This window comes from Massilia sp. YIM B02769 (assembly GCF_030411995.1).
In the GTDB taxonomy this organism is placed as follows: domain Bacteria; phylum Pseudomonadota; class Gammaproteobacteria; order Burkholderiales; family Burkholderiaceae_D; genus Telluria.
Map to the genome: position 1 here is coordinate 352,447 of NZ_JASNRC010000001.1, position 115,343 is coordinate 467,789.

The following is a 115,343-nucleotide window of genomic DNA, read 5'->3' on the forward strand; positions in this document are numbered from 1 at the left end:
GCGTGGACGGCTCCGCCGTCCACGCGTCCGACGAACATTCGAACGCCGAACACGATCAATATCACGCCCTCGCCACCTGGGCCACCACCGCCCTGGTCCGCGCCAACGCCGCCCGCATCGACGGCCCTTGGCTCGTCGACAACTGAATTAGAGCCAGAAATCTAGCACGACCGTGCTTTTATCACACTATAATCGACCAGCTGGTCCGATCAACTTAGCCGAGAGCTGCCCATGTCGCTGCCTACCGTACTGCAAAACCTGTCCCTCCCCGTCATTGCCTCGCCGATGTTCATTGCCAGCGGTCCGGCCCTGGTTGCCGCCCAGTGCAAGGCCGGCATCGTCGGTTCCTTCCCGGCGCTGAACGCCCGCCCGGCCGAACTGCTCGACACCTGGCTGACCGACCTGCAGCGCGAGCTGGCCGAGTACAAGGCAGCCAACCCAAGCGCCATCGTCGGCCCGATCGCCGTCAACCAGATCGTGCACGCCTCGAACGCGCGTCTCGAGCATGACGTCGAAGTCTGCGTGAAGCACCAGGTGCCGATCATCATCTCCTCGCTGCGCGCGCCGCCGAAAGAGATGCTGGACGCCGTGCACAGCTACGGCGGCATCGTGCTGCACGACGTGATCTCGATCCGCCATGCGCACAAGGCGCTGGAAGCGGGCGTCGACGGCCTGATCCTGGTGGCGGCCGGCGCTGGCGGCCATGCGGGCGCCCTGTCGCCGTTCGCGCTGGTGGGTGAGGTACGCAAGTTCTTCAACGGTCCGATCGCGCTGTCCGGCTCGATCGCCACCGGCGACGCCATCCTCGCGGCCCAGGCCATGGGCGCCGACTTCGCCTACATCGGTTCGCGCTGGCTGGCGACCAAGGAATCGAACGTCACCGACGACTACCGCGACGCCATCGTCGAGTCGAGCGCGGCCGACGTGGTCTACACCAATTTGTTCACCGGCGTGCACGGCAACTACCTGAAGAAATCGATCGTCAACGCGGGCCTGGACCCGGAAGCGCTGCCGGAATCGGACAAGAGCAAGATGAGCTTTGGCGACGGCAGCTCGAAAGCCAAGGCCTGGCGCGACATCTGGGGCGCCGGCCAGGGCGTGGGCCTGATGGATGATGTGCCGAGCACGGCCGAGATGGTCGAGCGCCTGAAGCGCGAGTACGAGGCGGCACGCGCGCGCCTCAGCCTGCGTTAAGAGGCCGCAAGCGGCATTCTTTGCGTTAGCCGGTTCCCGTACGGTGGGCACGCTGTGCCCACGCGAACATTGGCATCATGTTGGCGCTGTTGGAGCCGCGTGGCATGCATCTCGATACCGTGTGCCCAGGCATGCCGCAACATCCAAACAGAGCCAACACAGCATCACCATCCGCGTGGGCACAGAGTGCCTAGCGCGGCCCGGCCCACCCTACGGTTGCGTCCGCCGGGTGATCAGGCGGTGGGTTTGGCATCCGGCACCGGAAACGCCGGCTCCGGTTCCACGCTCAAATCCGCCACGTTGATCGACCACAGGCCCGGCAGATTGCGCCAGTAGCCATACACGTCCATCCCGAAGCCGACCACGAATTCGTTCGGCAGCGTCAGCCCGACGATGTCCGCCTGGATCGGCTTCGCGCGGCCGATGTTCTTGTCCGCGAAGACGGCCACGATCACTTCGGCCGCGCCCATGTCGAGCAGGCGCTGCTTCACGTGCGCCAGGGTCTCGCCTTCGTCGAGGATGTCGTCGACCACGACGATGGTCTTGCCGGCCACGTCCTGGCGCGGAATCACTTTCCACACCACCTGGCCGCCGCGGTCGTCGTCGCCATAGCGGCTGACGTGGATGTAGTCGAATTCGAGCGGGAAGTCGAGCTGGGGCAGCAGGGTGCCGGTGAAGACGACGGCGCCGCCCATCACGCCGAGCACCAGGGGGAAGCTGCTGCTGTCCGGTGCGCCGAAGCGCGTGTTGAGCACGTCGGCCACTTGCCGCACGGCGGCTTGCACTTCTTCAGGACTGACGATCTGGCGCGCATTGGCAAGCAGGGCGCGGGCACGGGCGTGGTGATAGTCTTGCATGGTCGTTCCGGTGATTAATTTACTCAATATTTACCAAGGCATTATGCGGCAATTGCCGCGCCGGCGAAGTTCGGTTGGCGCGGCCTTCAGGATGCCGCTGCCTCGGTGATTTCGCGCTGCAGTTTCCTGGTCAGCTTTGCAAACACGAGCTCGTAGGCACGGCGCAGCAATGCGGCCGCTTCCTCGTCGCCGAGGCTGGCGCTGGCGTCCACCCGCACCCATTTCGCGCGCGCCAGATAAGGCGCCGGGATGATGCCGGGGCGGTCGGTCAGTTCCAAAAAGCGCTCGTCCTCGGCCTTGAAGCTGATCGCCTGGGCCGGCGACGCATTGCCCGTCACCGCAAACATTTTGTCGCCGACCGAGAACACCAGGTCCTCGCCCCATTTGATGTCTTCGGTGGCGCCCGGAAAGCTGCGGCAGAGCGCCTTGGCGGCTTCGAAATCCATGTTCTCGTCTCCCTGTGATCGGTTTGTCCGCCCAGTTTAGCGCGGCGGAGAACAGGCTGGATCGTTTTGATGTTTCAGCGCAAGATTCGTCTGCGCCATTGTCCCTGTTTGCGGCGTATCATACGTGGCTTGAATAACATCCCAGCAAGCCATGTCCACCTCTGACTTCCATGTCCAGCGCGACGCGCGCCTGGCCCAGCTGCGCGCCGCCATGGCGCGCCACGGTATCGACGCCTGTATCGTGCCATCCGCCGATCCCCACCTGTCCGAATACCTGCCGCGCCGCTGGCAAGGGCGCGAATGGCTCTCCGGCTTCACCGGCTCGGTCGGCACCTTCATCGCCACCGCGGACTTCGCCGGCGTCTGGACCGACGGCCGCTACTACACGCAAGCCGAGACCGAACTGGCCGGCAGCGAGATCCAGCTGATGAAGATCCCGTCGGGCGCCAGCCTGCTGCACATCGACTGGCTGGCTGCCAACATGCAGCCGGGCCAGACGGTGGCGGTCGACGCCCGCGTGCTCGGCCTGGCCGTGGCGCGTTTGCTGGGCGACGCCCTGAAGGCACGTGGCGTAACCCTGCGCACCGACATCGATTTGCTGGACGAGATCTGGAATGACCGTCCCGGCTTGCCGGCAGATGCGCTGTACGAGCACGCCGCCCCGCATGCAACGCAGTCGCGCGCCGACAAGCTCGCCGCGACCCGCGCCGCAATGGAAAAACTCGGCGCCGAACGCCACTTCATCTCGACCCTGGACGACATCGGCTACCTGTTCAATTTGCGCGGCTCGGATGTGAGCTACAACCCGGTATTCGTGGCGCACGCGCTGGTCGAACGCGACGGCGCGACCGTGTTCGTGGCCGACGGCAAAGCCTCGGAAGCCTTGCGTGCGCGCCTGCTGGAAGACGGCGTGCGCCTGGCGCCGTATGCGGATGCCGCCGATGCCCTGGCAGCGATCCCGGAAGGCAGCAGCCTGCTGGTCGACCCGCGCCGCGTCACCGCCGGCATGCGCGCCGCCGTGCCGCCATCGGTGCGGGTGGTCGAAGCAATCAACCCTACCACCTTTGCCAAGTCGCGCAAGACCGATGAGGAAGCCGCCCACGTGCGCGCCACCATGGAGCAGGACGGCGCCGCCTTGTGCGAATTCTTCTCCTGGCTGGAAGCGACCCTGGCCGATCCCGGCCGCGCACCGATTACCGAACTCACCATCGACGAGCAGATCACGGCCGCGCGTGCGCGCCGTCCGCATTTCGTCAGCCCGAGCTTCGGCACGATTGCCGGCTTCAACGCCAACGGCGCCATCATGCATTACCGCGCCACCCCGGCTGCGCACGCGGTCATCGAAGGCGACGGCCTGCTGCTGATCGACTCCGGCGGCCAGTACCTGGGCGGCACCACCGACATCACGCGCGTGGTCCCGGTCGGCACCATCACCGATGACCACAAGCGCGACTTCACCCTCGTCCTGAAAGGGATGATGGCGCTGTCGATGGTCCAGTTCCCGCGCGGTACCCGCGGCCCGATGCTCGATGCCATCGCACGCGCGCCGATCTGGGCCGCCGGCGTGGACTACGGCCACGGCACCGGCCACGGCGTCGGCTACTTCATGAACGTGCACGAAGGCCCGCAGGTGATTTCGCCGAGCGCGCCGCCGGACCCGCACACGGCCATCGAGCCGGGCATGATCACCTCGAACGAGCCGGGCATCTACAAGCCGGGCCGCTGGGGTATCCGCATCGAGAACCTGGTGCTGGCCGTGGCTGCCGGGAGCGGAGAGTTCGGCGAGTTCCTGCGCTTCGAGACGCTGACCCTGTGCCCGATCGACACCCGCTGCATCGACCTGGCGCTGCTGCAGCCGCATGAAAAGGCATGGCTGAACGGCTACCACGCCGAAGTGCGCGCGCGCCTGCTGCCGCATGTCGATGGCGCCGCGCGCGCCTGGCTGGAACTGCGCACGGAGGCGATCTGATGGCCTCCGCCCGTTCCACCCGCGCCAGCGCCGCCGTCGAGCGCCTGAAACGCCGTACCGGCCACACCGGCTACTCGATGGCCCGCACCGCCGACGGCTCCTTCTTCCTGTCCGAGACGCCCGGCGCGCCGCCGCTGTGCGCGCCGCTGGAACTCGACGACTTCGTCGCCTTCGTCAACGGCCTGGGGCCGCAGGAGGTCAAGCGCATGACCAAGAACGACGTCGCCTTCGAGAAGCAGCTGGTCAGGAAGAAGCCCTGAAATCCAGGCTGCCCGCGCAGCCTAGCGAAAGACCGTCATGACGACGTCCGAACTGCTGGCGACCTATTGGTCGCCTTCCGAGATCGCCACGAACGGCGTGATCCTGCTGCACCTGGCCGGCGCGCTGCTGCTCGGCCTGCTGGTCGGCTACGAGCGTTCGTACCACGGCCGCGCGGCCGGCATGCGCACCTATGGCCTGGTGTGCATGGCCTCGGCGGCGCTGACCATCGTCAGCGGCTATCCCGAGTTCTGGTACGGCGGCGGCACCGGTGCGATTGCGCCGGTCGATCCGACCCGCGTGATGCAGGGCGTGGTCACCGGCATCGGCTTCCTCGGCGCCGGCGTGATCATGCGCGAAGGCTTCACCATCAGCGGCCTGACCACCGCGGCCTCGATCTGGAGTTCGTCGGTGATCGGCATCCTGGTCGGCGTTGGCTTTTATTTGTCGGCGATGGGACTGGCCTTTTTCTCGGCCATGATCATGATCTACCTGAACCGGGTGGAAGCGGTGCTGCCTTCGCGCCGCGCGGTGGCCGTGATGCTGCGCTTTCGCGAGCACTTCCTGCCGAAGGAAGAGGCACTGCGCGAAGCGGCGCTCGAGCGCGGCTACCAGATCGCCGGCAGCTCGCTGACGATTGCCAGCAGCAATGGGCGCCAGGAGTGGCGCTTCGTGGCGCTGGCCCTGTCCAGCCACAACCGCGCCACCCTGACCGAACTGGCGGCCGAACTGGCCGCCTTCGAAGGCGTCGAGGGCTTCCAGCTCTCGCACGCCCGCAATTGAACGACACATAAAAAAACGCATGGGATACACCGACATGACCCCTCAAGACGTACTCGATTTCTGGTTCCTGCCGCGCAGCGACGCCAACTACGGCAAGGCGCGCCCGGAATGGTTCCGCAAGGACGCCGCCTTCGACACGCAGATCCGCGAGCGCTTCGGCGCCCTGGTTGCCCAGGCGGTGGCCGGCGGCCTGCGCGAGTGGGACATCGACCATGGCGCCGAAGGCACGCTGGCGCGCATCCTGGTGCTCGACCAGTTCACGCGCAACGCCCACCGCGATACGCCCGGTTCCTTTGCCGGCGACGCGCTGGCGCTGGCGGCCGCCCGCCAGCTGGTCGACAGCGGCGCCGACCGCACGCTGGAACCGCAGCAGCGCGCCTTCGTCTACATGCCTTTCGAGCATGCCGAGGACGCGCGCATGCAGCAGTGCGCGGTCGATCTGTTCACCCAGCTGGCGAGCGAGCACGCGGGCTTTGCCGACATGCTCGACTACGCCCACCGCCACCGCGGCGTGATCGCCCGCTTTGGCCGCTTCCCGCACCGTAACCCCATCCTCGGCCGCGCGTCCACGCCCGACGAATTGCAGTACCTGGGCCAGCCCGGCGCCGGTTTCTGATGCCGGCAACGCTGAACATCGTCGGCGCCGGCCATGTCGGCCGCACGCTGGGCCGCCTGTTTGCCGCGCACGGCGTTTTTGCCGTGCAGGACGTGCTGACGCGCTCGCTTGACACCGCGAACGCGGCCGTGGCCTTCATCGGCGCCGGCCGGGCTGTCGCCGGTCTTGCCGACCTGCGTCCGGCCGCTGTGTGGATGCTGGCCGTGGGCGACGACCAGATCGCGTCCACCTGCGCGGCGCTGGCCGGGGCCGGGCTGCTGCAGGATGCCGTCGTCTTCCACTGCAGCGGCGCCAAGGCGTCGAGCGAACTGCAGGCCCCCGGTGCGTCGACCGCGAGCGTGCATCCTGTACGCAGCTTCGCCGATCCCGAGGGCGTGGCTGCCGCGTTTGCCGGCACCTGGTGCGGCGTCGAGGGCGATGCCAGGGCGCTGGCGCTGCTCACGCCCGCCTTCGAGGCGATCGGTGCGCGCCTGGTGACGATCGACGCCGCCGCCAAGACCGTCTACCACGCCGCGTCCGTGTTCGCTGCCAACTACCTGGTGACCGTGCTGGATGCCGCGCTGCGCGCCTATGTGGCGGCCGGTGTGCCGGAAGCGGTGGCGCGCGAACTGGCGCGGCCGCTTGCCAGCGAGTCCCTGGCCAATGTGTTCCGCCTCGGCCCGGCCGCGGCGCTGAGCGGCCCGGTGGCGCGCGGCGACCTTGTCACCGTGGCGCGCCAGCAGGCGGCGGTTTCGCACTGGGATGCGCCGACCGGGCGCCTGTACGACGCGCTGGTGGAAGCCACTACCTCATTGGCCGCGCGCAAGCGGCGCGGCCAGTCCTGATTTTTATTTCCCTGGAGTATCGATGCTGTTGAGTGCCTGGGCCACGCTGGCCGCCTTGGGTGTGTATTTCTGGACCGGCGTGGTCGCCGGCGCGGCGCGTGTGCGCTACAAGGTGCCGGCGCCGTCGATGGATGGGCCGGAAGCTTTTCAGAGCCGCCAGCGCGTGCAGATGAATACCCTCGAACAGTTGCCGCTGGTACTGGTGCCGATGTGGCTGTGCGCCTGGTACCTGGGCGATACCTGGGCGGCGGCCGGCGGCATGCTGTGGTGCTTTGCCCGCGTGCTGTATGCGCTGGGCTATTACCGCGACCCAGCCAAGCGCGAACTCGGCTTTATTCTCGGCATGGTGGCCTGCGGCGCCCTGGTTGCCGGCGCCACTGTTGGTTTATTGATGCAGTAGAGCAAGCTTCTTGCATCATTCCGTCGACAAAGTTTTCAAAGGGCAATAAGCTTGCCGCTGATTCCGTCAATACACGGTGACTGGTGCGCGTCGCGCCCGGGCCGGTGTCGACGCAGGAGGCAGCATGCTGTTTTTGAAGAGTACCGCAACGACCAAGGCGCCGGGCATCTATGAAGTCGACATCGCCGCCAAGCCGCCGGGCAAGACCTATGGCGTCTTCCTGGCCACCGACCCGGACAATCCACCGCATTCGGTGCTCGCCGCCCTGACCGAGCTCGGCTTCAAAGGCACTTACCAGAAGCGCTACACCCACCGCGACAGCGGCCGCGTGCTCGACCTGCACTTCGAAAAGGACGGCACCGATATCTTCAAGGGCTGGAAGGCAGAGGAGTGCAGCGCCAACCTGGCGGCCATCGACACCTTGTTCGGGAATGTCGGTATTGCCGTCACGCCGCGGGTGATGACGATGGCCGAAGCTTACTCCTGAGCTTGTTTTGTGGTGGGTTCGGAGAACCCACCCTACGGTGATCGGCTGAGTTTTTTGGTGGGTTCGGAGAACCCACCCTACGGTGATCGCTGATGTAGGGTGGGTTCTTGAACCCACCGTACTCCTGAGCTTGTTTTGTGGTGGGTTCGGACAACCCCCCCTACGGTGATCGGTTTAGTTTTTTGGTGGGTTCGTAGAACCCACCCTACGGTGATCGGCTGAGTTTTTTGGTGGGTTCGGAGAACCCACCCTACGGTGATCGCTGATGTAGGGTGGGTTCTTGAACCCACCTTACTCCTGAGCTTGTTTTGTGGTGGGTTCGGAGAACCCACCCTACTACGGTGATCGGCTGAGTTTTTTGGTGGGTTCGGAGAACCCACCCTACGGTGATCGCTGATGTAGGGTGGGTTCTTGAACCCACCTTACTCCTGAGCTTGTTTTGTGGTGGGTTCGGAGAACCCACCCTACTACGGTGATCGGCTGAGTTTTTTGGTGGGTTCGGAGAACCCACCCTACGGTGATCGCTGATGTAGGGTGGGTTCTTGAACCCACCTTACTCCTGAGCTTGTTTTGTGGTGGGTTCGGAGAACCCACCCTACTACGGTGATCGGCTGAGTTTTTTGGTGGGTTCGGAGAACCCACCCTACGGTGATCGCTGATGTAGGGTGGGTTCTTGAACCCACCTTACTCCTGAGCTTGTTTTGTGGTGGGTTCGGAGAACCCACCCTACTACGGTGATCGGCTGAGTTTTTTGGTGGGTTCGGAGAACCCACCCTACGGTGATCGCTGATGTAGGGTGGGTTCTTGAACCCACCAACCCGCGTCAGGTTCAGATACAGCACCCACCAACCCGCGTCAGGTTCAGATACAGCACCCACCAACCCGCGTCAGGTTCGGATACAGTGCTGCATGGATTTATTCGACTCACCCGGCACATTCACATCCATTCCCATCGAAGACGGCGCGCTGGCCCTGATGGCGCGCCTGCCGCTACCCTATGCCAACGAAGACATCCTGGCGCGCCTGATTGCTGAAACGCCCTGGCGCCAGGAAAGCATCGTCCTGTTTGGCAAGTCCCACCTGCAACCGCGCCTGACTGCCTGGTATGGCGACGCCAGCTATAGCTATTCCGGCCTGCGTCTCGACCCTTTGCCCTGGACACCCTTGCTGGCCGAGATTCGCGCCGCCGTCGAAACGGCGTGCGGCCTGCACTTCAACAGCGTGCTGCTGAACTATTACCGCGATGAACGCGACAGCATGGGCATGCACAGCGACGACGAACCCGAACTGGGCCCGGACCCGGCCATCGCCTCGCTCAGCTATGGCGCCACGCGCGGCTTCGTTTTGCGGCATAAACGCAACAAACGGACAGTCAAGCTCGACTTGCACGATGGCAGCTTGTTATTGATGAGTGGAAGCCTGCAGAGTAACTGGCTTCACGGCATCAATAAATCGACGCGCGCCATAGGAGAACGGCTGAATTTAACCTTCAGGTACGTCGTTTAATTTAACGGCTTCATGTGCCCATTTGTCGTTAAAAATAACTGAACCATTAGTCATTTATGTTACATTTGATTACAGTTCTTACGGGATTCACACTGCCTTATCCTTTTGACCAGTGCTATCTTGGACTCATCGCGATTCAAGATGAATGGCGAACCAGACCACTATGTTGAAAAGGATTCGCAATGAAAAAGCTGATTTTTGCACTGATCGCAGGCGCCGCCACCATGACCGCCGCGCAAGCCCAATCGACCATCACCCCACGTCCATATGTCGGCGTTGGCGTTTCCGGCGCTGACCGCGAGTACAACGTGCCGGGCGCGACGATGAACGACAACGACGGTTACCGCTTCTCGGGCAAGATCTTCGGCGGTGCCGAACTGACCGAGAACTTCGGCGTCGAAGCCGGCTACACCGACTTCCGCAAGGCCGGCGGCAGCTACACCCTGAACGGCGCCAACGCCAGCACCGATGCCGACGGCTACGCCGCTTACATCGCCGGCAAGGCCACCAAGCAGCTGAGCGACAAGGTCGGTGTCTATGGCAAGCTGGGCGTGACCCACACCAAGGCTGAACAGGACTCGGCTACCGCCGGCCTGAACCGCAAAGTCAGCGACAATGGCGCCTACGGTGCTGTCGGCGTGCAGTACAACGTGAACCAGAACGTTGCGCTCCTGGCCGAATACGAACGCTTCGGCAAGAAGCAGGACTTCGGTCCGAAGCCGGACGTCGTGACCATCGGCGCGAAATACAGCTTCTAATCAGCTGTCCCCTCGTGTGTGAAAGGGCCCTGCGGGGCCCTTTTTCATTGGGAGATCCGATTACGTCGAACCTGGCCTGCGGCGCGAACCGTATTGGAACAACCGTTACGCCGAGCCTGATCAGCGACGCGAACGTACGGTGGGCACGCTGTGCCCACGCGGTAACGTACGTATGCTTGGCCCTGCTGCGGTGATATATCGCTCGAAAACCATGCAAAGGCCACGGACCTGGTTTGACGCTGGCGAGCGATGCGTCACGGCCGCAAGCGAAAGGCCACGCACGTAACCGCGTGGGCACAGAGTGCCCACCGTACGAGTACGGATTATCCCTGCGCCCCGAATTGCATCGGCGCTCCAGCCGGATGCACGAGCGTGCGCACCCAAGGCGGCAGCACAGCCGGGTCCGGCGCGGCGAAGCCGGAAGAAATGAAGCGGTGCAGCGACGACCACGGCCAGTCCGGCGCGCTGTGGCACAGGCCATGCCGCATCGGATTGGTATGCATGTAATCGATCAGCGCCGCATACTGGATATCGTCCTGCACCCGGAATTGCTGGTACTGGCGTTCCCAGATCGCGCCATCGGGCGAACTGGTGACCAGCGACTTGCGCAGGGCTTTCGAAAACGCGATCTTCACGGCGCGCCAGCGGCTCGAGCAATCGTGGTCGCCGGGAGGCAGTGTCCACATGGCGTGGGCATGGTCGGGCAGGACGACCCAGGCATCGACGTGGAAGGGTTTGCGTACGCGCGCCTGGCGGATGGCGTCGCCGAAGGCCGAGATATGGTCCGTCAGCAGGGAACTGCCACGGTCCAGCAGGCGAACCGTGAAGAAGAAGGTCCCGCCGGGGACCCGGTTGTCGCGGTAGTCTGTCATGGGCAGGCATGCCAATCGCAGGTGGGAGTCATGTCGATCGGCGCAAAATGGCTCCTCATCAACGGGCGATTCTACACACGGAATTTTCTCGACCGCGATTCATTTCCGCGCGTAAAAGAAAAGCACGCCGCACCATGAAAAAAACCCAGCGGCCTTGCGGCGGCTGGGGTTCTTGGCGACATCGACGAACGATCAGGTCGTCAGCGGCTTGTAGCGAATCCGCTTCGGCTTGGCGCCTTCTTCACCCAGGCGTTTCTTCTTGTCGGCTTCGTATTCCTGGTAGTTACCGTCGAAGAAGGTAACCTGGGAATTGCCTTCGAAGGCCAGGATGTGGGTCGCGATACGGTCCAGGAACCAGCGATCGTGGGAAATCACCATCACGCTGCCGGCGAATTCCAGCAGGGCGTCTTCCAGTGCGCGCAGGGTTTCCACGTCGAGGTCGTTCGACGGTTCGTCCAGCAGCAGGACATTGCCGCCTTGCAGCAGGGTCTTGGCCAGGTGCAGGCGGCCGCGTTCGCCACCCGACAGGTTGCCGACCACTTTCTGCTGGTCAGAACCCTTGAAGTTGAAGCGGCCGAGATAGGCACGCGACGGCATCTCGAAGCGGCCGACGCTCAGCATGTCGGCGCCGCCGGTCACATCCTCGAACACGGTCTTGTTGTTGGCCAGGTCGTCGCGGTGCTGGTCGACCAGCGAGACCTTGGCGGTCTTGCCGATCACGACTTCGCCGCTGTCCGGCTGTTCGCGGCCGGCGATCATCTTGAACAGGGTCGACTTACCGGCGCCGTTCGGGCCGATGATGCCCACGATCGCGCCCGGCGGTACGGTGAACGAGACGTTGTCGAGCAGCAGGCGGTCGCCGAAGGCCTTCGAGACGTTCTTGAACTCGATGACTTCGTTGCCCAGGCGCTCGGCAACAGGGATAAAGATCTCCTGGGTCTCGTTGCGCTTCTGGTATTCGTATTCGCTCAGCTCGTTGAAGCGGGCCAGACGTGCCTTCGACTTGGCCTGGCGCGCCTTCGGATTCTGGCGCGACCATTCGAGTTCCTTCTGCAGGGCCTTTTGACGCGCCGATTCGGTCGCTTCTTCCTGCTTCAGGCGCGCCTGCTTCTGGTCCAGCCAGGACGAGTAGTTGCCCTTCCATGGGATGCCCGAACCGCGGTCCAGTTCCAGGATCCATTCGGCGGCGTTGTCGAGGAAGTAGCGGTCGTGGGTGATGCCGACCACGGTGCCCGGGAAGCGCAGCAGGAATTGTTCCAGCCACTCGACCGATTCGGCGTCCAGGTGGTTGGTCGGCTCATCCAGCAGCAGCATGTCCGGTTTGCTCAGCAGCAGCTTGCACAGCGCCACGCGGCGCTTCTCGCCACCCGACAGCACGCCGATTTTGGCGTCCCACGGCGGCAGGCGCAGCGCGTCGGCGGCCATTTCCATCTGCAGGTTCAGGTTGCCGCCGTCGGCTGCGGCGATGATCGATTCCAGGCGCTCCTGCTCCTTGGCGAGGGCGTCGAAGTCGGCGTCTTCCTCGGCATAGGCGGCGTACACGGCTTCCAGCTTGGCTTGCGCTTCGAAGGCTTCGCCCAGGCCGGATTCGACTTCCTGGCGCACGGTTTTTTCCGGATCGAGCTGCGGTTCCTGCGGCAGGTAGCCGATGTTCAGGCCCGGCATCGGGCGCGCTTCGCCCTGGATGTCGGTGTCGATGCCGGCCATGATCTTCAGCAGGGTCGACTTGCCGGAACCGTTCAGGCCCAGCACGCCGATCTTCGCGCCTGGGAAGAACGACAGTGAAATGTCTTTCAGGATCTGGCGTTTCGGCGGGACGATTTTGCCCACGCGGTTCATGGTATAGACGTAATTTGCCATCTTAGGTAACTGTTATGAAATCAAGGTGCACAGGATACGATAGAAGCGCTGCGACAGACAGCCTTTATCGCGATTCTTTCAATGGCGCCACCGGCTGCCCCGCGCTTCGTCCACGTTGCAGCAGGCCTTCGCCGGCAAACAGGCCGAGTGCCGCCCAGATTAGGGCGAAGCCCACCAGGCGATCTGCCGTAAACGCTTCCTTGAACAGCAGCACGCCGAGCAGGAACTGGATGGTCGGCGCCAGGTATTGCAGCAGGCCGAGGATCGACAGCGGAATCTGGCGCGCGCCGCTGGCGAACAGCAGCAGCGGCACCGCCGTGATCGGACCGGAAGCAATCAACAGCCAGCGCGTGGTGTCCGACGGCGTGTTCAGGAAGGCGTTCTCGCCATGCAGCGTCAACCAGCCGACGTAGATCGCCGCGATCGGGAACAGCACCATGGTCTCGAACGACAGGCCCTCCAGTGCGCCGAGCGCCGCCGTCTTACGCAGCAAGCCGTAGCCGCCGAACGAGGCCGCCAGGCACAGGGCGATCCAGGGCACCGAACCGGACTGCCAGGTCAGCCAGGCCACGCCCAGGGCGGCGATGCCGATCGCGACCCACTGCACGCGGCGCAGGCGTTCCTTCAGGATCAGGTAGCCGAACATGATGTTCACCAGCGGGTTGATGAAGTAGCCGAGGCTGGCCTCGATCACGTGGCCATTGTTGACGGCCCAGATATACAGCAGCCAGTTCGCGCTGAGTAAGAATGCCGAGGCAACGAAACTCCCGAACACGCGCGGCTGGCGCACCTGATTCAGCCAGGCCCATTGCCGGCGCAGCGCCAGCACCACCAGCAAAAAGGCGAGCGACCACAGCATGCGGTGGGCCAGGATCTGCATCGACGGCACCTCGCGCACGGCGTGGAAATACAAAGGAAAGAGGCCCCAGCAAAGGAAGGCCAGGGCAGCGGAGAGGATGCCGGTACGCATGGGAATAGGGGAGAAGAGTTGCCAGTCCAGCATTATCGACGAAGTCGGGAACGCTTGCCGGAGACCTCCCATTTTGGTCGGCGTGCAAGGCTAACGCGCGACCATTCCCTGTCGCTTCAGGCAAACTTGCAACACTTCGCGCCAGGGTCGGCCGAGCCGCCTGATTCTGCTTGCAATTTTCTTGTCGTTATTTTATGGTGCGCCGCACCAGAACAACAATATGGTGCAATCTTGACGTCGCAAAATAACAAAAGCAGCCTGGCGGCGATGACGCTGGCTGCCGTTGGCATCGTCTACGGCGATATCGGTACCAGCCCGCTGTACACCCTCAAGACCATCTTCGACCCCACCCACGGCCTTGCGCTGAACACTCCCAACCTGCTCGGCATCATTTCCCTGATCTTCTGGGGACTGACCCTGATCGTCTCGCTGAAATACGTGATCCTGGTGCTGCGCGCGGACAACCGCGGCGAGGGCGGGATCATGGCCCTGATGGCGCTGACCCTGAACTCGGTCACGCGCACCTCGCGCTGGCACTACCCGCTGATGGTGATCGGCGTCTTCGGCGCCACCATGTTCTATGGCGACAGCGTGATCACGCCGGCGATTTCCGTGCTCGGCGCCATCGAGGGCCTGGAAGTGGCCACGCCGGCGCTGTCGCACTACGTGGTGCCGCTGGCGGTGGTGGTGCTGGTCGGCCTGTACAGCCTGCAGCGCCACGGCACCGCCGGCATCGGCCGCTGGTTCGGGCCGGTGATGATCGTCTGGTTCCTGGCCCTGGCCGTGATGGGCATCATCAACATCGCCAAGGCCCCGGTGATCCTGGAAGCGCTGAACCCGCTGCACGCTGCGCGCTTCGTCATGGAAAACCAGTTCATCGCCTTTGTCGCCCTGGGGGCGGTGGTGCTGGCCCTCACCGGCGCCGAAGCCCTGTACGCCGACATGGGCCACTTCGGCAAGAAGCCGATCCGCGTGGCCTGGTTCCTGATCGTGTTCCCGGCGCTGGCCCTGAACTACCTGGGCCAGGGCGGCCTCTTGATCACCGACCCGACCGCCGTGGAAAACCCCTTCTTCCACCAGCTCGGCACCTGGAGCGTGTATCCGCTGGTGGTGCTGTCGACCATGGCGGCGGTGATCGCCTCGCAGGCCACGATTTCCGGCACCTATTCGATGACCAAGCAGGCCATCATGCTGGGCCTGCTGCCGCGCATGCGCATCCTGCACACGTCCGAGAGCGAGATCGGCCAGATCTATATTCCGGCGGTGAACTGGCTGCAACTGATCGTCGTGCTGATCGCCGTGATCGGCTTCGGTTCCTCGGACCGCCTGGCCGGCGCCTACGGCATCGCCGTCACCGCCACCATGCTGGCCACGACCCTGCTGACCTTCTTCGTCACCCGCTACCGCTGGCATCTGCCGCTATGGGTGTGCCTGGGCGCCACCGGCTTCTTCATGCTGATGGACATTGCCCTGTTCTCGGCCAGCACCCTCAAATTGCTGCACGGCGGCTGGTTCCCGCTGCTGCTGGGCGCCGTGCTGCTGACCGCCATGCTCACCTGGAAGCGCGGCCGCGAGCTGGTGTTCGAAAACCTCGAGCGCCACGCGATCCCGCTCGATGCCTTCCTCGATTCGCTGTTCGTGGCGCCGCCGACCCGGGTGCCGGGCACGGCCATCTTCCTGCGCGGCGAAAGCGACGGCGTACCGCATGCCTTGCTGCATAACCTGTCCCACAACAAGGTGCTGCACGAGCGCGTGGTCTTCCTGACCGTGCACATCCGTGAAGAACCTTTCGTGCCGCTGCCGGAACAGGTGCAGATCGTTGAGCTGGGCCACAACTGCTTCCAGCTGAACGTGCACTACGGCTTCAAGGACGAGCCGGACATCCCGGCCATCATGGCGCATTGCGGCACCCTCGGCCTGGTGTTCGAGAACATGGAAACGTCCTACTTCATCGCGCGCCAGACCGTGATCTCGGCGCCGGGAGGCGGCATGGCGCCATGGCGCGAGCACCTGTACGTGGCGATGTCGCGCAATGCGCGCGCCGCGGCCGACTATTACCAGATCCCGGCCAACCGCGTGATCGAGCTCGGCACCCAGGTGGAGATCTGATCCGGCATATAAGCAAACGAATACAAAAGAAATACAAAAAGCGGACACTCGGCGCGTCCGCGCTCGGGTAATGTGCAGCGTTTCCTGTTTTAAACATCTGCACACCTTACCCGGGGAGAGACCCATGAAATTCAAGTTTCCGCTGATGGTCGCGGCCTGCGCAGCCGTATTCAGCCTTACCGCCTGCGGCGGCGGCGGCAGCGACGACACGCCGGACGTCGTCAGTGCACCGACGGCCCTGAAGACGATCGACACCGTGGTCGGCACCGGCGCCGAAGCGGCGAATGGCAAGAAGCTGACCGTCAAGTACACCGGCTGGCTGTACAGCACCACGGCGGCCGACAACAAGGGCACCCAGTTCGAATCCAGCACCTTCACCTTCACGCTGGGCGTGGATGCGGTGATCGCCGGCTGGACCCAGGGCCTGCCGGGCATGAAGGTCGGCGGCAAGCGCACCCTGCACATTCCGGCCAACCTGGCCTACGGCAAGAACGGCCGCGGCCCGATTCCGCCGAATACCGGCCTGGTGTTCGACGTCGAACTGCAAAAGGTCGAGTAAGCCCGTCCTGTCTCGTCTGCGCGCACTTCTGAGCTGGCGCAGATGAGACGCAGTCGCTTTCCTCCATCCTCGGGGCTGTCCGGGCCGTGCACACACGGCCATCCCGACCGATGAGGAAACGATGCCCATCCACCACCTGCGGCAGCTGCCGCGGTTACTCCTGCCGCAGTTACTACTGTCGTTCGTGCTGCTTGCCTGCGCGCGCGCCGCCTTTGCGCAGCCGGCATACGTGCTCGTCTTCGGTCCGGAAAACTCCAGTCCGGGCGCCATCAACCGCGCCGGCAGCCTCGTCGGCCAGGCCAGCGGCGAGGCTTTCCTGTGGGATGGCGGCGCCACCGTCGGCCTTGGCGGCATGGGCGGCAGCGCCGCCTTTGGCATCAGCAACAATTGCTTGATCACCGGCGCCGCCGACCGGCCCGACGGCAGCAGCCATGCTTTCCTGTTCGACGGCAGCTTGCGCGACATCGGGCAGCTCGGCGTCGCCAGCAGCGGTGCGGGCGTGAACCGGGCCGGGCAGGTGGCCGGCACCTGGGTCGACGAGGCCGGCGAAAACCACGCCTTTCTCTACAGCGGCGGCGTGATGCGCGATATCGGCAACCTCGGCGCCAATTCCGCGCGCGCCACCGCCATCAGCGAACGCGGCGAGGTGGTCGGCTCGTCCTTCCTGGAGGGGTTCACGTCCCTGCAGGCCTTTTTCTACTACGCCAGCGGCAATATCAGCAGCATCGCCGCCCTCGGCACGCTCGGCGGACCGTCGAGCTGGGCAAACGCCATCAACAACAACCTGCAAATCGCCGGCGCCAGCTACATCGACGACGACACGCTGCACGCCTTCCTCTACGAGGGCGGCGTCATGCGCGATATCGGCTCCCTGGGCGGCGCCTTCACCGAGGCACGCGGGATCAACGATGTCGGCTGGGTGGTCGGCTATTCCACCTATGCCGATGACGTGCCCGGCATCGACTTCGCCAGCGCCTTTCTCTACCGCGACGGCGCCATGTTCGACCTGAACCTGATTGTCGAGCGTCCGGGCCTGTGGTCCATCCTCGACGCCTACGACATCAACGAGGCCGGCCAGATCGCGGCCACCGCCTGCACCGACTTCGGCGACTGCCGCGCGGTGCGGCTCGATCCGATACCGGCGGTGCCCGAGCCACGGCCGGCGGGGCTGCTGCTGGCCGGGCTGGTGCTGGGCGGCGCCTGGAGCGGCCTGCGGCGGCGCACCCGCCGTAAAAGCTGACCGTATTCGAAGGCCTTCCACGGCGCGTCGTCCTACGCCGCGCCGTGCGCCTGCTCCGTTGTGTACGATACAACAAGGGTTCCGCCTGACGAAACCCGCGTTTCTCGAACAACAGGAGCACAGCAGCATGTCGCAACATGTCACCCCGCACGCAATCGAAGAACTCACCCCGCGTCAACGCATCTACGCCATTGTCGGCGCCTCGTCGGGCAACCTGGTCGAATGGTTCGACTTCTACATTTATTCCTTCTGCGCGCTGTATTTCTCGGCCGCCTTCTTCCCCTCCGGTAATCCAACCACCCAGCTGCTGAACACGGCCGGGATCTTTGCCGCCGGCTTCCTGATGCGCCCGGTGGGCGGCTGGATGTTCGGCCGCATTGCCGATCGCTACGGCCGCAAGAACGCGATGCTGATTTCCGTGCTGATGATGTGCGGCGGCTCGCTGATGATCGCGGTGCTGCCGACCTATGCCCAGATCGGCACCGCGGCGCCGGTCCTGCTGCTGCTGGCGCGCCTGTTCCAGGGCCTGTCGGTGGGCGGCGAATACGGCACCAGCGCCACCTACATGAGCGAGGTGGCGCAGCCGGGCAAGCGCGGCTTCTTCGCTTCCTTCCAGTACGTGACCCTGATCGGCGGCCAGCTGCTGGCCCTGTTGGTGCTGGTGGTCTTGCAGCAGCTGTTCACCGAAGCCGAGCTGAAGGCCTGGGGCTGGCGTATTCCCTTCGTGCTGGGCGCCTGCGCGGCCCTGGTCTCGCTCTACCTGCGCCGTTCGCTCACGGAGACCACGAACGCCTCCGAGCGCAAGCGCAAGGAAGCGGGCAGCGTCGCCACCCTGCTGCGCGACCACCGCAAGGCCTTCATCACCGTGCTCGGGTTCACGGCCGGCGGCTCGCTGATCTTCTACACCTTCACCACCTACATGCAGAAATACCTGGTCAACACCGCCGGCATGGATGCGAAAACCGCCAGCGCCGTCATGACCGGCGTGCTGGTGATCTACATGTGCCTGCAGCCGGTGTTCGGCGCGCTGTCCGACCGCATCGGCCGCAAGACCTCGATGATCTGGTTCGGCGCACTGGCGGCGATCGCCACGGTGCCGATCATGACCGCGCTGCGCGGCATCGACAGCCCGCTGATGGCCGGCGTATTGATCGTCTGCGCGCTGACCATCGTCAGCCTGTACACCTCGATCGGTGGCCTGATCAAGGCCGAGATGTTCCCGGTGGAAGTGCGCGCGCTTGGCGTCGGCCTCTCGTATGCGGTGGCGAATGCCATCTTCGGCGGCTCGGCCGAATACGTGGCGCTGTGGTTCAAGCAGGCCGGGATGGAATCGAACTTCTACTGGTACGTGAGCGCGATGTGCGCCATCGCCTTCATCGTCGCCCTGCGCATGCCGGACCCGCAAAAGTCCGGTTTGCTGAAGTAAGCCTGCGAAGTTAGCCTGCTGATGCGGGCAGGCCCGGGATACATGCTGCGCTTCAGCGCAGCATGTCGATGTGCAGGATCCCGTCTTCGTCGTAGGGCTCGGAGATGGTCTCGAAGCCGAAGTCCTGGTAGAACTTCTCCAGGCGCTGCTGGGCGCCGATGCGGATGCGGTGGCCCGGATGCAGCTGTTCCGCATACTGGATGCCGTGCGCCACCAGCTCGCGGCCGATGCCCGAACCGCGCACGTCGTTGGTCGTCAGGATGCGCCCGAGCGACATCTCGTCATATTTCGCGCCCGGCGCCAGGCAGCGCAAATACGCCACCAGCACGCGCCGGCCGCCGATGTCGCGCCAGCCGAGCAGGTGGTGGGCATCGAGGTCGTAGCCGTCGATGTCCGGATACAGGCAAGTCTGTTCCAGCACGAATACCTGCTGGCGCTGGGCCAGCACTTCGTACAGCTGCGCGTTGCTGAGGTCAGCGAAGCTGCACCACTGCCATTCGATCATGTGTGTTTCCGATTCAAGTAGTAAAACATTCAGGCGGCCGTCTCGAAACCTTCGAGCACGTTGACCGTGTTGATGCCGATCTCGCTGCCGGCCTGGCCGCCCTCGAACACGAAGGCGGTCGGCAAGCCGAGCCAGGCGATGCGCTCGCCGACGCGCAGAAAGTCGGCGCCCTGCAACCCGAAGCCGCCGCCCGGCTCGGACGCGGCGGTATTCACCCCGAGCGCGACAACCAGCGCTTCCGGCGCGAACATGCCGAGCCTGATGCAGGCCGTTTCCAGCGCCGCCAGCCACGCCTGCGCATTGCTGCCCTGCGCCAGCGGCAGATTCATGTTGTGGCCCTGTCCGTCGCCATCGCCCGTTTCGTCGGCATGGCCGACGAAATACGGGTAGTCGCCGCGCGGGTCGGCGTGGATCGATACGCACAGCACATCGCCGCGGTTGTAGAAGATGCCCTGGGTGCCGTTGCCGTGGTGGTAGTCGAGGTCGAGGATGGCCACGCGTTTCAGGCCATCGTCGAGCAGGTGCTGGGCGGCGAGGGCCGCATTGTTCAGGTAGCAGTCGCCGCCGAAGAAATCAAAGCCGGCATGGTGGCCGGGCGGCCGGGTCAGCGCAAAGCTGCCGCGTTCGCCGAGGCGCAGCGCGTGGGCCGCGTTGATGGCGCAGTCGGCGCCGGTCTTGGCGGCGTTCCAGGTGCCGTTCGTGAGCGGCGTGGCGCTGTCCATCGAATACAGGCCGAGGCGGCCCATGAAGCTGTCCGGCTCGATGTCGCTGCGCATGGTGCGGATCGGCCAGTTCGAGGGATAGGCGTCCTTGCCCGCATTGCCTGGGGCGAGGGCGGTCCATTCGCTCCAGGCGCTGCGCAGGAAGTGCAGGTAGCGCGGGCTGTGCACCCGTTCCAGCGATACCAGCGGCGCCCGGTGCGGCGTGACGATCTCGCCCAGCCCGCGCCGTTGCAGCGCCTGCAGCACCAGGTCGGCCCGCTCGGGCGTGTCACGACGCGCCACCATGCGCTCGTTTCCGCTATGGCGTCCGCGGTGCTGCGCATGGTGTTCGTTGTAAAAGGTGAGCAAGGCAGCCCCGGATTGGACGATGGATCAGCTATGGTTACCGCACAGTGTACTGCTGTTGTAGGCGGCGACGAAATCGTCGAAGCTGCCCGTGTCGGTCTGCTCGATGATCGCCTGCTCGGCCAGCGACGCGGCGGCCTGCTCCAGGAAGACGGCTTCCTCGGCCGGCATCAGCGGGCTTTCGCGGAAGTACGCGGCATGCAGCTGGCTCTGGCGCAGGCCGAAGGCGGCGGCCGAACCGAGGGCGCGCACTTCGTCCAGCACGCGCGCCGACGGCGTCCTGGCCGGGTCGGCGATCTTGGCTTTCTGCTGTTCGAGCGAGGCTTCGTGCACGCCCGGCTCGTTGTGCTCGGCGTCGAGCAGGCGCGCCAGCGGGCGGATGCGCTCGACCAGTTCGTCGGCCCATTCCAGCAGCGGCACTTCCTCGCCGTCGCGGGTCAGCGTGAGGCCAGGCTTGCGCCCTTCCTTCACCGTGCGCGCGAAGTTGCGTGCGTGGACCTGGCCTTCGGCGGCGCTGATCAGCGGGCTCTCGTCGAGGGCGCAGAACAGCAAAAAGGCATCGAGGAAGCGGCCGGTCTCGAGGCTCACGCCGACCGGCTCGAACGGGTCGACATCCAGGCAGCGCACCTCGATGTACTGCACGCCGCGGTTGCACAGCGCCTGCACCGGACGTTCGCCGGTGCGGATCACGCGCTTTGGACGGATGGTCGAGTAGTACTCGTTTTCGATCTGCAGCACGTTGGTCGACAGCTGCACCCACTCGCCATCCTTTTTGGTGCCGATCGCCTCATAAGGCGCGTAGGGACGGTTGACGGCGTCCATCAGGCTCGTCACATAGCTTTCCAGGCTGTTTTCGTGCGGACGCAGGCCGGACTGGGCGTCGTTCTGGTAACCCAGGTCGCTCATGCGCAGGCTGGTGGCATACGGCAGATACAGGGTGTCCGGCGACAGTTCCTCCAGGCCGTGTTCGCGCCCGCGCAGGAAGCTCCTGGTCAGCGTCGGCGACGCGCCGAACAGGTACATCAGCAGCCAGCTGTAGCGGCGGAAGTTGCGGATGGTGGCGATGTAGCTTTCGGACTGGAAGTCGCGCAGGGCGTTGCGGCGCTCTTCCTGCACGCCTTCGGCGGCGCGCAGCACTTCCCACAGCTTTTCCGGCAGCGAGTAGTTGTAGTGGATGCCGGCGATGCACTGCATCGCTTTCCCGTAGCGCAGCGCCAGGCCGCGGCGGTACACGTGTTTCAGCATGCCGATGTTCGACTTGCCGTACCAGGCGATCTCGATATTCTCTTCGGACGGCAGTTCGCCCGGCATCGACTCGCTCCACAGCATCTCGTCGCCCAGCTTCGCATAGGCGAAGCGGTGGATGGCGTCGAGGCGGTGCAGGGCCAGGCCGATGTCGTGCTCGGCCGGCGTGATGAATTCGAGCAGGGCCTCGGCGTAGTCGGTGGTGATCTGCGAATGGGTCAGGGCCGAGCCGAGCTGGACCGGATGAGGCGTGCGCGCGAGCTGGCCCTGGCTGTCGATGCGCAGGGTTTCGCGTTCGATGCCGCGCAAGCCCTGGCCGAGCAGGCCGCGGTGCGCGTCGTCGTCCAGCAAGGCCAGGCGGCGGGTCAGTTGGTTCGACACAGTGTTTCCTTTCTAATACTGCCTAATCAATTGGTGCAGAGAGTAACCGAAAAACGGACTGCGCGTCGGCGGGCGCTGCATTTCTGAACGGCCAGTCGAATGACGCGTCTGACGGCTCAGCCGGCAGGCGGAGACGGTGCCGGCAGGCTGCCCGCGGGCGGCTTGCTCCGTGGCGTGGAAACCGGTGCGGGGTCGGGCCTGGAGACGGGCTTGGGAGCGGATTTGGGCGCGGCGTTGGGCGCCGATTTGGCGGGCGCTGGCGGGACGGACGCAGGCGCATCGGATGCCGGCGCTGCCCCTTGCGCAGGCGCCAGCGGGAAGGGACCCGGCCCCACGGGCGCCGGCGCCGCCGCCGCCGGCGCCTGGACCGACGGCGCCGGAAGCAGGATCGGTCCCGGCCCGGCCGGCGGCGGCGGCGCCAGCTGGGCCGCCAGCCATTTCTCCACGACGCGCTCGAGCAGCGGCAGCGGCAGCGAACCCTGGCCGAGCAGCGCATCGTGGAAGCGGCGCAGGTCGAAACGCGGTCCGAGCGCGGCCTGCGCCTTCTCGCGCAGGGCCGTGAAACGCAGCTGGCCGAGCTTGTAGCTCAGCGCCTGGGCCGGCTGGGCGATGTAGCGGTCGACCTCGACGGCGTTGTCGGCGGCGGCGTTCGCGGTGTTGGCATTCAGGTAGTCGAGCGCCTGCTGGCGCGTCCAGCCCTGGGCATGGATGCCGGTGTCGACCACCAGCCGCACGGCGCGGAACATCTCGTCGTTCAGGTAGCCGAAGCTGGAGAACGCATCCTTGAAAAAGCCGAGTTCCGGCCCGAGGCTCTCGGCATAGGTGGCCCAGCCTTCGCCGAAGGCATCGTCCCAGCGGTGGCGGCGGAAGGCCGGCAAGTCGGCCAGCGCCTGGGCGCGCGCCACCTGCAGGTGGTGGCCGGGCAGGGCTTCGTGCAGGGCGAGGGTCTCGACTTCCCACAGCGGCTGGCGGTCCAGGCGTGCCGTGTTCACCACCAGCGCCGCGCTGCGCTCCGGCGTGCCGGCTTCGTAGTAGGCCGCCACCTGGCCGGCGGCGCCTTCCGCGCCGAGCGGTTTCACGCCGATGCTCTCCTGCGGGAGGGTGCCGAACAGGTCGGGCAGGCGCGCTTCGGCACGGGCGATGGTGCGGCGGTAGCGCGCCAGCAGGCTGTCGGCGCTGGTCGGGAACAGGCGCTTGTCGCTGCGCGCAAAGGCCAGGAATTGCGGCAGCGTGCCGCGAAAGCCGGTGCGCTTGACGGCCTCGACCATGGCAAGACGGATGCGCGCGACTTCCTTCAGGCCCAGCGCGTGCACCTCGGCCGGCGTCAGTTCGGTGCCGCCCGACTGGCGCACCAGGAAGGCATAGTAGCCGGGGCCGCCCGGCAGGCTGCCGGCGGCCAGCGACTCGCGCGCGGCCGGCAGGTAGTCGTTGCGGATGAAGTCCTCCAGTTTGCGCAGGGCGGGGGCGGCGCTGTTGTCCAGGGCGGCGTTGCCGGCTGCGAGCAGTTGTTCCCGCATTTCGGGGGCGATGGTGGCGGGGATGCGGCGCAGCGGCGCAGACAGCGCGCCTTCATGCAAACCCTTGCGCATCGTGCGCAGCAGGTCGGGCAGGGCGCGCATGGCCGCTTTCGGCGCGGTCCAGCCGGTACGCATGCCTTCGCGCAGCTGCTCGACCAGGCCGTCGACGTGGGCCGGCAAGGCTTCCAGGCGGGCGATGTAGTTGCGGTAGTCTTCCTCGCTGGCGAAGGGCATCTGCGCGACCAGGCGCGGCAGGCGCACGTGCAGGCCATCCCAGGCCGTGATCGGCTGCGGATCGAAGGGGTGGAAAGCGAACAGGGCGAGCTGGCGCTCCTTGTCGAAGACGAAGAGGTCGAGCGACAGGCGTTCCTGCGCGTTCAGGGCGCTGCGGTCGAGGGCGCGGGCCTCGGCCAGGGCGCTACGGGCGTGGTCGAGGGCGGTCTTGCTCGCGGCCAGGGAGGTGTCCGAGAGGCGCGCGTTGTAGCGGGCGTCACCGACCGTGGTGGCGTATTCGGGGGCGTGTTCGAGCTGCCATTCCCAGTCGCGCTTGAAGAGGGCCCTGGCATCGTCCGGCGCACCGCGCGCCACGCTGTGGAAGAGCGTGGTGAACAGGACGAAAAGGATGAATAGGCGGCGCATGGGGGAGGTGTGGTGGGGGTGTGAGCATTGTAGCAACGCGGGGGAGAGGGAGGCGCGCGGTGGGATGCCTTCGGGACGCGTTGCGGTGTACTGCTGTCCTACAGCGTGGACTCGGGAGTCCACCCTACGAAACTTTGCGGCTCGCTACGGTTCTTGTGGTGGGTTCGAGAACCCACCCTACGCGGCTGTGGTTCTTGTGGTGGGTTCTCTACGTGCACGGGGTAGGGTGGGTTCTCGAACCCACCGGCCGTAGCGGATGTTCAGGCGCGCCGCCCGCCGCTGACGCGCTCGATACCGGCCAGGTCGCGCCAGCTCTGCGCTTCCAGATAGCCCGCTTCCGCCAACAATGCCCGCACCGCTTCGGCTTGATCGTAACCATGCTCCAGCAACAGCCAGCCGCCCGGCGCCAGGTGCGCAAGCGCGCCCGCGACGATCGTCCGCAAATCCGACAGGCCATCCGCATGATCGGTCAGCGCATCCACCGGCTCGAAGCGCAAATCGCCCTGCGCCAGATGCTCGTCGCCGGAAGCGATGTAGGGCGGATTCGACACCACCAGCTCGAAGGTGTCGCCTTCCAGCGCCGCGAACCAGTCGCTGCGCAGGAAGCGCACCCGCGCGCCGTTGGCGGCGGCATTCGCCCGCGCCACGGCCAGCGCTGCCTCGCTGACATCGAGCGCCGTCACCTGGGCGTCGGGCCGGGTGTGCGCCAGCGCCACCGCGATCGCGCCGCTGCCGGTGCCCATGTCGAGCATGCGCGCCTGCGCCGGCAGGCGTTCCAGCGCCAGTTCGACGATCAATTCGGTATCCGGACGCGGAATCAGCACGGCCGGGCTGACCTGGAACGGCAGCCCGAAGAACTCGCGCTGGCCGACGATATAGGCGATCGGCTCGCCGGCGATGCGCCGCCCGACCAGGCCGGACAGGCGCGCCGCTTCTTCTTGGGTCAGCTGGCGCTCGGACTGCGTGATCAGTCCCACGCGCGTGATGCCGAGCGCGTGGCAGAGCAGGATGCGGTTTTCCAGCGGCTCGAGCGGCAGGCCCGCCTGCAGCGACGCGATGCTGGCGCCGGCGGCAATCATCGGGCGCGCCGCACCAGCACCCAGACCAGGGTCAGGGTCAGCAGCACGAACCACACGGCCGACCACTGCGGGATCGACAGGCCGAAGATGCCGTCGGTGGCGTTCTCGCACAGGCCGTCGGCCTGGAACAGCCAGGGCAGCAGGGTCGCGGTCGGGATCTTGTTCAGCATGGTCTCCATCGGGTCGATGCCGCAGGAGAAGCCGGGATTCGCCAGCACATACAAATGCTTGCCGACCACGCCCAGCCCGCCCAGGGCCGCCAGCAGGGCCACGCCGGCACCAAGCTTGATCTTGCCGGCGAATGCGCCGATCAATGCGGCGATGCCGACCGCCAGGAACAGGTAGCGCTGGATCACGCACAGCGGGCAGGGCAGCATGTCGTGGGCGTGCTGCAAATAGAGGGCGACGCCGATCAGCGCGAAGCTGATCGCGGCAACGATCAGGAGGACGGTACGGGAAGCGGGCATGCGGTTCGGCTCTCGATGGTCAGGAACAGGAGGCGATTCTCGCACGAAGGCCAGGACCGCAGGGCTGTATTTTCACATTGGCAACTTAGTGCGAACTTAATCCGCCATTCAGTCGCCCAGGGCCGCCAGCTGCTCGGCCTGGTGCTCGGCCGCCAGCGCATTCGTCAATTCAAGCAGGTCCCCATCCATGATGAAGTCGAGCTTGTACAGCGTCAGGTTGATGCGGTGGTCGGTCAGGCGGCCCTGCGGGAAGTTGTAGGTGCGGATGCGTTCGCTGCGGTCGCCCGAGCCGATCAGGCTCTTGCGGGTAGCCGCTTCCTTCGACTGCTGCTCGCGCAGCTGCACGTCCTTGATGCGCGCGGCCAGCACCTTCATCGCCTGCGCCTTGTTCTTGTGCTGGCTGCGGTCGTCCTGGCACTCGACCACGATCCCGGTCGGCAGGTGGGTGATGCGCACCGCCGAATCGGTCTTGTTGATGTGCTGCCCGCCGGCGCCCGACGCCCGGTAGGTATCGATGCGCAGGTCGGCCGGGTTGATGTCCACGTCCTCGACCTCGTCGGCTTCCGGCATCACGGCCACGGTGCAGGCCGAGGTGTGGATGCGGCCCTGCGTTTCGGTGGCCGGCACGCGCTGCACGCGGTGGCCGCCGGATTCGAACTTCAGCTTCGAGTAGGCGCCGTTCCCGACCACGCGCACGATCACTTCGCGGTAGCCGCCGAGATCGGACGCCGATTCCGAGACCATCTCCACCTGCCAGCGGTTGCGTTCCGCAAAGCGCGTGTACATGCGCAGCAAATCGCCTGCGAACAGGGCCGATTCGTCGCCGCCGGTGCCGGCACGGATCTCGAGGAAGATGTTGCGCTCGTCGTTCTCGTCCTTCGGCAGCAGCATTTTCTGCAGGTCGAGGTCGAGTTCCGCCAGGCGCGATTTGGCCGCCTCGATTTCCTCTTGCGCGAAGTCCTTCATGTCGGGATCGGCCAGCATCTCCTGGGCGGCGGCGATGTCGCCATTCGCCTCGCCGTACTGCTTGTAGACGTCGACCAGCGGCGCCAGCTCGGCGCGCTCGCGCGTCATCTTGCGGTAGCTGTCCATGTTGGCGGTGGCGCCTTCGGACATCAGGAGTTCGTCGAGTTCGACCAGGCGGTTCGCCAGTTGGTCGAGCTTGGCCAGCATCGATGGTTTCATGGGCTTGAATGAAAAACGGTGAACGGGAGCGCGCGGCGGCGCCGGGATGCGCCCGCATGCGTCGGGCGCGAGGAGGCAGGCGCCGCTAACGGCGGCCGCGGAACAGCTGGGGCAGCAGGCTGGCCAGGCGCGCGCGTTCGTCGCCCTGGGCACGGTGCAGGGCCTGTTGCGGGCCGTGCAGGAATTTGGCGGCCAGGCCCTTCGACAGCGCTTCCAGCACGGCGTCGACGTCTTCGCCTTTCGCCAGCAGCTTGCGCGCGCGTTCGAGTTCGGCCAGGCGCAGGGCTTCGCTGGACTCGTGCAGTTCCTGGATCACCGGCACCATGGCGCGGTCGCCGATCCAGTGCATGAAGGATTCGACGCGGTGTTCGATGATGGCTTCGGCCTGGGCCACGGCGGCCTGGCGGCTTTCCATCCCGGTCTGCACCACTTGCGCCAGGTCGTCGACGGTGTACAGGAAGACGTCGTCGAGGCGGGCGACTTCGGGTTCGATGTCGCGCGGGACGGCCAGGTCGGCCATGAAGATGGGGCGGTGGCGGCGCGCCTTGATCGCGCGTTCGACCAGGCCCAGGCCCAGCAGCGGCAGGGTCGAGGCGGTGCAGGACACCACGATGTCGAAGCGGGGCAGCTGTTCGGGCAAGTCGGCCAGGCGGATCGCGCGGGCGTTCAGGCGCGTGGCCAGCGATTCGCCGCGTTCCATGGTGCGGTTGGCGATGGTGATCGACTTCGGATTCTGGGCCGCGAAGTGGGCCGCGCAGAGTTCGATCATTTCGCCGGCGCCGATGAACAGGACGTGCTGGTCGGCGATGCGGTCGAAGATACGCTGCGACAGGCGCACGCAGGCGGCGGCCATCGAGACGCTGTGGGCGCCGATCTCCGTGGTAGTGCGTACTTCCTTCGCCACCGCGAAGCTGCGCTGGAACAGCTGGTGCAAATAGGTGCCGAGACCGCCGGCTTCCTCGGCGGTGCGCACCGCATCCTTCATCTGGCCCAGGATCTGCGGCTCGCCCAGCACCATCGAATCGAGGCCGGAAGCAACGCGGAAGGCGTGGCGCACGGCTTCGTCCTGGGGCAGCATGTAGAGATGGGGGCGCAGCTCGGCGTAGTTCAGCGCGTGGTAATGCGCCAGGAACTGGGCCGAGGCATCGAGCGGATCGGGCAGGCCGCTGGCGGCGTACAGCTCGGTGCGGTTGCAGGTGGAAAGAATTGCGGCTTCGTCGCTGCCGCGGCGCTCGAGCTGGCCGAAGCGGCCGAACCACTCGCGCGCCGACTGCACCGCGCGGCCGAGCTGCTCCGGGCCGAGCGCGAGCTGTTCGCGTAGCGCGACCGGTGCAGTCGTGTGATTCAGGCCAACGGCGAGCAGTTGCATTTCAAGAAAAAGCGGTCGGAAGGGATGGGGAGATTATACCCTTATGGGCGAAGGGTTTCACGGAACCCCAAGATCGTTGGCAATGCTTCAATCGGGGAGCCCGGGTTCATTGTTAACGATTCAACGTACGGTGGGCACTCCGTGCCCACGCGGAACGATGAACATTGTTGGCAGTGTTATGTCGTACAAGACGGTCCAAGCCAACGTATCCAAATGATCATCTGGAAGCGCTTCCTTTGATCTGCTATCGCGTCATTTGCGAACGCCAACACGACATCAGCTTCCGCGTGGGCACGGAGTGCCCACCGTACGGTTCACGCTGCTTTACGCCCCAAGCTTTTCGAGGCGGTAGCCATAGCTGTACACCGGCACCAGCCGGAAGCCGTTCTCCGGACGCAGCGCCAGCTTGTTGCGCACGCGCGAGACATGGGTGTCCATGGTGCGCGACGGCACTGCGGTTTCGCGCACCCATACCGACTCGTGGATATAAGCGCGCGACAGCGGGCGGCCGATATTCCGGAAGAACAGCAGGGCCAGGTAAAACTCTTTCTGGGTGACGTCGATGACGCTGCCGTCCTTCAACAGGCGGCCTGGGCGGGTTTCAAACACGTAAGGGCCGAACTGCAATTGCTCGGTGCCGGTCTGGGCCGGATAGGCGCGGCGCAGCAGGGCGGACACGCGCGCCACCAGTTCGCCGCGGCGCAGCGGTTTGACCACGTAGTCGTCGGCACCGGCATCCATGCCGGCCACGATGTCGTCTTCGGCGCTGCTGCCGACCAGGAACATGGCCGGCGCGTCGGGCACCATCTTTTCCTTGGCGCGGCGCAGGATGTCGGCCGCTTCGCCGTCGCCGGCCGGCCAATCCATGATCAGCAGATCGGTGCTGTCCTTGCGCATCTGGCTCAGCATTTCCTTGCCGCCGTCGAAGGACTGGCAGCTGTGTCCGGCGGAGCTGAGCACCTGGCAAATCAGGTCGGCTTGGCTACGGTCATTGTCAAGGACAGCTATTTTCATGGCGGCACACTGTTGTCTAAATAACATGTAGGAGCAATCCTACATCGTTAAACCGACTATAGCAGACTTTGACAAAATAATGCTAACGGTTAACTTCCAATTTTTTGCCGAAAGGTCCTGTTGAGCCGCGAACCGGTTTGCCTTTCACTCGTTCTTCCCTCTGTGGATGCTCAATTTCGACAGATTTTGCGGTGGCGCGGAAAAGCCACAACATGCGGCAGAAACACAACATATCAGCCAAAAAAGGCCGGGATTTGACAATTCCCTTCCGAATCGCTCGACAATTCAGCAAACGAGGGATGGATGCAGCCGAACTTGCAAAGCCCGTAAAAACGACATGTGTGAAATGCGCAGATTGCGCAAAAAAGAAGCGCACGCCAGATTGTATGTACGCGATTTGCGACTATTGGTAGCAAATGGCAGGCGGGGCATGCTGTGCGGGGCGTCGCGGACGAGGCGGCAAGCGGCGGGATAGGATGGGCGGGTGCCCGGGATGCAGGAGCGGGCAGCCCGTCCGGCTGGCGGACGGGCTGTGCGGGGGAGAATCAGGCGTCCGGCAGCACCACGTTCACGTCGAGCACTTCCAGGTTGCCCTGGCGGTCGAGCGAAATCTTGATGTCGTCGGCATTCACCTTGGTGTACTTCGAAATGACTTCGATCAGCTCGCGGTGCAGGGCCGGCAGGAAGTCCGGGCCGGTGCGGTTGGTGCGTTCGCGGGCGATGATGATTTGCAGCCGTTCCTTGGCCGCGTTCGCGCTCTTCTTCTTTTCGGGGAACAGGAATGAGAGCAATGCCATGTCACTTGGTCCCAAAGATGCGTTGCAGCAGGCCCGGCTTTTCGTAGGTCGTGAAGCGCAGCGGACGTTCTTCGCCCAGGAAGCGCGCCACCACGTCCTCGTAGGCTTCGGCCACGTCGGTGCCCTTGAAGTGGATCGCCGGGTTGCCCTGGTTCGAGGCGTGCAGCACCGATTCCGATTCCGGAATGATGCCGATCAGCGGAATGCGCAGGATTTCCTGCACGTCCTGGTAGGACAGCATTTCGTCGTTCTCGACGCGCTTCGGCGAATAGCGGGTGATGAGCAGGTGTTCCTTGACCGGCTCGCCGCCGGTCTGGGCGCGGCGCGACTTGGCTTGCAGGATGCCGAGGATGCGGTCGGAATCGCGCACCGAGGACACTTCCGGATTGGTCACGATCAGCGCTTCGTCGGCAAAGGTCAGCGCCATCAGGGCGCCGTGCTCGATGCCGGCCGGCGAATCGCAGATGATGAACTCGAAGTCCATCTTGATCAGTTCGTTCAGCACGCGCTCGACGCCGTCTTCCGACAGCGCGTCCTTGTCGCGCGTCTGCGAGGCCGGCAGGATGAACAGGTTGTCGCAGTGCTTGTCCTTGATCAGCGCCTGGTTCAGGGTCGCTTCGCCATTGATCACGTTCACCAGGTCGTACACGACGCGGCGCTCGCACCCCATGATCAGGTCGAGGTTACGCAGGCCGACGTCGAAGTCCAGCACCGCGGTCTTGTGGCCGCGCAGGGCCAGGCCGGTCGAAAAGCTTGCGCTCGAGGTGGTCTTGCCCACGCCGCCCTTGCCGGACGTCACAACAATAATTCTTGCCACAAAAATGTCCTTTACAGTAACTGGTCAGTGCTGCTGGTCTGGCTGATCAGGCGCGGGCCGGAGCCGGCGTCAGCGATGATATATCGATCCGGTCGCCGACCAGGCGGATTTGGGCCGGCTGGCGCGCCAGCTCGGCCGGGAAACCTTCGTCGAACGTGCGGTAGACGCCGGCGATCGACACCAGCTCGGGCTGCAGCGACAGGCCGAAGATGCGCGAGTCGGCATTTCCCGAGGCGCCGGCCAGGGCGCGCCCGTGCATCGGCGCGTACACGTGGATACTGCCGTCGGCAATGATCTCGGCGCCATTGTTGACCACCGCGGTGATGATCAGGTCGCAGCCGCGCGCGTACACGCGCTGGCCGGCGCGCACCGGGGTGTCGACGATCAGGGCCGGGATCGGCGCGGCCGGCGCTGGGGCCGGGATGGGGGCCGGAGCGGGCGCAGGTGCGGGCGCGGGCGCCGCTGCGATCGTCACGGCCGTCGCCGCGGTGGCCGCCGCCACGTCTTCGCGGGCGCGGTCGGCGCCGGCGCCGTCGTCGAGGGAAAGGCCGAGCGCCTTGACCGCCTCGGCCATGTCCGGCGTGGCGCCGCGCACGGCTACCGCGTTCAGACGGTATTTCTTGAGCAGGTCGACCAGCGCGCGCCAGTCGATGTAGGCCGTCTCGGCGGCAATCGCGCCGACGTCGATGACCGCGAATTCATCTTCGAAGAAGTCCGACACGCCGCCGGTCATCTGCTTCAGGGCCGCATCGATCGCGATCGGATCGGACGAATGCAGGATGGCCGAGATTGCGACAACCGTCGAGATCTTGATTTCGATGGGCAGGCTGGACGGGCTTTTCGACATAAACAATTCTGGTTGGCTATAGCCCGTGCATTCTACTGTGAAATTTGCTGAAAAGGACAGCATTTCACCCATCATTCCTATAGGCAATTCAGGATGCTTTCGTGTTCCGGATTTTGCCAGCCGTAATGTGGAAAATACCTAGCGTCGCCCCTCTGGCAATACAGGTTGTTTTCCGTGGATAAGCTGATAAGATTGATTTAGATCAAACGAAAACGCAGCCCTGAAAATTAACATGCGGAGCTTGCGCCGGGTCCAACCCGTGGCAACGCCGAGGCGCGGCCCGCCGTTTGCGGTTGTGTTCGCCATCGGCTGTACTCGCCGTATGCCCGCATCGCCGCCCACCCACACTGGCCCAGCCAGATACCGGAGACAAGCATGGAAGACGTCGTCATCGTAGCAGCCGGCCGTACACCGGTCGGCAAATTCGGCGGCTCGCTCGCCAAGATTCCCGCCGCCGAGCTCGGCGCCCACGTGATCCGCCAGCTGCTGGCAAAAACCGGCATCGATCCGGCCAGCGTCAGCGAAGTCATCATGGGGCAAGTGCTCACCGCCGGTGTCGGCCAGAACCCGGCGCGCCAGGCCGCGCTGAAAGGCGGCTTGCCCGACATGGTGCCCGCCTACACCATCAACAAGGTCTGCGGCAGCGGCCTGAAGGCCACCCATCTCGCCACCCAGGCGATCCGCTGCGGCGACGCGCAGATCATCATTGCCGGCGGCCAGGAAAACATGAGCGCCTCGCCGCACGTGCTGCCGAACTCGCGCGACGGCTTCCGCATGGGCGACACCAAGCTGGTCGACACCATGATCGTCGACGGCCTGTGGGACGTCTACAACCAGTACCACATGGGCGTGACCGCCGAGAACGTCGCGCGCAAGTACGACATCTCGCGCGCCGAACAGGACGAATTCGCGCTGCAGTCGCAGTTGAAGGCCGAGGCCGCCGTCAAGGAAGGCCGCTTCAAGGACGAGATCATCCCGGTGGAGATCCCGTCGAAGAAGGGCGCCGTCGTGTTCGACACCGACGAATACCCGAAACACGGCAGCACCCTGGAAGCCCTGTCCAGCCTGCGCCCGGCGTTCAACAAGGAAGGCTCGGTCACGGCCGGCAATGCTTCCGGCATCAACGACGGCGCCGCCGCCGTCATCATGATGAGCGCGTCGAAAGCGCGCGAACTCGGCCTGACCCCGCTGGCGCGCATCAAGGCGTATTCGTCGGCCGGCCTCGACCCGAGCATCATGGGCATGGGCCCGGTGTCGGCCTCGCGCCTGTGCCTGCAAAAGGCCGGCTGGACCCACGAAGACGTGGACCTGATGGAAATCAACGAGGCATTCGCCGCGCAGGCGATCGCCGTCAACAAGGAAATGGGCTGGGACACGTCGAAGATCAACGTCAACGGCGGCGCCATCGCCCTGGGCCACCCGATCGGGGCCTCGGGTGCGCGCGTGCTGGTGACCTTGCTCCACGAAATGGCGCGCCGCGACGCCAAGCGTGGCCTGGCCAGCCTGTGCATTGGTGGGGGGATGGGCGTCGCGCTGGCGGTCGAGCGCGACTAATTGGCTTGGCTTGAGTTGGCTGGACTTGGCTTGACTGCAGCAGGAAGTTCCAAAAAAGCGACGGACAAAAACTAGGAGAAGACAAATGGCTAGAGTGGCATTAGTAACCGGCGGCATGGGCGGCCTGGGCGAAGCAATCTGCATCAAGCTGGCCGCACTGGGATATACGGTGGTCACCACGCACTCGCCGGGCAGCACCAAGGCCGAGGGCTGGCTGGCTGGCATGCGCGAGCAGGGCTACAACTTCAAGGCCTATGCCTGCGATGTGGCCGACTACGAGTCGGCCGCGGCCTGCGTGAAACAGATCGAGCAGGAAGTCGGCCCGGTCGACGTGCTGGTCAACAATGCCGGCATCACGCGCGACATGACCTTCAAGAAAATGGACAAGGTGAACTGGGACATGGTCATGAAGACCAACCTGGATTCCGTGTTCAACATGACCAAGCCGGTCTGCGACGGCATGGTCGAGCGTGGCTGGGGCCGCATCATCAACATCTCGTCGGTGAACGGCCAGAAGGGCGCCTTCGGCCAGACCAACTACTCGGCCGCGAAAGCCGGCATGCACGGCTTCACCAAGGCGCTGGCGCTGGAAGTGGCGCGCAAGGGCGTGACCGTGAACACCATCTCGCCGGGCTACATCGGCACCAAGATGGTGATGGACATCCCGAGCGACGTGCTGGAAACCAAGATCGTTCCGCAGATTCCGATGGGCCGCCTGGGCAAACCGGAAGAAGTGGCCGGCTTGGTGGCTTACCTGTCGTCGGATGAAGCGGCATTCGTCACCGGCGCGAATATCGCGATCAACGGCGGGCAGCACATGTCTTGATCGGCGATTCGCTTGCCACCGAAAGCACCGTTGCGGCCCCGGCCGGGCGGTGCTTTTTCGTTTTCCGCCCCATTCGACAAGGAATGCCCATGCTTGAACTGCGACCCAGCTGCGAACACTGCAACAAGGCCTTGCCGCCGGCATCGCCGGAAGCGCGCATCTGCAGCTATGAGTGCACCTTCTGTGCCTCTTGTGTCGATGCCGTGCTCGGGAATGTCTGCCCGAACTGCGGCGGCGGTTTCGAGCCGCGGCCGGTCCGGCCGGCGCGCAACTGGAAGGACGGGAATTACCTGGATAACGATCCCGCTTCCACGACGCCCCGGCACCGGCCGGTCGATCCGGAGATGCATGCGCACTTCGCGGCCGGGATACGGGGCGTTGCGCCGGAAGAGCGCTAGTCAGCATACCCAGATTGGGAATGATCGTACCCGGATTGGGAACGATTCCGGGAGCGTGAGCCTTGCCGTGCATCGCCAAGAGCGCGGCCAATCCGCCGCATTGCTTGTATCCTGCACCTGACCCCACTTCCAGTGCGCACCATGGAACCCAGCGACACCGCTTCCGTCATCGTTCTTCCCAAACAACTGCGCTATGAGCACTTCGTGCGGCGCGTGGCCGCCACCGGCGAGGTCTGGGGCCTGTACCAGGATGGCTGGGCGATCGGCAAGACCGACGATGGGGCGCTGGTGTTTCCGATGTGGCCGACGGCCGAGCTGGCGCAGCAGTGCGCTGTGCTCGAATGGACGGGCTACGAACCGCATGCCTTCGCATTGACCGAACTGCTCGGCGAATTGCTGCCGCAGCTGGAAGACGATGGCGTGCTGCCGGGTATTACCTACACACCGGACGAATACGGCCTGACGCCGTCCCACGATCAATTGCGCGCCGACCTGGAATGGCGCCTGCGCCAGCACCGCGAACAGGCGGAACCCAACCCAGCCGAATAAGACGACACCATGCACACGCTCCCGTACGATGGCCTGGCCCTGGCCAGCCTGGATGAACAATTGTTGAGGCCGGGTAACAAAGGTTTGTCGATCGTCGAGCCTTTGCGCCAGGGCGCCATCGGCGTGCAGGGCTGGAACGTGCTGCATGCCGACACCAGCTTCCCGGTCGCCGTGCTGAAAACGGCGGCACTCAAACACAACCTGGAGTGGATGCACGCGTTTTGCGAGCGCCACGACGTGCTGCTGGCGCCGCACGGCAAGACCACGATGAGCCCGCAGCTGTTCGGCGCCCAGCTTGCGAATGGCGCCTGGGGCATCACCCTGGCCAGCGCCAGCCAGGTGCAGGTCGCGCATCGTTTCGGTGTGCGCCGCGTCCTGCTGGCGAACCAGTTGATCGCACCCGCCGACATCAAGGCCGTCCTGGCGCTGCTGCGCGGCGACCCGGATTTCGCCTGCGTGGTGCTGGCCGATTCGCTGGCCGGCGTCGCACGGCTGGGGCAGGCGGTCGCAGCCCATCCCTTGCAGCGGCCGTTGCCGGTGCTGGTCGAGCTGGGCCTGCCCGGCAAGCGCGCCGGCTGCCGCACGCCCGAGGAAGCACTGACGGTGGCGCGCGCCATCGCCGGCGCACCGGGCTTGCTGCTGGCCGGCTTCGAGGGCTACGAAGGCTTGCTGGTGAGCGACGACCGCGCCGCAGACCTGCGCGCCGTCGACGCCTTCCTGAAACAACTGGTGGCGCTGGCGCAAAGCGCCGACGACGAAGGCCTGTTCACGGGCACGGAGATCCTGCTGTCGGCCGGCGGCTCGTCCTACTTCGACCTGGTGGCGCGCGGTTTCGCTAAAGTCGGCAGCCTGTCGAAGCCGGTGAAAGCGATCCTGCGCAGCGGCTGCTACCTGACGAGCGACCACGGCCTGTATCAACGCCATGTCCGCGAACTGGACGCACGCGAGGACGAAGGGGAGGGGCTGCGTCCGGCGCTGGAAGTCTGGTCGATGGTGCAGTCGCGCCCGGAGACTAACCTGGCCATCCTCACCATGGGCAAGCGCGACGCGTCGCACGACGCCGGCCTGCCCGTGCCCTTGGCCTGGCACCGTCCGGGGCCGGGCGTGCCGAACGCGCTGCCCGAGGGTGCCGCCATCGTCAAGATGAACGACCAGCACGCCTATCTGCGCCTGCCCAACGACCACCCGCTGTGCCGCGAGCTGGCCGTGGGCGACCTGGTCGGCTGCGGCATTTCGCATCCGTGCACGACCTTCGACAAGTGGCCGCTGCTGCTGACGGTGGACGACGACTACGCCGTGCGCGGCGCCATCAACACCTTCTTCTGAAAGCGGGGGACGGTAGGCTACAATTCTTGCTCGACCTTCAAGAGAGCCGCCATGCCCACCACCCCGTCGTCGCTGTTTCCCCCGATTCAACCACTGCGCCAAGGCATGCTCGCGGTCGACGAGTTGCACACGATTTATTGGGAAGAGGTGGGCAACCCGAACGGCATCCCGGTGCTGTTCCTGCACGGCGGCCCCGGCGCCGGCCTCTCTCCCCAGCACCGCCGCTTCTTCGATCCGCAAGCCTACCGCGTGATCCTGTTCGACCAGCGCGGCGCCGGCAAATCGACGCCGCTGGGCGAATGGCGCAACAACACCACCCAACTGCTGATCGAGGACATCGAACGCCTGCGCGTGATGTTCGGCATCTCGCAGTGGCTGGTGTTCGGCGGTTCCTGGGGGTCGACGCTGGCGCTGGCCTATGGCCAGGCGCACCCGGAACGCTGCCTCGGTTTCGTCCTGCGCGGGATCTTCCTGTGCACGCAGGCCGAAGTCGACTGGTTCCTGCACGGCGTGCAGTGGTTCTACCCCGAGCTGTACGAGGAATTCATCGAACCGATCCCGCAACACGAGCGCGGCGAACTGCTGCAGGCCTACGCGCGCCGGCTGCTTTGCGACGACCCGGCCGTGTTCTGGCCGGCGGCGCGCGCCTGGAGCCGCTTCGAGGGCCGCCGCGTGTTCCTGCTGCCGCAGGAAGAAGAGCAGCCGTCCGACACGCTCGACCTGGGCGTCGGCCGCCTGGAGGCGCACTACATGGCGAACGGCGCCTTCCTGTCGGAAGACCAGCTGGTGCGCAACATCGGCCGCATCGCCCATTTGCCCGCCGTGATCGTGCAGGGCCGCTACGACGTGATCTGCCCGCCGCTGTCGGCGCACCGCCTGCACGGGGCCTGGCCGGGCGCGAAGATGCGCATGATCCCCGACGCCGGCCACGGCGCCCTGGAGACGGGCATCGCGCGCGCCCTGGTCGGGGCCACCGAACAGTTCAAGCGCAACCGGCGTTTCGATTGAAGATTGCCCTCGTGCGCGCCTGCTACACTACGCCTGACACACTCACAACGCCAAGAAACGTGTTCCCATGAATATCCAGATTAGCGACATCGGCCACATGATCCAGCTGGCGATCGCGCCCGTGTTCCTGCTGACCGGCGTGGCGACCAAGCTGACCGTGCTGACCAACCGCCTGGCGCGCATCATCGACCGCACGCGCGTGCTGGAAGACCGCCTGCACATCGCCGCCAACGACGAGTACACCGAGGAACTCGAAGTGCTGTACCAGCGCTCGCACCTGATCAACTACGCCATCACATCCAGCACCGGCTGCGGCTTCCTGATTTGCCTGGTAATCGCCATGCTGTTCCTGGGCGACTCCACCAACATCAAGCTCGACAAGTACATCGCCGCCTCCTTCGTGCTGGCGATGTTCGGCCTGATCTTCAGCTTCGTCTTTTTCCTGCGCGAGATCTTCATCTCCTCGCGCTTCATGCGCATGCGCCACGACGCCAGCCTGGCGCCGGTGCGGCGCTCCTAACCAAAGAATCGAGTACCACATGCAAGACTACCAGCGCCCACCCACCCTGCACAGCTATGGCATGCGCAGCGACCTCGAGCAGGCGCTCACTGCCGGCAAATTCACGCTGGTGCCCTCCGGCGGTTTCCTCACCCTCTCGTTCTCGCGCGCCTGGAGCAAGTCGCTGTTCGAGATCCTGTCGCCGGCCGACTGCTGCCTGGTGATCCACAACACCGAGGAATTCGGCGAACGCCTGCACCGCGCCGTGCAGCGCGTGCTGCCCAACTGGGCCGGCATCGATGGCGCCATCGAATACGGTGCGCGCTCGCCGCTGGGCGCCGCGTTTACCAAGAACGCGGGCCAGGCGCGCGAACAGGAATGGCAGTTCGCGTGGCGTTCGATGTCGCCGAATGCCAGCTTGAATCCGGTGGTGGTGCGCATCGGCAGTATCGAGCAGTTTGCCGAGTTGCGGGCGCCGGAGAGCCATTTGGTGTAATGAGGTGTAGGGTGGGTTCTCGAACCCACCACGACAACGCCCGCACATCGACACGCGTTTAGAACCCCCGCTCCACAGTTTCACGGTCTAATGCCGTGATGACCAATACCGCCTACCCCCACCTGCTGCAGCCCCTCGACCTCGGCTTCACCACGCTGAAGAACCGCGTGATCATGGGCTCGATGCACACCGGCCTCGAAGACCGCTTCTACAACTACGGCAAGCTGGCCGCCTTCTACCGCGAGCGCGCAGCCGGCGGCGTCGGGCTGATCGTCACCGGCGGCATTTCGCCGAACCGGCAAGGCTGGCTGCTGCCGATGGGCGGCACCCTTAACTTCCTCGGCGACGTGCCGAACCACCGCCGCGTGACGCGCGCCGTGCACGAGGAGGGCGGCAAGATCCTGCTGCAGATCCTGCACGCCGGCCGCTACGGCTACCAGCCCTTCGTGGTGTCGGCGTCAAGCAAGAAGTCGCCGATCTCCCCCTTCAAGCCGCGCGCCCTGAGCGAACGCGGCATCGAGTCCACCATCCGCGCCTATGCGCGCTGCGCGAAGCTGGCCAAGCAGGCCGGCTACGACGGCGTCGAGGTGATGGGCAGCGAGGGGTACCTGCTGAACCAGTTCCTGTGCGCGCGCGTAAACAAGCGCACCGATGGCTGGGGCGGCCCGATCGAGAACCGCATGCGCCTGGCGCTGGAAGTGGTGCGCCGCATCCGCCAGGCCGTCGGGCCAGAGTTCATCATCATGTACCGCCACTCGGTGCTCGACCTGGTCGAAGGCGGGAATACCTGGGACGAAGTCGTGACCGTGGCGCGCGCACTGGAAGCGGCCGGCGTCACCATCCTGAACACCGGCTACGGCTGGCACGAGGCGCGCGTGCCGACCATCGTCACCTCGGTGCCGCGCGCGGCATTCGCCAGCGTGGCCGGGCGCCTGCGCGAGGAAGTGGGCATTCCGGTGGTGGCCTCGAACCGCATCAACATGCCGCATGAAGCGAATGAACTGATCGCGCGCGGCGACGCCGACATGGTGTCGATGGCGCGGCCCTTCCTGGCCGATGCCGCTTTTGTCGCCAAGGCCGCCAGCGGCCGCGTCGACGAGATCAACACCTGCATCGGCTGCAACCAGGCCTGCCTCGACCACACCTTCGCCAACAAGCGCGCCAGCTGCCTGGTCAACCCGCGCGCCTGCCACGAGACCGAACTGGTGTACGCCAGGACCACCAGGCCGCGCCGCATCGCCGTGGTCGGCGCCGGCCCGGCCGGGCTGTCGGCGGCCACCGTCGCGGCCGAGCGCGGCCACGCGGTCACGCTGTTCGACGCGTCCAGCAGCATCGGCGGCCAGTTCAAGGTCGCCATGCAGGTCCCGGGCAAGGAAGAATTCGCCGAGACCATCCGCTACTTCGGCCGCAGGCTGGCGACCACCGGCGTCGACGTCCGGCTGAACCGCCGCGTCACGCGCGAGGAGCTGCTGGCGGGCGGCTTCGACGAGGTGATCGTCGCCACCGGCGTACGCATGCGCAAGCCCGCGATCCCCGGCATCGACCACCCGAAGGTGCTGTCCTATCTCGAGGTCCTGCGCGACAAGGCACAAGTGGGCAAGCGCGTGGCTATCATCGGCGCTGGCGGCATCGGTTTCGACACCGGTGAGTTCCTGCTGCACGATCCGAGCCACCCGCTGCCGCAGCCGGTGGCCACCTGGACCGGCGAGTGGGGCGTCGATTTACAGGTCGGCACGCCGGGCGGCCTGGTGCAACCCGTGCCGGCCCATCCCTACCGCCAGCTCTGGCTCCTGCAGCGCAAGACCACGCGTCCCGGCGCGGGACTCGGCAAGACCTCGGGCTGGGTGCACCGCGCGGCCCTGCAGCGCGGCGGCGTGACCATGCTGGCCGGCGTGCAGTACGACCGCATCGACGACGCCGGCCTGCACATCACGGTCGGAGGCGAGCAGAAGCTGCTGGAAGTGGACAACGTGGTGATCTGCGCCGGGCAGGAAAGCCTGGACGAGCTGACCGCGCCGGGTGCGGGCGGCGGCCCGGCTTTCCACAAGATCGGCGGCGCCGTGCTGGCCTCGGAGCTGGATGCGAAACGCGCGATCCGCGAGGGAGCCGAGCTGGCGGCGCGGCTGTAACGAATCTTGGCGGCGGGGCGCTGGCGCCGCCCCATCCTGTGCTTCAGTAACTCACGCGCAGGTAGACCCCGCGGTGGTACTCGTTGATGTAGCGGAGCAGGAAGTACTGGAAGTACAGGATCGAGAAGATTTCCATGGTCTCTTCCGCGGTCACCATCAGCATGAAGGCAATGTCGCGCACGCCGTGAGTCAGCAGGACGTGCTTGCCCTCCATGGTCTCGAAGCCGATCGCGGCGAACACGAAGGCGGCGCCGGCCAGGCCGAAGTTGAGCATGTAGACCTTCTTCAGGCGCAGCAGGAAGGGCAGCATGTAGAACGCCAGCGCGATCACGATGAAGGCCACCGGCACCGTCCACGCCACCGACAGCAGCGGCACGGTTTCGAAGTGGGCGCCCGCCAATGCCTTGACCACCTTGCTGAGGATCTGGCGCAGGTCGGCGAATTCGTCGACCGACATGAACAGGAAGCCGGCCGCCAATACGCGCCAGGCCATCACGTCCCGGTGGCCCGCTTCGCGCGCCAGGCGCGCAATCATGAACAGCAGGCCTGACGTGAGTAGCAGGTTCAGGGACGAGGCATAGGTTGGAACATTGCCTTCCTCGTAGAAGTCGAACAGGGGCACTAGGCCGAACGCGATGTCGTTGCCGGCGTAGTACTTCAGCGCCATGGCCATGCAGTGCGCCAGCACCAACAGGCAACCCACCCCCAGCAGCTTGCGATGGACACCGTACAAGTCGGACGGGCCGACCACGAGTTGACGCACGTCCGCACGCAATACCGGTATATCGCTGATCTCTGCCATGATGAACCCCTTGCAAAAAATATAATTCTTATGTTGATTGATCATAGCAGAAACTATATAAATTGTTATAACTTTTGATGCGGCAATGCAGCAGTTGTTGCGCCGGCGTGACAGCAAAAAAAAGGACCGCCAAAGCGGTCCTGCAGTCCGGCCGGGAGCCTGGAGAGCGCTTACTTCTTGCGTACCACCACGCAGCCGATCGAATAACCGGCGCCAAACGAGCAGATGACGCCGTTCGCGCCCTGCGGCAGGTCGTCCTGGTACTTATGGAAGGCGATGATCGAGCCGGCCGACGAGGTGTTGGCGTAGCTGTCGAGGATCACCGGCGCTTCGCCCGGTTCGGCGTCGCGGCCCAGCAGGGTGCGCGTGATCAGCAGGTTCATGTTCAGGTTCGCCTGGTGCAGCCAGTAGCGCGACACCTGCGGGATCTCCAGGCCGGCCGCTTCCACGGTCTCGCGGATCATCTCGGCGGCCATCGGGCAGACCTCCTTGAACACCTTGCGGCCCTGCTGGCGGAACAGCTTGTCCGAGGCGCCCACGCCGGATTCGTCGAAGCGGTTCATGAAGCCGAAGTTGTTGCGGATGTTGTTCGAGAACTTGGTCTTCAGTTTCGAGTCGAGGATCTCGAACTGGTGCTCGCCGACGGCGGTGTCGGCCGCCTCGATGATCATCGCGGTGCAGGCGTCGCCGAAGATGAAGTGGCTGTCGCGGTCGCGGAAGTTCAGGTGGCCGCTGGTGATTTCTGGGTTCAGCACCAGCACGGCGCGCGCCTGGCCGGTCTGCACGGCCGCCATCGCGGTCTGGATGCCGAAGGTGGCCGAGGAGCAGGCCACGTTCATGTCGAAGCCATAGCCTTCGATGCCCAGCGCTTCCTGGACTTCGACCGCCATCGCCGGGTAAGCGCGCTGCATGTTCGAGGCGGCGACCAGCACCATGTCGATGTCGCCCGCCACGCGGCCGGCGCGCGCCAGCGCATCCTTGGCGGCGGCGACGCACATTTCCGCCTGCAGCGAGATCTCGTCGTCGCCGCGTTCGGCGATGCGCGAGGTCATGTGCTTCGGATCGAGGATGCCTTCCTTTTCCATCACGTAGCGCGACTTGATGCCGGAGGCTTTTTCGATGAAGCCGCTGCTCGACGGCTCGAGCGCGGTGACTTCGCCGGCGGCGATGGCGGCGGCATGTTCGGTGTTGTGCAGCTCGACGTAGGCATTGAACGCCGTCACCAGCTCGTCGTTCGAGATGGAATACGGAGGCGTAAACAGGCCGGTGCCGCTGATGACGACAGATTTCATGTTCGGACTTTCAAAGGAGATAAGGGGTGTTTCCCCAAGACTGACGGCGATTCTACACAATCGGGGAGGGCGTGGGAATTGTCGGGGTGACTATTTTGTAGGCAGATTATTCGGATTGAATCGCCGGTTTTTGCCAAGTCGATAACACGCCGCGTGTCGATGTGGCGTCCCGTAGGGTGGGCACGCCGTGCCCACGCGAAATGATGCGCTATGTTGGCTGGATTTTGATGTTTCGACACGCTATCAAATAGTGTGTCTGGAAGCAGGTCACGCGGCTCAGAGCGGAGCCAACACAGTGCCGGCTTCCGCGTGGGCACAGCGTACCCACCGTACGGTCAGCGCCGCGTTACGTAAAATAGCCGGGTCAGTTCTTCACAGCCCCCGCCAGCTTCGCCCCTTCCTGCCGCGTCGACAACTGCATCGTCTCGCCCTTCAGGTGCTTCACCGCCTGCGCCAGCTGGAAATCGCTGGCGCTGCCGTAGGCCAGGGGCTTACGCTGGCGCAGCTTGGCCAACAGCGCCATCTGCTCCTCGATGTCGTCCTCGCGCGTGGCTTCCTCGGCGTCGCCGCTCAGGTGGTGCTCGAGGTCGGCCTCGCGCATGCGCAGGGCGTTCAGGCCGTCGTCCTCGGCGGTTTCGTCGACCGCGAAGTCGGGCACGATGCCGCGCGCCTGGATCGATCGCCCGGCCGGGGTGTAGTAGCGCGCGGTGGTCAACTTCACGGCGGCGTCGGTGCCGATCGGGCGGATGGTCTGCACCGAGCCCTTGCCGAAGGTCCGGGTGCCGACGATGCTGGCGCGCTTGTGGTCCTGCAGCGCGCCGGCCACGATCTCCGAGGCCGAGGCCGAACCGGTGTTCACCAGCACCACCAGCGGCACGGTCTTGAAGACGTCCGGCACATTCGCCAGCGGATCGCGGCCGCTGCGCAGCATGTAGTACTCGGGCTGGCCGAAGAAGCGCTGGCGCGATTCGGCCAGCTGGCCATTCGTCGAGACGATTTCCACGCCCTTCGGCAAAAAGGCCGCGGCCACGCCGATCGCGCCCTGCAGCAGGCCGCCCGGGTCGTTGCGCAGATCGAGCACCAGGCCTTTCAGCTGCGGCTCCTGGCGCGCCAGGTCGGCCAGCCTGGCCGCCATGTCGTCGACGGTCGGTTCCTGGAATTGCGAGATGCGCATCCAGGCGTAGCCCGGTTCGACGATCTTCGCCTTGACGCTTTTCTGCACGATTTCCTGGCGCTCGACGGTCAGCACCAGCGGCTGCGGCGCGCTGGCGCGTGCGATGGTGAGCGTGACGCGGGTGCCGGGCGTGCCGCGCATGCGCTTGACCGCTTCTTCCAGGCCCAGGCCACGGACGTCGGCGCCGTCGATGCGCGTGATCAGGTCGCCGGCCTGGATGCCGGCGCGTTCGGCCGGCGAATCCTCCATCGGCACGACGATTTCCACGTAGCCCTCGTCGCTCTGGCTGATCTCGATACCCAGGCCGACGAAGCGGCCCTCGGTGCCTTCGCGCAGTTCGCGGTAGGCGGCCGGGTCGAGGTAGCCGGAGTGCGGGTCGAGCGAGCCGACCATGCCGTTGATGGCCTCGGTCAGCAGCTTGTCGCCCTTCACCGGCTCGACGTAGTCGGACTGGATGACCTCGGCCGCCTGCGACAGCTGGCGCAGGCCGTCGAGCGGCATGCTGGGCTCGACCGGCTTGTAGGCCAGCGCGGAAAACTGCATCGTGACCGCGACGCCGGCAACGACGCCGACGGCCAGCAAGCCGGTGTTCTTCAGAGTGGAACGCATAAATATGATCGATCGCGGCGGCGCGCAGCCGCCCTGGCACGCATGAGATAGCGCGGGTTCAGTATAAACCTTATTCCTGCGCGCCTGCCGTGGCGCCCGCGCAAATACGGGCCGCGCGCGCAATGTGCGGGTTTGTGTAAAGGCGTTTGTAAAGCCGCTTGGGCGTCCGGTAAGCAATTGTAAGAGTGGACGTGGCAGCCCGCCTGCCGACCTATAGTCAATTGCAGTTTTTCTCTCTCCACCCCAACAGTGGATTTTGCCCATGGCCCCCTCCGTGGGCTTTTTTTTGCCTGGAGCATCCATGAACCCGACTTCCCTTGTACGCGCCGCCGCCCTGGCGCTGATCCTGCATAGCGGCGTTGCCGCCGCTTCGCCCCTGATGGACCTGCGCGCCGGCGACCTGCTGGCGATGGCGCCGGAACTGCGCAAGGCGCTGGCGCTCAACGCCAACCAGCAGCTGCTGTGGCAGCAAAGCGAAGCCCGCACCCGGGCCATCCTGCGCGAACGCCAGGGCCGGCGCGAACGCCTGCAGGCGCAGGCCACGGCGCTGGCGCAGGACCCGGGCGCCGAATTGCGCACCCTGGGCACGGCGGCCGACGCCGAAGCGCAGGCCAGCGTGGCCGAGGACAAGGCCCTGCGCGAACAGTGGCTGCTGCTGAACGACGCCCTCGACGATCGCCAGCGCACCCAGGTGCTGCGCTTCCTGGCCGACCAGCTCGAGCGCGTGCGCGACGGCGGGCCGGCGCGCGGGGAAGAGGGCGGCAAGCGCGAAGGCGGCCGCGAGGGAGGGCCGGGCGGCCCCGGCGGCGGGCGCGGGCGGCCGGGCGGCGGCATGGGCGGCATGCAGGGTGGCGTGTCGGTCGGCGGCGCCGGCGGTTTTTGAACCCGGCCAGGCCTGTTGTATCGAAAAGTAAAAAAGCGGCCGCCGGTGTAGCGGCCAGCCCGCCAGCCGCTAGAATGTCTTGCCAAGAATTCATACGGCCGCCCCGCCCAGGGTGACGGCCACGATAATAAATACAAGACATGACGACCCTGACCCCGATTGCCGCCGCCTCCCTGCAGGGTGGCGCGGTCGATCCCGCCCCGGCTGCCGGCCGCGGCGGCGCTTTCCCGCCAGACCCTTCCGCGCATCCCGCGCCCCCGCTGGCGTGCAAACGGGGCGAACACCCTATCTGAATCCCGGAATGCGGCTTACCGGCCGCTTTCCGTTTTTTTGTGGCCACGCGCCGCTTTGACTGCAACCGAGGACTTTCCCGTGAAACGTACCCTTCTGAGCACCCTGACCTTGTCCATGCTGGCCGCTTTCGCCCATGCCGGCGACGCCACCCAGCCTGCCGGCCCATCGGCCGCGCCGATCTCCGGGATCGATACCCAGTTCATCGACAACTCGGTGCGTCCGCAGGACGACTTCTTCACCCACCTGAACGGCAAGTGGCTCAAGTCCACCGAGATCCCGGCCGACAAGGCCAGCTGGGGCACCTTCATGCAGCTGCGCGACGACGCCCAGGCCCACCTGCGCGAGATCATCGAAGCGGCGCAAAAGAACACGGCGAAAAAGGCCGGCACCAACGAACAGAAGATCGGCGATTTGTACGCCAGCTTCATGGACGAAGCCAAGCTGGAAACCCTGGGCGTGAAGCCGCTGGCGAGCGAACTGCAGCGCATCCGCGGCCTGAAAGATAAAAAAGACGTGCCGCAGCTGGTGGCCCACCTGTCGCGGATCGGCGTCTCGACCCCGTACGGCATCCGCGTCGGCCAGGATGCGCGTGCCTCCACCAAGTACGCCACCTACATCGGCCAGGGCGGCCTGGGCATGCCGGACCGCGACTACTACCTGAAGCTCGACGACAAGCGCATGGCGGACACCCGCGCCAAGTACGAAGCCCACGTCGCGCAGATCCTGACCCTGGCCGGCGAGAAGAACGCCGCGGCCCAGGCCAAGGCCATCGTCGCCTTCGAAACCGAACTGGCCCAGGTGCAGTGGACCAAGGTCGAGAACCGCGACCCGGTCAAGCGCTACAACAAGATGAGCGTGGCCGAGCTGGCCAAGCTGACCCCGGGCTACGACTGGAACGCCGCACTGAACGCGGCCGGCGTCGGCAGCAAGCTCGATTACGTCATCGTCGCCCAGCCGAGCTACCTGACCGGCTTCAACGGGGTCCTGGCGAAGACCGACCTGGCGACCCTGAAGTCCTACTTCGAATGGCAGCTGCTACGCGAATACTCGCCTTACCTGTCGAAGGCCTTTGTCGACGCCAACTTCGCCTTCTACGGCACCGTGCTGACCGGCGTCACCGAAAACCGTCCGCGCTGGAAGTCGGGCGTGTCGCTGGTCGAAGGCGCGCTGGGCGAAGCCGCCGGCAAGCTGTACGTGGAAAAATACTTCCCGGCCGAGCGCAAGGCGCGCATGGAAGAACTGGTGAAGAACGTCACCGCCGCCTACAAGGAAAGCATCGACAACCTCGACTGGATGACCCCGGCCACCAAGGTCGAAGCCCAGGCCAAGCTGGCCAAGTTCGTGCCGAAGGTCGGCTACCCGAACAAGTGGCGCGACTACGCAAAACTGAGCATCCGCAACGATGACCTGATCGGCAACGTCAAGCGCGCTTCCGAATTCGGCTACAACCGTAACATCGGCAAGCTGGGCCAGCCGATCGACCGCGAAGAGTGGGGCATGACGCCGCAGACCGTGAACGCCTACTACAGCAGCTCGATGAACGAGATCGTGTTCCCGGCCGCGATCCTGCAGCCGCCGTTCTTCGACATGCGCGCCGACGACGCGGTCAACTACGGCGCCATCGGCGCCGTGATCGGCCACGAGATCGGCCACGGCTTCGACGACAAGGGCAGCCAGTCCGACGGCGAGGGCAACCTGCGCAACTGGTGGACCAAGGAAGACCTGGACGCCTTTAAAAAGCGCACCGACATGCTGGTCAAGCAGTACAACGGCTACAGCCCGATCCCCGGCTACAACGTCAACGGCGAACTGACCCTGGGCGAGAACATCGGCGACAACTCGGGCCTGGCGATCGCCTACAAAGCCTACAAGATCTCGCTGAAGGGCAAGCAGGCCCCTGTGATCGACGGCCTGACCGGCGACCAGCGCTTCTTCATGGGCTTCGGCCAGGTGTGGCGCTCGAAGATGCGCGAAGCCCAGCAGATCGTGCAGGTGAAGACCGACCCGCACTCGCCGGGCCAGTTCCGCGCCAATGGTACCGTGATGAACCACCCGGCCTTCTACGAAGCGTTTGGCGTGAAAGAAGGCGACAAAATGTACCTGGCCCCGAAAGATCGCGTCTCGATCTGGTAAAGTCATCGGTCTGGCCATGCAGAATGCCCGTACCTACGGGACGTATGCATATCTAGCGGAATCCGGCCGGCGTCCACGAGGCGCCGGCCGACACCATCTAAAACAGTGGAGAGACACATGAAAAAGCACATGCTGAGCGCCCTGACGCTGGCACTGATCGCTGGTTTTGCCCAGGCTGAATCCGCGTCCGGTACGGGCGCTGCCGCCGCCGCCGCAACCACCAAGACCGCGAAAGCCCCGGTCCTGTCGGCCGGCATCGCCACCGAATACATCGAATCGTCCGTGCGCCCGCAGGACGACTTCTTCGAATACCTGAACGGCAAGTGGCTGAAGAACGTCGAGATCCCGGCCGACAAGTCGAGCTGGGGTTCGTTCATGGAACTGCGCGAGAACACCCTGCCGCAGATTCGCGCCATCATCGAGAAGGCCGCCGCCGGCAACCCGGCCGCCGCCACCGACGCCCAGCGCATCGGCGATTTCTGGGCCAGCTACATGGACGAAGCGCGCCTGGAACAACTGGGCGTGACCCCGTTGAACGGCGAACTGGCGAAGATCGCCGCGATCAAGGACAAGTCCGAGCTGCCGGCCGTGCTGGCGCGCCTGGGCAAGATCGGCGTCAACGTGCCGTTCGACTTCGGCATCCACCAGGACAACAAGGATTCGACCAAGTACGTGGCCGACATCTACCAGGGCGGCCTGGGCATGCCTGACCGCGACTACTACCTGAAGGCCGACGACGCCAAACTGGCAGATGTAAAAGCCAAGTACCTGGCCCACATCGAGAAGACCCTGGCGCTCGCCGGCGACAAGAACGCCGCCGCGAACGCGAAAGCCATCGTCGACTTCGAGACCGAACTGGCGAAGATCCAGTGGACCAAGGTCGAGCTGCGCGACCCGATCAAGGCCTACAACAAGGTCAACCTGACCGACATGGGCAAGATCGCCCCGAACTACGACTGGGCCACCTGGTTCAAGACCACGGGCATCGAAGGCAAGACCGACTACGTCATCGTCAGCCAGCCGACCTACCTGAAGGGCTTCGCCGAACTCTCGGGCAAGACCTCGCTCGACACCTGGAAGGCCTACCTGGCCATGCACCTGGTCGACAGCTACAGCAGCTACCTGTCGAAGGCCTTCGTCGACCAGCGCTTCGACTTCTACGGCAAGACCCTGTCGGGCGTGACCCAGATCGAACCGCGCTGGAAGCGTGGCGTCGGCGTGGTCGAGCGTGCCCAGGGCGAAGCCGTCGGCAAGCTGTACGTGGCCGAGCACTTCCCGGCCGAGCGCAAGGCGCGCATGGAGACCCTGGTCAAGAACCTGCTGGTCGCCTACAAGCAGAGCATCGACAAGCTCGACTGGATGAGCCCTGCGACCAAGAAGGAAGCGCAAGCCAAGCTGGCCAAGTTCACCCCGAAGATCGGCTACCCGAACAAGTGGAAGGACTACTCGGCGCTGGTCGTCAAGCGTGACGACCTGGTCGGCAACGTGATGCGTTCGCGCGTGGTCGAGGCCGACCGCGAGCTGAACAAACTGGGCAAGCCGATCGACCGCGAAGAGTGGGGCATGACGCCGCAGACCATCAACGCGTACTACAACCCGGAGATGAACGAGATCGTGTTCCCGGCCGCGATCCTGCAGCCGCCGTTCTTCGACGCCAACGCGGATGACGCGGTCAACTACGGCGGCATCGGCGCCGTCATCGGCCACGAGATCAGCCACGGCTTCGACGACCAGGGCGCCCAGTACGACGGCGACGGCAACCTGCGCGACTGGTGGAGCCCGTCGGACCACAAGAACTTCAAGGCCAAGACCAAGATGCTGGTCGAGCAGTACAACGCCTTCGAGCCGCTGCCTGGCTACCACGTCAACGGCGAGCTGACCCTGGGCGAGAACATCGCCGACAACTCGGGTCTCGCCATCGCCGCGAAAGCCTACAAGATCTCGCTGAACGGCAAGAAGGCCCCGGTAATCAACGGCATGACCGGCGAACAGCGCCTGTACATGGGCTGGGCCCAGGTGTGGCGTTCGAAGATGCGCGAACCGGCGCAGATCGCCCAGGTGAAGACCGACCCGCACTCGCCGGGCCAGTACCGCGCCAACGGCACCCTGAAGAACCAGCCGGGCTTCTACGAAGCCTTCAAGGTGAAGCAGGGCGACAAGATGTACCTGGCACCGAAGGAACGCGTGATTATCTGGTGATGAGCATCTGGTAATGTGACGAGAAGCCGCCCCGCGCAAGCCGGGCGGCTTTTTTCATTCCACCACCAAAGAAAAAACCCCGGCCACCTTGCAGTGGCCGGGGTTGGTCGCGCCGCCGCTGCGATCAGCGTGGGACGATGGCGAACTGGGGACCGGTGCCGTAGTTCGGCTTGACGGTACGCGCCATGAACCTGGTCCAGGCGGCGCTGCCGTTGCCGAGGCGGGCATCGACGGCATATGCCAGGGCCGGCTGCATGTTCGACGGATAGCCGATCACGGTCGACGAGTAACCCGTCATCTCGCCCACTTTCAGCTTCAGGAAGCTGGCCATCGCGGCGCTGCCGCATTCTGCCGCACGGAAGCCTTCGGACTGGCTGGCCGCCGCGGCCTGCGCCATCTGCGTATAGAAGGGGCTGGTGGCCGAGTCGCGGATGTTCATCGAATACAGGGCGCCGTCGATCCAGCAGATGCCCGGGTCGGTCATGCGCATCACCGGCGACTTCGCCTTCCAGGCCAGCAGGCCCTGAGCCTGGGTAAAGCCGAGCTCCACGGCATGGCCGATGGCCGAGGTGAAGAAGTCGTCCTGCCATGGCGCCACGCCGCGCTTGCTGTCGTAGATGACGGCGCTGCTCATGTCGAGCACGTTGAACTTGTTGGCCGAAGCATTGTTCGTGTACTTGGTGTTGTACCACTCCAGGTTGCTCGCCATGATGCGGTTGAAGTGATCCTTCAGGCGGTCGCTGTCCGGCGTGATATAGGCCGCTTCCGCCAGCGTACGCATGCTCCATGCCTGGCCACGCACCTGGTCGTCGGCCACCAGGCCCTGGATATTCTTGCGCCAGCCCGGGTTCGACTGGAACACGTTGTACATGGCCCAGAACTGCAGCTCTTCCAGGTAGTAGTAGTCGCCGGTCACCAGGTAAGGCAGGTAGGCGAATGCCGGCTGGTGCGAGGTGTCGTGCTTGTTCGGCGTGGTGCAGCTCGCGCTCGGGCAGGCAGGGAAGGCCTCGTACTGCTTGGTGGTCGGGTTCTTCGTATCGTTCTTGGTACCGAGCATGGTCATGTACGGGTAGTCCATCAGGCTGACCGGACGGTCCGTGTTCTTGTCGCGGTAGTGCGACGACCAGCTGCCGGCCAGGTCGGCCGTACCGAGGGTGACGGTCTTGGCGCGCGGGTCCATGCTCAGCAGGTAGGTCGCGGCCCAGCCAGGCAGCAGGCCGATGTCGTTGCGGCCGCCGGTGCTCGGCATGTAGGGATTGGCCAGGCCCACGCCCATCGGTTCGATGGCGGCGCCGGTCCATTTCGCCATCAGGCCGGTCAGGGTCGATTCCGGCGTCACGACGCTCTGGTCGTAGTTCGGCAGCGCGCGGCTGGCGATCAGGTAGCCGGTGTTGTGGCGCACGTGCACGGCCGGCGCGGCGCCAAACCAGAACAGCTTGCGCCAGCGGCTGTGGTGCAGGTGGGTCAGGGCAGGCTTGGTATACACCTGCTGGCCGCCCACCACGACTTTGGCGTCGTAGGTGATGTTGCCCGGATTCGCCTCGTAGGCCCAGTTGTTTTCCAGGGTGACGTCGACGCGTGCCTTCTTGATGCTGTCGTACCAGCGGATCGCGAAGCGTGCGGTCAGGTGCGGGTGTTCCACGCCGGCCGCGCTGGTCAGCGGCGCCGACACTTGCCATTCGTTGGCGACGGCGCCCGACAGCCAGGTGTTGTATTTCCAGCCGCTCTTGATCAAATCGTCGGCCGACACCTTATACTCGACGCCGTCGATCGTCGCATGCACCGACGCGCTGAAGCCATTCGACAGCAGCACCTTCGGCGCCTGCGTGCTCGCGGTATTCGGCGCATTCGTCTTCATCAGCTGCATGGTGCGCGCTTCGTTGCCGGCCAGGCCAGGCAGGATCGCCGAGATCACGGCATGGCGCACCGAACCATCGGCGTGGCTGGCCTTGACGTCGAGCTGCAGGGGCACCAGGGTGCCGTTGTCGAGGCGGCCGACCAGCATTTCGTTTTTCTGCAGGTCGCCGGCGGCGAACACCTGGCCGAAGCTGACCGGGACATTCGTCTGCGCAGCGCTGCCGGTGTTTTGCAGGCGCACGTCGGTAACGGTGTTATAGATCGCGTAATTGGCCGGCGGCGTCGTGTTTACAGGGGCAACCACGGCCGGCGCCGGCACAGTGGTCGAGCCGGAGATCGGGGCGGTGACGAGACCGCTGTCCGGCACGGCCGTATCCGGCACGTCCGCAACCGCTTCCACGCCGTTGCCGGCGTTGCTGCCGGTGCTTTCGTCGCTCAGGTCGATACGGTCCGGATCGGTTTCGGTGCCGGTGTTCGCCACCGGAGGCGTGGCGACCGGTGCAGGCGTGGCTGCCGGCGCGCTTGCCGAGGTACCGGCCAGGCTGGTGTTCGCACCCGAGCCGCCGCCGCCGCCGCAGGCTACCAGGGTGCTACCGAATGCCGCGATTGCAGCGATTCGCATTGCAAGAGTATGGAGTGGGAGAGTCATGGCAGTCTTCAGGAAGTTACTGAGAGGAACAAATTATTGCCTCATGGAATTCCTGAAGGTTACGCCAAAGCAAAATTTAGGAACAGTAAAATCAGCAATCTGTTCCGAATTTCGCCCAAATACAACATAAACTTATCGCTTTTTTCACGAGCATTATTCGGTTTATAAGCGATTTTCGTGTGTATTTATATTGCCTTTTTCGATATTGACGCAATAAAAAAACCGCCCATGCGGGCGGTTTCAGTGGCAGAGTTTTAATCTCCCTCAATCGGTTTCGCTGGACTTTGCGCCAAATCGCGTGTAACCGAGTATCACATTGGCAATCGACTTCGCCATCCTTATAGCCATCCCGAACGTTTCGCTCAGCGCGCGGCGGCGACCATGAAATCGACCGCGGCCTTGACGTCGGCATCCGGCGCGCTGGCGCCCCCCTTCGGCGGCATCACGCCAGACTTGCCCTGGAAGCCCTCGATCGCATGCTTGTACAGCACGGCCGTGCCTTGCTGGATGCGCGGCGCCCAGGCTGCCTTGTCGGCCAGCTTTGGTGCACCGGCAATGCCGGCGCCGTGGCAGGCCATGCAGGCGGTGTTGTAGAGGGTCTTGCCGTTGTCGGCGCTGGCGACGGCCGGGGCTGCCGCAGGGGCGGGGGCAGGGGCAGCAGCAGGTGCGGCCGATGGCGTGCCGGCGATCGGCGCGGCGGTGGCGGCATTCTGCGCGGCTGGCGCGGCGGCCGCTTCCGCTGGTGCGCCGGCGGCAGGCGCCGCGGCCTGGACCGCCGGTGCGGCCGGTTCCTTGAACTTGGCGCCGCTCTGGTTGGCCATGTAGACCACGGCGCGTTCCACTTCCAGGTTGTCGAGGTCGGGGTTGCCGCCTTTCGCCGGCATCGCGCGGATGCCTTCGATGGCGTGTTTCACCAGCGTGTCGTAGCCCTGCGCCAGGCGCGCGGTCCAGTCGCCAGCCGCGCCGACCTTCGGCGCACCGGCCACGCCGGCGCTGTGGCAAGCCGCGCACACGGCGGTATAGACGGCGCCGCCGGCCTGCAGCACTTTCGGGGCATTCGCATCGACCAGGGTAAAGCCTTCTTCGGCCACCGGGCGCAGGCGCGCGGCAACGGCCTCTTCGCCCAGGCTCTGGGTGCCCGCGCCTTCGAGCTTGTCGGTCGTGACAAAGGAAACCAGCAGGATGATGCCGATAACGATTACCAGGAAGAAGCCAGCGACCACCGCGATGAGCTGCTTGGGCGTCCGGATAAACGATTGTTCATTGTGTGCGTCGCTCATGATTTCCTTAATACGATTAAAAAAACCTGCCACTAGACTTACAGCCACTGACTGCCACCAAACCTGCTACCCGGCGCTTACGCTTCTTGCATGACATTTTTGCAAAGGCCGCAGTCGGCGATTATAGTCCCAAAAGATGCCCCATGGCACATGCAGAAAGCGCCGCGCCACACTTTCCGTGGACGCCACGGGCGAAAGACTGTATCCTTCGCATCGCTCAGGAGTTTCCCGCGCGGCTGTAGCTCAGTGGATAGAGTATTGGCCTCCGAAGCCAAGGGTCGCTGGTTCGATCCCAGCCAGCCGCGCCACCTGACGCATCTCCCTTTTTGCCTGTTCAGGCAACTTGATCACCCTTCGATTCCTGCCCGTGTAAAAACACGAATGGCCGTCCGCGTGCGCAAACAGCCATTTCCATCACTGGCAACTATATAAATAGATTGCCGAACCGGCAGCATTACAGTGTGATATAGCGCCGCAGCCTTGGCCCCAGGCGGTTGGTCACCGCCAGCGGCAGTTTTTGCCAGGCGCTCTCGATCATCGGCCGCAGGTTCGCCTTCATGCCACCATTGGCGGCCGCCGCAACCGGAGCCGCGTTCAGCGCCACCCCCTGCGCATCCCACTCGCGCCAGTCGAGCGCCACCGGCACCGCCCCCCATTGCTTTTTGAATTTATACGTCCCCTCGCCATAGGTCGAGCGGCCGAAGTCGAACTGGCGCACGCCGCGTTCGCACAATTGCGACTGGATCGTCCAGTACAGCAGCATGTTCGGCGCCAGCGGGTTGTAGTCGGCCAGGGTCGAGGCCCAGGGGATCACGGCCTTGTCGCCGCACAGCAGCACCCAGCCGGCGCCGACCGCCTTGCCCTCGTGGCGCACGATGATGATGAACATGTCGCCGGCCGCGCTGTAGTGGCGGTAGATCGCGTCGAACCAGGCGCGGCTGTGCGGCGGGCTGCCGAGGCGGCGCATGTTGCGGCTGTAGACATCGTAGAACGCGGCCACAGCCTCACTTCCGCTCGCCACCTCCGAGGTGAGGCCATTCTTTTCCGCTTTGCGCACCTGGCTGCGCAGTTTCGGCGGGTAACTCTGCATCAGGGCCGCGGCGCTGTCGGGCAGGCCCAGCAGCATGCGCACCTTGCGCCCTTCGAGCGCCGCTTCGTCGAGGGCGCCTTCGTGCGAGCAGCGCAGCGCGAGTCCGGCGGCGCCGGCGCCGCCGACGTCGGCCCGCGCGCGCGCCGCCAGGGCGTCGGCCACGTCCGGCGAGTCGGCCAGCGGCCCGCCCAGGTCGCAGAAGGGAAGGGAGATCCAGCGTAGCTTGCCCAGGGGTCGGCTCACCGCCGACAAGGGCAGCATGCCGGCCAGCTTGCCGTTGCGGCGCGCGACCAGGGCTTGCCCGGCGTAGCCGTAGGCGCCCGCCACCGCGCGGCGCCAGGCCGCCAGGTGATAGGCGCTGCCGTCCGGCCGGGCGCGGGCAAAGGCGTCGAGCTCGTCGTTGCCGGGGGCGGCCGAGTCGAGATAGGAGAATTCGAGGTCGTTCAAGCGCTGCTCCTGCGGTGTGCACCGGGTTTCCGACGGTACATGATTGATCGCGCCAGATTGTATACGATTGACAACTTCGTTCTCGCTTGGCGAGCCAAAAGTGTGGCCTGCGCACGATTCATTTTCTTGCGGAACTTGTCTAGCAGAAAATGCTAATATTGCACGGTGCCATGTGGCGAGCGTGCGGCTTCGTGCTGCAACCGGCCTGTAGCGAATGGCAGTGAGAACGACAGACTTCGCACCGCCGGCAAATAAAGCCCGGCACGATTCTGCCGCATCTCAGGCAAGTTCATCCAGCATGCATGGAAAGGGAGCCTTGGGAAGCGTTCAGATGCAAATACAACATCGTCAGGAAACGTCTGTTGTTGGTGTTCTACAAACAGAAACCCGGTATTGAGGCGTCTCCTGTTTCCATGCTATATTAAAAATTAGCATAATAGCAAAACTTTATTCGATAACGGAAGCTGATAATGAAAGCAGATCAGGTCGTCGCAGTAGTTGGACTGGGTTACGTCGGGCTGCCACTGGCAGTGGAGTTCGGCAAGAAGGTAAGAACGATTGGTTTCGACCTGTCGGCCGCCAAAATCGAGAACTACAAACAATTCATCGACCCGACCGGCGAAGTCTCGACCGAGCAGCTGCAGTCGGCAAAACAACTGGAAGTGACCACCGACCCGGCCAAGCTGGCCGAGGCCGATTACGTGGTGGTGGCCGTGCCGACCCCGGTCGACATCGCCCATAACCCGGACTTCACGCCGCTGATCGGCGCCAGCACCACCGTCGGCAAGCACATGAAGAAGGGCGCGATCGTCGTCTTCGAGTCGACCGTGTACCCGGGCGCCACCGAGGAAGTCTGCATCCCCCTGCTCGAAAAACACTCGGGCCTGAAGTGGAAGGACGATTTCCACGTCGGCTTCTCGCCGGAGCGCATCAATCCGGGCGACAAGGAACACACGCTGACCACGATCCTGAAGGTCGTGTCGGGTGACGACGCGGAGTCGCTGGAGCAAATTGCCCAGCTGTATGAGTCGGTGATCACCGCCGGCGTGCACCGCGCCTCGAGCATCAAGGTCGCGGAAGCGGCGAAGGTCATCGAAAACACCCAGCGCGACCTGAATATCGCGCTGATGAACGAACTGGCGATCATTTTCGACAAGATCGGCATCGACACGCTGGAAGTGCTGAAAGCCGCCGGCACCAAGTGGAACTTCCTGCCCTTCCGTCCGGGCCTGGTCGGCGGCCATTGCATCGGCGTCGATCCCTACTACCTGACCCACAAGGCCGAGATGGTCGGCTACCATCCGCAGGTGATCCTGGCGGGCCGCCGCATCAACGACGGCATGGCCAAGTTTGTCGCGGAAAAAACCGTGAAGTCGATGATTTCCTCGGGTTTCCAGGTGAAGGGCGCGAAAGTCAACGTCATCGGCCTGACCTTCAAGGAAAACTGCCCCGACCTGCGCAACTCGAAAGTGGCCGACATCGTCCATGAGCTGCAGAGCTACGGCGTCGACGTCCACGTCTACGACCCGCTGGCCGAAAGCGATGAAGCCGAGCACGAGTACGGCATCAAGCTGGAATCCTGGGACAATTTGCCAAAGGCCGACGCCCTGATCGCCGCCGTGCCGCACAAGGAAGTGCTGGCGCTGTCGCTGACCGATTTCCAGGCCAAGCTGAACGACGGCGGCTGCTTCATCGACGTCAAGTCGCAATTCGACGAGGCTGCCCTGAAGGAAGCGGGCTACTGCGTCTGGCGCTTGTAAAACGGGGACCGCGGCCGGGTCGCTGTCGCGGCGGCCCCGCCACCCGCGCCGGCCAGGTGCGGGACAGGTCGACTTTTTACACTGCGCAATCGAGAAAGTGTTCGGAAAACTGTGAATAAGATTCAAGACGTAAGGCAGCAACTGGGCCAGCACAGCCACCATTGGCTGGTCACCGGCGCCGCCGGCTTCATCGGCTCGAACCTGGTCGAAGCGCTGCTCGCGCTCGGCCAGCGTGTGACCGGCCTCGACAATTTCGCGACCGGGCATCGCCGCAATCTGGAGCAGGTGAAAGAATCTGTCACAAACGAGGCCTGGATGAAATTTAATTTCATCGAAGGTGATATTCGCCATGTGGCGGACTGTGCGCGCGCATGCGAAGGCGTAGACTTCGTGCTGCACCAGGCCGCGCTCGGTTCGGTGTCGCGTTCGATCGACGATCCGATTGCCACCAATGAAACGAATGTCACCGGTTTCCTGAACATGCTGGTTGCCGCCCGCGACGCCAAGGTGCGCCGCTTCGTCTACGCCGCCTCGAGCTCGACCTACGGCGACCACCCGGCCCTGCCGAAGGTGGAAGACGTGATCGGCAACCCGCTGTCGCCGTACGCGGTGACCAAGTACGTGAACGAGCTGTATGCGAACGTGTTCGGCCGCACCTATGGCATGGAGTCGATCGGCCTGCGCTACTTCAACGTGTTCGGCCCGCGCCAGGACCCGAACGGCGCGTATGCCGCCGTGATCCCGCAGTGGGTGGCGGCGCTGATCCGCAACGCGCCGCTGCGCATCAACGGCGACGGCGAGACCAGCCGCGATTTCTGCTACATCGACAACGTGGTGCAGGCGAATCTGCTGGCCGCGCTGGCCCCGTCGGACGCGGTGAACGCGGTCTACAACGTGGCGCTGAACCAGCGGACCAGCCTGAACGAGCTGTATGCGATGATGCGCGCCCTGCTGGCCCAGCGCTTCCCGCACGTGGAAGCGCACCGGCCGGAATACGTCGACTTCCGCCGTGGCGACGTGCGCCACTCGCAGGCCGACATCGGCAAGGCGCAGGCGCTGCTGGGCTATGCGCCCACGCACCGCATCGAAGAGGGCCTGCAACAGGCCATGGATTGGTACGTCCGCGACCTGCAAGGGTCGCAAGCGGTATCCGAATAAGCAAGAAGAAAGCAAGAAGAACTGGAGGGCTGACGTGTTTAGAATCTCTAACCACTACGTGTCGAAGATCGTTTCCGTGTTGCTGGTCGTGGAAGTGCTGGTGCTGCTCGGCGCCGCCTACGCCGGCGCGGCCCTGCGCTACATCGAGGTCGGCAATGGCGTGACCCTGCCGCCGCTCGACCATTTCTTTACCTCGGCCGTCGCCTTTGCCCTGGCCATCGTGTTCAGCATGAGTGCGATGGGCATGTACCAGCTCGACTTCGAGGACGGCCTGCGCCACCCCTTCCTGATGAAGCTCCTGCCGTCGTTCGTGATGGGCTTCCTGATCCTGACCCTGGTGTTCTACATCGCGCCCGAACTGTCGCTCGGCCGCGGCATCCTGCTGATGGTGTTCGCCCTCTCGGCGGCGGGCATCTACCTGGCGCGCATGATCTTCTTCAAGACTTCGGAAGCACGCTTCCTGCAGTCGCGCATCCTGTTCCTCGGCGGCGGCGCGCTGGCCAAGGAATGCGCCGATCTTGCCGACCGCGCCGCGCGCTACCACCGCTACGACATCGCCGGCTTCCTGCCGAGCGCCGGCGAAGAGGTGTGCGTGCCGCAGAACGGCCTGCTCAAGGTGCGCGAGGGCGATTCCCTGGTCAAGCTGGCGCGCCAGTACAGCGTGCAGGAAATCGTGGTCTCGGTGCAGAACCGCCGCGGCGGCTTCCCGATCAAGGAACTGCTGGACTGCAAGCTGCAGGGCGTGAAAGTCACCGACGCCGCCACCTTCTTCGAGCGCGAGACCTGCCAGATCCGCGTCGATTCGATCCAGCCGAGCTGGCTGGTGTTCGGCGGCGGTTTCGACCAGAGTTTCGTGCGCACCTTCATGAAGCGCAGCTTCGACCTGGTGTGCAGCACCGCGATCCTGGTGCTGACCTTCCCGCTGATGCTGCTGGCCGCGCTGGCCGTGCGGCTGGAAGACCGCGGTCCGATCTTTTATTCGCAGGAGCGCGTCGGCAAGGACGGCAAGAGCTTCTTCGTCCATAAATTCCGCAGCATGCGCGCGGATGCCGAAAAGGGCGGCAAGCCGCAGTGGGCGGCGCAGAACGACCCGCGCGTCACGCGCGTGGGCAACTTCATGCGCAAGACCCGGATCGACGAACTGCCGCAGATCCTGAACGTCTTCAAGGGCGAGATGTCCTTCGTCGGCCCGCGTCCGGAACGTCCCTATTTCGTCGAGCAGCTGATCGAAGTGGTCCCGTACTACAACGTCCGCCACAGCATCAAGCCGGGCATCACCGGCTGGGCCCAGGTGCGCTACGGCTACGGTTCCTCGGCCGAGGACGCGCTGCAAAAGCTGCAGTACGACCTGTATTACGTGAAGAACAACAGCCTGTTCCTCGACTTCCTGATCCTGATCGATACGCTGAAGGTGGTGCTGTTCCGCAGCGGCCGCTAAGGGTGTGCGGTTCGACCTGTCCCGGCTGCGGCCGGGATCCGTTTTTTGCGGTTGCCGCGCGCGCCCTCCAAGACCATGGATAGTGTTTCCCTGACCCGTATCGCCGCCTTCAGCTATGGCTTTGCCGCCATCGGCTTCGTGGCGCTTGCCGTGCCGCTGCTGACCGGCTGGCGCAGGCGCGCCTATGGCCCGGTGCTGACCCTGGCCTGCGTCGCCACGGCGCTCTGGGCCGCCGCCTTGACCGCGGCCGCCAGCGACAGGATGCTGTGGACGGACCTCAGCGACGCCATGGAAGTGGCGCGCAACGCCGCCTGGTCGCTGTTCCTGGTGGTGCTGCTGGGCGACTACCATCAAAAGGGCAGCCGCCTGCCGTTCGGCCTGCGGCCCTCGCTGTTCATCGCCGCCGTCTGCTATTTGCTGGCCTTGGGCGCCGCATTCGCCGGCTACTGGGACCTGGCCCTGCTCGACTCGGTGCTGCCGGTGACGGCGCGCGTGGCCCAGGCCGTGGGCGGCATGCTGCTGGTCGAGCAGGCCTACCGCAACAAGACGGCCCAGGAACGCTGGGCCATCAAGTTCGTCTGCCTGGCCATCGGCGGGATGTTCGCCTACGATTTTTATTTGTACAGCCACGCGATGCTGTTCCGCGAAGTCGATCCCGACATCTGGGCCGCGCGCGGCGTGGTGAACGCGCTGACGGTGCCGCTGATTGCGGTGTCGATGCGGCGCGCCAAGTCCTGGAGTTCGCCGCTGGCGGTGTCGCGCCGCGCCATGTTCCACTCGGCCGCGCTGTTCGGCTCCGCCATCTATCTGCTGGCGATGGGTTCGGCCGGCTACTATCTGCGCTACTTCGGCGGCAGCTGGGGCACGGTGATGCAGGTGACCTTCCTGTTCGGCGCCTTGCTGCTGGCCGGGATCCTGTTCTCGGGCACCTTCCGCGCCTGGCTGAAGGTCTTCATCAGCAAGCATTTCTACAGCTACGGCTACGACTATCGCGAGGAATGGATGCGCTTCACGCGCACCCTGTCCGGCGGCGGCGAGAACCTCGGCGAGCGCGCCATCCAGGCGGTGGCGGCGCTGGTGGAAAGCCCGGGCGGGGTCCTGTGGCAGCGGCGCGAGTCGGGCAACTTCGAGCCGCTGGCGCACTGGCAGGTGCCGGCCGTCGACACGGTCGAGCCGGGCGACTCGGCCCTGTGCCGCTTCCTCGAAAGCACGCAGTGGGTCATCGACCTGGGCGAAACCATCACCGAGCCGGAAAAATACGATGGCCTGGAACTGCCGCAGTGGCTGAAGGACTACCCGCGCGGCTGGCTGGTGGTGCCGCTGATGATGGGCAGCCAGCTGTTCGGCTTCGTGGTGCTGCAGACCGCGCGCAGCCCGATCAAGCTGAACTGGGAAGTGATCGACCTGCTCGACATCGCCGGCAGCCAGGCCGCCAGCTACCTGGCGCAGCAGGAAGCGGCGAATGCGTTGATGGTGGCGCGCCAGTTCGAGTCCTTCAACCGCATGTCGACCTTCGTGGTGCACGATTTGAAGAACCTGGTGTCGCAGCTGTCGCTGATGAACGCCAACGCCGAGAAGCACAAGGACAATCCCGAGTTCCAGGCCGACATGCTGGAAACCGTCTCGCTGTCGGTGCAGAAGATGCGCCTGATGCTGCAAAAGCTGAGCCGCATCGACGTCCAGGAAACGCCGGCGCCGCAGGCCCTGGAAACGGTGGTGCGCCAGGCGATGGCGGGCAAGGCGGCGTTCGAGCCGCGTCCGCAGCTGCAGGTCAGGGAGGCCGGCCTGCGCGTGCTGGCCGACCGCGAACGCCTCGAGCGCGTGCTCGGCCACCTGATCCAGAACGCGATCGAAGCCACGCCGAAGACCGGCAGCGTGACGATTTCGTTGGCGCGCGCCGGCGAATCGGTGCAGGTCGAGATCGCCGACACCGGCGAAGGCATGAGCGAGGACTTCATCCGCGAGCGCCTGTTCAAGCCTTTTGAATCGACCAAGTCGGCCGGCATGGGCATCGGCGTGTTCGAGAGCCGCGAATACATCAACGAGCTGGGCGGGCGCCTGGAAGTGTCCAGCCAGCCGTCGCTCGGCACCACGTTCAAGGTCATCCTGCCGCTCTACCAGCGCGACGCGCTGCTCGAGCGGGCAGCCTGACCGTCCAGCAGACACAAGGAACACCGTGACACAGAATAAACCGAAACTCCTGATCATCGAAGACGACCCCGGCCTGCAAAAGCAGCTGAAGTGGAGCCTGGACGCCTATGACGTGGTCGTGGCCGGCGACCGCGAAGCGGCGCTGGCCCAGATCCGCCGCCACGAACCTGCGGTGGTGACCATGGACCTGGGCCTGCCGCCCGACCCGGACGGCTCGACCGAAGGCCTGGCCACGCTGCAGCAGATCCTGGCGCTGGCGCCGGACACGCGCGTGATCGTCCTCACCGGTAACCAGGACCATGCCAACGCCGTGAAAGCCATCGGCCTGGGCGCCTACGACTTCCACCAGAAGCCCTGCGACCCCGAGGTGCTGAACCTGGTGATCCAGCGCGCCTTCTTCCTGCACAACCTGCAGCAGGAAAACCGCCGCATGCAGCAGCAGCAAGCCGATTCGCCGATGTCGGGCGTGATCTCGCGCGCACCCAGCATGCTGAAGGTCTGCCGTAGCGTGGAAAAGGTGGCGCCGACCTCGGCCTCGGTGATGCTGCTCGGCGAATCCGGTACCGGCAAAGAGGTGCTGGCGCGCGCCGTGCACGCGCTCAGCCCGCGCGCCAAGGAACGCTTCATGGCGATCAACTGCGCGGCGATTCCGGAAAACCTTCTCGAATCCGAACTGTTCGGCTACGAGAAGGGCGCCTTTACCGGCGCGGCGAAGCAGACCAAGGGCAAGGTCGAACTGGCCCACGGCGGCACCTTCTTCCTCGACGAAGTCGGCGACCTGCCGATGCCGCTGCAGGCCAAGCTGCTGCGCTTCCTGCAGGAGCGCGTGATCGAGCGCGTCGGCGGCCATGAAGAGATTCCGGTCGACGTGCGCATCGTCTGCGCGACCCACCAGAAGCTGAAGGAACTCTGCGCCACGGGCCGCTTCCGCGAAGACCTGTATTACCGCCTGTCGGAGATCGTGGTGACGATTCCGCCGCTGCGCGAGCGCGAAGGCGATGCGGCGCTGCTGGCCCACCACTTCAAGAACAAGTTCTGCGCCCAGGAGTCGCGCTCCGCGCTGCACTTCGCGCCGGACGCGATCGCCGCCATCGAGGCCTACAACTGGCCGGGCAATGTGCGCGAGATGGAAAACTACATCAAGCGCGCCGTCATCATGGCCGACGGGAACACCATCGTCGCCGACGACCTGGGCCTGCCGGGCGAGGGCCTGGAAGAAGAGCCGATCAACCTGCGCCAGGTGCGCGACGAGGCCGAGTACAAGGCCATCGTCAAGGCGCTGGCGCGCGTGGACGGCAACATCGTCAAGGCGTCCGAGATCCTCGGCATCAGCCGCCCTACCATGTACGACCTGATGAGCCGCCATAACATCAAGACCGGAACGTGAAGCGCCTGTCCGCGGCGCTGGCCTTGCTGGCGCTGCTGTGCGCCGGCCTGCTTGCCTGCGCGCTGGCGTATTTGCAGTCCCAGGGTGTCACGCCGCGTGCGCTCGCGCCCTACCTGCTGCACCGCACGAGCGGGCACAACGAACTGATCGAGGCCGCCGGCCGCGTCACGGCGGGCGCCTTGCTGCGCCTGGACCGCGGGGGCGTCCAGCGCCAGGCCATGCCGCCGCTGGTGGTCGGCGCCCGGCCGGAGGCGCCGCCTGCGCCGGGCGGCAACGAGCGCGTGGTCGCCAGCGTCGAGGCGGCGCGCCAGGCCTTCGGGAGCGCCGTGCCGGGCGACATCATCACCTTCCTGCCCGGTAGCTATACCGTAAAAGGCACGCTGTTCGCCAGCCGCCCCGGCCTGGACACGGCGCCGATCGTGGTGCGCGCCGCGCGGCCGGGCACGGTGGAGATCCGTTTCGACGCCGCCGAGGGCTTCTCGGTGTCGGCGCCGTACTGGCGCTTCGAGAACCTGGGCATCCGCGGCGCCTGCCGCTACGACGACAACTGCCAGCACGCCTTCCACGTGGTGGGCCGCGCCCACCATTTCGTCGCCCGCAATAACACGCTGGTGGACTTCAATGCCCACTTCAAGATCAACGGCGAGAAGGGCGCGTTTCCCGACTTCGGCCTGATCGAAGCGAATACCCTGTCGAACACCGGCGTGCGGCGCACCGCCAGGCCGGTGACGCCGGTCGACCTGGTCGGCGCCAGCGACTGGACCGTGCGCGCGAACATCATCCGCGACTTCGTCAAGGGCAGCGGCGACCGCATCAGCTATGGCGCCTTTGCCAAGGGCGGCGCCCAGCGCACGGTATTCGAGCGCAATGTGGTGCTGTGCGAGGAACAACTGCTGGGCGAGCGCGGGCAGCGCATCGGCCTGTCCTTTGGCGGCGGCGGCACCGGCAAGCCGTATTGCCGCGACCGCCAATGCATCACCGAGCACGAGGACGGCATCATGCGCGCCAACCTGGTCGCTGGCTGCGCGGATGTCGGCATCTACCTGAACAGCGCGGCGCGGTCGCGCATCGTCGACAACACCCTGCTCGACACGGCCGGCGTGCAGGTACGCTTTCCCACCAGCAGCGCGGCGCTGGAGGGCAACCTGGTCGACGGGCCGATCCGCAGCGATGCCGGCGGCAGCGTGCGCGCCGGGGACAACCTGGCCACGCCGATCTGGCAGCTGTACCTGGGACGGCACCCGCAGCGGGCATTGTTCGGCGATGTGGCGGCGCGCGACCTGCGCTGGCGCGGCCAGGCGCCGGCGCGCGCGGGCAGCGCGGAAGCGGGCCTGGACCTCTGCGGCAAGCCATGGGGCGGGGCGCCGGCATATGGCGCTTTCCAGGATTTCGCGGCCTGCATCGCCGGCCGCGCTACGCCTTGACGCCAGCCTGCGGCGTTCTGGCGGACGCCATCGCGGGCGCGCCAGCGCCGGACAGCGGCCGCGCAGTCAGCTGCTCGGGCGTCGAATAGATCGTGATGCCGTCGGCGGCGAGGACCCGCAGATGGTCGAAGAAAGCCTGGGCCGGAATGAACCATGCCGGCGCGTCGCCGACCTGGCCGTTCACGCGCAAGCCGGCGCCGTCGAACTCGGCGCCGAAATAGGCGCGCAGATCCTCGCGTTGCGGGTAGTCGATGCGGCGTCCCGCCACGGCCGGCGCGAACGGGCGCACCGGTACTTCCCAGCGCCGGCCTTCGCGGTCGAGGCAGGGCAAGCGGTAGGTGCGCGCTTCCCAGACCGCTTCCGGGAAGGCGTCGCCGAGCGCATCCTCGACGACGTGGTAGAAGGTCACCGGACCCATCGACACGCCCAGGCCCAGCACCTTGGCGCCTTCGATGCCGACGAAGCGCTGCCAGGGCGAGCCCTCGCCGAAGATCGAGGGCGCCAGGTGGTGGGCCTCGGTCAGGTAGCGCGCGTGGCGGCCCCAGGCCGAGACGGAATGGGTCGGGTGCACGCTGCGGTGACTCGCCAGCGCCAGGAAGGTCTCGGGCAGCCGCCCCATGTTGGTGCCGTGGCTGTTCGGGTCGAACACATAGCCCGCCATCTCGCAGGTGGCCTTGACGGTGCCGGCCGGCAGGTAATAGGTCGGCACCAGCAGGGTGCCTTCCGGACCGACCGCATCCTGCAGGGCGCCGATCACGGCCGCCGCGCCGCCGTCCACATAGCCCAGGCTCTTCAGCGAAGAGTGGACGAACAGCGTGTCGCCGCGCGCGATGCCCAGCCTGGCCAGGTCGCGCGCCAGCTCGGCGCGGGTGACCTGGCGGCTGGCGCGTCTGACCTGCCTTGCGTTGCGGCGGCGGCGCGCGCCCTCCAGCAGCGCCCGCGCCAGCTTCTTCAGCGGTTCAAGCATTGGCGGTGGCATTGGCGCTGGCGCCGGCGCCGAGCGAGCCGGCATTCGCCAGTTCGATTTCCACCAGGTTGGCGTCGATGCAGAACTTTGCCGCCCAGTTCAGGTACTGCCATTGGCCGTAGTCGCCGTTCACCGGGAACGAGCCCTTGATGCCGCCGGTGCGGGCGTCGTCGCCCTCCAGGCGCACGGTGCGCCGCACAAAGGCCGTCAGCATGCGGCCGGCGCCCAGGTAGCGGCCTTCGCCGGTCAGGCGGTAGAGCAGGAAGAAGCAATGCGCGATCTGCACCGAGCCGGTCAGGCAGGCATAGTTGGCGGCCGGGCTGAAGTTGCGGTCCAGGCGGCCGGCCATGTAGCCGCCCGGGCCGATGGCGCCGAGCAGGCTGTTTGCGGTACGGACCGCCGTCTGCAGCAAATCGGCGCGGCCCGACAGCAGATGCGCTTCGAGCACGCCGCGCAGCACATAGCCGATCGTGTGGGTCAGGGGCTGGTCGGCGTCGGTCAGGCAGTTCGATGCGAACCAGCCGTTCGGCTGCTGCTTGGTCAGCGCCCACTCGACCTGGCGCAGGCCGGCGGCGCCGTAGCCGTGGCCGGGCGCGATGCGCTCGGCTTCGAACAGGCCCCAGGACACATGGGTTTCGTAGGCTTTTTCGCCGCGCTTGGCGAACGGCGTCGGGAACCGGCGCCAGCAGCCGTCGGCGTCTTGCGTGTCACGCAGCCAGGCCGCCGCGCGGTGCATGGCGTCGAGGTAGCGCGGGTCCTGGTATTCGGCGGCGCCGGCGGCGAGGCCGAGCAGGATCTGGCCGGTATTGAAGGTCACGGGCACGCGTGGCGTGGCATCGATCTTCCCGCCCTGGAAACCGCCTTCCGGGAACTGGATCGCCACGCACCAGTCGAGCATGCGCCTGGCGCGTGCGTGCAAGCCGGCGTCGTCGTCACGGCGCGCCATGGCGATCATGGTCGGGATGATGTAGCCGGTGGTTTCGGGATAGGACGTCGCCCAGCCGGTCAGCAGGGAGTAGTCGCGCGCGACGCCGCCGTCATGCGACGCCGACTTGTCCTGGGCCAGGCACAGCCATTGCGTGCAGCGTGCGATCACTGCTTCGGCGCCGGGATCGTCCGCCAGCAGGCCGCCCAGGTCCGCCTCCAGCTCGATCCTGGCGCTGTGCGTCAGCGGCGGATGCGGGAAAAACCGGCGTTTTACTGATGTGAGAAAGGCTAGCAACGACATACTCCGTACTGTATTGACATTCCGTTGGGAATGAATTCAGTAGCGGATTTTGCCACGGAACTTTACGAAAAATAAATAACTTCTAAGATATTTTCAGTTAATAAGTTGCTAGCCGTGCAAAAAGATAGCTTATTGTAAGTACAACACGAATATGCAAATTTTATTCTATATCTATTAATTAATGCAGAATATTGATCGGTTATGCATGTTGTATTGCCGGCACCGGCCCTGTTTGGCGCCGAAAACGATCTTGTCGGCCTCAGTCCGGCACCGCCAGGATTACGCTCGATGCCTTGAAAATCGCCATCACGCTCTTGCCCACCGCCAGCTCCAATGCCTCGCTGCTGTCGTTGGTCACGATCGCCGCCACCGCCACGCCGCCGTCCAGCTCGATCGCGACTTCGGTGTTCACGGCGCCCGGCTGGACCCGCGACACGGTGCCGCGCAACTGGTTGCGCGCCGAGAAGCGTGCGGTTTCGTTTGCCGCGACCAGGATGATCGATGAGGCCTTGATCAGGGCGAACGCCTCGGCGCCCGGCTTCAGGCCGAGTTCCTGGGTGCTGCCGTGGGTGATGACGGCCACGATGCGGTGGCCGCCGGCGACGTCGAGTGCGATCTCGTCGTTGACGGCGCCGGTCTTGACCGAGGCGACTTTGCCCAGGAACTGGTTACGGGCGCTGGTGCGCATGCTGATTCTCCTGATGAGCAGGTATTCGTCGGCGAGGTGTGCGCTCTGCCGTCCAAGTTGTTCGACAAAACGCCGGTGTTCCTGTTCCACGCGCGCGAAGTTGTCCACCAGTTGGGCGCCGCGCGGCGTCAGGCGGGTGCCGCCGCCGCCCTTGCCGCCGGCCGCGCGTTCCACCAGCGGTTCGCCGGCGAGGTTGTTCATGGTGTCGATGGCGTCCCAGGCGGCCTTGTAGCTCATCCCGGCGGCCTTGGCGGCCTGGGTGATCGAGCCGCACTCGGCGATCTTCGCCAGCAGGGTCAGGCGATTCGCACCGCCAAAGGTTTCGCCGCCGGCGGTCAGCCAGAGCGAGCCTTGCAGCTGAAGGTCATGCGGTTTGTCGGGCGGCGTCATGCGGCCTCCTGGTTGGATGCGAGGGAAGCGCGATGCTACTCTTGCGTTTGCTTTTCGGCAAGGATCAGGGAGCGCGCATCGAGGACTCCCGCATCGAGGGCGCCATCCTTCATGCGCACCACGTGGTCGCCGAACACCTCGGCGTCCGCCACATCGTGGCTGATCAGGATCATCGGCAGCGCCAGTTCGCGCTGCAGGCGGTCCAGCTCGCCGCGCAGGACAATCCGCAAGTCGGGGTCGAGGGCGGCGAAGGGTTCGTCCAGCAGCAGGGCCGCCGGTTGCGCCACCAGGGCGCGCGCCAGGGCCACGCGCTGGCGCTGGCCGCCCGAGAGTTCGCCCGGCAGCTGGTGCGCCAGGTGTTCCAGGTGAAAGGCGGCGAGCCAGCGTTCGACCGCCTCGCCGCCTGCCTGCCTGCCCGGATTGCGCCAGCCGCGCGTTTCGCCGAAGGCGATGTTCTGGCGTACGCTCAGGTGCGGAAACAGGGCATAGTCCTGGAACAGATAGCCCATGCGGCGTTCCTGCGGCTTCAGGTTGATGCGCTGCTGCGCGTCGAACAGCACGGCGCCGCCGACCATGATGCGGCCGCTGTCCGGGCGTAGCAGGCCGGCGATCGCGCGCAGCGCCTGGCTCTTGCCGGCGCCCGAGGGGCCGAGGATGACCAGGCGCCCGCTGTCGGATTGCAGGCGCAGGTTCAAATGAAACGTGCGCTTGCCCGAGCGCAGGGTCTTCTGGATGTCGAGGTCGAATTGCATCGGGTGATTCTAGCGGTACCCGGCGCGGCCCGGGGCCAGCCGGCCCGCCGTCAGCAGCACGGCGATGCAGACCGCCGAGGTGATCAGGACCAGGGTATTCGCGATGTCGTCCTGCCCGGCCTGCACCGCCTCGTAGACGGCGATCGACAGGGTCTGGGTACGCCCCGGAATGCTGCCGGCCACCATCAGCGTGGCGCCGAATTCGCCCATGGCGCGCGCAAAGGCGAGCAGGGCGCCGGCCAGGATGCCGCGCCAGGCCAGCGGCAGGGTCACGCGCAGGAACACGGCCGCTTCCGAGATGCCGAGCACGCGCGCCGCGTCTTCCAGGCGGCCGTCGACGGTCTCGAAGGCGGCCCGCGCCGGCTTGAACACCAGGGGAAAGGCGACGATGGCGGCGGCGATCACCGCGCCCTGCCAGGTAAAGATCAGGTTGATGCCGAACCAGTCCTGCAGGCTTTGCCCGATCCAGCCCTTGCGGCCGAGCAGCACCAGCAGGTAGTAGCCGAGCACGGTGGGCGGCATCACCATCGGCAGGGTCAGGATCGTGTCCAGCAGTTCGCGTCCCGGAAAGCGGCGCCGCGCCAGCAGGAAGCCGACCGCCACGCCCAGCACGAGCGCAATCGCGGTCGCCCAGCAGGCGACTTTCAGCGACAGGGCGAGGGCGGTCCAGGTCGGGTGCATCGGGTAGGCATCAAGGCTTCATGAAGCCGTAGCGCGCCAGCACGGCCTGGGCCGCCGGGGCTTGCACCCAGGCGATGAAGCGGCGCGCTTCGGCGGCATCCCTGGCGCCGGCGGTGGCGGCGATCGGGTAGCTGATCGCGGTCGACAGCGGCACTTCCATCGCCACCTTGACCTTGCCCTTGAAGGCGACGGCGTCCGAGCCGTAGACGAAGCCGGCATCGGTTTCGCCGCGCGCCACGTAGTCGAGCGCCTGGCGCACGTTCAGGGTCATGATCATTTTCGGCCCCAGCGGCGCCCACAGCTTCGCCGCCTCGAGGGCGTCCTGGGCGTAGCGGCCGGCCGGCACGCCGGCCGGGTTGCCGACGGCCAGGCGCGTCACTTTTTCCTGGCGCAGGTCGTCGAGGCGCTTGATGGCCAGGGTACTGTCGCCTGGTACCACCAGGACCAGGGTGTTGCGTACGAAATTCACGCGCTCACTTGGCGACACCAGCTTCCGCTTGACGGCCGCGTCCATGGTTTCCTGGTCGGCCGAGGCGAATACGTCGACCGGTGCACCCTTGGCCATCTGCTGCAGCAGGGCGCCCGAGGCGGCGAAGTTCAGCAGCACCTTGCTGCCCGGGTGGGCGGCTTCATAGCCTTGCGCGATTTCCTTGAAGGCGTCGGTCAGGCTGGCCGCGGCCGACACGGTGATCTCGGCGGCATGGGAGAGGGTGCTGGCCGCGAACAGGACGGCGCTGGCAAGGAAACGGCGGGTGGTCACGGCAGACACGGGAAGTCCTCCTGATGGGTTATTCCCGCCAGTGTAACAGCGTTATATACTTCCGTATATTGCGGCCCGTAAGGATGCGTTGACGCAGGACTGTTTACCAGGAGCGCAGCCAGTCGCGGGTCCAGTTCGACACCTGGTCTTGCCAGGGCCGGCGCGAGAAGGTGTGGTCGGCCTTGTCGATCTTCTGGCGCGTGAAGCGCGGCGCGGCGAGCAGCTTTTGCCAGGCGCCGGGACGCGATGACAGGTCGGCGAATTCCTGGGCCGTGAGGTCGGCGCCGCTCAGCACCACCAGCACGCGGCCGCCGAAACGGGTGAGCGCATGCTGCATGCGCTCGGGCAGTGGGGCCGCTGCCGGCGCGGTTGTACCAGGGCTGACGCCGGCTTCGGCCTGCGGACGCGGCCTGAAGGCCTTGCCCAGGTCTTGCCACAAGCCGCGCACCGAGGCCTTTACGTCGAACTGGCCGCTGGCGACCTTTTTCCACAGGCGCGCATCGAACAAACGCGCGCGGTAGTAATGCTTGATGGTGGCGCGCGCCGCGCCTTCCTCGGTGCGTACCCAGGGATTGAGCAGCACCAGTCCGGCCACGCGCGCATCCTGAGGCGCGTACATGGCGGCGGCCGAGGCGCCGTCGCACAGGCCCCAGAGCACCACTTCGCGCATATCCGGCACTTCGAGGAAGAAGCGGTCGATCGCCGCGCGCAGGTCCTGGTCGACATTGTCGAATGAACGCAGCTCGCCCTCGCTGTCGCCCATGCCGCGGTAATCGAAGCGCATCGCCGGCACGCCGGCGGCGGCCAGGTCGCGCGCCAGCAGGGTGAACTGGCGGTGGCTGCCGGCGCGGTATTGCGGGCCGCCGACCACGATCAGCACGCCGCGCGGCTGCGGCGTAGTCGTCACGGCGGGCAGGCTGACGATGCCGACCAGCCAGGCGTCGCCGCAGGCGAAGGAAAGGGCGCGTTCTTCAGGCATCGGCGGCCTTGGCTGCATTGTGGGTCAGGGCGGCGTTGCTGGCCGCGATCAGGTTCGGGCAATCGACGGTCTCGGGCGCGGCCCAGAATTGCGGGCCGGCGGCCAGGTGCACGTTCACGCGGCTGCCCTGCAGGCGCCAGGTCTCGACCACGCGCGCGGCCGCCGGCGGCAAGGGGCGTTCCGGCGCCGCCACCACTTCGCACCAGTCGATAGTGCAGCGCGGCGCCAGGGCGCGCGCATCGGCGCCGTCGATGCCGTCGGCCAGCGCCGGGCCCAGCGTGTAGCCGGCGATTTCCAGCGATTCCCCGGCTTTTAACGCTTCGCGCAGGGCGTCGGTGCCGCCGCTGTCGCTGCCGCCGGCCAGCAGTTCGCCCGCCAGTTTCAGGCGCAGAAACCCGTTCAGGTAGCCCGAGCCGATCGTCACCGGCTGCCACAGCAGGAGGCGTGCCGGCGGCCTTGGCGCGCGCTGGGCGTGGCAGACCGCGAGCAGGGCGCCCAGGCGCAGGCCCCACAGGCCGGCGGTGCAGCCGGTCTTGGTTTCGAGCCAGCCGCGCGCTGCCGCGATGTCGCGCAGCCAGCCATCCCAGGAGGCGTCGCCGAAGTCGCCGGCGCTGTCGCCGCAGCCGTGCAAATCCAGCAGCAGCACGGCAATGCCTTGCGCGGCAAAGGCGCGTGCCTGCAGCGCGGCCATGCGCCGCGAACGGTTCATCTCCTCGGCGAACGGGTGCAGGTAGACCAGCGCGCCGCGGCACTCGCCCACGGGGGCGTGATACAGGCAAAAGCGCGGGCCGTCCGCTGTGTCGAGGAAAAAGGCGTCGGCGGGAGCGTGGCCGGGCGCGCCCATTTACTGTGCGCGCTCTTCGACGAAGGCGGCCAGGCTGCCGAGGGTGGCAAAGGTGCTGGCGCTGATGTCGTCGTCGTCGATGGCGATGCCGAAGTGCTCGTCGAGGGCGCCGATCAGGGTGACCACGGCCATCGAGTCGAGTTCGGGCAGGCTGCCCAGCAGCGGCGAATCGGCGCTGAGGGCCTGGCCGGCGGGGCCGAGGTTCATCACGTCGATCAGGAGGGTTTTGACTTCTTCAAGGTACTTCATAAGCTCGTCGTCGGTGAGGGGGCGGGCCGGCTGCGCGTGTTCAACTTCGATTCCAGCATCGTGTGCAGGCGGCGCAGTCCGGGCCAGCGGTAATAATTAACATGGTACATAGTGCGTACCTCGTCCGTCCAGCGCAGGTGCCATTCCATCACGCGGCCGTAGAACTCGAGGCGGGCAAAGCGGCCGGCGTCGAACAGGGCGCGGCAGGCTTCCTCGCGCATCAGCAGCGTGGGCGACCAGTTGCTCGGTACGCTCTCGTCGTAGCTGGTCTTCAGGACCACGATGCTGTCGGCGTCTTCCACGCACAGGTCCATCGCGACCAGCTGTTCGTTGAAATAATACCGGTAAACACCCGCGGCGTTGCGGCCGGCCAGCGCTTCGAGCATGGCGCGGTAGTAGCGGCCCTGGGCATTCTCGGCGTGCACGGCCGTGCCCTTGCCGGCTTTCCAGCCCGAGCTTTCCAGGCGGCCGTAGTCGGCAACGGCCTGCGCCATCGCTGCGGGATCGCGGTCGATCTGCAGCCGCGTGGCGATGCCTTCGCGTTCCAGGCGCGCGCGCTGCTTCTTCAAATTGCCGCGCAGGTTCTTGCCGCGTCCGGCCCAGTAATCGTCGAAGCTGCCGGCCAGCGTCACGCGCGCGGTGTCGATATAGTCGAGGGTGCGCGTGCAGGGGCCGTCGTCCGGGCGCGGCATCAGGAAGGGGTCCATCTGGGTCAGCGCGACGATCAGCGGAAAGCCGGGCAGGGCGCCGAGCAGGCTGCGCGCCAGCTTTTCCGTGTCCAGGCCGGGCTGCTGCAGCCACAGGCCGAGCGGCGCCTGCGCCGGCTGCAAGGTGGCCCAGGCCCCGCGCCGGGTCGGGCGCACGATGGCCATGGCGGCTATCGCACCTTGATTTCGCCAGACCGCCAGCAGGTCATGCTCGCGGCCGAACTGTTCGACCAGCGGCGCCACGAAGTCGACCGCCAGCAGGCTGGTGGCCGGGCCATTCGCATGCAGGCGTTCCCAGTCGGCGGCATGGCGCGCAAAGTCGCGTGCGGGATAAACGGTCCAGCTCATGCCAGCACCGCCTCCCGCACGGTCGCGACTAGCCAGTCGACTTCCGTGTCGCGCAGCTCCTGGTGGCAGGGCAGGGACAGCACCTGGCGCGACAGCATGGCGGCGTTCGGGCAGGTGCCGGCATCCATGCCTTGCCACAGCGGGTAACCGAAACGCGTCAGCGGTACGCCGGCGGCTTTCAGGCGCGCGAACAGGCTTTCCGGGTCGTCGGCCAGCAGGGGATAAACCCAGGGGCAGGCGCCGTCCGGCAGTTGCGCGTGCAAGGGACGGATGCCGGGCAGGCCGCGCAGGGCCGCGTCCAGGCGCCCGTAGTGGCTGCGGCGCAGCGCCTGGATGCGCGCCGGCGAGGCCAGGGTCAGCATGCTGCGCGCGAACAGCGAAGATCGCTTGTCGAGCCAGCGCGGGTCGAAATTGAAGCTGCTGTCCGAGGAGTCCGGCGCCAGCGACCTGGCCGGGGTCTTGCGGCCGCGCTTGAGCATGCCCCAGAGGGCGCTCTTTGCGCGCAGCGGCAGCCACAGGGCGGCCTGCACGCCCCGCAGGCGGCCGTAGGCAAAGCCGCGCTCCAGCGAATTGAGCAGCGCTTTCGCCTCGAAGCCGGCGCCGGCCGAATGCACCCGCACCTGGTCCAGGCTGCGGGTTCTGGAGACCAGGGCGCCGCCTTCGTAGATCGGGAAGAACTTCATGCTGCTGGCGATCGCATAGTCGCCCCAGCTGCCCAGCGGCTGGCCGGCATGTTCGCCGATAAAGGCGTGGGCGCAGTCCTCGACCAGGGCGATGCCGCGCGCGTCGCACAGGGCGCGGATCGCCTCCATGTCCTGGGGGAAGCCGAAGTAATGGGTGACCATCACGGCGCGCGTGCGCGCATCGATCTTCGCGGCCAGGTCGTCCAGGTCGACGCGGGCATCCGGGCCGACCCGGTAGAACACCGGCGTGGCCTCGCGCCACAGCACCGGCGGGATCATCGAGGGGCTGTGGTAGGCCGGCACCAGCACCGTGTCGCCGGCTTGCACGCCGAGTTCGCGCAAGGCCAGGGCGATGGCCACGCGTCCGCTCGTCACCAGGCGGTGGGCGCCGGCGTCCAGCACGGTGCGCGCCGGGACGTTGGCAGATGCGCTGGCCGCACGCCGGAACGAGGAGGCGGACAAGACCGGTGCCAGGGGAATCAGCGGACGGGTGGAAGACGGGGATGCGAGCATGGGGCCAGTATAAACCCTGTGTTGAAAAATTTGCCACAAGACACGAAAACCGTGCTGCGGTCGAAAGCTGCAAGCTGTTAAGATTGCGGGCTGCGCGCCGGTTGCCGGCGCCGCCCACGAACCCGTTTGCCATGGCTGACCTGATCCACGACTTCATCTTCGATTCCGCGCGCCGCACGCCCGGCGCCGAGGCGCTCGCCCATGGCGCGGTGCGGCTCGACTACGCCGCCCTGGCGCAGACTGTCGCATCCGCCGCCGGCGCCCTGGTCGCGGCCGGCGTGCAGCCGCGCGAGCGCGTCGCCGTGTTCCTGGAAAAGCGCATCGAGAACGTGGCCGCCATGTTCGGCGCCTCGCTGGCCGGCGCCGTGTTCGTGCCGGTCAATCCCCAGCTGAAGGCCGAGCAGGTCGCCCACATCCTGGCCGACTGCAATGTGCGCGTGCTGCTCACCTCCCCCGAGCGCCTGGCGCAGCTGGGCGAGGCGCTGGCTGGCTGCCCGGACCTGCGCACGGTGTTCGTCACCGGCGCCACGGGTTCGCACGCCACGCTCGACGCGCGTGCCTGGGATGCAGCACAAGTGGCACCGGAACAGGCTGTGCTGGCTGCGCGCCGCGCCATCGACGCCGACATCGCCGCCATCCTCTACACTTCGGGCAGCACCGGCAAGCCGAAGGGCGTGGTGCTGTCGCACCGGAACATGGTGGCCGGCGCCCGCAGCGTGGCCAGCTATCTGCATATCACGCCGCAGGACCGCCTCCTGTCGGTGCTGCCGCTCAGCTTCGACTATGGCCTGAGCCAATTGACCTGCGCCTTCCTCGCCGGCGCCACGGCGGTGCTGCTGAACCACCTGTTCGCGAAGGACGTGCTGAAGGCGGTCGTGGAAGAGCGCATCACCGGCCTGGCGGCCGTGCCGCCGCTGTGGTTCCAGCTGTGCGCCTTGCCCTGGCCGCAGGATTGCACGCTGCGCTATCTGACCAATTCCGGCGGCGCCATGCCGACGACGACAGTGGCCGCCCTGCGCGCCGCCCTGCCGCGCGCCGAACTGTTCCTGATGTACGGCCTGACCGAAGCCTTCCGCTCGACCTACCTGCCGCCTTCGGAACTCGACCGCCGTCCCGACTCGATGGGCCGCGCGATTCCGAATGCGCAGGTGCTGGTGGTGCGGCCCGACGGCACGCCTTGCGATCCGCACGAGCCGGGCGAACTGGTGCACCGCGGCGCCCTGGTCTCGCTCGGCTACTGGAACGATCCCGTGAAAACCGCCGAGCGTTTCAAGCCGGCCCCTGGGCAGGACCCGGCGCTGCCGCTGACGGAGATGGCCGTCTGGTCCGGCGACACCGTGCGCATGGACGAAGAGGGCTATTTGTACTTCATCGGCCGCAGCGACGACATGATCAAGGTGTCCGGCTACCGCGTCAGCCCGAACGAGGTCGAGGAAGCCGTGTACGCGACCGGCCTGGTAAGCGAGACGGTCGCCTTTGGCGTCCCGCATCCGCAGCTGGGCCAGGCCATCGTGCTGCTGGCGCTGCCCAAGGATGCGGACCTCAGCGACAAGGCCCTGCTGAAGGAATGCCAGCGCCGCCTGCCGGCCTGGATGGTACCGGCGCATATCGCCTTCGTGAACGACGCCTTCCCGCGCAACCCGAACGGCAAGATCGACCGCAAGACCCTGCGCATGCAATACCTGACGATGTTTGAAGAGACCCCATGAACGCCAAGCCCGTCCACGCCGCCCAGACCCTGTTCCCCGTGGTCGACGACTGCCTGCAGGTCGGCGGCATCCCGCTCACCCGCCTGGCCCAGCGCGTCGGCAGCACGCCTTTCTATGCCTACGACCGCCGCCTGTTGAGCGAGCGCGTGGCCCACGTACGCGCCCACCTGCCGCCAGCCGTGGAGCTGCATTTCTCGATGAAGGCGAACCCGATGCCGGCCCTGGTCCAGCACATGGCGGGCCTGGTCGACGGTATCGACGTGGCCTCCGCCGGCGAACTCAAGGTGGCGCTGGACACCGGCATGGCACCAGGCCGCATCAGCTTTGCCGGCCCGGGCAAGTCGGACGCGGAACTGACGCGTGCGGTGGCCGCCGGCGCCGTGGTGCACGCCGAATCCGAGCGCGAGATCCGCGCCCTGGCGCGCATCGCCAACGAACTCGGCATCGCACCGCTGCTGGTCCTGCGCATCAACCCCGACTTCGAGCTGAAGGGCTCGGGAATGCGCATGGGCGGCGGCGCCAAGCAGTTCGGCATCGACGCCGAGGAGGCGCCGCGCATGCTGGCGCTGGCGTCCGACCTCGGGCTGAACGTGCTGGGTTTCCACATCTTCAGCGGCTCGCAAAGCCTGAAGGCCGAGGCCATCATCGAGACCCAGGCCCAGACCCTGCTGCTGGCCGAGCGCCTGGCCCAGGACGCGCGCGATCCGGTGCGCATCCTGAACATCGGCGGTGGCTTCGGCATTCCGTACTTCCCAGGCGAAGCGGCGCTCGACCTGGCGCCGATCGGCGCCGCGCTGGAAGCCGCCCTGCCGCGCGTGAAAGCCGGGCTGCCCGATGCCCAGCTCTCGATCGAACTCGGACGCTACCTGGTCGGCGAAGCCGGCGTCTACGTGGCGCGCGTGGTCGACCGCAAGGTCTCGCGCGGCCAGGTCTTCCTGGTAACCGACGGCGGCCTGCACCACCACCTGGCGGCCTCGGGCAACTTCGGCCAGGTGATCCGCAAGAATTATCCGGTCGCGATCGGCAACCGCATGGGCGCGAATGCGGCGCTGGAAACGGCGTCCGTGGTCGGCCCGCTGTGCACGCCGCTCGATGTGCTGGGCGAGCGCATGGAATTGCCGCAGGCCGAGGTCGGCGACCTGGTGGTGGTGTTCCAGTCGGGCGCCTACGGCCGTTCGGCCAGCCCCCAGGGCTTCCTCAGCCATCCCGAGGTACCGGAAGTCCTGGTCTGAGCGCAGCCTGCGCATCGATGCCAATCGTGCGGGCGGCACGGTTGGATTTGCGATAAAGTAATTGTTGCAGGAATATAAACGAAGATACACTTCACCTGCGGCTGCGCATGGCGTCTTGCACTGGACGAACCGGCTGCGGCCACCCAGGAACAAGACCATGCCAGCGCACCAGACTTTCAGCTTCGAATCCCGCCTCTCCGACCAGTTGCAGCGCGCCCTCGCGCTGTGCGCGGTGCATCTGCCCGATGCGGCCGCGCGCGTGCGCGCCTTCCTCGCGCACTTCGCCAACCCCGCTCCCCATGCCGGCTTCAAGGCGATACCGCCGGCGGCGCGCGCCATGCACGACGCGGTGGTGGCCGAGCGCGGCGAACAGGCCGGCGCCTCCTTCCTGCTGGCCGCCGTGCTGATGGGCGTGCGCGATTCCCTGGCCAGCGAGCTGATGGCCCGCCTGCCGCCGCGCGTGCGCCAGCACCAGTTGCGCCAGTTCGCGCGCATTGCCAACCACGACGAAGCCTTTTTGCCGTTCTGCCGCCTGTACAGCGACGTCTTCCTGAAGGAGTTCGGCCTGGCCACGCTGCGCCTGTACGCGGGCGCCTCCAGCGTGATCGACCCGCGCTCGGGCATCGGCCGGTCGATGCTGTGGAAGGGGGGGCTGCTGCAGTTGCCGGGCCGCGCCCTGCTGTTTGCGCGCGCCGGCGGCTTCAAGCCCTGGTTCGAGATCCACGTGAACCGCCTGTATCAGGACGAGTTCGACGAGGAAGGCCGCAACGAGTGCTACCGCTGCTGCGTCGACCTGTATGAACTGCACCCGGATGCCCTGGGCATGATCGCCGGCAGCTGGTTCTACGACCCGGTGGTCGAGATCATCAGCCCGCACCTGGCTTACCTGCGCACGGTGCCGGAGGAGGGCGGCGCGCGCGCGCTGTTCGTCTCGCACGACGAGCAGGCGGTCAAGAACGCCACCGCCACTTCGGAAAAGCGGCGCGCCCTGCAGGCCGCCGGCCAGTACCGCCCCGCCTCCTGGTCGCTGGTCTGGCCACGGCGCGCGCAAGCCGCCTGGGCGCGCCGCCACCCGGCCGCCAAGGGCTGACCGGCGGCCGCACCCGCGGCCTGCCTCGGTTACTTTTCTCGTCCCTTCTTTATCCGGAACCGTCCGGATGCATACCCCTGCGCGCTCGCCGCAGCGGCCCCGCCATGCACGCTTCATAAAAGCAATTTAAATTGTTAAATATAAATTGATGGCACAGTGCAATATCGCAATTTGATTCCTGAATGAAATTTCTTTGATTTCTATAAGGAAAGCCCGTCAATACGGGCTTCCTGTCATCCATGCTGCATTCAATCGTGCGCAGCAATTGTGAAATCCAAGATAAATTGATCGATATAAATAAAGCAAGAGGGCCGCAAGCCAGCCGCCGGCGCGTCCGCGGCCAGGGGGCTTGCGCACGCGCGGGGTGTTGCCGTTGCCGCCTCGCTTGTACCCGCCATCGTAGGCGCAACACTGTCCTGACCAGGCGATTCCATGAACATCAAGACGCTCATCCTCCACGCCGCCAAATACACCGGGCTGTTCGCCCTGATGCGCGCAGCCACCCGCAAGAACCCGCGCATCCTTTGCTACCACGCCGGCAGCATCGGCGACGAGCGCCACTACAATCCCAAGCTGTTCTGCACCCGTGCGCAGCTGCGCCAGCGCCTCGACTGGCTCAAGCGCCGCGGCTTCGTCCCGGCCAGCCTGGAACAGGCGACCCAGCCCGGCGCCAACCCGGGCGGCATCCCGGTGGCGGTGACCATCGACGACGGCTGGTATTCGACCTACCGCGACCTGCTGCCTTCGCTGGCCGAGTACGGCCACAAGCCGGTGCTCTACCTGCACAGCGAGGCCTGCGACGCCGGCACGCCGATCGTGCCGGTGACCTTGCGCTACCTGGCCTGGAAGGCCGGCGCGCGCGAAGTCACGCTCAGCGGCTACGACGACAACCTGGACGGCATCTGGAACCTGGCCGACCCGCGCCAGCGCGAACGCCTGGTCGGCGCCGCCGAGAAATGGGTGCAGGCCCAGGCGCCGCAGGCGGTGGCCGGCTGCCTGGAACGCTTCGGCGCCAGCCTGGGCGTGCGTCCCGGCGAGCTCGACCTGGCTTCGCGCCGCTTCAGCTACATGACCGAGGACGAACTGCGCGAGGCCTCGGCCGGCGGCTGCCGCATCGAGCTGCACGGCCACGTGCACGTCTACCTGCCGGGGCAGCCGCACCGCAACCAGGAAAACATCGAACGCAACCGCGAGCGCATCCGCGCCGCCGGCCTGCCGTACCCGACCCATTACTGCTACCCCAGCGGCAGCTACGACAGCTATGCGCCGGACGTGATGCGCGCCGCCGGCGTGACCACCGCCACCACCTGCGTGCCCGGCCTGGTCGACCTGGACGACCCGGATGCACGCTACTACCTGCCGCGCTTCCTCGACGGCGGCGATGTCTCGATGATCGAGTTCGAAGCCGAGATGAGCGGCTTCACGCAACTGCTGCGTTCGGTCGTGCGCGGCGAGAAGCAGCCGCGCCGCGTGCTGCGCCCGACCACGGCCTGAGCTGCCGAACAACAATCGTGCGCGCGGGGGTGCGCACGATTGTTGAATTCTTGACACGCCTTTCTGCTTCCTCTAATCTGCATCGGATAACTTTCCTACGGTCAAGCACAGATGCCTGGCCCGTGGTGGCCTTCCGATGCGCGCAAGGAGCGGCAGGCGGCTGCCCGGCACTTGTCCGGCGCCACGTCCGATCCCCCTGCTGGCGACATTCCGGAGCGACAGTCGCAATAAGGTAGTTTTGCAAACATGTTCCACAACAAGAAACACAGCCTGACCAGCGGCGCGATCATCATGATCGCGATGCGCTGGATCGACCGCCTCGTCGGCATCGTCAGCACCTTCATCCTCGCCCGCATCCTGGTCCCGGACGACTTCGGCATTGTCGCCATGGCCTCGGTGATCGTCGCATTTGCCGACATCATCTTCGATCTCGGCATCAACATCGCCCTTATCCAGCGCAAGAACCCGAGCCAGGCCTACTACAACACGGCCTGGACCCTGCGCATCCTGCAGACCGCCACGGTGGCCGCGGTGCTGATGATCCTGGCGCCGTTCGCGGCCGACTACTACAAGGATGCGCGCGTGACCGCCGTCATCCAGATGATGGCGCTGTCGCTGATGGTGACCTCGTTCGAGAACGTGGGCATCGTCAACTTCCAGAAGGACCTGCGCTTCGTCGACGACGCCAAGTACGTGCTGTTCAAGCGCCTGGTGATGTTCGTCATGACGATCGCGCTGACCTTCGTCCTGCAAAGCTACTGGGGCATGATCATCGGCGCCTTCTGCGGCCGCCTGGCGGCCACCATCCGCAGCTACATGGTGCACCCGATGCGCCCGCGCTTCGCGCTGTCGGAATTCGGCGAGATCTTCGGCATCTCGCAATGGGTGCTGGTCAAGAACATCAGTTCCTTCCTCGACCGCAAGATGCACATCTTCCTGGTCGGTGGCCTGGCGACCACCCGCATCACCGGCGGCTACACCCTGGCCGCCGAGATTTCCGACGTGCCCGGCACCGATTTGCTGGCGCCGATCAACCGCGTGCTGTTCCCGGCCTTTGCGCGCGCCCGCGACAACCTGCAGGAGCTGACGCGCCTGCTGCTGCGGGTGCAGGCGATCCAGGTGATGGTGACCTTCCCGGCTTGCGTCGGCTTCGTGCTGACCGCGCACGAGTTCGTGCCGGTGGCGCTGGGCGAGAAGTGGGTCTTCATCGTGCCCTTCATCCAGGTGCTGGCGCTGTCGAACATCATCCAGTCGATCAACAGCAGCGCCAACTACGTGCTGACCGTGATCGGCAAGATGCGCCTGCTGGCATTGACCAGCTGGATCCAGCTCGGCCTGTTCAGCACGGGCGCCTTTTTGCTGCGCCACGACCTGACGCCGGAACGCATCGCCCAGCTGCGCATGGGCGCGATCGTGATGACCTTCGGCGTCTCGTACTCCCTGCTGATGCGTAATATCCCCGGCCTGACGGTGCGCATGCTGGCGCGCGGCACCGGCCGTCCGCTGCTCGGCTGCCTGTCCATGGTGGGGGCGCTGACGCTGCTCGAGGCGGAAGTCGCCGCCCCGAACTGGCTGATGCTGCTGCTGAAGGTCGCCACCGGCGTGCTGGTGTACGGCCTGGTGGTGCTCGGGCTGTGGCGCCTGGCCGGCCGTCCCGATGGCGCCGAATCCTATTTCCTTAACAAGCTCAAGCGGCCCGCCCCTGCGCCGGCCGCTGCCGTACCTAGCGAGGTCAAATGAAGATCGACTTGGACCTGATGTCGCGCCAGTTCGCCGACGTCGAGTTTTTCCTGGCGTGCGTCTTCCCCGGCAGCGCGCCGGAGTTCGGCGCGGCGCCGGCCAGCCTGGCGGTCGTCGACACCCCGCAGTTCTGGGCGGTCAGCTCGCGCGCGCCGGGCAGCGGCGCCGGCCTGGTGCACGAGGTGGCGGGAAGCCAGCTGGTGTTTCGCGGCTATGAGGCCGCGCTGGGCGTGCATTCGTATTCGAAATCGGCCGACCTCGACCGCATCGCGGCGCCGGAAGCGCTCGAGAACGGCGCATTCGCCTACCTGAAGTTCGACCCGCAGCTGCAGCAGGCCACGGTGCGCAACGACGCCTTCGGCTTCGGTCCCCTGTACTGCCGCCAGCAGGACGGCGCCTGGTTCTTCGCTTCGCATCCCGCGCTCATCCATTTCGCCGGCGACGCCCCCGACCTGGTGTCCTGGGTCAGCCTGATGCAGAGCGGCTACCCGATGGCCGACCGCAGCTTCTACCGCGACATCAGCCGCTTCAGGGCCGGCGCCCAGATGACGATCCGGCGCGGCCAGGCCGATACGGTGCGGTGGTTCGACTTCGCCCAGCTGCCGCCGGGCGAGCAGATGATCGACGACGAGGCTTTCCGCGTCGTCGAGGACGCCTACATGGCGGCGATGGAACGTTGCCTGAAGCTCGACGTGGGCGACGTCACGCTGCCGTTCTCGAGCGGCTACGATTCGCGCCGCTTCTTCGCCACGCTGCTCAGGAAGGCGGTGCCGTTCAAGGCGGTCACCTGCCAGACCTACCACCGCAAGAACGGCCGCGACTACGACATCGACGCCTTCTTCGCGCCGAAGATCGCCTCCGCCTTCGGCGTCGAATGCGAGACGGTGCGCGCGGCCACGCCGGCAGCGGCCGAAGCCGACGCCGTGCGGCGCCAGGCCCTGATCGGCACCGAATCCTTCATGCACGGCTGGGCCATGCCGCTGATGCGCTGGCTCGCCAAGCGCCCGCCCTCGCTGGTGTTCGACGGCCTGGCCGGTGACACCTTCGGCAACTCCGGCTACGAGATCGACGGCCTGCACGAGACGCCGCAAAAGGACGCCGAGCTGCTGCTCACGCGCCTTACGCGCCCGTTCGCGCTGCGCCACCTCGCCGGCATGTTCCCGACGGTGGAGACCCTGCGCCAGCACTACGGCCGCTTCCTGGCGCAGTTCGCGCCGAACATGAACCAGGCCGAGATGGCCTTCCTCGAAGCGCGCACGCGGCGCTGCATCAGCCCCTGGATCACGATGATGCACCCGCCCGGCCACGTGGTGGTGTTCCCCTACTGCGACGTCGAGTTCGCGCTGGCGACGCTGCGCTACCACCCGGCCGAGAAATACCGCTACTTCTTCCAGAAGGAATGCCTGCGCCGCTTCTATCCCGAATTCTACGAATTCCACGGCTCGCGCAACATGCCGCCCGACCTGACGCCGCTGGACGAGAAGAGCAGCCGCGCCTACGACCAGGTCGAGGAGCGCTATGCCTACGGCGACGCCGGCGTGGCGCGCGCCGCGCTGACCTACCTGAGCCTGCCGAACCGCCTGCTGCTGCTCGGTTCGCGCCTGGTGCCGGCCCTGCGCCGCCACCGCGACTGGCTGTTCCGGCCGCTGCTGCTGCTGGTGCGCACCCAGCGCGAGGCGCCGGTGTTTATCGATGCCGGTACGGCGGCGCCGGATGCGCGCCGTAGCGGTGCTATTGCAATGACAGAGGCGCAAGCCGCGAAAAGGGGAATGGCATGAAGACAGTCGGACTGATGATCAGCACCAAGGAGAACGAGAAGCGGCGCGCCATGCTGCCCAAGCACATCGCGCGCATCCGCAACAGCGGCCAGCTGTATTTCGAGTCCGGCTACGGCGAAGCCTTCGGCCACAAGGACGAGGAATATATCGCCGCCGGCGCCAATGTGGTGCCGCGCGAGGAAGCGCTGTCGAAGGACGTGATCGTCGATCCGAAGATCGGCGACGCCAGCTACCTGTCGGAACTGCGCAGCGGCCAGACCGTGTTCGGCTGGGTGCACGCGGTGCAGAACCGTTCGATCACCGACAAGATCGTGGCCAAGGAAATCACGGCGATCGCCTGGGAAGACATGTTCGAGGGCGGGCGCCACGTGTTCTGGCGCAGTAACGAGCTGGCCGGCGAGGCGGCGATCATGCATGCGTTTACGCTGTACGGCAAGCTGGTCTACGAGTGCAAGGTCGCGCTGATCGGGCGCGGCAACGTGGCGCGCGGCGCGCACCGCGTGCTGTCCTGCATGGGCGCCCACATCAACGTCTACGAGCGCCGCACCGAGCAGCTGCTGCGCCAGGAGCTGGAACAGTACGACGTCATCGTCAACGGCCTGCTGTGGGACGTCTACCGCAAGGACCACATCATCTACCGCGAGGACCTGCCGAAGCTGAAGAACCCGGCGATGATCGTCGACATCAGCTGCGACCGCGCCGGCGCGATCGAGACCAGCCGCCCGACCACCATCGAGGACCCGGTCTACATGGTCGACGGCGTGCTGCACTACGCGGTCGACCACACCCCGGCCCTGATCGGCTACTCGGTCACCGACTGCCTGGGCGAGGAAATGGTGAAGTACCTCGACACCATCATCGAAGGCCGCGCCGAGGACGACCCGGTGCTGAAGCCGGCGATCTGCATCCGCAACGGCAATATCGTCGACCAGCGCATCATCGACTTCCAGAAGCGCTAAAAAGGCGGGAATCCAAAAAAAACGACGTGCATGCACGTCGTTTTTTTTATCCTTCTACTTCTCTTTTACCGGCTGTTCAACCGGCGACCTCGTCGAACACCTTCGCCAGCTCGCTGGCGCGGTGCGCCCGCGACGAGGCCGCGACCAGGGCTTCGCTGGCCACGTGGGCCTCGCCGCTGCGGATGCGCGCCACGAAGCCGTCCAGGGTGCGCGCGATGTCGGCGCTGTCGCCCATTTGCGCCAGGTCGTGGAAGCCGCCGTTGCGCAGCACGCGCGCGGTTTCGCCGGCGGTGTCGACCAGGCCGAGGACCGGCTTGCGGGTACGGAAATACTCGTAGATCTTGGCCGGCACCTGGGTATTGAAGGGCGTGCCCTGGAACACCAGCAGGCCGTCGGCCGCCAGCATTTCCTTGAGCGCCTCGCGGTAGGGCACCGGCGGCGCCACCTCGACCAGGTCGGCGACGCCGTGGCGCACCACGAGCTTGCGCACGCCCTCGATATCGCCGGGCGCGCGCAGCACCACGCGCAGGTTCTCGGCGCCGATCCGTCCCGCCTGGCGCAGCTCGGCCAGCGCCTGCAGGAAGGCCGAGGGGTCGCGTCCGTTCTGGTACAGCACGCCGCTGTGCAGCAGCGTGATGCGCTCGGGCGCGGGGCCGGGCGGCGCCAGGGTGGCGCCGTCGAAGCCGTCCTCGTCGTAGCCGTTCTCGATCACCAGGAATTTTTGCGCGGGCTGCTCGGGATAGCGCTCGCGGTAGACCTGCATCGCGCTGTGGGTGGTGAACACGGCGCGGCTGCAGCGGCGCACGGCCTGGCCCTCGATCCAGGCGAACACCTTGCGCTGCAGCTTGTTGGTCGGGTAGGAGGGCTGCATCATCGGGTCGCGGAAGTCGGCCACCCAGGGCAGGCCGGTCAGGCGGTGCAGGGTCAGGCCGATCAGGTGCGCGGTGCCGATCGGGAAGGTCGACCAGATCACGCGCGGCCGGTGGCGCCGCACCAGCGCCAGGCCGGCCGGCACCGCGGCGAACCACCACGAGATCCAGCGGTCCGGCAAGGCCAGCGCGCCGGGATAGCGGCCCTTGTAGCCCATGTGGGTCTTGGTGTCGAGCGCAAAGGCGCGCTTCACGACCAGGCTGGCCGGCACGCTGGCCAGCTGCGAAGGATTCTGGGCGCTGTAGGCGCGCGGGTGGGCCGACAGCACCAGCGGTTCCCAGCCATGGGAGCCGAGGTTGCGCGAAAAACTCAGGGTACGCTGGATGCCGCTGCTGGCGGCCTGCGGAGGAAAGTGAAACGCAATCAGGAGTGCACGTTTGTTCATGGTCTGTCTGTAAATGGGCTGCGCGGTGCGGCCGGGTTCGGCGGGATTCAGCCGCGCGCCAGCCACTGCAGCAGGCGCAGGGCGAAGCGGAAAGGCGTACGGTCCCAGGGCCGGCTGCGCGGCAACTGGAAGCGGTCTTGGGAAGCCGTGATGGCGCCCACCGCGGTCGTGAAGGCGGCGTCGAACCCGGCTTGCCGCACCATGGCGACATGGCGCGCGTCGAAATCCTTGCCCGCCTTGCCGTTCGGGTAGGCGAACAGCCGCACCGGCTTGTCCAGGATCGCCTCCAGGGCTTCCTTGCTGCCGCGGATCTCGCCGAGCGCGGCCGCATCGTCGAGGCTGGTGAGGATGGGATGCGAGATCGTGTGGGCGCCGATCTCGATCCCGTGGCGGTCGAGGTTGCAGACCATCTCGGGGGTGAGCATCAGGCCTTTCGACGGCAGGTCGCCGAGCAGGGCCTCGAGCCGTTCGGTGAGGCGCTGGCGCTCCGGCGGCGACATGTACTTGGTGGCCTCGGTCACGCGGCCGAGGGTGGCCACGCGCTCGCCGATGCTCTGCAGCGGGAACACGCCGAGGCCGAAGTCCTGCAGGTCCAGCTCGTCCGACTCCAGGGTCTGCACCGCTTCCACGATGCGGTCGTTCCACATGGTGTCGTCGCCGACGAAGCCGCTGCTGACGAACACCGTGGCGCTCAGGCCGAGCCGGCGCAGCACCGGCAGGGCCAGGTCGTGCACCGAGCGGTAGCCGTCGTCGAAGGTGATGCAGACCGCGCGCGGCGGCACCTTGCCGCTGTCGACGGCGCGCAGGGCCTCGCTCAGCGGCAGCACGTTGAAGCAGCGCGCCAGCAGTTCCATCTGCCAGGTGAAGATCTTCAGGTCGGGTTCGGAGGCCAGCAGCTGGCTCGGTTCGGCCAGCACCCGGTGGTAGTTGATGATGACGATACGGCCCTTGCGGGACGTGAAGCGGGCGATCAGGTCGCCCATGAAGCGGATAAAGTGCTCGTTCATGCGAAATGGTGTGTGTTGCGCCAGGCGGTCGGCGGTCGCTTGCGTCATGCCGCCATCCGCTGCGGCGGCGCCGCGATGGCCGGCACGGACAGGGCGGCCGGCAGCATCCGCGTCTGCATCACGATGACCAGCCCGAAGATGGCGAAGATCAGGTCGAAATACGCCAGGCTGAGGGCGGCGCCGCCCAGCGCAAAGGCGAAGATGCTCAGCTGCAGCATGGTCGCGGCGGTCGGCAGCCAGGCCGGGGCGCCGGCGCGGCGCGCCTGGCGCGCCACCGAGCCCGCCTTGAAGAAGCTGCCTGCCAGGCAGCCCAGGTAGAGCAGCAGGCCGCCGAAGCCGTGTTCGCCCAGGACCTGGAAGTAGATACTGTGGGCGGCGCGGCCGACCGTGGTGTTCGGCACCGCGCTGCCCGTATAAAACCAGGGGTAGGAGAAGAACTCGGTCGACAGGCGCGCCCAGTTCGGGAAGTATTCGAGCGACTTGAAGCCGCCGCCGAAGAAGGGGTGCTGCATGGCCATGATGAAGCTCAGCTTCCAGGCCACGACCCGGGTCATGAAGGACGAGTCCTCGTCGGCCGAGGCGATGGTGTCGATACGGGCCGAGTAATCCGAGGTGATGATGAAGGAAATCCCGATCCCGAGCACCAGGATCAGCACCGTCAGCAGCATCTTGCGGTCGCTCTTGATGTACATGTAGGCGCCCAGCGCCAGCAGGGCGATGAAGCCGCCGCGCGACTGGGTGCCGATCACGCCCAGCACCAGCATGCCCATGGTGCCCAGCAGCGCCAGGTTGATTAGGCGCGAGCGCTTGCCGTATTCGATCCACAGGTAGTAGCAGATCGGCAGGACCATGACAAAGGCCAGCGACAGCTCGTTGCGGTCGCCCAGCACGTGCCCGGACAGGCCGACGATGTTGTGGTGGCCGCCGCTGACCAGGAATTTCAGCCCTTCCAGGTCGGCATAGAAGCCCACCGACAGCACCACGCACCACAGCACGAAATCGAGATGCAGCTTGTCCTTGATGACCAGCACCACAATCACGAACAGCGCGATTATTTTCCAGAAACGCTGCCAGATCATCCAGGCCGCGTCCGGATTGCCGATGGTGGTGATGGTACTGATCGTGGTCCAGGCGAAGAACAGCAGGACCATCGCCCCCAGGCCGGTCAGCCTGCCCTTCGGCTTCTCCTTCCACGCCAGGTAGCCGAGGATGGCCACGGCCGCGAACAGCAGGTTATAGCGCGGCGCAGCGGCGATGCCGTAGACCCAGGCGTTCGGGTAGAACAGCGCCGTCCACAGCCACATCCCGACCGCGACGAAAGGCCGCTGCGCCATCGCGTACAGCATCAGCGGCAGCAGCAGCAGCAGGAAAATGTCACGCATGGTCGCGCTCCTTCCTGGCGTCCCTGGCGTCCTTGGCGTTCTGCTTGTCCTGCCGGACGGCCCAGAGGCAGAGGTAGACCACTGCCCCCAGGTCAAGCGCCCACAATAAAGATTCCATCGTTTTCGTTCATCCGTTCAGGGTTGGGCTCAAGGCCGGGCCGCGGCCAGCACCGGGGTGCCGGCGCGGCGCGCCAGGATCTCGCCGAACAGGCGCAGCTGGCCTTCGGTGGTGTCGTCCCAGCTGAAGCGCTCGGCGTAGCGGCGCGTCGCGGCGCGGTCGGGGTAGTTGGCGAGCAGGGCGTTCACGGCGTCGGCCACGCCCTGGTAGCTGCGCTCGGCCATCAGCACGCCCGCTTCGGGCGCGGCCACCACTTCCGGCGTGCCGTACACGCGGCTGGCCACCACCGGGGTGCCGCAGGCCATGGCCTCCAGCAGCACGTTGGCCCAGCCTTCGCGGCTGGACGACAGCACCAGGGCGTCGGCGCTGCCGTAGTGGCTGCGCAGCTGGGCTTGCGGCACGGCGCCGAGGAAGCGCACGCGGTCGGTCACGCCCAGTTGACTCGCCAGCGCTTCCAGCTTGGCGCGGTCCGGGCCGTCGCCGGCCAATACCAGGCGCACGCCCGGCAGCAGGGGCAGGGCGCCGATGATCAGGTCCTGGGCCTTGACCGGCACCAGGTGGCCGACCGCCAGCAGGGTGAACATGGCGTTGGGCGTGCGTTCGACCGGGCGGAACAGTTCGAGGTCGACGCCGTTGCGCAGCGAGACCACGCGGTCGGCCTCGATGCCCATGCCGACCACTTCGTCGCGCAGGGCATTGCAGACCGTGATGACGGCGTCGGCGCGCCTGGCCGCCCACAGGATCTGGCGGCGCGGCAGGGCGTACTGCGGGAACAGGGTGATGTCCGAGCCGCGCGCGGTGATCACCAGGGGCTTGCCGAAGGCGCGCGCCAGCATGGCGGCGGCGACGCCGTCGGGATAGAAGTAATGGGCGTCGATCAGGTCGAAGTCGTAACCTTCGTCGAGCATGCGGCGAATCGCCGGCTTCACGGCTTGCGCCAGCAGCAGCGGCGCCACGCTCATGCCGACTTTCGGCAGCACCGGATAGCGCGGGTGGCTGACCTCGATCCCGTGGCGCACTTCCTGGCGCGGCGCTTTCGCAAAGCGCGCGTACTGGCCGTAGCGCGGATTGGTCGACGGGAACCAGGGGATCGGCGCGACCACGCGCGCTTCCACCCGGCCGCTGGACACCAGGTGGCGCAACCGGGTTTCCACGAAAATCCCGTGCCCCGGCTTTTCCGCGTTCGGGAACAGGGTGCTGAAAGTCAGGATCTTCATGCAGCCTTCAGGCCGGTCAGGCGGCCGTAGATGTTCTTGTAGTGCGATACGCTGACCGGCCAGTTACGTTCGTTTTCCACGTAGGCGCGTCCGGCCGAGCGCAGCGCCGGCCACAGCATCTTCGCGTCGAGCAGGTCGCCGACCTTGGCGGCCAGCGAGGCCGGGTCGTCCGGTGCGAACAGCACGCCGGTCTTGCCGTCGACGATCAGCTCGCGGTGGCCGCCGACGCTGGACGCGGCCAGGATGCGGCCCTGGGCCATGGCTTCCAGCGGCTTCAAAGGCGTGACCAGGTCGGTCAGGCGCATCGACAGGCGCGGGTAGACCAGCACGTCGAGCAGGTCGTAGTACTTCTGCACCTGGTCGTGCGGCACGCGGCCGGTGAACACCACCTTGTCGGCGATGCCCAGGTCTTGCGCCTGCTGGCGCAGCCTGGCGTCCTGCGGACCGCCGCCGACCAGCAGCACGCGCAAATCCGGGTGGCGCGCGGCCAGTGCCGGCACCGCGCGCAGCAGCACGTCCAGGCCTTCGTAGGCGTAGAAGGAACCGATGAAACCGATCAGGCGCTTGCCTTCGAAGCCGAGCTTGCGCTTGAGTTCGAGGTCGGCTTCGCCGCCGACGGCGAACTTGTCGATGTCGACCGCGTTCGGGATCACGGTGACCTTCGACGCCGGGATGCCGCGCGCGACGATGTCGCCGCGCAGGCCTTCGCAAATCGTGGTCACGGCGTCGGCGCGCTTCAGGGCATAGGTTTCCAGGCCGCGCGTGAGTTTATAACGCAGGCCGTTCTCGGTGCTGGTGCCGTGGTCGACGGCGGCGTCTTCCCAGAAGGCGCGCACCTCGTACACCACCGGAATGCCGAACTTGCGGCCGGCGCGCAGGGCGGCGATCGCGTTCAGGCAGGGCGAGTGGGCGTGCAGCACGTCGGGCTTGATCGTCGGGATGATCTCGAGCAGGCGCTTTTCCAGGCCGCGGATGACTTCCAGCTGGTTCAGCACCGGCATTTTCGCCAGTGCGCCGGTCGAGCGCGGGGTGCGGTAGAAGTGCAGGCCGTCGGCCGTTTCTTCCGCCAGGTCGTTGCCGCCCAGGTGTTTGGCGCCGGTGACGTGGAAGGTTTCCCAGCCGAGCGCGCGCTGCTCGCGCAGGATCGAGGCGGTGCGGAAGGTGTAGCCGCTGTGCAGCGGGATCGAATGGTCGAGGACGTGAAGGACACGCATGTAAAGCTCCGGAATGCCGTTATGCCGCGGTGGCGATCAGCTGGCTGCTGCTGCCATGAATACTGGTTGCGCCGTCGGCGCCGTTCTTGCGCAGGAAGGCTTCGAACATCAGCACCGCCCACAGCGCCGTGCTGTGGTCCTTGGTGCCGGCCAGGTGTTCGTCGACCATGCGCTGCAGATAATTCGGGTTGAAGATGCCGGTATCGACCAGCATCGGGTTCAGCACCGCCGCCTTCATGGCTTCGCGCAGCGGGCCGCGCAGCCAGGACGCCAGCGGGATCGAGAAGCCCATCTTCTTGCGGTACAAAATGTCGTCGGACAGGTAGGGCTGCAGCGCCTTCTTGAACACGTGCTTGCCTTCGCCGTTGCGCAGTTTGCACGAGGACGGCAAGCCCGACACCCATTCCACGAACTTGTGGTCCAGCAGCGGCACGCGCACTTCCAGCGCATGCGCCATGCTGGCGCGGTCGACTTTCGTCAGGATGTCGCCCGGCAGGTAGGTCTTCATGTCGACGTACTGGGTGATCGACAGCGGATCGTCGGTCGGCGCATTCGCCGCATGGCCGCGCATCACCTCGACCGCGCGGTAGCCTTGCAGCTGGCGGCGGAAGCCTTCCGAGAACAATTGGTCCCGCACGCGGTCGACCAGGATCGACACGCCGTGGAAGTAGCCGTCGACCAGGTCGCGCGCCAGGGCTTCGAAGGTGGTCTTGGCGCGGAAGATGCGCGGCGCCCAGTCGGCCTTCGGGTAAGCCTTGCCGAGGAAGCCGAACACCGGTTTGCGCAGGGCCAGCGGCAGCATCGAACGCACCTGCTGTTCGCCCATCGCCATGCGGTAGCGGCGGTAGCCGGCGAAGTTCTCGTCGCCGCCGTCTCCGGACAGGGCCACGGTCACGCGCTTGCGCGCGAGCTCGCAGACGCGGTAGGTCGGGATCGCCGAGCTGTCGGCATACGGTTCGTCGTACAGGCCGGCCAGCAAATCGACCAGGCCGTAGTCGTCCTTGTCGACGGTGTCGCACTGGTGATTCGTCTTGTACTGCTCGGCCACCTGGCGCGCGTAGGTCGACTCGTCGAAGGCCGGGTCGTTAAAGGCGATCGAGCAGGTGTTCACCGGACCCTTGTTCAGGCCGGCCATCATGGCGACGATGGCGCTGGAGTCGACGCCGCCGGAGAGGAAGGCGCCCAGCGGCACCTCGGCTTCGAGCTGGCTCTCGACCGCTTCGCGCAGGCGCACGATCAGCTCTTCTTCCATCTCCTTTTCGGACATGGCGCCGTGCGGCGTGAAGGGCACGTCCCACCAGCGCTTCGGCTGGATGTTCTGCGCGTTGGCGCCGACCTTCAGGGTCAGCGAATGGCCCGGTTCGAGCTTGAAGGCGTCCTTGAAGATGGTGCGCGGCTCCGGCACATAGCCGTAGGCGAAGTATTCCTCGACGGCGCGCGGTTCGATCACGCGCGGCAGTTCCGGGAAGGACAGCAGCGACTTCAGTTCCGAGCCAAAGATGAAGGTGCCGTCCGGCAGGAAGGCGTAGTGCAGGGGCTTGATGCCGAGGTGGTCGCGCGCGACAAAGAAGGTCTGCTTGTTGCGGTCCCAGATGGCGAATGCGAACATGCCACGCAGGTGCTTGACGCAGTCTTCGCCCCATTCTTCCCAGGCGTGGACGATGGTCTCGGTATCGGACTTGGTGGCGAAGGTATAGCCCAGCGCCGTCAATTCCTTCGTCAGCTCGCGGAAGTTGTAGATCTCGCCGTTGAACACGGTGACGACGGTCTTGTCCGCGTTGAACAGCGGTTGCTGGCCGGCGGCCAAATCGATGATCGACAGGCGGCGGTGGCCGAAGCCGACGCCGGGTTCCAGGTAGACGTCGCCCTCGACCGGACCGCGGTGGAACTGGGTCTGGTTCATGCGTTCGAGAGCGCCGCGCTCGACGTTGCGCGTACCGCGCGGGTCAAAAATGCCAACTATTCCGCACATGGTTGAGTAATCTCGTTAAGGTTGTTCGTGCGCTTGCCGAGGCGGTCGTACAGCGCCGTGTAGGCGCCGACCATCGCGGCAACGCTGTAATGGCGTTCGATGTTCGTGCGTGCGGCCGCGCCATGGGCGGCAACGCGGGATGCGTCGGCGGCGTACAGGCCGAGTGCATCGGATAAAGCCTGCGGATTGCCGGCCGGGACCAGGGCGCCATTCACGCCGTCCTGCACCACTTCCGGGATGCCGCCGACCGCGGTGGCCACCACCGGCAGGCCGCAGGCCATGGCTTCGAGCAGGGTCACCGGCGTGCCTTCGGCAATCGAGGACAGGACGAACAAATCGAAGCTGCGCATCAGTTCCGGGATATCGTTGCGTGCACCGGGGAACCAGACCAGGTCGGCCACGCCCAGCGCTTGTGCCTTCTGCGCCAGCTTGTCGCGCAGCGGGCCGTCGCCGACCACGGCCAGGCGCAGGCGTGCACGCCCCTCCGGATGCGCCGTGCAGAGCAGGGCGAAGGCTGCGATCAGGCTGGCCTGGTCCTTCACGTCCTGCAGGCGGCCGACGGTGCCGATGACGAACACGTCCTGGCCGGCCCACGGCGTCGTCGCTGCCGCCAGACCAGGGGCGAAGCGCACGGTGTCGACGCCGTTCATGATCAGTTCCGACTTCCTGGATGGAATCCCGACCACGTTCGTCAGCCAGCGCGCCAGGTCGTGGGACACCGGCACGTAGCGGTCGATGAAGGGCACCAGGGCGCGGCGCAAAAAATTGTGCTTGCGGTTCAGGCCCTGCGGATCGCTGGCGTCGCGTCCGTGCTCGGCATGCACGCGCACCGGCACGCCCGCCAGCCAGGCCGGCGCCGCGTATTCGGCACAGGCGAAGTTATAGGTGTGCAGCACGCTCGGGCGCAGCCGGCGCAGCAGCTTGAACAGCTTCACATGGATGCCAAGGCCCAGGCCGGGCTGCTTGTCCAGTGCGTACAGTTCGACGCCGGGGCGCGTGATCTTGTCGGCAAACGCCGTGTAGCCGGTCAGGCAGACCACCGCGTGGCGGTAGCGCTCCGGCGGCATGTGGTTGATGCAGTCGACCAGCAGGGTTTCCAGCCCGCCGAAGTCGAGCCGGTAGATCAGGTGCACGACCAGCGGAATGTCCGCCGGCCGCTTGTTCGTTACCGCCATCTTACCGTCCCCGTGCCGCCTCGAGCGTGGCTTCCAGCGGCGCCAGGTTGGCGCCGAGGAAGCTGCGCAGTGCCGCGCGCGCCGCTTCCGGATTCTCGCCGACCGGTGTCGCCACCATCAGGGCCGCGCCGTCGTCGCCGTGCATCATCAGCTTGGCTTTCGCCTGGCGCAGCTTGCCGACGTAGTCGTTGGCGGTGAAGCCGCCGTCGACCCAGTTCCAGTGCCAGACCAGGTAATTGCCTTGCGGGCCGCGCACGCGGGTTTCGCGCAGGGCCAGCGGCTGGCCGCCGATGTCCTCGGTACGGCCGCCCGACGCCACCTGCTGGAATTCTTCCTTGCGGCTGTCGACGCGGTTCACGGAGCTGATCAGGCGCTTTTCCGGATTCTGGTTGCGGTAGTACAGCACGTTCAGTTCCACCGGCACGCCGCCGGCCGTGTACTTGCCCTTCAGGACAGCGTCGGCAGGCTGGTAGGTCGGGCTCCAGGTCGTGCCGCCGACCGGGCTCGATGCCAGGCGCGAGCCGTCCAGCTGCACCGGCGCCGGGTTGTGGGCCGCCTTGTCGCTGACATAGGCCAGGGCCGGCCACAGCGCGCAGACCGCCACCGCGGCAAGCGCCACGCCCAGCACCGGGCGCGATGCCGCTGAATGAAGAGCCGCGCCGTTAGTCCCGGCTGTCGCCGGCACGATCGGCGCTTCATCTTCCCTCCAGTAGCTGCCGATCCAGAACATGATGAACATCACCAGGCCGAAGAACAGCCAGCCGTAGATCAGGTGGTCGACGCCGGTGGCCAGGGCCATGTCGCTGGTGTGGCCGATCATCACGATCATGTAGGCGCGCAAGCCGTTGGCGACGATCGGCACGATGATCGAGAGTCCGATGAACAGGGCGCGGCGCCAGTTCGAGCGGTAGCTGAGGTAGGCGTACAGGCAGCCCAGGGTGATCGAGGAAATCAGGTAGCGCACGCCGCTGCAGGCTTCGACCACCGACCAGTTCCCGGTCGGCAGTTCGAACATGGTGCCGTTGCGCAGCACCGGGATGCCGGTGGCGCGCACCGCGGCGACGGTGAAGTCGGCGGTGAAGTTGATCAGGGGCTGGACGAAGACTTCGCCGAAAGGCACGGCGAACAGCAGGAACAGCAGCGGGAAGGTCAGGGCGCCGGCCAGGCGGCGGCCGAGCACGGCCAGGGCCACCGCCGGGAACATGGCGACAAAGGCGTACTGCATCACCACGCCGACTTCGCCGGCGCGCGCCACCAGCCAGCCGGCGCCGCACAGGGCCAGCAGGCCCAGGGCCGGCCAGTACGGCACGACCGGGATGTGCTGGAAGACTTCGCGCCGGCGCCAGATCAGCCACAGGCTGATCGGGGCGATGGCGTAGCCGTGGGCGAAGGTCTCGGAGCTGTTCCAGACCGAGACGATCGAGGCCGCCGTGCCCCAGTACAGCAGTAGCGGCGCCAGCAGGGCGGCAACGATGATGGCCACGGTCGGCACGGCCATGCGGCCGCCGGCTGCTCCAGACAAGGCTGGGTTATCGTTCATCAGCATTCGAACCTCGTTTCGATGGTGGACAGGTGGGCCGGCCAGCTGTAGCGGCGCTCGACGCTGGCGCGCGCGGCGCGGCCCATGGCCGGGTGGGGCGAGCGCAGCAGGCCGATCACGGCGTCGGCATAGTCCTGCGGCGCGTCGGCCACCAGCAGTTCGCGGCCCTCGATCGCCTCGATGCCTTCATAGGCCTGGGGCGAAGCGACCACCGGACGCGCCATGGCCATCGCTTCCAGCACCTTGTTCTGGATGCCGCGCGCGATGCGCAGCGGCGCCACCGCGGCCTTGCAGTGGGCGAGATACGGCCGCACGTCGGGCACGGTGCCGGTGACGACGATGGACTCGCCGGCCAGGGCTTGCACTTCCGTCGACGGGCGCGCGCCGACGATGTAGAAGCGCGCCTGCGGCACCGCTTCCAGCACGCGCGGCAGCACCTCGCTTGCGAACCACTTCACGGCGTCCACGTTCGGCCAGTAATCCATGGCGCCGGTGAACACCAGGGCCTGCTCGCCTTCCTCGAAGGGATTGTCGTAGGGGCGCTCGGGGCTGAAGTAATCGGTGTCGACGCCGTTGTTGAAGAAGCCGATCTTGGCGCGGCTTTCCGGCGCCAGGGTGCGGAACAGTTCCGCTTCCGGGTCGGACACGAACAGCGAGGCGTCGAACTGGTCGGCCACGCGGCGCTCGTAGTCGAGCAGGCTGCGCGCTTCATGGCGGTAGACCCAGCTCATCGGCCAGGACTTCTTCTCGGCGTACTGGCGCCATTTGTCGGAGTCGACGTCGCAAAAGTCGATCACGCGGCGCGCGGCCGGATAGTCCTCGGCGTACTGCGCCATCACCGACGAGAACATCATGATGCGGGCAATGCCACGCTCGCGCATGGTCCTGGCGATCCAGGCCTTCATGCCGGCGTCGCGGTAATAGCCCAGCGAGAGCGACTTGCCGCTGGCCAGGGCAACGGCACTGCGCACCTTGCCCTCCATCGGCTTCAGGCGCGCGAAGTGGCTGGAGGCGCACAGGGCCTCGACCTTCGGCACGTACTGCCAGTCGTCCTCGTCGTCGACAAAGGTCGCCAAGTGCACGCGGTACTTGCCGGCCAGGTGCTTCAGCAAATGGTAGGAACGGATCTTGTCGCCCTTGTTCGGCGGGAAGGGGATGCGGTGCACCAGCAGCAGCAGGTCGGGCTTTGCCGCCTCGGCGGCTTTCGCCGCGCGCTTTTCCAGCACGCCCTCGATGATCGAATTCATGGCCGTTCCAGGAAGATGCGGTCCATGCGGTCCCAGGCGAAGTCCTGGGCCAGGGCGGCGATGCGCCTTTCCATGCGCTCGATGTTGATGTAGTGGCGGAAGCGCGCCTTGGCGCCGAGTCCCTCGGGACGCGGCTGGCCGGGGTCGACTTCCCAGGGGTGGAAGTAGAACAGGGCCGGCTCGTTGTCCATCTCGTTGACGCGCTTGACCATCCAGCGCGACAGCGCGTACGGCAGCAGGCGGAAATAGCCGCCGCCGCCGGCCGGCAGCTTTTTCGAACCCAGCTGCACCGTGGTGATCGGCACTTCGAGCAGGCCGTCGGGGCCGTTCGGGTAGAAGGCGAAACGCGGCGCGTTCGGCATGCCGTAGTGGTCGTGCCGGATCGGGTAGATGCTCGAGCTGTAGCGGTAGCCGGCTTCGGTCAGGGCGTCCAGCGCCCACAGATTGCCTTCGCCGATCGAGAAGCTCGGCGCGCGATAGCCGATCACTTCCTGGCCGCCGATGTCTTCCAGCATGGCCTTGCTCGAACGGATGTCGTTGTCGAATTCGGCGCGGCTCTGGTCCGAGGCGCGCAGGTGGCCGTAGCCATGGCTGGCCAGTTCATGGCCGGCCTCGACGATGCGGCGCACCATGGCGGGATAGCGCTCGGCGATCCAGCCCAGGGTGAAGAAGGTGCCTTTCACGTCGTGTCGCTCGAACAGCGCCAGAATGCGCTCGACGTTGGCTTCGACGCGGCATTCGCGCGTCGGCCAGCTGTCGCGGCTGATGTAGGGAGCGAAGGCCGAGACCTGGAAATAATCCTCGACGTCGCAGGTCATGGCGTTGCGGATGCGCTCGCCCGGCTGGCGTTGCGGCCGGGCTGCGGGAGTCTGCATTCTCATTCGGGGGTATCCACGTGTTGGTTCGCCTGCACGCCGTTTTGCGGGGTGGCGACGATTTTCTTCAGGATCGATAGCACCGAGACGATCGATTTCTCGAGGCGCATCATGCGCTCGTCCAGCACCTCGGCGCTGGCGCGGCGTTCCGGCAGGTGGCCCAGCGGATCGTCGGACAGGTAGCTGGCGCCGTCGATGCCGCCTGCCTGCGCGCCTGGGGCCTGCGGCGTGTTCACCGCCGTCGGCAGCTGGAATTCCTCGGCGATGTCGCCGATGACGGTCTTGATGTGTTCTTCGTTGAACGCGTGCAGCTCTTCCAGGTAGCCCATCAGGAGCACGCGGTCGAGCAGGGTGTTCGTCTTGCGCGGGATGCCGCCGGTGTAGCCGAAGATCGCGGCGTGCGCGCTCTCGTCGAATGCCGGGTCGCCGTTCCAGCCCACGGTGTGCAGGCGGTGCTCGATGTAGGCGGCGCTTTCCTGCGCGTCCATTGGGCCCAGGTGGTAGCTGGCGATCACGCGCTGGCGCAATTGCTGCATGGTCGGGCTGTGCAGGGTGGCGCGGAACTCGGGCTGGCCGAGCAGGAAGGTCTGCAGCAGCGACTTGTCGTCGGTCTGGAAGTTCGACAGCATGCGCAGTTCCTCGACCGTCTGCGGCTTCAGGTTCTGGGCTTCGTCGATCACCAGCAGGGCGCGCTTGCCCTGGCGGTCGACGGCGCGCAGGAACTGCTCGAGGCGGGTCAGGAGGTCGGTCTTGCTGGCGCCCTCGTAGGGCAGGCCGAAGCCCGAGACCACCATGCGCAAGGTGTCGTCCGGATCGAGGTGGGTGTTGACGATGTGGGCGGCGGCGATCTGGTCGGAAGGCAGCTTGTTGAACAGGTTGCGCACCAGCGTGGTCTTGCCGGCGCCGACTTCGCCGGTGATGACGATGAAGCCTTCACCCTGCGACAGGCCGTATTCCAGGTAGGCCATGGCCCGCTTGTGGCCCTTGCTGCCGAAGAAAAAGTGGGGATCGGGGCGCAGCTGGAAGGGCTTGGCCGAGAGTCCGTAATAACTTTCGTACATCGTGTCACTCCGTATTTTAGAGCTGCACCGTCACGGTGGCGGAGACGGCGTTTTCGGTGTAGTCGCGGCGCTGCACTTCGCTGTTGCCGCTGGTACGGCGGTACTCGAGGTTCCCGCGCACCGAACGGCCGAAGCGGTGGCTCAGGCCCAGGCGCAGCGAGTTCTGGCGGCTTTCGAGGCCGGTGTCGATCGAGCGCGCATGCGTCGACGTCAGCGAAGCCACCGCGGTCGAGCGCGCGCTCAGGCGGTAGTTGTAGGACGCATCCGCGCCGTACTGGCGCACGCTGTCGTTCAGGGAGCTGAGCTGGCTGCCGAGCAGGCCGCTGTCGCTTTGCGCCGACGACAGCGCCGTGCGCCGGCTGGCGTACAGCGACAGCACCGCGCTGCTGTGGCGCCAGTCGAATACCACCGAGCCTTGCAGCAGCTTCTGGCGCATGTAGCGGTTGGTCAGGTAATTGATGCTCTCGGCCAGCGAAGGCGGCAGGCCGGCGGCCAGGATGTAGGCTTCGATCGCCTGGCGCCGCATCACCGGGTCGGGGATGGTGGTGCTGAACATCGAATCGAGCAGCGAGGCGGTGTCGATCGCGGCCGGCAGCGTGAACTGCGAACGGGTCGTGGTGACGGCGTCGGAATAGGCGACCTTCCAGGTGCTGTGGCGGCTGCGGTGCAGGGCCATCAGCGAGCCGGTGTTGCCGAGGAAGTGGCGGCCGACCGACATCTGGATGTTGGTGCGCGCCGACGGCGCCCAGGCGAAGCCGGTCGACCAGCTGGCGCCCGAGGTGCGTCCGCCCAGTGCCTGGTAATCGTACTTGTCGTAGCCGCCGGTGGCGGTCAGGCTCAGGGTGGTGCCGATGCGGTAGTTCAGGCCGAGCAGGGCGTTTTCCGACGAGGTATCGCCGAAGCCTTCGTTCTCGATATCCTGGCGCGCATAGCGCAGGTTCCAGCCGACGTTGCGGAAGCCCGTGCCGCTGGCGATGTCGAGCGACACGCCGTCGGCCGTGCTGTCGCCGTAGACGCTGCGCGAATCCGAATTCACGCTGTCGTGGCTGTAGCGCAGGATGGCGCTGGCGAAGGTGCCGAAGCGGTGGGTCAGGTAGGGGCTGATGCGCCAGGTCTTGACGTCGGTCGAGTTGTCGCTGGTATAGCGGTTGCCGTCGCCGTCCTCGATCACCGGGCCGAAGGCCGAGATGCTGCGCGCGTTGGCGCCGGCGCTCGCGTCGACATAGAACAGCTGGTCGACCACGTTGACGCGGCCGGCCGCATCGTACTGGCGCGTGCTGTTGCGCACGCCCGGCACGTCTTCCTCGCTGTAGTCGTAGTAGTACAGGCGCGCCTTGGCGGTGAAGTCGACGCGCGCGCTGTGGCCCTGCACGTCGAGGCCCGGCACCGCCTCGGTGACCCAGGACGAGCGCTTGGTGGCGTCGTTGCGCAGGTTGACGTTGTCGGTATAGCTTTCGCTCAGGCTGAAGGAAGGGGTGACCTTCCATTCGGCGTGGGCAGGCAGGGTCGCCAGCAGCGCCGCCGCCAGCGGTGCCAGACGAAGCGGACGCAACATGCGCGAGCGCTTAGCCGTAGTGATAGTCATACGTTTCTTCGATGCCGGGGATGTCCCGGGCCTTGTTGTAGATGAGGTTCACGTTGCTGCAGCCTTCGAGCTGGCGCAGCGATTCCTTGACCGCGTGCTGGGTCGTGGTCTGGGCCTCGACCACCATCACGATCTGGCCCATGTGGCTGGCCAGCACGCGCGATTCGCTGGTCAGCAGCAGCGGCGGCGAATCGAAGATGATCACGCGGTCCGGATAGCGGTTGGCGATCTCGTTGACCATGTTGCTCATCGTCGAGCTGGCCAGCAGCTCGGTGGCGCGCGGGGTGCTGGTGCCGGCCGGCAGGATGCTCAGGGTGTCGACGTTGGTGCGCAGCATGACGTCCGACAAATCGAGCTTGTCGTCGATCAGGATGTCCATCAGGCCGCGCTGGGCCGGCAGGCCAAGCGTGCGCAGCACCGAAGGACGGGCCACGTCGGCATCCACCAGCAGCACGGTGTGGTCGAGTTCCATGGCGATGCTCATCGCCAGGTTGATCGCGCAATAGGTCTTGCCTTCGCCCGGCAGCGAGCTGGTGACCATGATCAGGTTGTTCGGGCGGCCCGGCGCCGAGGCTTCGCCGAAGGCGCGTTTCAGCAGCGGGCGCTTGATGACGCGGAAGTCCTCGAGCAGGCTGGTACGGCCGCTGGCGGCGGTGACCATGCCGGCGTCGCGCATGCGGGCCAGGTCGAGGTCGACCTTGCGCGCGCTGTGCTTGCCGCTCGGGGCACGATGGATGTGGGGCTGGGCCGGGGCCGCGTGGGCAGCCGCGGCGGTAGCCGACGCGCTACCCGACGCGGTAGCCGACGCCACGGCCGCGGCCGCGCTTTCGGCCGGCGTCGGCGCAAAGGTTTCGAGCGGCACGGCGTGGATCGCCGGCGCCGCCGGGGCAGGGGCCGCCGCTGCGGCCGGCGCGGCGTGCTGGTTCAGCGCCACCACCTGTTCGTCGGTCTCGACGGGCACGGCGGCGGGGGCCGGGGTGTTGCGGGTGTGGTCAATGCGGCTGGCCGCTTTTTCGATAATGCTCACATTCGCTCCTAAGATTCTTCCTTACAGGCCCGGACGGGCCATCATCGTCGCCACGCCGGCGCCATACAGGCCGATCAGCAGCAGCACGGTGGCGGCGAGGCCGTACAGGCGCTTCTTGCGGCGCACCTTCTGGCCATCGGTCCAGTGCATGTTGATGGTGCCGAGGATCGGCATGCCGGTCACTTCGCGCAGCGCCGCCTGGCTCAGGAAGGTCGGACGGAACTGGCTCATCAGGAAGGCGCCGGCCAGGCCGGCCGCCAGCGCGGCCAGGAAGGCGGCGGTGAACAGCACCGGGCGGTTCGGGCCGGTCGGCACCGACGGCGCCAGCGGCGGTTCGATCACGCGGAAGGCCAGCATGTCGGTGGCCGACGACAGGTCGCCCGACAGGCGGGCCTGTTCGCGGCGCTCGATCAGGCGCTGGTGGTTTTCGCGGTTCACCTGGTAGTCGCGGTTCAGCTGGGCCAGCTGGGCTTCGACTTCCGGCGCGGTGGTGCTCTGGGTGCGCAGGGTGTTGACGCGGTTCTGGTACTCGTTGACGCGGGCACGCAGGGCGGCCACGCGCGACTCGGCGTCCGACAGGCTCACGTTCAGCTGCTGCATCATCGGGCTGGCGGCCAGGTTCGGGTTGGCGCCGCCCTTCTTCGCTTCGTCCTTCTTGCGCTGCTGGAGCTGTTCCAGCAGGCGCTTGGTGGCGATGATGTCGGGATGCTGCTCGGTGTACTGCAGGCGCAGCGAGTCGAGGTTCTTCTGGGTGGTGGCGATGCGCTCGGCCAGTTCCGGATCGACCGGGCCGGCGCCGTCCTTGCCACCGCCCGTCATGCGGCGGCGGATCGCGTTGCGCGACTGCTCGGCCTCGGCCAGTTCGAGTTTCGCCTGGCTCAGGGAGTCGCTGGCGGACGCCACCTTGCTGCCGAAATCGGCGCCTTCGCGCGGCAGCAGGCCCATGTTCTTGATCTTGAATTCCTTCAGGGTGTTCTCGGCGGCCGCCAGCTTTTCTTCATAGCTGCGGATCTGGTCGTCGATGAACTGGACAGCCTTGTCGGATTCCTGGCGCTTGCCGCCGAAGCTGCCTTCCATGAAGATGGTCAGCAGCGACTGCACCACGTCCTTGCCCAGCTTCGGATCGGAGGCTTTATAGCTGATGGTGTAGATGTCGTCGCGCTCGGTGCCGGCGATGGTGATCTTCGACATCAGGGAGTCGATCATCTTCTCTTTTTCGTCGGCGTCGCGCGCCTTGACGTCGAGGTCGGTCATGCGCATGACCTTTTCCACGTTCGGACGGCTGATCAGGGTCTGGCGCATGAACGTCACCTGCTGGTTGACGTTCGGCAGCGAGGTCATGCCCGACAGCAGGGGCTTCAGGATGCTCTGGGTATCCACATAGACCCGGGCCGTGGTTTCGTACTGGTTGGGCAGCCGCAGCACGATGGCCCAGCCGATCAGCGCCACCACCCAGGTGATGGTCACCGCATGCCAACGGTATTTACCGATGGCCTTGAGGAAATTCAGGATAAGGGCTGTTATTTCTGCCATCTCGTCAGTCTCGCCATGAATGCCGGACGCGGCTGCGCCAGCTACAACAATCAACAAAGAACCCGCATCATCGCTTGTAGTTTGTGCAATTGCAATTGCGTGCCGGAAAATTGTGCTAATAAACGCGCCGGATGGCACCGCTTACAACACAAATTCTTAGCTGCAACGCATAAAACCCGGCCCCCGGTGCGCCTGACGGGGTATTATTGTCATCAGGCAAACTTTGCTGGGGCCTAAATGTTGCACTAGGTCAACCGTGAAACTTCTGGAGGAGGGGACACGGGGTCGCTTTGCTCAACATCAAGCTGATGTATTGTAATGTTTAAAATACAAAAAGGTCTGCACGATTGATTCCTAATCGAAATAATAAAAAACCACAGGCATGGCTATCGCGGCCGCCGCGCCGCGCCTGGGTCGGCGCCGCCCTGCTGGGAGTGGCCAGCCTGCTGGCCCTGCCGGGCGCGCCGGCCCGTGCCGATGGCCTGGTGCGCACGATTCCCCAGGTCAAGCCGGCTATCGTCGGGGTCGGCAGCTTCCTGAAGACGCGCAGCCCCTCGGTGATGTTTACCGGCACTGGTTTCGCGGTCGGCGACGGTTTCAGCATCGTGACCAATGCCCACGTGGTCCCGGACAAGCTCGACGCGGCGAAGATGGAGCAGCTGGGCGTGGTGGTCGGCAGCGGCCAGGACATCGCCTTCCGTCCGGCGCGCCTGGTGGCACTCGACCGCGAGCACGACCTGGCCCACCTGCGCCTCGAGGGCGGGGCGCCGCTGCCGGCGCTGGCCCTGGGCGATTCGCGCATGGCGGTCGAAGGTCAGGCGCTGGCGTTCACCGGTTTCCCGCTCGGCATGGTGCTGGGCCTGAACCACGTGACCCACCGCGCCAACCTGTCGGCGCTGACGCCGATCGTCATGCCTTCGATGAGCTCGAAGCGCCTGGATGCGCGCGCCATCACCCAGCTGCAGCGCGGCGGCATGAAGATCTTCCAGCTCGACGGCACGGCGTATCCGGGCAACAGCGGCAGTCCGGTCTACGATCCCGACACAGGCGCCGTACTTGCTGTTATTAATATGGTGTTCGTTAAGGGGCTGAAGGAAACGGCGATCACGACGCCAAGCGGCATCAGTTACGCCATCCCTTCGCAGTACGTGCTGGAACTGCTGCAACGGAAATGAAAAAATAGAAGTATTTCAATCGTGCATGCCTTTGAGGAAACACGATTACGATACAATACGCCGGTTTGATGGCTAAATAACAATTTTGTGGCATTCGACACAGCGGGGCGTTGCCGGTCGCTGCATGCCGGGAAAGGAATGGACGTGAACAAGATCATGACGAACCTGACGAAACTGACCCTGGCGGTCGCCTGCGGCCTGGCCCTGGCGGGTTGCGCCAGCAAGCCGCCCGCGCCTTCGGCCGCCGCCATGGCCCAGGCCGCACCGGCCGACTACCTGATCGGACCGGGCGACTCCGTCAACATCATCGTCTGGCGCAATCCGGAAGTATCGATGTCGGTGCCGGTCCGTCCGGACGGCAAGATCACCACCCCGCTGGTCGAAGACCTGCCGGCCGCCGGCAAGACCTCAACCGCCCTGGCGCGCGACATCGAGACCGCGCTGGCGAAATTCATCCAGCAGCCGGTCGTGACCGTGGTCGTAACCGGCTTCGTGGGCAACTACGGCGAGCAGATCCGCGTGATCGGCCAGGCCGCCAAGCCGCAAGCGCTGGCTTACCGCCGCGACATGTCGCTGATGGATGTGCTGATCGCCGTCGGCGGCGTCACCGAATTCGCTTCGGGCAACAAGGCCATCATCATCCGCAACGTCGACGGCAAGCAGGAAAAGCTGAACGTGCGCCTGGACGACCTGATCAAGGAAGGCGACATCTCGGCCAACATGCCGATGCGTCCGGGCGACATCCTGGTGGTGCCGGAAAGCTTCTTCTAAGCAGCTTGGCGCTGGTTGTCGAACTAGCGCGACTGTCGGGTTTTCTTACAACGGCGCCGTGAAGGCGTCGTTGTATTTTGGCGTGTACCCCGTAGAATTGGCCTAAGTGCTTGATTCTTTGTTGCATTTAGTCAATTTATTTGAGCTGGTACGCGGCTTGCTTTAATGTTGGAAAAGCAGAGGCCCCACAGGGTTATGGCATACTTTCGATGACTCAGGAAAACGTCGATATGGAAGATCAAGAAGGCCGCAGCGCTCCGGCGAACGAGGCGCAACCAGCACCGGAAGCCCAGGCGGCACACGATGTGCCCCAGCTCGATGCGCGCGGCGCGGCGCGGCGCCGCTTCACGCGCGCCGGCGCCGGTGCGGCCGGTGTCGTCCTGACCCTGCACAGCCAGCCGGGCATGGCCACCTTCGGCCACTACGGCGGTGTCTGCGCGTCGCCTTCGGGCTTCATGTCGATCAAGTCGGCCAGCCACAATCCGAATAATTCCTGCAGCAACAACCATTCCTACACCTACTGGCGCGACAACCACCGCGCCTGGAAATCGCGCTGCGGCACGCGTCCGGAAACCCGTTTCGTCGAGGTGCTGGCCCCGCGCGGCGCGTATGCCGGCCTGAAGAACATCACCCTGCTGCAGATCCTCCAGCAGACCAAGGAAGTGCGCGCCATCGACCGCTCCTTCGTGGCCCTGCAGATCGTCACCGCCCTGCTGAATGCGCGCGCGTCGCGCAACAGCGGCATCGCCAGCGTGCTGCCGGAAGACAAGGTCGTGGCGATCTGGGACGAGTTCACCATCAAGGGCAGCTACCGGCCGAGCGGCAGCGCCCGGCCATGGACCGGGCTGGAAATCTCGGCCTACCTGCAAACCACCTTCCGCTAGCCTGCCGGGTATCACCACGCATGCGTAGTCCGCCGATCTGGCGCCTGGTCCCCGGCCAGCGCCTGGTACACCGCTGCCACGACGGCGAATGCGTGCTCTTCAACGACCTGACGGGCGATACCCATTTGCTGGGCCAGGATGTCCTCGACCTGCTGGGACTGCTGCGCGGCGCGTCGCAGCCGGCCGCCTTGCTGGCCACCTTGCTGGCCGGCGCCGATGCCGATGCCGGGACGCTGGACGAGCTCGACGAAGTGCTGGCCGACCTGGCCGCGCTGAACCTGGTCGAGGCCCAGCCTTGCTGACCCTGGCCAGCCTCGGCGAACGCGCGCTGCGCGCGCGCCTGCGCGGCCCCGGCCTGCGCCTGCAGACCGGCCCCTTCGTCACCTGCGTCCACAGCCCGCTTGCGCTCCTGGCGCAGACCCTGGGCACGATGTACGCCGACTACCCGGTGCTGGAAGAGGGCAGCCTGGCCGACTTCCACGTGCGCCTGAGCGGTTCAAGCGGCCTGCGCCGCTTCGTCCGTCCGCAAGTGCACTTCCATTTCGACGGCATGGCGCCTTTCCAGCCCCTTCCGCTGGACCAGGCTTTCCCGATGTTCGAATGGGCGATGAACTGGTGCGTCTCGAGCCAGGCGCATTCCTGGCTGGTGATCCACGCCGCCGTGATCGAGAAAGGCGGCCTGGCCGCCATCCTGCCGGCGCCGCCCGGCTCCGGCAAGAGCACGCTGTGCGCGGCGCTGGTCAACCGCGGCTGGCGCCTGCTGTCCGACGAACTGACCCTGGTGCGCCTGGACGACGGCCGCGTCGATCCCTTGCCGCGCCCGGTCAGCCTGAAGAATGCCTCGATCGGCATCATCCGCGACTATGCCCCGGCGGCCGCCTTCACGCGCCCGGTGGCCGACACCGTGAAAGGCACCGTGGCCCACATGCGGGCTTCAAGCGACAGCGTGGCGCGCGCCGGTGAAGCGGCGGCGCCGGCCTGGATCGTGTTCCCGAAGTGGCAGGCCGGCGCCGCGGCCGAACTGACCCCGGTGCCGCAGGCCCGCGCCCACATGCGCCTGGCCGAGAACGCCTTCAACTACAGCCTGCTGGGCGAAGCCGGCTTCCAGGCGGTGGCCGGCGTGGTCGATGCGGCGCGCACCTTCGATTTCCGCTACGGCGTGCTGGACGACGCCATCGCCGTGTTCGAGCAACTGCTGCGGGAGCGCACATGAGGCCGCCGCTGCCGCTGTTGCTGCAGGCCTTGCGCGAACCCGGCGCCATGGCGCGCTTCGGCGAACCCGAATGGGACCTGCTGCTGCGCCAGGCCCTGGCGGCGAACCTGGCCGCCACCCTCGGCCTGCTGGCCGAGGAAGCGGGGGTGCTCCCGGCCTTGCCGGCACGCGTGCAACGGCGCCTGGGCTGGGCGCGCACGGTCTGGGAACGCCATCTGCGGGCGGTGGCCCTCGAACTCAGGCAGATCAAGCTGGCGCTGGCCGAGACCGGGCTGCCGCTGATCCTGCTCAAGGGCGGCGCCTACGCGATCGCCGGCTTGCCGGCCGGCGCCGGGCGCCTGTTTTCCGACATCGATATCCTGGTGCCGAAGGAACGCCTGGCCGACGTCGAGAGCCTGCTGATGCTGCACGGCTGGGCCGGCTCCCATCACGACGCCTACGACCAGCGCTATTACCGCGAATGGATGCACGAGCTGCCGCCGATGCAGCACATGCGCCGCGCCAGCGTGATCGACGTGCACCACGCGATCCTGCCGGAGACGGCGGCGGCGCGTCCCGACCCGGCGCGCCTGCGCGCCGCCGCCCGTCCGGTACCCGGCCACGACGGCGTGTCTACCCTGGCGCCCTGCGACATGGTGCTGCACAGCGCCGTGCACCTGTTTTCCGATGGCGAATACCACCACGGCCTGCGCGACCTGTTCGACCTGCACCGCCTGCTGGTCCATTTCGGCGCCGAGCCGGGATTCTGGGCGGCATTGCCGGCGCGTGCACGCGAGCTGGAACTGGCGCGTCCGCTATGCTATGCCCTGCGTTACTGCACGCGCCTGCTCGGCACCCCGGTGCCGGCCGCCGTGCTGGACGCCGCGCGCCCCGGCGCCCCGAACGCGGCCTTGCTGACACTGATGGACGCGCTGTTCCTGCGCGCGCTGCAGCCGCCGCATCCGAGCTGCGCCGATGCCTTCGACGCCGCCGCGCGCGCCGCACTGTATATCCGCGGCAACTGGCTGCGGATGCCGCCGCTGATGCTGTCGCGGCATTTGTTTCACAAGGCATTCCTGTCGCCGAAGGCCGAGCCCGCACGCTGAGGCCGTCGCCTTCGCGGCGTAACGGACGGGCCCGGCCCGTCGACGAGGAGGTGGCAATGGAGGACAACCCGGATCTGACCCGCTTGCGCGCGTTGCAGCATTTCCTGTCGGACGGCAGCCTGGAAGACACCCTGCAGGGCCAGGCCCGCGCATGCGCGCACATGCTGCGCGCCGACAGCTGTTCGGTCATGCTGCTCAGCGGCGGCGGCAAGGACGAGCGCCTGCGCGTGCATGCCCATGCCGGCGCTCCCGGCGACCGCCTGCCGGCCGCGGCGCTGGAAGCGAGCATCGGCCGCGGCGAGGCGATCTGCGGCCAGGTGCTGGCCAGCGGCCAGGCGCTGCTGGTCGAGGACATCGGCAAGTCGGCCTATGCGCTGCTGGCGCGGCGCCCGCAGGACCCGGGGCGCAGCATGATGTCGGCGCCGATCCGGATCGAAGGCCGTACCGTCGGCGTGGCGAACGTGGCCGGCGCCGGCTTCACGCAGGCCGACCTGGTCATGTTCGAAGTCATCTGCCTGTTCATCGGCAAGTCGGTCCAGGTGGCGCAATTGCAACACCTGCTCGACTCGCGTTTTGCGCGCCAGGCGCTGGCGCAGGAGGCCGACGGCGCGCCGCCGGCTGCCTACCGCAACCCGGACGAGGTAGCGCGCATCCTGGCCCGTTCATTCTATAAAGAGCTGTCGCGCGCCGGTTTCGAGGCGGCGCAGATCGTCGGCGCAGCCAGCGAGATCATCGACCAGCTCAACAGTAAGTTGCATAAGAAACATTAAACATTCTTCTTGACATTTGCAAATAAGAAATGTATGTCGATATTTTTTACAGATCAGTTAGCGATACGCTAACAATCGACGCTAAGTTGTTGATTTAAAAAGAATGTGAAATCCTGGCACGGGCCTTGCTAATAGTTGAGTGTGTTTGCCAAAACCGATCAACCACATCGAGGATTACCGATCATGAAATTTCTGAAGAAACTGACCTGCGCTGCTGCTGTTGCAATGTCCATGGCCTCGGCCGCCCACGCTGGCCCTGTGCTGAACGACTGGGTCTTCAACCCGAACGGCGGCGGCTATGAAGCCGGCCAGGAAATCAACGAATACCTGGACGTGAACGGCAACGCCTTCATCCAGATCAACCCAACCGGCGGCACCAGTTTCGAGTTCCGTGAACACGCTGTGTTCAACATCACCCAGGCTGACGGCAACGGCGCCCTGTTCCCAATCAACTACGCTGGCGGCAACATCAGCGCTGTTTTCGAAGCAAACGGCACCGGTAACTTCAGCGGCGCGTTCTCGTTCACCGGCGGCACCATCCGCATGTACCAGAACCCGACCAACGGCCAATACGCAGGCACCGAAGGTGTCTACGGCGCCAACCTGGGCAACCTGATCGCCGAATTCAGCGTGCTGGCCGGCGGCGGCGGCCTGGTCGATGCCAGCGGCTCGCCAATCAACAACGGCCAAGTGACCGTGCTGGCGAAAGCCATGCCGGGCCAGCTGGCTGAAGGCTACTTCTTCAACTCGAACGGCGATGACCTGTCGATGGAATCGATCCTGTCGTTCGCTTTCACCAACGCGAACACCCTGGGTGAGCCAACCGACCGCCTGGTCTCGGAAGTCGCTTGCGAATTCGCCGGCTTCACCGGCGCCGGCTGCGATGGCACCGCTTACGCGAACACCCCAGGCCAGTATTTCTTCGTCGGCAACAACGGTCAGTTCAAGCTGGCTGAAGTGCCAGAGCCAGGTTCGCTGGCCCTGTTCGGCATCGCCATGCTGGGCGCCGGCGTCGCTGCTCGCAAGCGCGCCAAGAAGGCCTAAGTCGTCGGGAATTTCCTGATGCAATGAAAAGAGCGGGCTGGTCCCGCTCTTTTTGTCTTTGCGCGACGGATAGCGATGCGCGGCCGGATACAAGAAGCGGCAATGACAAAAAAAGGCAACGAAAAAAACGGCAACGAAAAAAAACGGCAACCAGATGGTTGCCGTTTTTTTTGGGGGGATCTTTTCCCTGCTCAGGATATCATCAACTGCGCCAGCGGCTTGCGCTCCGAGCGGGCGGCCGGACGCGGCCCATAGCCCAGCCGTCCCATGTAGACCGGATGCCCGGCGCCGCCGAAGATCAGGGCCTCGGTCTGGCGCTGCAGTTCGCGCGCCGAGGCCTCCAGGCGCGCATCGGCGGTGAAGCGGGTGTTTTCGCGCGCGTACTTGGAAAAGATCAATGGCGTCATTTCCGGCTGCATGTACAGGCCGAGCGTGGTCATGGTCAACCAGAAGCGCTGCAGGGCGCGGCCGGCGGCCACGTAGTCGTCGATCGAGGCCGGCTTGCTGTTCGCACGCAGCACGAAGTGAGCGGCGCAGGCCATGCCGGGCGCCAGGTCCATCTGCAGGCGCGGCGCCCAGGTGCCCATCAGGGTGTTCACCGACTTCATGCGGCGCCAGCTGACCATTGCCCACTTCATCAGGTGCAGGGTCATGGCGTCCACGCCGAGGGCGTTCGCCGGCACCTTGTCCGGGCTCTTGTCGCGGTTTTTCCAGTCGATGATGCTGCGGTGGGTCTCGAAGGCTTCCGGCATCGTCAGGCGCAGCCGGGCGTTGTTGTACATCAGCTTGGCCGCCTTCCACTTCTGGTCGCGGCTTTCCAGCCAGCCCAGGGTGTAGTGGGGCGCCACCACGGCTTCCAGCTGGCGCTTGTGCGCATCCGTGAGGGGCGTGGTCTTCATCGGGCGGCGCTGCACGGTGCGCTCCTTGATGGCGCCGATCAGCGGGCTGGGCGTGACGGATGCATCGGCAACGAAACGTACCTCGAACACCGGATGGGTGTCCGGCCCTTCCGGCTGGCGTGCGATGTCGGCGCGCAGGCCATGGCCGCTGGCGGCGATGGCGATCGTTTCCAGCAGGGTGCCGAAGGCGATCTGGCTCGGGTGGCCGTCGAGGTCGTACACGCAGTGGTCGCGCGTGTCGTAGGCGTGCACTTCCAGCCGGTCCGGCGCCGCGATCCGGAAGCGCCAGGTCTGCATGTTGTCGCCGCTGGGCGCCCAGCGCGCCAGCTCGAGGATCTGTTCGATGGTGGTTGCCTGCGTGTTCATCGCGTCGCTCCGGCGGCGGCCAGGTCCTTGGCCAGCTGCTTCTTGCCCACCGCGATCATCAGGCGGTGCAGCGGGTTCTTGTTGCCGCCCGGGCGCCAGGTGCGCACTAGCTTGTTGCGGTAGGCGTCGAACTGCACGCCCCAGGGCGCGGCCAGGACCTTGCCGCGGCCGAGCAGGATCTTCAGGGCTTCGGTGCCCATCACGCCGGCGCACAGCTGGCAGGCCATGATGGTCGAGGGGCCGCGCCGCTCGACGAAGTTCACCGCTTCCGGCACCACCAGGTAGGGGCGGTGCAGGCCGGCCGGCGCCAGGCCGACCACGAAGTGCACGGCCTTGTCGGTTTCCGGCAGGTCGCCCCACTGGAAGTATTCCTCGAAGGTCATCTGGCCCGGCAGGAAGTTCAGCAGGGCCGCGCCCATGCCCAGCGGCGCCACGGTGCTGGCCGGGATGCCGAGCCGGGCGCACAGGGCGAAGGTCTGCTGGCGGATCTCGAAGGCGAAGAAGTCGAGCGCGTCGACGTACATGTCGACGCCCTGCAAAAAGGCTTCCAGGTTGCCGGCATTGATGCCTTCGCCGAAGACCGTGACCTCGCAGTCGGGATTCACGTCGAGCAGCATGCGGCGGATCACGTCGGCTTTCGGCTGGCCCAGGGTCGAGACCATGGCGCCGACCTGGCGGTTAAAGTTGGGTACGTCGAAACTGTCGAAGTCGGCGATGTGGAATTTGGTGACGCCCAGGCGCGCCAGGGTCATGGCGTGCACGCCGCCGACGCCGCCGCCGCCGGCGATCGCCACCCGCTTTTGCCGCAATCTCGCCTGCTCCTCTTTCGTTACCCAGCCAATGTTTCGGGAAAAAGCCTGCTCGTAGGGGAAAGGAGTCGTCATGTGCGGAAAAGGAAAAACTGGGGAGTCGCGGCGAAAACGGCGGAAGCGGCGAAAATGGGCACGCCTGGCGCCCAGTGATGGAATTCAGGCGACCTGCTGTTCGTCGATGCGGCGCAAGCGGTTGATAATGCCCTGTTCTTCGCGCGGCGAAAAGAAATACGGATAGAAGGAACGCTCGTTGGTGGTGGTGGACCAGGTGCCGCCGAGATTCTTGATCTGCTCCGTCACATAGTCGAGGCTGATACGCAGCAGGTAAGCCGGCGCATTCACGCGCGGATTGGTCTTGACGTCGCCGACGCGCTGGAATCCGAGCATATGCTCGTAAAAGCGGCGATGGCGCGGATTGACTTCGATAACGATATCGGTGCAATCGTGGATATCGCGGGCGTAAATCACGGCCAGGTGAAACAGGTTGGCCAGCGAGGTTTTCGAGCGCACCGTGGGGTCGAATGCCAGCTTGGTGAATTCGCACAGCTTGGCGCCATTCGCACGGTAGGCGTCGAGTTCTTCCTTGAAAATCTGGTCCGCCATCAGGCCGATCGGCGAATCGATCCCCAGCGTCAGGGTCCCTACGACGTCGCCCTTGTCGGTGGCGGTGAGGGTGATGCGGTTGGGGTCGTCCGAGAACTGGTGTGTCCCTGCGTAGCCACGCCAGGCATACATCTTGTTGACCAGCATGCTGGCCGAATTGCGTCCTTTCGCCGTATCGGTAAGCCGGATTCCATATGAATCTTGGTTCACGATAACATCCTCTAATTCCGAGCTCGCTATATTATCGCGATCCTCAAAAACATGAGCGTTCGATAGAATTTCCACGGATATATCTCCGTTTTCCTTCGCATCTTGATTGATTGTCATCGCCGGACACCTCGTTTTGCGGCGCCGCCGTGAATTGGCGACGCCCCGTTTTCGACGCACAGGCCAGGATTTCCGATCGCCGGAAAACCTGGCCTGACGCACCCCATCCATCCATGCCGCTGTTTTTTGTATGGTGCTTTTTTAGTATGTTCAGATAGTAGAACGTTACAGCGTTTTCAGCAACGCGCGCGCGTCCTCCAGCTGGGGGAAAGGACGGTTCTGGGCCAGCAGGGTTTCCAGTTCCTTGCGCGCGCCTTTCTTGTCGCCCGATTTATGCAGGCCGACCGCCAGGTGATAACGCAGTTCCGGCGCCGCCGGTGCGCCCGCCACCGCTTTTTGCAGCAGCGGCAAGCCGCGTTCGACGTTCCCCTGTTCCACCAGCATCCAGCCCAGCGTATCCATCACGGCGGCATTCGTCGACGCCACCTTGTAGGCCTGCTCGGCCGTCGCCAGGGCGCGCGGATCCTTTTCCTGCTGGTAGGCCCAGGCCAGGTTGTTCAGCGCCGGACCATTGTTGGCATCGCGCTTGACCAGGCCTTCCAGGATCGCGATCGCCGGCTTGAACTGCTTCTCGGCCATGTACGACTCGGCCAGGTACATCTGCACGCCGGCGTCGTTCGGATTCTGCTTGGCCCAGGCGGTGATGCGCGCCTGCGCTTCCTTGGCCTTGCCGGCCTTGCGCAGGGTTTCGGCGGTACGCATCATGATCGCGCCCGACTTGGTGATCGCCTGCGCCTTGTCGTAGGCGGCCACGGCCAGGTCCGGCTTCTTCAGCGTCTGCTGCAGGTCGCCCTCGAGCAGGAAGCCGACCGGCGACTTCGGGTTCTGCTGCTGCAGGTCGCGCGCCATCGCCAGCGCCTCGTCCTGGCGGCCGCGGCGCATGGCCAGTTCCACCTGGGCCACGCGCGCCTGCAGCAGGTCCGGCTGCAGGGCCACGGCGCGTTTCAGCGCTTCGGCGGCGGCGCCGTCGTTCTTCAGGCGCGACTGGGCGGCGGCCAGGCGCATCTGCGCCAGCGCCGACTTCGGCAGCATGCCGACCAGCTTGCTGTAGCTGTCGAGCGCGCCCTGGCCGTCGTCGTTGGCCAGCTGGGCCTGGCCGAGCAGGTCGAGCATGTCGGCGCTGGACGGGTTCGAGGCCTGGAACTTGCGGGCCAGGGTCAGCGCCTTTTTCTCCTGCTTGGTGCCGAGGTAGTGGGCGCCCAGCTTCAGCACGGCCGGGATCGCATCCGGGTTCTCGGCCTGCGCCTTTTCCAGCCAGGTGGTCGCTTCGTCGGGCTTTTGCTGCAGCATGGCGAGGTCGGCCAGGGCGGCCATGGCGCCGAAGTTCTTCTTGTCCTTTTCCAGGATGGTCTCGAAGTGCTTGCGGGCGGCGTCCGGCTTGTTCTCGCGCAGGTCGAGCTGGGCCAGGTTGGCGGCGGCCGGGAAGAAGGTCGGCTGCAACTGCAGCGCTTTCTCGAAGGCGGCGCGCGCGGCCGGCACATCGCCCTTGGCCAGGTGCACGGCGGCCTTCAGGTTCTGGGTCTGCGGATTGTCGGGCTGGGCCTGTTCCAGCTTCTCGGCGGCGGCCAGGGCCTTGTCGTAGTGCTTCAGGTTGAGTTCGGCCTGGACCAGGGCGGTCAGGGCGCGCGGCGACTTCGGATCGAGTTCGGCGGCGCGCTGCAGTTCGTTGATGGCCTGGACGCTGTCGCCCTGGCTCAGGCGCGACAGGCCGAGCGAGGTGTGGACCACGGCGGCGTCCGGCGCCAGCTTGGCCGCTTTTTCGAACAGGGCGGTGGCCTTGCCGAATTCGCGTGCCTGCATGTAGGACTCGCCGGCCAGGGCCAGCAGTTGCGGGTCGTTGGTGTTGTCGATGGCCGGGGCCAGGGTGGCGACCGCGTCGCCCGGCTGCGCTCCCTTGAGCAGGGCCTGGGCCAGCAGCTTGCGTGCGTACAGGTTGTTCGGATCGGCCGCCAGGTACTTGCGCAGGTGGCTCTCGGCCTGGCCGTTGGCGCCCAGGTTGAGTTCGACGGCGCCGGCCAGCAGGATGCTCGGCAGGTGTTCCGGCGCGCTCTTCAGGATTTTCTGCAGCGATTCGCGCGCGGCAGGGTACTTGCCTTCGGTGTAGTCGACCAGGGCCTGGACGTGGGTCACGGCCAAGCTGTTCGGCGAGGCCTTGCGCCCGGCTTCGATCTCGGCGCGCGCTTCGGCGTACTTGCCCTGCTCGATGCGGATATAGGCTTTCTCGACGTTCGCGTTGCGGTCGTTCGGACGCAGGGCCAGCACCTTGTCGAAGGCTTTCAGGGCTTCCTCGCCCTTGCCGGTGGCGCGCAGCATGCCGCCGCGGAACATCCAGACGTCGGGATTGTTCGCATCCTTGGTGATCGCCTCGGTGGCGTAGCGCTCGGCCGCCTCGGCATCGCGCTTGACCAGGGCATGGCGCGCCAGGCCGGTCAGGGCCGCGCCGTTGTTGGCTTGCAGGGC

Annotated in this window: 100 protein-coding genes and 1 tRNA gene (1 of these 101 running past the window's edge); 48 read left to right on the forward strand and 53 right to left on the reverse strand. The window is 65.9% G+C overall.

Annotated features, from left to right (window positions below):
- The first annotated feature begins 231 nt into the window (after positions 1-231).
- The gene (locus tag QPK31_RS01675) at positions 232-1,194 is read left to right on the forward strand and encodes a nitronate monooxygenase family protein (protein ID WP_290421203.1); all 963 of its coding nucleotides are present in this window, start codon (positions 232-234) and stop codon (positions 1,192-1,194) included.
- Positions 1,195-1,427: 233 nt separating this feature from the next.
- Here QPK31_RS01675 and QPK31_RS01680 read toward each other — a convergent pair whose 3' ends face one another.
- Positions 1,428-2,051: a hypoxanthine-guanine phosphoribosyltransferase gene (locus QPK31_RS01680; RefSeq protein ID WP_290421204.1), complete on the reverse strand. Its 624-nt coding sequence runs from the start codon at positions 2,049-2,051 to the stop codon at positions 1,428-1,430.
- Positions 2,052-2,137: 86 nt separating this feature from the next.
- A complete protein-coding gene (locus QPK31_RS01685) occupies positions 2,138-2,497 on the reverse strand; it encodes an MmcQ/YjbR family DNA-binding protein (protein ID WP_290421205.1) in 360 nt (119 codons plus the stop codon).
- Between the two features lie 151 nt (positions 2,498-2,648).
- On the opposite strand from QPK31_RS01685, the gene QPK31_RS01690 reads away from it, so the two are divergent.
- The 9 genes from QPK31_RS01690 to QPK31_RS01730 all read left to right on the forward strand — a co-directional run bounded on the left by QPK31_RS01690 (position 2,649) and on the right by QPK31_RS01730 (position 10,098).
- Positions 2,649-4,466, forward strand: a complete 1,818-nt coding sequence (locus QPK31_RS01690) for an aminopeptidase P family protein (protein WP_290421206.1) — start codon at positions 2,649-2,651, stop codon at positions 4,464-4,466.
- Positions 4,466-4,726: a hypothetical protein gene (locus tag QPK31_RS01695; RefSeq protein ID WP_229436193.1), complete on the forward strand. Its 261-nt coding sequence runs from the start codon at positions 4,466-4,468 to the stop codon at positions 4,724-4,726. Before QPK31_RS01690 ends, QPK31_RS01695 begins: the two co-directional genes overlap by 1 nt.
- Before the next feature lie 37 nt (positions 4,727-4,763).
- Positions 4,764-5,507 carry an MgtC/SapB family protein gene (locus QPK31_RS01700; RefSeq protein ID WP_290421207.1) on the forward strand — a complete coding sequence of 248 codons (744 nt, stop codon included), beginning with the start codon at positions 4,764-4,766 and terminating at the stop codon, positions 5,505-5,507.
- Between the two features lie 34 nt (positions 5,508-5,541).
- Positions 5,542-6,123, forward strand: coding sequence for a DUF924 family protein (locus QPK31_RS01705; RefSeq protein ID WP_290421208.1), 582 nt, complete (start codon positions 5,542-5,544; stop codon positions 6,121-6,123).
- Complete coding sequence (locus tag QPK31_RS01710; protein ID WP_290421209.1) at positions 6,123-6,947, forward strand: Rossmann-like and DUF2520 domain-containing protein; 825 nt, start codon at positions 6,123-6,125, stop codon at positions 6,945-6,947. The genes QPK31_RS01705 and QPK31_RS01710 overlap by 1 nt, the downstream gene beginning before the upstream one ends.
- Before the next feature lie 22 nt (positions 6,948-6,969).
- Positions 6,970-7,347: an MAPEG family protein gene (locus tag QPK31_RS01715; protein ID WP_290421210.1), complete on the forward strand. Its 378-nt coding sequence runs from the start codon at positions 6,970-6,972 to the stop codon at positions 7,345-7,347.
- Positions 7,348-7,471: 124 nt separating this feature from the next.
- Entirely contained in the window at positions 7,472-7,834 is a 363-nt protein-coding gene (locus QPK31_RS01720) for a hypothetical protein (RefSeq protein ID WP_290421211.1), read from the forward strand.
- Positions 7,835-8,743: 909 nt separating this feature from the next.
- Positions 8,744-9,340 (forward strand): alpha-ketoglutarate-dependent dioxygenase AlkB, encoded by a 597-nt coding sequence (locus QPK31_RS01725; RefSeq protein WP_290421212.1) that lies wholly within the window; start codon positions 8,744-8,746, stop codon positions 9,338-9,340.
- Between the two features lie 182 nt (positions 9,341-9,522).
- Positions 9,523-10,098 carry a porin family protein gene (locus QPK31_RS01730; protein WP_290421213.1) on the forward strand — a complete coding sequence of 192 codons (576 nt, stop codon included), beginning with the start codon at positions 9,523-9,525 and terminating at the stop codon, positions 10,096-10,098.
- Positions 10,099-10,421: 323 nt separating this feature from the next.
- Here the strand turns inward: QPK31_RS01730 and QPK31_RS01735 are convergent, their stop codons facing one another.
- The 3 genes from QPK31_RS01735 to rarD form a co-directional block, all read right to left on the reverse strand.
- The gene (locus QPK31_RS01735; RefSeq protein WP_290421214.1) at positions 10,422-10,970 is read right to left on the reverse strand and encodes a transposase; all 549 of its coding nucleotides are present in this window, start codon (positions 10,968-10,970) and stop codon (positions 10,422-10,424) included.
- 192 nt (positions 10,971-11,162) lie between these two features.
- The gene (gene ettA / locus QPK31_RS01740) at positions 11,163-12,830 is read right to left on the reverse strand and encodes an energy-dependent translational throttle protein EttA (protein ID WP_229436181.1); all 1,668 of its coding nucleotides are present in this window, start codon (positions 12,828-12,830) and stop codon (positions 11,163-11,165) included.
- 64 nt (positions 12,831-12,894) lie between these two features.
- Positions 12,895-13,800, reverse strand: coding sequence for an EamA family transporter RarD (gene rarD / locus QPK31_RS01745; RefSeq protein ID WP_290421215.1), 906 nt, complete (start codon positions 13,798-13,800; stop codon positions 12,895-12,897).
- A 231-nt stretch (positions 13,801-14,031) separates the two neighbouring features.
- Between rarD and QPK31_RS01750 the strand changes: the two genes are divergently transcribed.
- The 4 genes from QPK31_RS01750 (at position 14,032) to QPK31_RS01765 (ending at position 19,134) form a co-directional block, all read left to right on the forward strand.
- Positions 14,032-15,909, forward strand: a complete 1,878-nt coding sequence (locus QPK31_RS01750) for a potassium transporter Kup (protein WP_290421216.1) — start codon at positions 14,032-14,034, stop codon at positions 15,907-15,909.
- Between the two features lie 124 nt (positions 15,910-16,033).
- Positions 16,034-16,468, forward strand: coding sequence for an FKBP-type peptidyl-prolyl cis-trans isomerase (locus QPK31_RS01755; RefSeq protein ID WP_290421217.1), 435 nt, complete (start codon positions 16,034-16,036; stop codon positions 16,466-16,468).
- 121 nt (positions 16,469-16,589) lie between these two features.
- Positions 16,590-17,708: a hypothetical protein gene (locus QPK31_RS01760; RefSeq protein WP_290421218.1), complete on the forward strand. Its 1,119-nt coding sequence runs from the start codon at positions 16,590-16,592 to the stop codon at positions 17,706-17,708.
- A 127-nt stretch (positions 17,709-17,835) separates the two neighbouring features.
- Positions 17,836-19,134 (forward strand): MFS family transporter, encoded by a 1,299-nt coding sequence (locus QPK31_RS01765; RefSeq protein WP_290421219.1) that lies wholly within the window; start codon positions 17,836-17,838, stop codon positions 19,132-19,134.
- A 52-nt stretch (positions 19,135-19,186) separates the two neighbouring features.
- Here the strand turns inward: QPK31_RS01765 and QPK31_RS01770 are convergent, their stop codons facing one another.
- The 12 genes from QPK31_RS01770 to minC form a co-directional block, all read right to left on the reverse strand.
- Entirely contained in the window at positions 19,187-19,639 is a 453-nt protein-coding gene (locus QPK31_RS01770; protein WP_290421220.1) for a GNAT family N-acetyltransferase, read from the reverse strand.
- 29 nt (positions 19,640-19,668) lie between these two features.
- Positions 19,669-20,709 (reverse strand): histone deacetylase family protein, encoded by a 1,041-nt coding sequence (locus QPK31_RS01775; protein ID WP_290421221.1) that lies wholly within the window; start codon positions 20,707-20,709, stop codon positions 19,669-19,671.
- A gap of 24 nt (positions 20,710-20,733) precedes the next feature.
- Positions 20,734-22,332, reverse strand: a complete 1,599-nt coding sequence (gene gshA / locus QPK31_RS01780; RefSeq protein ID WP_290421222.1) for a glutamate--cysteine ligase — start codon at positions 22,330-22,332, stop codon at positions 20,734-20,736.
- Between the two features lie 116 nt (positions 22,333-22,448).
- On the reverse strand, positions 22,449-24,488 hold the full coding sequence (locus QPK31_RS01785) for a DUF885 family protein (protein ID WP_290421223.1): 2,040 nt from the start codon (positions 24,486-24,488) through the stop codon (positions 22,449-22,451).
- A 260-nt stretch (positions 24,489-24,748) separates the two neighbouring features.
- Positions 24,749-25,567, reverse strand: coding sequence for a peptide chain release factor N(5)-glutamine methyltransferase (gene prmC, locus QPK31_RS01790; protein ID WP_290421224.1), 819 nt, complete (start codon positions 25,565-25,567; stop codon positions 24,749-24,751).
- The gene (locus tag QPK31_RS01795; protein WP_290421225.1) at positions 25,564-26,034 is read right to left on the reverse strand and encodes a disulfide bond formation protein B; all 471 of its coding nucleotides are present in this window, start codon (positions 26,032-26,034) and stop codon (positions 25,564-25,566) included. Before QPK31_RS01795 ends, prmC begins: the two co-directional genes overlap by 4 nt.
- 108 nt (positions 26,035-26,142) lie before the next feature.
- Positions 26,143-27,219 carry a peptide chain release factor 1 gene (prfA, locus tag QPK31_RS01800; RefSeq protein ID WP_290421226.1) on the reverse strand — a complete coding sequence of 359 codons (1,077 nt, stop codon included), beginning with the start codon at positions 27,217-27,219 and terminating at the stop codon, positions 26,143-26,145.
- A gap of 85 nt (positions 27,220-27,304) precedes the next feature.
- A complete protein-coding gene (gene hemA / locus QPK31_RS01805; RefSeq protein ID WP_290421227.1) occupies positions 27,305-28,588 on the reverse strand; it encodes a glutamyl-tRNA reductase in 1,284 nt (427 codons plus the stop codon).
- 324 nt (positions 28,589-28,912) lie between these two features.
- Positions 28,913-29,602, reverse strand: coding sequence for a response regulator transcription factor (locus QPK31_RS01810; RefSeq protein ID WP_290421228.1), 690 nt, complete (start codon positions 29,600-29,602; stop codon positions 28,913-28,915).
- Between the two features lie 545 nt (positions 29,603-30,147).
- Positions 30,148-30,399 carry a cell division topological specificity factor MinE gene (gene minE, locus QPK31_RS01815; RefSeq protein WP_056340553.1) on the reverse strand — a complete coding sequence of 84 codons (252 nt, stop codon included), beginning with the start codon at positions 30,397-30,399 and terminating at the stop codon, positions 30,148-30,150.
- A 1-nt stretch (position 30,400) separates the two neighbouring features.
- Positions 30,401-31,216, reverse strand: coding sequence for a septum site-determining protein MinD (gene minD / locus QPK31_RS01820; protein WP_290421229.1), 816 nt, complete (start codon positions 31,214-31,216; stop codon positions 30,401-30,403).
- A 46-nt stretch (positions 31,217-31,262) separates the two neighbouring features.
- Positions 31,263-32,063, reverse strand: coding sequence for a septum site-determining protein MinC (gene minC / locus QPK31_RS01825; protein WP_290421230.1), 801 nt, complete (start codon positions 32,061-32,063; stop codon positions 31,263-31,265).
- A 375-nt stretch (positions 32,064-32,438) separates the two neighbouring features.
- On the opposite strand from minC, the gene QPK31_RS01830 reads away from it, so the two are divergent.
- From QPK31_RS01830 to QPK31_RS01870, 9 genes are all read left to right on the forward strand, one after another.
- The gene (locus QPK31_RS01830; protein WP_290421231.1) at positions 32,439-33,617 is read left to right on the forward strand and encodes an acetyl-CoA C-acetyltransferase; all 1,179 of its coding nucleotides are present in this window, start codon (positions 32,439-32,441) and stop codon (positions 33,615-33,617) included.
- 85 nt (positions 33,618-33,702) lie between these two features.
- On the forward strand, positions 33,703-34,443 hold the full coding sequence (phbB, locus tag QPK31_RS01835; protein WP_290421232.1) for an acetoacetyl-CoA reductase: 741 nt from the start codon (positions 33,703-33,705) through the stop codon (positions 34,441-34,443).
- An 89-nt stretch (positions 34,444-34,532) separates the two neighbouring features.
- Positions 34,533-34,841, forward strand: coding sequence for a DUF1272 domain-containing protein (locus QPK31_RS01840; RefSeq protein ID WP_290421233.1), 309 nt, complete (start codon positions 34,533-34,535; stop codon positions 34,839-34,841).
- A gap of 141 nt (positions 34,842-34,982) precedes the next feature.
- Entirely contained in the window at positions 34,983-35,390 is a 408-nt protein-coding gene (locus QPK31_RS01845) for a DUF2750 domain-containing protein (RefSeq protein WP_290421234.1), read from the forward strand.
- Positions 35,391-35,399: 9 nt separating this feature from the next.
- A complete protein-coding gene (locus QPK31_RS01850) occupies positions 35,400-36,716 on the forward strand; it encodes an amino acid deaminase (RefSeq protein ID WP_290421235.1) in 1,317 nt (438 codons plus the stop codon).
- 51 nt (positions 36,717-36,767) lie between these two features.
- The gene (gene pip, locus QPK31_RS01855; protein WP_290421236.1) at positions 36,768-37,724 is read left to right on the forward strand and encodes a prolyl aminopeptidase; all 957 of its coding nucleotides are present in this window, start codon (positions 36,768-36,770) and stop codon (positions 37,722-37,724) included.
- Positions 37,725-37,791: 67 nt separating this feature from the next.
- On the forward strand, positions 37,792-38,244 hold the full coding sequence (locus QPK31_RS01860; protein WP_290421237.1) for a DUF2721 domain-containing protein: 453 nt from the start codon (positions 37,792-37,794) through the stop codon (positions 38,242-38,244).
- A 19-nt stretch (positions 38,245-38,263) separates the two neighbouring features.
- The gene (locus tag QPK31_RS01865; RefSeq protein WP_290421238.1) at positions 38,264-38,719 is read left to right on the forward strand and encodes a hypothetical protein; all 456 of its coding nucleotides are present in this window, start codon (positions 38,264-38,266) and stop codon (positions 38,717-38,719) included.
- Positions 38,720-38,817: 98 nt separating this feature from the next.
- The gene (locus QPK31_RS01870) at positions 38,818-40,848 is read left to right on the forward strand and encodes an FAD-dependent oxidoreductase (protein WP_290421239.1); all 2,031 of its coding nucleotides are present in this window, start codon (positions 38,818-38,820) and stop codon (positions 40,846-40,848) included.
- 43 nt (positions 40,849-40,891) lie between these two features.
- On the opposite strand, the gene QPK31_RS01875 is transcribed toward QPK31_RS01870, so the two are convergent.
- The 3 genes from QPK31_RS01875 to QPK31_RS01885 form a co-directional block, all read right to left on the reverse strand.
- Positions 40,892-41,650 carry a hypothetical protein gene (locus QPK31_RS01875; protein WP_290421240.1) on the reverse strand — a complete coding sequence of 253 codons (759 nt, stop codon included), beginning with the start codon at positions 41,648-41,650 and terminating at the stop codon, positions 40,892-40,894.
- Positions 41,651-41,820: 170 nt separating this feature from the next.
- Positions 41,821-42,942 (reverse strand): beta-ketoacyl-ACP synthase III, encoded by a 1,122-nt coding sequence (locus QPK31_RS01880; protein WP_290421241.1) that lies wholly within the window; start codon positions 42,940-42,942, stop codon positions 41,821-41,823.
- A gap of 364 nt (positions 42,943-43,306) precedes the next feature.
- The gene (locus QPK31_RS01885) at positions 43,307-44,725 is read right to left on the reverse strand and encodes a S41 family peptidase (protein ID WP_290421242.1); all 1,419 of its coding nucleotides are present in this window, start codon (positions 44,723-44,725) and stop codon (positions 43,307-43,309) included.
- Between the two features lie 301 nt (positions 44,726-45,026).
- Here QPK31_RS01885 and QPK31_RS01890 point away from each other — a divergent pair, with 301 nt between their 5' ends.
- The 3 genes from QPK31_RS01890 to QPK31_RS01900 all read left to right on the forward strand — a co-directional run bounded on the left by QPK31_RS01890 (position 45,027) and on the right by QPK31_RS01900 (position 50,234).
- A complete protein-coding gene (locus tag QPK31_RS01890; protein WP_290421243.1) occupies positions 45,027-45,608 on the forward strand; it encodes a hypothetical protein in 582 nt (193 codons plus the stop codon).
- Positions 45,609-45,980: 372 nt separating this feature from the next.
- The gene (locus tag QPK31_RS01895; RefSeq protein WP_290421244.1) at positions 45,981-48,035 is read left to right on the forward strand and encodes a M13 family metallopeptidase; all 2,055 of its coding nucleotides are present in this window, start codon (positions 45,981-45,983) and stop codon (positions 48,033-48,035) included.
- Between the two features lie 117 nt (positions 48,036-48,152).
- On the forward strand, positions 48,153-50,234 hold the full coding sequence (locus tag QPK31_RS01900; protein ID WP_290421245.1) for a M13 family metallopeptidase: 2,082 nt from the start codon (positions 48,153-48,155) through the stop codon (positions 50,232-50,234).
- A 124-nt stretch (positions 50,235-50,358) separates the two neighbouring features.
- On the opposite strand, the gene QPK31_RS01905 is transcribed toward QPK31_RS01900, so the two are convergent.
- Together QPK31_RS01905 and QPK31_RS01910 are read right to left on the reverse strand one after the other, a co-directional pair.
- Positions 50,359-52,713 carry a hypothetical protein gene (locus QPK31_RS01905; protein ID WP_290421246.1) on the reverse strand — a complete coding sequence of 785 codons (2,355 nt, stop codon included), beginning with the start codon at positions 52,711-52,713 and terminating at the stop codon, positions 50,359-50,361.
- Between the two features lie 389 nt (positions 52,714-53,102).
- A complete protein-coding gene (locus QPK31_RS01910) occupies positions 53,103-54,020 on the reverse strand; it encodes a cytochrome c5 family protein (RefSeq protein WP_290421247.1) in 918 nt (305 codons plus the stop codon).
- A 232-nt stretch (positions 54,021-54,252) separates the two neighbouring features.
- Here QPK31_RS01910 and QPK31_RS01915 point away from each other — a divergent pair.
- Positions 54,253-54,328: transfer RNA gene (locus tag QPK31_RS01915), tRNA-Arg, on the forward strand.
- A 146-nt stretch (positions 54,329-54,474) separates the two neighbouring features.
- On the opposite strand, the gene QPK31_RS01920 is transcribed toward QPK31_RS01915, so the two are convergent.
- A complete protein-coding gene (locus tag QPK31_RS01920) occupies positions 54,475-55,557 on the reverse strand; it encodes a GNAT family N-acetyltransferase (RefSeq protein WP_290421248.1) in 1,083 nt (360 codons plus the stop codon).
- Between the two features lie 470 nt (positions 55,558-56,027).
- Here QPK31_RS01920 and QPK31_RS01925 point away from each other — a divergent pair, with 470 nt between their 5' ends.
- From QPK31_RS01925 to QPK31_RS01950, 6 genes are all read left to right on the forward strand, one after another.
- Entirely contained in the window at positions 56,028-57,317 is a 1,290-nt protein-coding gene (locus QPK31_RS01925; RefSeq protein ID WP_290421249.1) for a nucleotide sugar dehydrogenase, read from the forward strand.
- Positions 57,318-57,428: 111 nt separating this feature from the next.
- On the forward strand, positions 57,429-58,475 hold the full coding sequence (locus QPK31_RS01930; RefSeq protein ID WP_290421250.1) for an SDR family oxidoreductase: 1,047 nt from the start codon (positions 57,429-57,431) through the stop codon (positions 58,473-58,475).
- 34 nt (positions 58,476-58,509) lie between these two features.
- Positions 58,510-59,913, forward strand: a complete 1,404-nt coding sequence (locus QPK31_RS01935) for a TIGR03013 family XrtA/PEP-CTERM system glycosyltransferase (protein WP_290421251.1) — start codon at positions 58,510-58,512, stop codon at positions 59,911-59,913.
- Positions 59,914-59,988: 75 nt separating this feature from the next.
- Positions 59,989-62,064 (forward strand): XrtA/PEP-CTERM system histidine kinase PrsK, encoded by a 2,076-nt coding sequence (prsK, locus tag QPK31_RS01940; protein ID WP_290421252.1) that lies wholly within the window; start codon positions 59,989-59,991, stop codon positions 62,062-62,064.
- A 25-nt stretch (positions 62,065-62,089) separates the two neighbouring features.
- Positions 62,090-63,451, forward strand: coding sequence for a PEP-CTERM-box response regulator transcription factor (prsR, locus tag QPK31_RS01945; RefSeq protein WP_290421253.1), 1,362 nt, complete (start codon positions 62,090-62,092; stop codon positions 63,449-63,451).
- On the forward strand, positions 63,448-64,875 hold the full coding sequence (locus QPK31_RS01950) for a right-handed parallel beta-helix repeat-containing protein (RefSeq protein ID WP_290421254.1): 1,428 nt from the start codon (positions 63,448-63,450) through the stop codon (positions 64,873-64,875). The genes prsR and QPK31_RS01950 overlap by 4 nt, the downstream gene beginning before the upstream one ends.
- On the opposite strand, the gene QPK31_RS01955 is transcribed toward QPK31_RS01950, so the two are convergent.
- The 11 genes from QPK31_RS01955 to QPK31_RS02005 all read right to left on the reverse strand — a co-directional run bounded on the left by QPK31_RS01955 (position 64,865) and on the right by QPK31_RS02005 (position 74,664).
- Complete coding sequence (locus QPK31_RS01955) at positions 64,865-65,842, reverse strand: AAC(3) family N-acetyltransferase (protein WP_290421255.1); 978 nt, start codon at positions 65,840-65,842, stop codon at positions 64,865-64,867. The two genes, QPK31_RS01950 and QPK31_RS01955, sit on opposite strands and share 11 nt — an antisense overlap.
- Positions 65,835-67,064, reverse strand: coding sequence for a hypothetical protein (locus QPK31_RS01960; RefSeq protein WP_290421256.1), 1,230 nt, complete (start codon positions 67,062-67,064; stop codon positions 65,835-65,837). The genes QPK31_RS01955 and QPK31_RS01960 overlap by 8 nt, the downstream gene beginning before the upstream one ends.
- A gap of 265 nt (positions 67,065-67,329) precedes the next feature.
- Positions 67,330-68,148 carry a TOBE domain-containing protein gene (locus QPK31_RS01965; protein WP_290421257.1) on the reverse strand — a complete coding sequence of 273 codons (819 nt, stop codon included), beginning with the start codon at positions 68,146-68,148 and terminating at the stop codon, positions 67,330-67,332.
- Between the two features lie 35 nt (positions 68,149-68,183).
- Positions 68,184-68,900, reverse strand: a complete 717-nt coding sequence (locus tag QPK31_RS01970; RefSeq protein WP_290421258.1) for an ATP-binding cassette domain-containing protein — start codon at positions 68,898-68,900, stop codon at positions 68,184-68,186.
- Between the two features lie 9 nt (positions 68,901-68,909).
- The gene (modB, locus tag QPK31_RS01975; RefSeq protein ID WP_290421259.1) at positions 68,910-69,581 is read right to left on the reverse strand and encodes a molybdate ABC transporter permease subunit; all 672 of its coding nucleotides are present in this window, start codon (positions 69,579-69,581) and stop codon (positions 68,910-68,912) included.
- Positions 69,582-69,591: 10 nt separating this feature from the next.
- Positions 69,592-70,350, reverse strand: coding sequence for a molybdate ABC transporter substrate-binding protein (gene modA / locus QPK31_RS01980; protein ID WP_374045775.1), 759 nt, complete (start codon positions 70,348-70,350; stop codon positions 69,592-69,594).
- Between the two features lie 94 nt (positions 70,351-70,444).
- Entirely contained in the window at positions 70,445-71,320 is an 876-nt protein-coding gene (locus tag QPK31_RS01985; RefSeq protein ID WP_290421260.1) for a hydrolase 1, exosortase A system-associated, read from the reverse strand.
- Positions 71,313-72,164, reverse strand: coding sequence for a hydrolase 2, exosortase A system-associated (locus QPK31_RS01990; protein WP_290421261.1), 852 nt, complete (start codon positions 72,162-72,164; stop codon positions 71,313-71,315). Before QPK31_RS01990 ends, QPK31_RS01985 begins: the two co-directional genes overlap by 8 nt.
- Positions 72,165-72,413, reverse strand: a complete 249-nt coding sequence (locus QPK31_RS01995) for an acyl carrier protein (RefSeq protein ID WP_290421262.1) — start codon at positions 72,411-72,413, stop codon at positions 72,165-72,167.
- On the reverse strand, positions 72,410-73,468 hold the full coding sequence (locus tag QPK31_RS02000) for a GNAT family N-acetyltransferase (RefSeq protein WP_290421263.1): 1,059 nt from the start codon (positions 73,466-73,468) through the stop codon (positions 72,410-72,412). Before QPK31_RS02000 ends, QPK31_RS01995 begins: the two co-directional genes overlap by 4 nt.
- Complete coding sequence (locus QPK31_RS02005; RefSeq protein ID WP_290421264.1) at positions 73,465-74,664, reverse strand: DegT/DnrJ/EryC1/StrS aminotransferase family protein; 1,200 nt, start codon at positions 74,662-74,664, stop codon at positions 73,465-73,467. The genes QPK31_RS02000 and QPK31_RS02005 overlap by 4 nt, the downstream gene beginning before the upstream one ends.
- A 131-nt stretch (positions 74,665-74,795) precedes the next feature.
- On the opposite strand from QPK31_RS02005, the gene QPK31_RS02010 reads away from it, so the two are divergent.
- The 7 genes from QPK31_RS02010 to QPK31_RS02040 all read left to right on the forward strand — a co-directional run bounded on the left by QPK31_RS02010 (position 74,796) and on the right by QPK31_RS02040 (position 84,666).
- A complete protein-coding gene (locus QPK31_RS02010; protein ID WP_290421265.1) occupies positions 74,796-76,373 on the forward strand; it encodes an acyl-CoA ligase (AMP-forming), exosortase A system-associated in 1,578 nt (525 codons plus the stop codon).
- Complete coding sequence (locus QPK31_RS02015; RefSeq protein ID WP_290421266.1) at positions 76,370-77,605, forward strand: pyridoxal-dependent decarboxylase, exosortase A system-associated; 1,236 nt, start codon at positions 76,370-76,372, stop codon at positions 77,603-77,605. Before QPK31_RS02010 ends, QPK31_RS02015 begins: the two co-directional genes overlap by 4 nt.
- 157 nt (positions 77,606-77,762) lie before the next feature.
- Positions 77,763-78,695, forward strand: coding sequence for a hypothetical protein (locus QPK31_RS02020; protein ID WP_290421267.1), 933 nt, complete (start codon positions 77,763-77,765; stop codon positions 78,693-78,695).
- Between the two features lie 432 nt (positions 78,696-79,127).
- Positions 79,128-80,189: a polysaccharide deacetylase family protein gene (locus tag QPK31_RS02025; RefSeq protein ID WP_290421268.1), complete on the forward strand. Its 1,062-nt coding sequence runs from the start codon at positions 79,128-79,130 to the stop codon at positions 80,187-80,189.
- A gap of 246 nt (positions 80,190-80,435) precedes the next feature.
- Positions 80,436-81,929 carry a lipopolysaccharide biosynthesis protein gene (locus QPK31_RS02030; protein WP_290421269.1) on the forward strand — a complete coding sequence of 498 codons (1,494 nt, stop codon included), beginning with the start codon at positions 80,436-80,438 and terminating at the stop codon, positions 81,927-81,929.
- The gene (locus QPK31_RS02035; RefSeq protein ID WP_290421270.1) at positions 81,926-83,707 is read left to right on the forward strand and encodes a hypothetical protein; all 1,782 of its coding nucleotides are present in this window, start codon (positions 81,926-81,928) and stop codon (positions 83,705-83,707) included. The genes QPK31_RS02030 and QPK31_RS02035 overlap by 4 nt, the downstream gene beginning before the upstream one ends.
- Complete coding sequence (locus QPK31_RS02040; RefSeq protein WP_290421271.1) at positions 83,704-84,666, forward strand: N(5)-(carboxyethyl)ornithine synthase; 963 nt, start codon at positions 83,704-83,706, stop codon at positions 84,664-84,666. The genes QPK31_RS02035 and QPK31_RS02040 overlap by 4 nt, the downstream gene beginning before the upstream one ends.
- Before the next feature lie 76 nt (positions 84,667-84,742).
- On the opposite strand, the gene QPK31_RS02045 is transcribed toward QPK31_RS02040, so the two are convergent.
- The 15 genes from QPK31_RS02045 to QPK31_RS02115 are packed head-to-tail and all read right to left on the reverse strand — an operon-like array spanning position 84,743 to position 102,934.
- Entirely contained in the window at positions 84,743-85,981 is a 1,239-nt protein-coding gene (locus QPK31_RS02045; protein WP_290421272.1) for a glycosyltransferase, read from the reverse strand.
- 47 nt (positions 85,982-86,028) lie between these two features.
- Positions 86,029-87,036, reverse strand: coding sequence for a polysaccharide deacetylase family protein (locus QPK31_RS02050; RefSeq protein WP_290421273.1), 1,008 nt, complete (start codon positions 87,034-87,036; stop codon positions 86,029-86,031).
- A complete protein-coding gene (locus QPK31_RS02055) occupies positions 87,033-88,370 on the reverse strand; it encodes a putative O-glycosylation ligase, exosortase A system-associated (RefSeq protein ID WP_290421274.1) in 1,338 nt (445 codons plus the stop codon). The genes QPK31_RS02050 and QPK31_RS02055 overlap by 4 nt, the downstream gene beginning before the upstream one ends.
- Positions 88,363-88,488: a hypothetical protein gene (locus QPK31_RS02060; RefSeq protein ID WP_290421275.1), complete on the reverse strand. Its 126-nt coding sequence runs from the start codon at positions 88,486-88,488 to the stop codon at positions 88,363-88,365. Before QPK31_RS02060 ends, QPK31_RS02055 begins: the two co-directional genes overlap by 8 nt.
- Before the next feature lie 29 nt (positions 88,489-88,517).
- Positions 88,518-89,705 (reverse strand): glycosyltransferase family 4 protein, encoded by a 1,188-nt coding sequence (locus tag QPK31_RS02065; RefSeq protein WP_290421276.1) that lies wholly within the window; start codon positions 89,703-89,705, stop codon positions 88,518-88,520.
- The gene (locus QPK31_RS02070; protein ID WP_290421277.1) at positions 89,702-90,919 is read right to left on the reverse strand and encodes a TIGR04063 family PEP-CTERM/XrtA system glycosyltransferase; all 1,218 of its coding nucleotides are present in this window, start codon (positions 90,917-90,919) and stop codon (positions 89,702-89,704) included. Before QPK31_RS02070 ends, QPK31_RS02065 begins: the two co-directional genes overlap by 4 nt.
- A gap of 19 nt (positions 90,920-90,938) precedes the next feature.
- The gene (locus QPK31_RS02075; protein ID WP_290421278.1) at positions 90,939-92,891 is read right to left on the reverse strand and encodes an XrtA/PEP-CTERM system amidotransferase; all 1,953 of its coding nucleotides are present in this window, start codon (positions 92,889-92,891) and stop codon (positions 90,939-90,941) included.
- The gene (locus tag QPK31_RS02080; protein WP_290421279.1) at positions 92,879-94,066 is read right to left on the reverse strand and encodes a TIGR03088 family PEP-CTERM/XrtA system glycosyltransferase; all 1,188 of its coding nucleotides are present in this window, start codon (positions 94,064-94,066) and stop codon (positions 92,879-92,881) included. Before QPK31_RS02080 ends, QPK31_RS02075 begins: the two co-directional genes overlap by 13 nt.
- A 1-nt stretch (position 94,067) precedes the next feature.
- Positions 94,068-95,612 (reverse strand): exosortase A, encoded by a 1,545-nt coding sequence (xrtA, locus tag QPK31_RS02085; RefSeq protein ID WP_290421280.1) that lies wholly within the window; start codon positions 95,610-95,612, stop codon positions 94,068-94,070.
- Positions 95,606-96,853: a TIGR03087 family PEP-CTERM/XrtA system glycosyltransferase gene (locus tag QPK31_RS02090; protein WP_290421281.1), complete on the reverse strand. Its 1,248-nt coding sequence runs from the start codon at positions 96,851-96,853 to the stop codon at positions 95,606-95,608. The genes xrtA and QPK31_RS02090 overlap by 7 nt, the downstream gene beginning before the upstream one ends.
- Positions 96,850-97,734, reverse strand: coding sequence for an XrtA system polysaccharide deacetylase (locus QPK31_RS02095; RefSeq protein ID WP_290421282.1), 885 nt, complete (start codon positions 97,732-97,734; stop codon positions 96,850-96,852). Before QPK31_RS02095 ends, QPK31_RS02090 begins: the two co-directional genes overlap by 4 nt.
- The gene (locus QPK31_RS02100; protein WP_290421283.1) at positions 97,731-98,789 is read right to left on the reverse strand and encodes an XrtA/PEP-CTERM system-associated ATPase; all 1,059 of its coding nucleotides are present in this window, start codon (positions 98,787-98,789) and stop codon (positions 97,731-97,733) included. Before QPK31_RS02100 ends, QPK31_RS02095 begins: the two co-directional genes overlap by 4 nt.
- Before the next feature lie 16 nt (positions 98,790-98,805).
- Positions 98,806-100,374 (reverse strand): TIGR03016 family PEP-CTERM system-associated outer membrane protein, encoded by a 1,569-nt coding sequence (locus QPK31_RS02105; protein ID WP_290421284.1) that lies wholly within the window; start codon positions 100,372-100,374, stop codon positions 98,806-98,808.
- Positions 100,355-101,401, reverse strand: a complete 1,047-nt coding sequence (locus tag QPK31_RS02110; RefSeq protein ID WP_290421285.1) for an XrtA-associated tyrosine autokinase — start codon at positions 101,399-101,401, stop codon at positions 100,355-100,357. The genes QPK31_RS02105 and QPK31_RS02110 overlap by 20 nt, the downstream gene beginning before the upstream one ends.
- A 21-nt stretch (positions 101,402-101,422) precedes the next feature.
- The gene (locus QPK31_RS02115; RefSeq protein ID WP_290421286.1) at positions 101,423-102,934 is read right to left on the reverse strand and encodes an XrtA system polysaccharide chain length determinant; all 1,512 of its coding nucleotides are present in this window, start codon (positions 102,932-102,934) and stop codon (positions 101,423-101,425) included.
- A 347-nt stretch (positions 102,935-103,281) separates the two neighbouring features.
- Between QPK31_RS02115 and QPK31_RS02120 the strand changes: the two genes are divergently transcribed.
- From QPK31_RS02120 to pepA, 8 genes are all read left to right on the forward strand, one after another.
- On the forward strand, positions 103,282-104,109 hold the full coding sequence (locus QPK31_RS02120) for a serine protease (protein WP_290421287.1): 828 nt from the start codon (positions 103,282-103,284) through the stop codon (positions 104,107-104,109).
- Positions 104,110-104,247: 138 nt separating this feature from the next.
- A complete protein-coding gene (locus QPK31_RS02125) occupies positions 104,248-104,880 on the forward strand; it encodes an XrtA/PEP-CTERM system exopolysaccharide export protein (protein WP_290421288.1) in 633 nt (210 codons plus the stop codon).
- A gap of 230 nt (positions 104,881-105,110) precedes the next feature.
- Positions 105,111-105,764: a hypothetical protein gene (locus QPK31_RS02130; protein ID WP_290421289.1), complete on the forward strand. Its 654-nt coding sequence runs from the start codon at positions 105,111-105,113 to the stop codon at positions 105,762-105,764.
- Positions 105,765-105,784: 20 nt separating this feature from the next.
- The gene (locus QPK31_RS02135) at positions 105,785-106,066 is read left to right on the forward strand and encodes an HPr-rel-A system PqqD family peptide chaperone (RefSeq protein ID WP_290421290.1); all 282 of its coding nucleotides are present in this window, start codon (positions 105,785-105,787) and stop codon (positions 106,064-106,066) included.
- The gene (locus QPK31_RS02140) at positions 106,060-106,977 is read left to right on the forward strand and encodes an HprK-related kinase A (RefSeq protein WP_290421291.1); all 918 of its coding nucleotides are present in this window, start codon (positions 106,060-106,062) and stop codon (positions 106,975-106,977) included. Before QPK31_RS02135 ends, QPK31_RS02140 begins: the two co-directional genes overlap by 7 nt.
- Entirely contained in the window at positions 106,974-108,062 is a 1,089-nt protein-coding gene (locus tag QPK31_RS02145; RefSeq protein ID WP_290421292.1) for a nucleotidyltransferase family protein, read from the forward strand. Before QPK31_RS02140 ends, QPK31_RS02145 begins: the two co-directional genes overlap by 4 nt.
- A gap of 56 nt (positions 108,063-108,118) precedes the next feature.
- Positions 108,119-108,832 (forward strand): GAF domain-containing protein, encoded by a 714-nt coding sequence (locus QPK31_RS02150; protein ID WP_290421293.1) that lies wholly within the window; start codon positions 108,119-108,121, stop codon positions 108,830-108,832.
- A 183-nt stretch (positions 108,833-109,015) separates the two neighbouring features.
- Positions 109,016-109,876, forward strand: a complete 861-nt coding sequence (pepA, locus tag QPK31_RS02155; protein ID WP_290421294.1) for a flocculation-associated PEP-CTERM protein PepA — start codon at positions 109,016-109,018, stop codon at positions 109,874-109,876.
- 191 nt (positions 109,877-110,067) lie between these two features.
- On the opposite strand, the gene QPK31_RS02160 is transcribed toward pepA, so the two are convergent.
- The 4 genes from QPK31_RS02160 to prsT form a co-directional block, all read right to left on the reverse strand.
- A complete protein-coding gene (locus tag QPK31_RS02160; protein ID WP_290421295.1) occupies positions 110,068-111,141 on the reverse strand; it encodes a nitroreductase family protein in 1,074 nt (357 codons plus the stop codon).
- Complete coding sequence (locus QPK31_RS02165) at positions 111,138-112,025, reverse strand: ThiF family adenylyltransferase (RefSeq protein WP_290421296.1); 888 nt, start codon at positions 112,023-112,025, stop codon at positions 111,138-111,140. The genes QPK31_RS02160 and QPK31_RS02165 overlap by 4 nt, the downstream gene beginning before the upstream one ends.
- 84 nt (positions 112,026-112,109) lie before the next feature.
- Entirely contained in the window at positions 112,110-112,766 is a 657-nt protein-coding gene (locus tag QPK31_RS02170) for an N-acetyltransferase (protein WP_290421297.1), read from the reverse strand.
- A 282-nt stretch (positions 112,767-113,048) separates the two neighbouring features.
- Positions 113,049-115,343, reverse strand: the 3' portion of a protein-coding gene (gene prsT, locus QPK31_RS02175; protein WP_290421298.1) for an XrtA/PEP-CTERM system TPR-repeat protein PrsT. It continues 480 nt past the right edge of the window; 2,295 of the gene's 2,775 nt are visible here — the last part of the coding sequence; the start codon falls outside the window, past its right edge; its stop codon occupies positions 113,049-113,051.

Bases quoted from the DNA above. Each gene is read 5' to 3' on its own strand.
- QPK31_RS02065 (WP_290421276.1), bottom strand. From the start codon at position 89,705: ATGAAGATCCTGACTTTCAGCACCCTGTTCCCGAACGCGGAAAAGCCG.
- QPK31_RS01870 (WP_290421239.1), top strand. From the start codon at position 38,818: ATGACCAATACCGCCTACCCCCACCTGCTGCAGCCCCTCGACCTCGGC.
- QPK31_RS02100 (WP_290421283.1), bottom strand. From the start codon at position 98,789: ATGTACGAAAGTTATTACGGACTCTCGGCCAAGCCCTTCCAGCTGCGC.
- QPK31_RS02050 (WP_290421273.1), bottom strand. From the start codon at position 87,036: ATGACGCAAGCGACCGCCGACCGCCTGGCGCAACACACACCATTTCGC.
- QPK31_RS01845 (WP_290421234.1), top strand. From the start codon at position 34,983: ATGGAACCCAGCGACACCGCTTCCGTCATCGTTCTTCCCAAACAACTG.
- QPK31_RS01970 (WP_290421258.1), bottom strand. From the start codon at position 68,900: ATGCAATTCGACCTCGACATCCAGAAGACCCTGCGCTCGGGCAAGCGC.
- QPK31_RS01910 (WP_290421247.1), bottom strand. From the start codon at position 54,020: ATGAGCGACGCACACAATGAACAATCGTTTATCCGGACGCCCAAGCAG.
- QPK31_RS01770 (WP_290421220.1), bottom strand. From the start codon at position 19,639: ATGATCGAATGGCAGTGGTGCAGCTTCGCTGACCTCAGCAACGCGCAG.
- QPK31_RS01850 (WP_290421235.1), top strand. From the start codon at position 35,400: ATGCACACGCTCCCGTACGATGGCCTGGCCCTGGCCAGCCTGGATGAA.
- QPK31_RS01885 (WP_290421242.1), bottom strand. From the start codon at position 44,725: ATGCGTTCCACTCTGAAGAACACCGGCTTGCTGGCCGTCGGCGTCGTT.
- QPK31_RS02005 (WP_290421264.1), bottom strand. From the start codon at position 74,664: ATGCTCGCATCCCCGTCTTCCACCCGTCCGCTGATTCCCCTGGCACCG.
- QPK31_RS01690 (WP_290421206.1), top strand. From the start codon at position 2,649: ATGTCCACCTCTGACTTCCATGTCCAGCGCGACGCGCGCCTGGCCCAG.
- QPK31_RS01830 (WP_290421231.1), top strand. From the start codon at position 32,439: ATGGAAGACGTCGTCATCGTAGCAGCCGGCCGTACACCGGTCGGCAAA.
- QPK31_RS01795 (WP_290421225.1), bottom strand. From the start codon at position 26,034: ATGCCCGCTTCCCGTACCGTCCTCCTGATCGTTGCCGCGATCAGCTTC.
- QPK31_RS01810 (WP_290421228.1), bottom strand. From the start codon at position 29,602: ATGAAAATAGCTGTCCTTGACAATGACCGTAGCCAAGCCGACCTGATT.
- minE (WP_056340553.1), bottom strand. From the start codon at position 30,399: ATGGCATTGCTCTCATTCCTGTTCCCCGAAAAGAAGAAGAGCGCGAAC.
- QPK31_RS02025 (WP_290421268.1), top strand. From the start codon at position 79,128: ATGAACATCAAGACGCTCATCCTCCACGCCGCCAAATACACCGGGCTG.
- QPK31_RS01905 (WP_290421246.1), bottom strand. From the start codon at position 52,713: ATGCGAATCGCTGCAATCGCGGCATTCGGTAGCACCCTGGTAGCCTGC.
- QPK31_RS01955 (WP_290421255.1), bottom strand. From the start codon at position 65,842: ATGCTTGAACCGCTGAAGAAGCTGGCGCGGGCGCTGCTGGAGGGCGCG.
- QPK31_RS02090 (WP_290421281.1), bottom strand. From the start codon at position 96,853: ATGAATTCGATCATCGAGGGCGTGCTGGAAAAGCGCGCGGCGAAAGCC.
- QPK31_RS02145 (WP_290421292.1), top strand. From the start codon at position 106,974: ATGAGGCCGCCGCTGCCGCTGTTGCTGCAGGCCTTGCGCGAACCCGGC.
- QPK31_RS01755 (WP_290421217.1), top strand. From the start codon at position 16,034: ATGAAATTCAAGTTTCCGCTGATGGTCGCGGCCTGCGCAGCCGTATTC.
- QPK31_RS02030 (WP_290421269.1), top strand. From the start codon at position 80,436: ATGTTCCACAACAAGAAACACAGCCTGACCAGCGGCGCGATCATCATG.
- QPK31_RS01680 (WP_290421204.1), bottom strand. From the start codon at position 2,051: ATGCAAGACTATCACCACGCCCGTGCCCGCGCCCTGCTTGCCAATGCG.
- QPK31_RS01720 (WP_290421211.1), top strand. From the start codon at position 7,472: ATGCTGTTTTTGAAGAGTACCGCAACGACCAAGGCGCCGGGCATCTAT.
- QPK31_RS01705 (WP_290421208.1), top strand. From the start codon at position 5,542: ATGACCCCTCAAGACGTACTCGATTTCTGGTTCCTGCCGCGCAGCGAC.
- QPK31_RS02000 (WP_290421263.1), bottom strand. From the start codon at position 73,468: ATGAGCTGGACCGTTTATCCCGCACGCGACTTTGCGCGCCATGCCGCC.
- QPK31_RS02095 (WP_290421282.1), bottom strand. From the start codon at position 97,734: ATGAGAATGCAGACTCCCGCAGCCCGGCCGCAACGCCAGCCGGGCGAG.
- QPK31_RS01990 (WP_290421261.1), bottom strand. From the start codon at position 72,164: ATGGGCGCGCCCGGCCACGCTCCCGCCGACGCCTTTTTCCTCGACACA.
- QPK31_RS01875 (WP_290421240.1), bottom strand. From the start codon at position 41,650: ATGGCAGAGATCAGCGATATACCGGTATTGCGTGCGGACGTGCGTCAA.
- xrtA (WP_290421280.1), bottom strand. From the start codon at position 95,612: ATGCTGATGAACGATAACCCAGCCTTGTCTGGAGCAGCCGGCGGCCGC.
- QPK31_RS02045 (WP_290421272.1), bottom strand. From the start codon at position 85,981: ATGAACAAACGTGCACTCCTGATTGCGTTTCACTTTCCTCCGCAGGCC.
- minC (WP_290421230.1), bottom strand. From the start codon at position 32,063: ATGTCGAAAAGCCCGTCCAGCCTGCCCATCGAAATCAAGATCTCGACG.
- QPK31_RS02150 (WP_290421293.1), top strand. From the start codon at position 108,119: ATGGAGGACAACCCGGATCTGACCCGCTTGCGCGCGTTGCAGCATTTC.
- QPK31_RS01700 (WP_290421207.1), top strand. From the start codon at position 4,764: ATGACGACGTCCGAACTGCTGGCGACCTATTGGTCGCCTTCCGAGATC.
- QPK31_RS02035 (WP_290421270.1), top strand. From the start codon at position 81,926: ATGAAGATCGACTTGGACCTGATGTCGCGCCAGTTCGCCGACGTCGAG.
- QPK31_RS02125 (WP_290421288.1), top strand. From the start codon at position 104,248: ATGGACGTGAACAAGATCATGACGAACCTGACGAAACTGACCCTGGCG.
- QPK31_RS02070 (WP_290421277.1), bottom strand. From the start codon at position 90,919: ATGCGTGTCCTTCACGTCCTCGACCATTCGATCCCGCTGCACAGCGGC.
- modB (WP_290421259.1), bottom strand. From the start codon at position 69,581: ATGCACCCGACCTGGACCGCCCTCGCCCTGTCGCTGAAAGTCGCCTGC.
- QPK31_RS01985 (WP_290421260.1), bottom strand. From the start codon at position 71,320: ATGCCTGAAGAACGCGCCCTTTCCTTCGCCTGCGGCGACGCCTGGCTG.
- rarD (WP_290421215.1), bottom strand. From the start codon at position 13,800: ATGCGTACCGGCATCCTCTCCGCTGCCCTGGCCTTCCTTTGCTGGGGC.
- QPK31_RS01965 (WP_290421257.1), bottom strand. From the start codon at position 68,148: ATGACGCCGCCCGACAAACCGCATGACCTTCAGCTGCAAGGCTCGCTC.
- QPK31_RS02160 (WP_290421295.1), bottom strand. From the start codon at position 111,141: ATGAACACGCAGGCAACCACCATCGAACAGATCCTCGAGCTGGCGCGC.
- QPK31_RS01725 (WP_290421212.1), top strand. From the start codon at position 8,744: ATGGATTTATTCGACTCACCCGGCACATTCACATCCATTCCCATCGAA.
- QPK31_RS02055 (WP_290421274.1), bottom strand. From the start codon at position 88,370: ATGCGTGACATTTTCCTGCTGCTGCTGCTGCCGCTGATGCTGTACGCG.
- QPK31_RS02080 (WP_290421279.1), bottom strand. From the start codon at position 94,066: ATGGCGGTAACGAACAAGCGGCCGGCGGACATTCCGCTGGTCGTGCAC.
- QPK31_RS02075 (WP_290421278.1), bottom strand. From the start codon at position 92,891: ATGTGCGGAATAGTTGGCATTTTTGACCCGCGCGGTACGCGCAACGTC.
- QPK31_RS01900 (WP_290421245.1), top strand. From the start codon at position 48,153: ATGAAAAAGCACATGCTGAGCGCCCTGACGCTGGCACTGATCGCTGGT.
- QPK31_RS01840 (WP_290421233.1), top strand. From the start codon at position 34,533: ATGCTTGAACTGCGACCCAGCTGCGAACACTGCAACAAGGCCTTGCCG.
- QPK31_RS02020 (WP_290421267.1), top strand. From the start codon at position 77,763: ATGCCAGCGCACCAGACTTTCAGCTTCGAATCCCGCCTCTCCGACCAG.
- QPK31_RS02060 (WP_290421275.1), bottom strand. From the start codon at position 88,488: ATGGAATCTTTATTGTGGGCGCTTGACCTGGGGGCAGTGGTCTACCTC.
- QPK31_RS02105 (WP_290421284.1), bottom strand. From the start codon at position 100,374: ATGACTATCACTACGGCTAAGCGCTCGCGCATGTTGCGTCCGCTTCGT.
- QPK31_RS01785 (WP_290421223.1), bottom strand. From the start codon at position 24,488: ATGCGCCGCCTATTCATCCTTTTCGTCCTGTTCACCACGCTCTTCCAC.
- QPK31_RS01925 (WP_290421249.1), top strand. From the start codon at position 56,028: ATGAAAGCAGATCAGGTCGTCGCAGTAGTTGGACTGGGTTACGTCGGG.
- QPK31_RS01715 (WP_290421210.1), top strand. From the start codon at position 6,970: ATGCTGTTGAGTGCCTGGGCCACGCTGGCCGCCTTGGGTGTGTATTTC.
- QPK31_RS01675 (WP_290421203.1), top strand. From the start codon at position 232: ATGTCGCTGCCTACCGTACTGCAAAACCTGTCCCTCCCCGTCATTGCC.
- QPK31_RS01695 (WP_229436193.1), top strand. From the start codon at position 4,466: ATGGCCTCCGCCCGTTCCACCCGCGCCAGCGCCGCCGTCGAGCGCCTG.
- prfA (WP_290421226.1), bottom strand. From the start codon at position 27,219: ATGAAACCATCGATGCTGGCCAAGCTCGACCAACTGGCGAACCGCCTG.
- prsK (WP_290421252.1), top strand. From the start codon at position 59,989: ATGGATAGTGTTTCCCTGACCCGTATCGCCGCCTTCAGCTATGGCTTT.
- QPK31_RS02165 (WP_290421296.1), bottom strand. From the start codon at position 112,025: ATGACGACTCCTTTCCCCTACGAGCAGGCTTTTTCCCGAAACATTGGC.
- prmC (WP_290421224.1), bottom strand. From the start codon at position 25,567: ATGATTGCCGCCGGCGCCAGCATCGCGTCGCTGCAGGCGGGCCTGCCG.
- pip (WP_290421236.1), top strand. From the start codon at position 36,768: ATGCCCACCACCCCGTCGTCGCTGTTTCCCCCGATTCAACCACTGCGC.
- QPK31_RS01890 (WP_290421243.1), top strand. From the start codon at position 45,027: ATGAACCCGACTTCCCTTGTACGCGCCGCCGCCCTGGCGCTGATCCTG.
- ettA (WP_229436181.1), bottom strand. From the start codon at position 12,830: ATGGCAAATTACGTCTATACCATGAACCGCGTGGGCAAAATCGTCCCG.
- QPK31_RS02135 (WP_290421290.1), top strand. From the start codon at position 105,785: ATGCGTAGTCCGCCGATCTGGCGCCTGGTCCCCGGCCAGCGCCTGGTA.
- QPK31_RS01735 (WP_290421214.1), bottom strand. From the start codon at position 10,970: ATGACAGACTACCGCGACAACCGGGTCCCCGGCGGGACCTTCTTCTTC.
- QPK31_RS01865 (WP_290421238.1), top strand. From the start codon at position 38,264: ATGCAAGACTACCAGCGCCCACCCACCCTGCACAGCTATGGCATGCGC.
- QPK31_RS02130 (WP_290421289.1), top strand. From the start codon at position 105,111: ATGGAAGATCAAGAAGGCCGCAGCGCTCCGGCGAACGAGGCGCAACCA.
- QPK31_RS01710 (WP_290421209.1), top strand. From the start codon at position 6,123: ATGCCGGCAACGCTGAACATCGTCGGCGCCGGCCATGTCGGCCGCACG.
- QPK31_RS01860 (WP_290421237.1), top strand. From the start codon at position 37,792: ATGAATATCCAGATTAGCGACATCGGCCACATGATCCAGCTGGCGATC.
- QPK31_RS02115 (WP_290421286.1), bottom strand. From the start codon at position 102,934: ATGGCAGAAATAACAGCCCTTATCCTGAATTTCCTCAAGGCCATCGGT.
- QPK31_RS02010 (WP_290421265.1), top strand. From the start codon at position 74,796: ATGGCTGACCTGATCCACGACTTCATCTTCGATTCCGCGCGCCGCACG.
- QPK31_RS02015 (WP_290421266.1), top strand. From the start codon at position 76,370: ATGAACGCCAAGCCCGTCCACGCCGCCCAGACCCTGTTCCCCGTGGTC.
- QPK31_RS01760 (WP_290421218.1), top strand. From the start codon at position 16,590: ATGCCCATCCACCACCTGCGGCAGCTGCCGCGGTTACTCCTGCCGCAG.
- phbB (WP_290421232.1), top strand. From the start codon at position 33,703: ATGGCTAGAGTGGCATTAGTAACCGGCGGCATGGGCGGCCTGGGCGAA.
- QPK31_RS01995 (WP_290421262.1), bottom strand. From the start codon at position 72,413: ATGAAGTACCTTGAAGAAGTCAAAACCCTCCTGATCGACGTGATGAAC.
- hemA (WP_290421227.1), bottom strand. From the start codon at position 28,588: ATGCAACTGCTCGCCGTTGGCCTGAATCACACGACTGCACCGGTCGCG.
- QPK31_RS01685 (WP_290421205.1), bottom strand. From the start codon at position 2,497: ATGGATTTCGAAGCCGCCAAGGCGCTCTGCCGCAGCTTTCCGGGCGCC.
- QPK31_RS01765 (WP_290421219.1), top strand. From the start codon at position 17,836: ATGTCGCAACATGTCACCCCGCACGCAATCGAAGAACTCACCCCGCGT.
- QPK31_RS01880 (WP_290421241.1), bottom strand. From the start codon at position 42,942: ATGAAATCTGTCGTCATCAGCGGCACCGGCCTGTTTACGCCTCCGTAT.
- pepA (WP_290421294.1), top strand. From the start codon at position 109,016: ATGAAATTTCTGAAGAAACTGACCTGCGCTGCTGCTGTTGCAATGTCC.
- QPK31_RS01730 (WP_290421213.1), top strand. From the start codon at position 9,523: ATGAAAAAGCTGATTTTTGCACTGATCGCAGGCGCCGCCACCATGACC.
- QPK31_RS02040 (WP_290421271.1), top strand. From the start codon at position 83,704: ATGAAGACAGTCGGACTGATGATCAGCACCAAGGAGAACGAGAAGCGG.